The organism is Pseudomonas sp. NFACC56-3 (genome assembly GCF_900100025.1).
GTDB lineage: Bacteria > Pseudomonadota > Gammaproteobacteria > Pseudomonadales > Pseudomonadaceae > Aquipseudomonas > Aquipseudomonas fluorescens_AA.
On record NZ_FMTK01000013.1, the window covers coordinates 1 to 112,760 of the forward strand.

The following is a 112,760-nucleotide window of genomic DNA, read 5'->3' on the forward strand; positions in this document are numbered from 1 at the left end:
GCTCCCACAATGAGGCGGTGGTGGGCGCAAATGCTGTGGACATTGCGCTCAAAAACTGTGGGAGCGAGCTTGCTCGCGATAGCGGAGTGTCAGTTTGCAAAGATGTTGAATATGCCACCGCTATCGCGAGCAAGCTCGCTCCCACAGGAGGGGCCTGTGTAAACCCGGCAGCGACAAAAAAGCCCCGGCAACCGCAAGGCTGCCGGGGCTTTTCTTTAGGCTTGCCTCAGATCACTGTTCGGCAACCTTGTTCTGGCGCTTGTTGATCTCATCGATCAGGCGCTTGGCCAGGGCCGGGTAGTTTTCGTCGAAGTGATGGCCACCGGGCAGCTTGATGACTTCGCCCACGGCGGTCTTGTCGGTGCAGCCACTTTCGTCGGCTTCTTCACCGCCGTAGATGCACACCACTTTCTCGGCTGGCAGCTTGGCCATTTCCGGGCCGGTGGCGGCTTCGGTGCCGGCGTTGCCGAGCCAGCCTTCGACTTCGATCTCGAAGCTGCCGGTGCGGGCGAAGGCCAGCAGGATGATCGCATCGACTCGTTGTTGCTCGGTGGCCGGCAGGCGATTGTAGATGGCCGGCAATACGTCGGCGCCGAAGGAGTAGCCGGTCAGGATGAAGCGCTTGGTGCCCCAGATCTGCCGGTAGTGCTGCATCAGCTCAGTCAGGTCCGCCGCGCTCTGCTCCGGGCTCTTGTGTTGCCAGTAGTAGCGCAGGGTGTCGATGCCGACCACCGGGTAGCCGATCTTGGCCATTTCATCGGCCACGTCGCGGTCCAGGTCGCGCCAGCCGCCATCTCCGGAGAGAAACAGGGTGACGGTGTCCCGTGTCTGGCTGGCCGGGACTTCCACTACTGGAATGCTCAGGCCGCCCTTGGCCTTGTCAGTGCCCACCAGGATCTTGCGCAATTCGTTATTCAGCACTTGCGGCAGGTTGATGTCGTAGTCGCTGATGCTGGTCTCGGCATTCGATTGGTCGCGTACGAAACCGGCGCTGGTGTCGTCGGGGTTATCGTTCCAAGCCACCAGCCAATGGCCGTGGGTTGCCTTTTTAGGCAGCAGGTGGGTGCAGCCGGGTTTTTCCAGGGCCAGGTCCACTGAAACGGCCTTGGCCTTGTCGTCCTTCTGTTCAGCCAGCCAGCGCCAGGCCAGCACAGCGCCAGGGCCGATGCCGCTGACCAGCGTGGCCGGGCCTTGGAGCTCTCTCAGGCCGGCCTGCAGGGCCCGGCCTTGCAACATGCAGTCCTTGGGCAGGATCACCTGGACGATCTGCGCCGAGCCGCTGCGGCTGAGGGTCGTCAATTGCGTGTCGTTGAGTTTCTGGTCTTCATTGACGGCCACCAGCACCCGGGCGCGTGCCTTGGTACCGGGAGTGACCCGGGTCAGCGCTGCGCCATCGGCGGGCGCCAGTTGTTCCAGGGTCGGTTGCGGGGCCGGGCGGTTCCAGTACCAGTACCCGCCACCGAGAATCACCGCCAGCACCAACAGGGCGGCCACTACATATCGCCAGGAGCGTTGCATCATCAGCGTTTCACCAGTCCGGTCAGGCCGCCCGCAATCAGGGCGGCAGTATCGGCCAGCGCCACCAGCGGATCGAGTCCGGCGGGCACGGCCATGTAACGAGGTTCCCAGTCAGGCTGGAATTTGTCTTTGAAGCGGCGCAGCCCCTGGAAGTTATAGAGCTGCTCTCCACGGCGGAACACCATCGAGCCCAGGCGTTGGGTCAGCGGCGCACCGCGTCGCGGTTGCAGGCCCGACAGCGGGACCATGCCGAGGCTGAAGCGGGCGTAATCATGGTTTTTATAATGCTGGATGAGGCCGACCATCATGAATTCCATGGTCAGTTTCGGCGCCTCGGGGTGGGCGCGCATCAGATCGAGGCTGGCCAGTTCGTGGCTGTGGGTTTCCAACAGGTTGGCGAACGCCACCGGCCGGCCCTCGAAACGAATCACCGCGATGCGGAAATGCTTGAGGTAGTCATCGCTGAAACGCCCCAGGGAGAAACCTTTTTCCCGCACGTTCTTGCCAGTCAGCCAGGCATCGGAAATGACCTTGAGCTCATCCATCGGCGCCTGGCCCGGTTCGTGGATCTCCAGCGACAGGCCGTCACGGGTGCCGCGGTTCCAGGTGTAGCGCAAGTCCTTCATCTCTTTGCCCTTGGCTTCGAGATCGAAACGCTTGAGGTCGACCCGTGCTTCCTCGCCCAGCTTGATGGCCGTCAGGCCGATGTCCATGTAGTACGGCAGGTTTTCGGCGCGCACTTGGTAGAACACGGGACGGGCGTGGTAGATGTCGCACAGGTCGCGGAACTGCCAGATCATTTCGGCCCGTTGCTGGGTCGGACCGATCGGGTCATACAGCGCCACCAGGCTGCGACCACGGCGGGCATACATCAGGAACGCCTCGTCGTTGGGGTGGAACAGCAGCGCCTTGTCACCGGTCAGGGCCAGGCCGCCGTCGGGTTGCGAGGAGGTCATGAGAATCGTCTTGGCCCGCTCCAGTTCCTCTGCCGTCGGCAGATGGATCACCGGACGCGCGGTGCGCAGCAGCCAGGTCAGGGATACCACCACCAGCAGCACCGCGGCGCCCAATAGCGAGCGCAGACCGCGAGGGGCGTCGGCATCGAGGGTGAACTGCCACCACAGTTGATGACTGTAGGGCACGTCCTGATAGGCAAACAGCAGCAGCCAGATCGACGCGCCGAGCACGCAGAGGCTGGCGATCAGGAACAGCGGGGAAAACGGCAGTTCAGTCAGGCGGCTCGGACGATAAAAGGAGCGTCGGAATACCGCCAGCAGGGCGGCCGTCAGGGTCAGTAGCGTGGCTTCTTCCCAGTCGAAGCCCTTGAGCAGCGAGAGCAGGGCGCCCACCAGCAGCAGAACCGTGGTCAGCATCCAGGCGGCCGACAGGCGACGGCGCAGGCCCTGGGCGAGCAACAGGCACAACACGCCCACCAGGCTGGCGCCCAAGTGTGACGCGTCGACCAAGCGATGAGGGATCAGAAAACCGATGTGTTCCAGGCGAGTGTCGATCTCCGGTGTCACGCCGGAAAACAGCAGCACCACGCCGGAGAGGAACACCAGCACCGCCAGGATCGGCGCGGCGAAACCCGATGCCGCCCGCAGGCTCTGGCGCGTCAGGAACAGCCGTTGCGCCTCGTTGATCAGCAGCAACACGCAGGCCACCAGCATCGGCAGCAGCACGTAGATCAAGCGATACAGCAACAGCGCGGCGGCCAGCGGTGCGGCGCCGAGTTTGTCGGCAAACGCGGCCAACAGGATCGCCTCGAATACCCCGACCCCACCCGGTACATGGCTGAGTACGCCGGCAGCCAGGGCCAGCAGGTACACCAGCAGGAACGCGCCGAACGGCGGTGCCTCGGGCAGCAACAGATACAACACGGTGGCGGCTGCGGCGACATCCAGCGCGGTGATCACCAGTTGCAGGAAGGTCAGGCGTCGACCCGGCAGGCGCAGCGTGCGACGACCGGCCTTTACCAGAAGGCTGTCCCGATGCGGCTGTTCCGGCAGGCGTCGGCGGTAAATGCCGATGGCCAATACGCTGGTGAGCAGCAGCACCGCCACGGAAATGGCCCCCAGCAAGGCGGCAGGCAAGTGCAGCGCGGCAGACGCGGCGGGCAGGTTGCTGAGTGTCGCCAGGGCCGCCAACGGCGGCAACGCGCAGCCCAGGGACAGGCTGGCGAACAGCGTCATATGGGCGACATCCGATGCCCCCAGGCCATGGCGCGCATACAAGCGGTAGCGAACCGACCCTCCCGACAGCAGCGACAGGCCAATGGCATTACCGATGGCGAACGCGGTGAACCCGCCCAGGATCATGGTTTGTGGCGGCAGCGTCACACCGGCGTAACGGCTGGCGGACCATTCATAGCCCAGAAGAATGATGAAGCCGACGACCGTGGCGGCGATCGCACCCAGCAGGGCGGGTCGGGGCACTTCAAGAATCGAGTCGTGCAGAGCGTATAGATCGAGCTCGCTCAGCAGATGGCGGCAAGCAATCAATGCAATCGCAAACAGCAGCAGCGTGACCGCGAGGCCAATGGGCTGGCGGTACTGGCTGATCCGATCCAGCCAGCGCAGTCGCTCGGCTTTGATCGGTTGTGTCGCAGTAACGGGGTCTTGCGGGTCAGACGAGTGGGCGCGCATCAATCACCTCTTGAGCCATGCGCGACAGGATGGGGGTATCCAGCCAAGTTACCAATCCCCGCGAAGGAAAATAATTACAAAATCTTTGTAATGTAGAGCTTTTTTCGCCAGACACAAAAAAGGCCACTCTTTCGAGCAGCCTTTCTTGGTGTTTGGTTGCGGGAGCCGGATTTGAACCGACGACCTTCGGGTTATGAGCCCGACGAGCTACCAGACTGCTCCATCCCGCGTCTGTGTGGCGGCATTCTACAGGCGAACGCCCGAGTGTCAACCGTTAAAAGATGCCGGGGCCAAATAAACGGCCGATCCGTCCCTTGCCTTCCTAAATGCGCGGAATCAAAGGGAAATTGTCCTACAACTTGCAGCGAGCAGGGGGGAGCAGGCAGCGAGTCTCTGATCGTGTGGTCAAAAACAAGCACGCACAAAAAAGGCCACTCTTTCGAGTAGCCTTTTTTGATGTTTGGTTGCGGGAGCCGGATTTGAACCGACGACCTTCGGGTTATGAGCCCGACGAGCTACCAGACTGCTCCATCCCGCGTCTGTGTGGCGGCATTCTACAGAGGATCGAGCCGCTGTCAACCCCGGCGTCACAAAAACCTGTTCCGCTTCAAGTGCTTAGCCGTGCGTGTGGGCATTGTGACGAGGCTGTGACGCAGGCCTGGCAAGGGCTGAAGCTCTATGGGAGGGGATGTTGCGATTGAAGAAGTAAATTTATGTAGGTGTTTTCAGAGCCCGACGAAGGATCTTTCAAACTACTGGTGCTATATACAGGTGCCGGTGCGATACTGGTGGCCCGATTCGTCCCGCACCCTGTTTTTCTATGACTCAACGTAAAATCATCCATGTCGACTGTGACTGTTTCTATGCCGCTATCGAGATGCGCGATGATCCGCGGCTGGCCGGCAAGCCCATGGCGGTGGGGGGCTCGGCGGATCGACGGGGTGTGATTGCCACCTGCAACTACGAAGCGCGGGCCTACGGCGTGCGCTCGGCCATGTCTTCCGGCCACGCCTTGAAGCTCTGTCCGGACCTCACCATCGTCAAGCCACGGATGGAGGCCTATCGGGAAGCGTCGAAGGAAATTCATACGATTTTCAGCGATTACACCGACCTGATCGAGCCGCTGTCCCTGGACGAGGCCTACCTGGACGTCTCTGCCAGTGCCCATTTCGGCGGCAGCGCCACCCGTATCGCCCAGGACATTCGCCGACGTGTTTCCAACCAGTTGCACATCACTGTGTCCGCCGGCGTCGCGCCGAACAAGTTCCTGGCCAAGATCGCCAGTGACTGGAAAAAGCCCAACGGATTGTTTGTCATCACCCCGGACCAGGTCGAGGATTTTGTCTCGGCCCTGCCGGTCAGCAAGCTCCACGGTGTAGGCAAGGTCACCGCCGATAAGCTGAACCGGCTCGGTATCGTCGATTGCCTGCAGTTGCGTCAGTGGGACAAGCTGGCGCTGGTGCGCGAATTCGGCAGTTTCGGTGAGCGGCTCTGGAGCCTGGCCCGTGGGATCGATGAGCGTCTGGTGCACAACGACAGCCGACGGCAGTCCATCAGCGTCGAGAACACCTACGATGTCGACTTGCCCGACCTGGTGAGTTGTCTCGACAAACTGCCGGAACTGATGGAAACCCTCAAAGGGCGCATGGCACGGATCGACAGCAGTTATCGACCGGGCAAGCCGTTCGTCAAAGTGAAGTTCCACGATTTCACCCAGACCACACTGGAACAGGCCGGGGCAGGGCGGGACCTGGGCAGTTATCAGTTGCTGCTGACCCAGGCGTTCAACCGGGGCGGCAAGCCGGTGCGGTTATTGGGGATCGGGGTGCGGCTGGAAGATTTGCGGGGAGGGTTCGAGCAGTTGGAGTTGTTTGAGCGGTGAGACTGCTTGGCTGAATGCCTTGTCTTGCTCTTGTGGCGAGGGAGCTTGCTCCCGCTGGGGCTGTAGGAGCTGCCGAAGGCTGCGATCTTTTGATCTTTCGCTTGAGACTCAAGTGTCTGGGGAAAGATCGCAGCCTCGCTTCGCTCGACAGCTCCTACAGGTCCAGTGGGAGCAAAGGGGATTTCAGTCAGTGCCAGGATCGGCCACCAACCGCCCGCCATCCTTGGTCAGGGCTTTCATGAATTCGGTCTGCAACTCCGGATCGTTGCGTGTCAGTTCGATCAGGCTCTGTTCCAGTTCGCTGGCCTCTTCTTCAAGTCCCAGCTCCGACAGGCGCTTGACCCGATGAACCCACTGGCTCACCTCGTCATCTTCCAGGTCGTCGTAGATCAATGCATGAGCTTCCACCAGCTTGCTGCGCAAGGTGCTGCTGATGCTCAGGGATGAATCGGTGTGCACTTCCTCCTGGGCATCCGTCACGCTGATCTGCAGTTTGCCGAACTGGCTCAGGTCCTGCTCGGCGAACGGGCTTTCCAGCAGGTTCAGGCGCAGCACGCCGTTACGGTCAGTGCTCAGCTCGAAGGTCTGCCGGGCGGCCTTGACCTCCACCGGGCGTTCGCTCCAGGGCAGGCTCGAGTGTTCCGTGCGCTTGTCGCGCTGGACTTCGTCGATGCCCGCCAGATTCTGCTGGGCACGGCCATGGGAGGGGACGTTCATGAACGGGTTGAGCCCGGCGAAACCGTAGCTGATCCAGTCATGGGTCGCCGTGTCCGGCAGGTTGCCGAGGGCGAACACATTGACCACGTTCGCACCGATGCCAGCCACCACGGCCACCGCGCCCAGGGGAATCTCGTAGATCTCCCGCCAGGGTTGGTACGGTGTGTAGCGATCGTAATGGCGGGTAACCTCGAACTCGGTGACTTCGAAGGTTTTCTGCTCATTGATGCGCACCCGACGCTGCGGCAGGTCGAGCACCTTGGGTTCGCCCACGTCGATTAGCAGGCTGTGGTCGAGCAATTTGCGCTCGACCCGCTCTTCGTGCTCGCTGCGTTGTGACATTTGGTTGGCGCAGCCGCTGACCAGCAGGGCGCCGCACAGGGCGGCACCACCGAGGCCTAAGGTGTTTCGCTTGAACATGACGTCTCTATCTGGTGTCAGCGGCGGATACGGGCCTGGAGGAACGACAGCACGTCGGCGACCGGCAGCGCTTGCGGCTCGGCCTCGGTGCGGCTCTTGTATTCCAGGTTGCCTTCGGCCAAGCCGCGGTCACTGACGACGATCCGGTGGGGGATGCCGATCAGTTCCATGTCCGCGAACTTGATGCCAGGGCTGGTTTTCTTGTCGCGGTCGTCCAGCAGCACTTCGAAGCCGGCGGCCGTCAGTTCGGCGTAGAGCTTGTCGGTGGCTTCGCGCACCAGGTCGGTTTCATAGCGCAGCGGCACCAGGGCCACCTGGAACGGCGCCAGCGTGTCGCTCCAGATGATGCCTTTCTCATCGTTGTTCTGCTCGATGGCGGCTGCCACCACGCGGGAAACACCGATGCCGTAGCACCCCATTTCCAGGGTGACCGGCTTGCCGTTCTCGCCCAGCACTTCGCACTTCATCGCCTGGCTGTACTTGTTGCCCAGCTGGAAGATGTGCCCGACTTCGATGCCCCGCTTGATTTCCAGGGTGCCCTTGCCGTCGGGGCTCGGGTCGCCGGCCACGACGTTGCGCAGGTCCGCGACGGTTGGAACCGGCAGGTCGCGTTCCCAGTTCACGCCGAAGTAGTGCTTGTCGTCGATGTTGGCGCCGATGGCGAAGTCGCTCATCAAGGCTACCGAACGGTCGATGATGATCGGCAGTGGCAGGTTCAATGGGCCGAGGGAGCCGGCACCGGCGCCGATGGCGTCGCGCAGCTCGGCTTCGGTGGCCATGACCAGCGGGCTGGCGACACCTGGCTGATTGGCGGCCTTGATTTCATTCAGTTCGTGGTCGCCACGGACGATCAGGGCAATCAACTTGCCGGCTTCTTCCGCCCGCACGATCAGGGTCTTGATGGTGCGCTCGATCGGCAGGTTGTAGCCTTCCACCAACTGGGCAATGGTCTTGGCGTTCGGCGTGTCCACCAGGCGCAGCTCTTCGGTCGGCGCGGCGCGGGACGTTTCCCGAGGGATGGCTTCGGCCTTCTCGATGTTCGCGGCGTAGTCGGAGCCGTTGCTGAAGACGATGTCGTCTTCGCCGGACTCGGCCAGTACGTGGAACTCGTGGGAACCGGCGCCACCGATGGAACCGTTGTCGGCTTCGACCGGACGGAATTTCAGGCCCAGGCGGGTGAACACGTTGCAATACGCCTGGTGCATGCGGTCATAAGTGACTTGCAGCGAAGCCAGGTCGGCATGGAACGAGTAGGCGTCCTTCATGATGAATTCGCGACCGCGCATCAGGCCGAAGCGTGGACGGATCTCGTCACGGAACTTGGTCTGGATCTGATACAGGTTGATCGGCAGCTGCTTGTAGCTGCTCAACTCGTTGCGCATCAGGTCGGTGATCACTTCTTCGTGGGTCGGGCCTGCACAGAAGTCGCGACCGTGACGGTCTTTGATGCGCAGCAGCTCAGGGCCGTATTCCTCCCAGCGCCCCGATTCCTGCCACAGCTCGGCCGGTTGGGTGCCTGGCATCAATACTTCCAGGGCGCCAGCGGCGTCCATCTCTTCACGAACGATGGCTTCCACCTTGCGCATGACGCGCAGGCCCATCGGCAGCCAGGTATACAGGCCAGAAGCGAGCTTGCGGATCATGCCGGCACGCAGCATCAGCTGATGGCTGATCACGACGGCGTCGGAAGGCGTTTCTTTCTGTGTGGCGAGCAAATATTGACTGGTGCGCATGGTTGGCCGTTGTCGGTTGCTGATGACGAGAAATGACGGAGCATTGTACGGGCGAGATGCCCTGGCGTACAGGCGCGTGGCCGGTCGCCAGGTGCGAACGTCGGTTTGCCCGGCGTTTGCTGAAGTTTCCTACGACTCTTCCGCCGACCGGGTGGACACCGGTTCTTCGGTAGGCGTCGAGTCCTGGCGACGGTTCTCCTGGAACCAGTGCAAGGCGATCAGCAGCAGGGTCGGCACGCCCAGCAGGGCGGTGATCAGGAAGAAATTGTGGTAGCCGAACTTCTCCACCATCACCCCTGAATAACCACCGATCAAGCGCGGCAGCAACAGCATGATCGAGCTGAGCAGGGCGTATTGGGTGGCGGAGAATTTCAGGTTGGTCAGGCTCGACAGGTAGGCGACGAACGCCGAAGTGGCCAGGCCGGAGCTGAAATTGTCCAGGGAGATGGTGACAATCAACATCTTCAGGTTGGCGCCCATGTCGGTCAGCATCAGGAAGAGGATGTTGGTGGCGGCCGAGGCGACACCGCCGATGAACAGGATGGGCAGGATGCCGAAACGTACGATCAGCAGGCCGCCCATGCCGGCGCCGACAAGGGTCATGATCAGCCCGAAAATCTTGCTGACGCTGGCGATCTGGTCCTTGGTGAACCCTTGGTCGATGTAGAACACGTTGGCCATGACGCCCATGACCGTGTCGGACATCCGATAGGTTGCGATCAGCCCGAGCAGCAGCAGGGCCTGCCAGCGATAACGCAGGATGAAATCGTTGATCGGCGTCAGCACCGGCGCCAGTCCGCGCCGGCCCATGGTCGACAGGCACAGGGCGGTCAGGATGGTATAGAGGATGGCCCGCAGGAAGGCGCGGTCTTCGAGCAGCAGGTCGAGCAGGCTGACACCCTCGAACAGCACGCTGGCGAAGTCGGTGTTGAACAGCTGGGTGAACATCGCCGGGACGGAGACCAGCAGCACGATCAGCACGAATACCGACGCCAACTGATGAACGAACGTGTAGCGCCCCGCCTGCAATTGCGTGCGCAACGGCACCGGCGGCTCGCGCATGAACAGTGAGGTGAGGAGCGCCGGGATCATCAAGACGCCGAACAACAGGTAGGTACCGGCCCAGGCCGAGTGTTTGTAGCTGAAACCGGTGGAGCCAAAGCCTTCGGCGAAGAACAGGGCGCCGGCGGTGGCCAGTAGCGCGGCGATGCGGTAACCGGACATGTAGCTGGCGGCGAGGGCGGCCTGGCGGGTGTCGTCGGCGATCTCCAGGCGATAGGCGTCGACGGCGATGTCCTGCGTCGCGGAGGCGAAGGCCACGATCACGGCGATGGCGATCAACCATGACAGGTGTTTTTGTGGGTCGCAGAAACCCATGCCGATCAGGCCGAGGATCACCAAGGCCTGGGAGAGCACCAGCCATGAGCGACGGCGCCCCAGCTTACCCAGCAGCGGCAGACGCCATTGGTCGAGCAGCGGCGACCAGACCCATTTAAAGGCGTACGCCAGGCCGATCAGGCTCGCGTAGCCGATGGTTTCGCGGGCCACGCCGGCTTCGCGCAACCAGACCGAAAGCGTGGAAAACACCAGCATGTATGGCAAGCCGGCGGCGAAGCCAAGCAGCAACAGCACGAGCGTTGAGGGACTGGCATAGGCGGCGAGGGCGGCGCGCCAGGTTTTACGGGGCATGGGCTGGAGTCTGCCTCAAAAATTGCGAAAACAAAGCGCGCACTCTAACCGCTGTGCTCTACCGGGCGCCAGCCATGGCGCTGAATATCAACACGATTGTTCAGGACACTGATCCCTTCCAGGCGCAGGCGTGCGCGCTGTTCATCCCCTGAGGCGCTGCCCGCCGGCAGGCTGATCCGACCACCGGCACCCAATACCCGATGCCAGGGCAGCTTGGTGTCGCTTGGCAGTTGGCTGAGGGTTCGCCCGACCCAGCGCGCCGCGCGCCCCAGGCCGGCCATATCGGCGAGCTGGCCATAGGTGACGACTTTGCCCGCTGGCACTTGGGCCAGGGTCAGGTAAAGGGTCGTGCGGCGGATCTGGGTGGCATTCTCGGTGTCCGCGGAGATGTCAGTCACGTAAAGGTTCCTGAATGAGATGTCCGTCTGTAGATTAATTCTTACAGGACGGGTTGAGAAATGAACTCATCCGCCCTACACGGGTCAGTCCTTGCTGAGGTGTCATCCTGGGGGATAATGCCGCCTTTTCACTGAAAACTTGAGCCCATTATCGCTTATGTTGTCTAGAACCCTGTTGTGCCTAGCTGTTACCAGCGCCTCCATGCCCTTGCTTGCCGATACCGTCTGGTTGAAGAACGGTGACAAGCTGACCGGTAAAATCACCGTTTTCGATGGCGGCAAGTTGCTGATCCAGACTGATTACGCCGGCGCGGTTCCCATCGATTGGAAACAGGTCAAGACCCTCGAGAGCGACCAGCAATTGCTGGTCAAGCAGGATGCCTATACGGGTGAGAAAGCCAAGGCCCTGCACGCCGCCGAGGACGGCAAGGTCACGCTAGCCAACGGTGATGCGCCCAAGACCGTCGAGCTGGCCAGCATCCAGCAAATCCTCAAGCCCAAGCCGGTGGTCGAGGATCTGGTATGGAAGGGCAATATCGATGCCGCACTGGATTACAAGCGCGCGGAAAACGATACCGACGATTACGACGTCGACTTCAAGACCTCGGCGCGCCACGGCAGATGGCGGCATAACGCTGAAGGCGAATACAACCGTGAATTCCAGGATGACGTGGTGTCGACCGACAACTGGCGCCTGGAGTATTCCCTCGACCGGTTTTTCACTGACAAATGGTTTTGGCAAGGTCGCCTGAATTACAAGCGCGACAAGGTCGAAGACCTGGCGCGCCAGCGCGTGGTGGGTACCGGTCCGGGCTACCAGTTCTGGGATGACGAGCTGGGTGCGTTCTCCCTGGGGTCGCTGCTCAACCGCACCGACTACGAATACCGCGATGGCGGCAAGGACAACTTCTATTCCGTGGCCATGAAGTGGGACTACAACCGCTTCCTGATTGGCAAGCGCGTGGAGTTCTTCACCAACGGCGAAGTGGGCAAGCCGCTGTCCGGCGTGGCGGAGTACGCCTATGACGCTGAGATGGGGTTGCGCTACAAGGTCACCGACTGGGCGTCGCTTAACCTCAAGGCCGAGAAGGATGTCATTGAAGGTACTGAAGACAGTGACTTGAGCAGGACGCGGTACACGGCCGGGTTTGGCGTGACCTGGTAATCCGGGCCAAGGAAAAAACAGTGTGGGAGCGGGCTTGCTCGCGAAGGCGGTGTGTCAGTCATGATGTTGCTGACCCGCCGCTTTCGCGAGCAAGCCCGCTCCCACATTGATTTTTGTGCCTGCAAAACACCCAGGCACAAAAAAGCCCCGCTTTTGAGGGCGGGGCCTTTTACTAAAGCAAGTGCAAGTTAGATAACTTGAACTTCTTCAGCTTGCATGCCTTTCTGACCGCGGGTAGCGATGAAAGAAACCTGTTGGCCTTCTTTCAGGCTTTTGAAGCCGTCGGATTGGATAGCTTTGAAGTGAACGAACAGGTCGTCACCGGATTGTGGGGTGATGAAGCCGAAGCCTTTTTCATCGTTGAACCACTTAACGGTACCGGTTTGGCGATTAGACATGGTGTAACTCCTTGAACAAAGATAACTGCGACTCAGGAAGAACCCTGGCCGAGACTGAGTGCAAAGAGCAGGAAAAATTCTTGTAGATGGTTGGATCGAAATTCAACATATCGTGTAGAGATTCTCAGTGACACAAGCAACACAGTGGCGCCACCTTAACCCTTTTTCCAGAATGTGCCAATGGTCTTTGCGAAGGTTTCTCTTAATTGGTGACTGACGGCGCGGGCGATGGCCGGCAGGACCCGGAAATCAAGGTGGATCGGCGAGATTTGCGCGCCGCGCTTTGAACCCGGCCCCGTGCCCCGGTAAGATGCCGGACGTATTTTTTCCACCTCGCTATTTCAGGAAACCGCCATGAGCATCAAATCGGACAAGTGGATTCGCCGCATGGCGCAAGAGCACGGCATGATCGAGCCCTTCGTCGAGCGCCAGATGCGTGGCGAAGGCGCCGACCGGCTGATCTCCTTCGGTGTCTCCAGCTACGGCTACGACGTGCGCTGCGCCGACGAATTCAAGGTGTTCACCAACATCAATTCGGCCACCGTCGACCCCAAGAACTTCGACGAGAAGAGCTTCGTCGACGTCAAGAGCGACGTTTGCATCATCCCGCCGAACTCCTTCGCCCTGGCCCGCACCGTCGAATACTTCCGCATTCCGCGCAACGTGCTGACCATCTGCCTGGGCAAGAGCACCTATGCCCGTTGCGGCATCATCGTCAACGTCACGCCGCTGGAACCCGAGTGGGAAGGCCACGTGACCCTGGAATTCTCCAACACCACGACCCTGCCGGCGAAAATCTACGCCAACGAGGGTGTGGCGCAGATGCTGTTCCTTGAATCCGATGAAGAATGCGAAGTCTCCTACAAGGATCGTGGCGGCAAATACCAGGGCCAGCGCGGCGTGACGCTGCCGCGTACCTGAATCTGACGAGCTGTTTGGAATTCCTGGGCGGGCAGACACTCTATTGCGTGTACTGCCCGTTTTTTGCGTCAGCGCAGCGGGCCTTCGCTCAGGAGTTGCTCTATGAAGATCGATCCGCGAATCAGTGCCGAACTGGCAAGGCTTGAGCCCAATCAGATCGGCGTCATGGCCTGGTCATTGCTGGCCCATCCTGCCGAAGCGGCAGGCGGCATCCCCGGCCAGCCCGATCCCGATACGCCCAACGAACAGCCTACCGAACCCGGCGAACCCACTCTGCCGGACGAGCCGCCTCCTGCGCCTGTCGCCTGATGAGGCGCTGGCCCGCCAGCGGAAGCACAGAGTGCTTCAGTTGACGGGCCATATTTCGTTATCGCCGATGACAAAAATCCTGCAGTCGCTGTCTTGCTCGACTCGATAACCGCCTGTGAACGCGCCGAAGGCCGGTAGCAGGCTGATCTCGCTGCCCAGCCGAAAGCAAGCCAGGCGCAGGCGTTGCCGGCCCTTGCCGCTCAGGTGGTAGACCGGGTGCACGTGGCCGGCCAGCACATGGCGGCTGGGGTGGGGGCGAGGCTCGTGTTGCACGGCGAAAGGGCCCAGTAGCAACGGCTCCGGTACGACGCGAATGTTCAGCGCTGGAGGTGGGTCGCCGGCGCGTTTGTCGTGGTTGCCACGAATCAGCGTTATGGCCAGGTGCGGATGTCGCTCACGCCAATCGGAAAGTGCCTTCAAGGTGCCGGGAGCATGGGAGTCGGGACCGTGGAGAAAATCTCCGAGAAAGATCAACTGTCGACACGCCAGCCTGGCCAGCAATGCATCCAGCACCGCGATGTTGCTGGCGGTGGTGCCGTGGGGCACCGGTTGCCCGAGGCGGCGATAAGCGGCGGCCTTGCCGAAATGAACGTCGGCCACCATCAAGGTTTCCTGGGCGGGCCAATACAAGGCTTTTTCCGCAAGCAGCCAGAGCGCTTCGCCGGCCAGGCTGACAGGGTACGGCGCTGGCATCAGGCGTCACCGCGATCGGCAGTCTTTTCCAGCTCGCTGACCATCCGCCGGATGCGGTCGGCGAGTTTTTCCGAACTCATGCTTTCCCGGAACCGCTCCACCAGCAGCGGGAACCCGAGTGGGGTGGGGCGTTTGATCATGTGCAGGTCCAGCTTCAGGGTATTGAGGCGTTGCAAGGTCTGCTCCAGTCGACGGATATCCAATTCTTCACGCAAGACTTCCTCCCCGGCCTGGGCCAGCAACAGATTGTCGGCGTCGTATTGTTTGAACACTTGGAAGAACAACCCGCTGGAGGCCTGGACTTGCCGGGTGCTTTTGGGCGCACCGGGGTAACCGGCGAACACCAGCCCGGCGATCCGGGCGATTTCGCGAAAGCGCCTGAGGGCCAGTTCCCCGGCATTGAGGCTCGCGAGCACGTCGGCCAGCAGGTGATCGACGCTCAGCAGGCTCGGGGTCAGGTAGTGCGACCAATCCACTGCCGTGGCGCTGAGCAGTTCCAGGCCGTAGTCGTTGACCGCGATGGAAAACGTCAGCGGCTGTTGCCGACTGACGCGCCAGGCCAGCAGGCTGGCCAGGCCCAGATGCACCTGGCGTCCGGCAAACGGGTACAGGAACAGATGCCAGCCTTCCCGGGACTTGAGGGCTTCGGCCAGCAAGGTGTGCTGCGTGGGCAAACCGGACCAACGTTGCTGGGTCAACAGCAGGGGCTGCACGGCTTGCATCTCCGGGCCCTCGAAGCGGCCCGCGGCGGCTTCGCTCAAACGGGCCACGACGGCGGCCGCCAGTTCGCTGGAAAGTGGCATGCGCCCGCCGTTCCAGCGTGGCACAGCGGCCTTCTTGGCCTGGCTGCGTCGCACATAGGCGGTCATGTCTTCGACCCGGACCAATTCCAGCAGTCGCCCGGCGAACAGGAAACCGTCGCCGGGTCGCAGGCGAGCGATGAAGCCTTCCTCTACGCTGCCCAGGGTCTTGCCGCCGCCGCCCTTGCTCCAGAACTTCAATTGCAGGCTGGCATCGCTGACGATGGTACCGATGCTCATGCGGTGACGCCGGGCCAGGCGGGCGTCGGGCACGCGCCAGACCCCGTGTTCGTCCGGTTCGACCCGTCGGTAATCGGGGTAGGCGGTCAATGACAGGCCGCCGTGGCGCACAAAAGCCAGGGCCCAGGCCCATTCGGCCGGATTGAGGTCGCGGTAGGCCCAGGCACCCCGCACCTCCTCGAACAATTGGTCGGGAACGAAGCCGCCGCCCAGGGCCATGCTCACCAGGTGCTGCACCAGGACGTCCAGCGGCTTGTGCGGCGATTCGCGAGGTTCGATGCGCCGCTGGGCCACGGCGTCCTGCGCGGCGGCGGCCTCGATCAACTCCAGGCTATGGGTCGGCACCAGCGTCACCCGTGAGGTCCGCCCCGGTGCGTGACCAGAGCGCCCGGCCCGTTGCATCAGGCGCGCCACCCCCTTGGCCGAGCCGATCTGCAGCACCCGTTCCACCGGCAGGAAATCCACCCCCAGGTCCAGGCTGGAGGTGCAGACCACCGCTTTGAGCTGGCCATCCTTCAGGGCCTGCTCCACCCAATCCCGGGTGTCACGCGACAGCGAGCTATGGTGCAGGGCGATCAGCCCGGCCCAGTCGGGTCTCGCCTCAAGAAGCGCCTGATACCAGATTTCCGACTGTGCCCGGGTGTTGGTGAAGACCAGGCAACTGCGGCTGGCGTCGATTTCAGCAACGACCTGGGGCAGCATCTTCAGGCCGATGTGCCCAGCCCACGGGAAACGTTCGAGGGCCGGGGGCAGCAACGTGTCGACCTGCAGCGCCTTGCTGTCGGCCCCCTGCACACTGATCCCGTTGCCTTGCGGGATCAACGCCTGCTCGGCGTGGGCTTGGTTACCGAGGGTTGCGGACACGCCCCAGACAATGAGTTCGGGATGCCAGTGCCGCAAGCGCGCCAGGGCCAGTTGCAACTGCACGCCACGTTTGTTGCCGAGCAATTCGTGCCATTCATCCACGACCACCATGCGCAGGGTCGAAACGGCAGCTTGCGCATCGGCCCGGGCGAGCATCAGGGTCAGGCTTTCGGGCGTGGTGATCAGCGCGGTGGGCAGGCGACGGCCCTGGCGGGCGCGCTCGCTGGCGCTGGTGTCGCCCGTGCGCAGACCGACACTCCACGGCACTTGCAGGTCTGCCAGGGGCGCTTCGAGGGCTTTGCCGGTGTCGGCCGCCAATGCGCGCATCGGCGTGATCCACAGGACAGTCAGCGGTTCGGCCGGCGGCTTGCGTTTGCGCGGTTTGTCCGGCGGCGGTGTCGAGCGGGCGAAACGGTTGAGGGCGGCGAACCATACGGCGTAGGTCTTGCCGGCGCCGGTGCTGGCGTGCAACAGCCCGGACTCCCCCCGCCTGACCGCGGCCCATACCTGCTTCTGAAAGGCAAACGGCTTCCAGCCGCGGGCGCCGAACCATTGGTTTGAGAAATTGTTGGATGTCCCCATGCCTGCCGCGTGCGCCCTGAAAGTCCTTCTTCAGTGACCACGGCGGGATGTGAAAGGTTTTATGCCCAAGGGGATCGTCTGGTCGGAAGGCTCTTGTGGCGAGGGAGCTTGCTCCCGCTGGGCTGCGAAGCGGCCCTCTGGTTCTGACTGACACACCGCAGGGGGCCGCTTCGCGCCCCAGCGGGAGCAAGCTCCCTCGCCACGGGGCTTGCCAGGGAGTTTATTTCAAGTTGCCACTGAGGAACTGCTTGAGCCGTTCGCTGGTGGGATTGCCCAGTACGTCTTCCGGCGCGCCTTCTTCTTCCACCAGGCCCTGGTGCAGGAACAGCACCTGGTTCGAGACTTTACGGGCGAAGCTCATTTCGTGGGTCACCATGATCATGGTCCGGCCCTCTTCGGCCAGGCCCTGGATCACCTTCAGCACTTCGCCCACCAGCTCCGGGTCCAGGGCCGACGTGGGTTCGTCGAACAGCATCACCTCCGGCTCCATCGCCAGCGCACGGGCAATGGCCACGCGCTGTTGCTGGCCGCCGGAGAGGAATGCCGGGTACTGCTCGGCAACCCGTGCCGGCAGGCCGACCTTGTCGAGATAACGGCGCGCACGATCGTCGGCTTCCTGCTTGCTCACACCCAACACCCGGCGCGGCGCCATGGTGATGTTTTCCAGCACGGTCATGTGGCTCCACAGGTTGAAATGCTGGAACACCATGGCCAGGCGCGTGCGGATGCGTTGCAGTTCGTCGGCGTCGGCCACGTGCATGCCGTGGCGGTCCTTGATCATCTGGATCGGCTGGCCGTCCAGGGTCATGGCACCGTCGTTGGGTTGTTCCAGGAAGTTGATACAGCGCAAGAAGGTACTTTTGCCCGAGCCGCTGGCGCCGATGAGGCTGATGACGTCGCCGGTCTTGGCCTTGAGCGAAACGCCTTTGAGCACCTCATGTTCGCCATAGCTTTTATGCAGGCCTTCAATGGTCAGTTTGTACATGGAGCATGCATCCTCAAGGCGAAAGTAGGTAGCCGCTGCGGTAGGCTTCGGTGCCGGCGACATGGGCGATCACCATGCCGGCCGTGGCCATGCGGCGCAGCGAACGGGCGTACAGCAGGCCGGCGTTGCGGCAATGAACGGGGGTGACGGTGTCGTTGACCGGGTCGATGACTTCCGCGATCAGTTGCCCCGCCTCCAGGTATTCGCCGGGCAGGGCGCTGTAGACCAGCAACCCGCCCACGGGCGTGGCCACCGGCTCGACCGCGGCCAGCGGCGTGGCCGGGTAGGGCAGTTCGGGCATGGGCATCGGTTCGCCGTCGATGGCGCCGAAGCGGATCAGGTATTCGATCAAGGCCTGGCAGTCGAGGCTTGCCAGACCATGGTTGACGTCACCCTGGCCACGCAACTCCACGGTCACCGAAAAACTGCCCAGGGGAATCTCGAAGCGTTCGCCGAAGCGTTCCTTGAGTTGCCACCAGAGCAGGGTGAAGCATTCGTCGAACGACTGGCCGCCCGAATCGGTGGCGAGCAAACTGGCCTCGGCACCGATGTAGCGCGCCAACGGCTCGACCTGCGGCCAGGCTTCCGGCGTGGTGTAGAGGTGGGCCACGGCTTCGAAGTCGCAATGCAGGTCCAGCACCATGTCGGCGTCGCAGGCCAGCCGTTGCAGGGCCAGGCGCAGGGACTGCAATTGCGTGCCAGGGGTCTGCCGGGCGAGGGCATCGCGCAGGCTGGTGCGGATCAGCATCAGGTTGTGCTGCGGATCGTCGGTGAGCAGGTCCTGGATTTCGTTGCCGATCTCTTCGCTCAGGTCGACGAAGCGGCGGTTGAAGTTCTGCCCGCTCTCGGTTTCGTAGCGACCCAGGGGCACGTCCATCAGCACTTGTTCGAGGCCGATGGGGTTGGCGACCGGCACCAGCACGATCTCGTGGCGCAGGTGGCCGGACGCCTCGAGTTCGGCCAGGCGTTGCTTGAGGTGCCAGGCGACGAGCATGCCCGGCAGTTCATCGGCGTGCAGGGACGACTGGATATAGATTTTGCCGACGGCTTTTTCCGGGCCGAAGTGGAAGCTGTGGATCTTGCGTGCTGTCCCCGGTACCGGGGACAGCAGGTCATGGATCTGGTGGCGCATGTGCGTGTGTGTCCTGGAACAAAAGCCCTAGTGGGCCGGCCCGAGGAAGGCCAGCCATCGGCGTTCGGCGAGGCGGAAGAGGCCCACCAGCGCAAAGGTGACGGTCAGGTAGATCAACGCGGCGATCCCGAACGACTGGAACGTCAGGAACGTCGCCGAGTTGGCATCCCGGGCGACTTTCAGCACGTCTGGAACGGTAGCGGTGAACGCCACGGTCGTCGAGTGCAACATCAAGATAACTTCGTTGCTGTAGTACGGCAGCGAGCGGCGCAGCGCCGACGGCATGATTACGTAGGCGTACAGTTTCCAACCGGTCAGGCCGTAGGCCTTGGCCGCTTCCACTTCGCCATGGTTCATGCTGCGAATCGCCCCGGCGAAAATTTCCGTGGTGTAGGCGCAGGTGTTCAAGGCAAAGGCCAGGATCGTGCAGTTCATCGCGTCGCGAAAGAAGCTGTCGAGCATGGGTTGGGCACGCACCGCCGCGATGCTGTAGATGCCGGTGTAGCAGATCAGCAACTGGATATAGAGTGGCGTGCCCCGGAACAGGTAGGTGTAGAACTGCACGGGCCAGCGGACGTAGAACTTGGGCGAAACCCGGGCGATGGACAGCGGGATCGACACCACGAAGCCGATCAGCAGCGAGGCGCTGAGCAGCCACAGGGTCATGGCCAGGCCGGTGATGTTGACGCCGTCGCTGTACAGGAATGGCCGCCAGTATTCTTGCAGGAGTTCGATCATCGCACCGCCTCCCGGGCTCCGGCGGCGTAGCGGCGTTCAAGCCAGCGCAGGATGACATTGGACGCGCTGGTGATCAGCAGATAAATCAGCGCCGCCAGCACCAGGAAGTAGAACAGCTGGTAGGTGCTCTTGCCCGCATCCTGGGCCGCCTTGACCAGGTCGGCCAGGCCGATGATCGACACCAGCGCGGTGGCCTTGAGCATCACCATCCAGTTGTTGCCGATACCCGGCAGGGCGAAACGCATCATTTGCGGGAACACCACGAAGCGAAAGCGTTGGCCACGCTTGAGGCCATAGGCCGTGGCGGCTTCGACTTGGCCCCGGGGGACCGCGAGGATCGCGCCGCGAAAGGTTTCGGTGAAGTACGCGCCATAGATAAAGCCCAGGGTGATCACCCCGGCGCCGAATGGGTCGATCTCGATGTATTCCCATTCCATGAAGTCGGTGAACGAGGTCAGCCAGGTTTGCAGGCTGTAGAAGATCAGCAGCATCAGCACCAGGTCCGGCACACCGCGGATCAGCGTGGTGTAGAGCTGGGCGGGAATTCGCAGCAGTTTGACGGGGGACAGTTTGGCACTGGCGCCCAGCAGGCCGAGCAAGACGCTCAGCAACAAGGACAGAGCCGACAGCTTGATGGTCATCCAGGTGCCTTGCATCAGCAGCGGGCCGAAGCCCTGCAGGCTGAAGGCGGAGAGCCCCAGATTTTGTAGGAGTTGTTCGAACATGAAAGAGGCCTTTGGCAGGAAAAAAGCGCCCATCCGAGACCGGATGGGCGCCGCGCATTATTTGCCGCTGTACAGATTCAGATCGCCAAAGTGTTTTTTCTGGATCTCGGCGTACTTGCCGTCGTCGTGTAACGCTTTGATACCTTTATCCAAAAGGGCCTTCAGCTCACTGTTACCTTTCTTGATACCGATGGCGGTCTTGGAAGGCAGCAATTCGCTGTCCACCGGCTTGCTGACTTCATAACCTTCGCCTTTTGGCGACTTCAGGAAGCCCAGCTCAGCCTGGAGCATGTCCTGGATCGCCGCATCGAGGCGGCCGGAGGTCAGGTCAGAGTAAACCTGGTCCTGGTTCTGATAGGCCTGGGTCTTGACGCCCGCCTTGTCCAGCACGGCCTTGGCGTAGGCTTCCTGGATGGTGCCTTGCTCGTAGCCGATGGTCTTGCCTTTGAGCGAGGCAACGTCTTCGCTCAGGCCCGAGCCCTTCTTGAAGACATAGGCCGTTGGGCCGGAGAACAGCTCGTTGGAGAAGTCGATGACTTTTTCCCGGGCCGGGGTCACGGTCATGGAGGAGATCACGCCGTCGAATTTGTTGGCCTTCAGGCCCGGGATCATGCCGTCGAAATCGCTTTCGACCCATTTGCATTTGACTTTCAGCTCCGCGCAGATCGCATTGCCCAGGTCGATGTCGAAACCGACCAGGCTGCCGTCGGCGGCTTTGGATTCAAACGGGGCGTAGGACGGGTCGACACCAAAACGCAATTCCTTGTATTCCTTGGCCGTGGCGACGCCAGCGGCCATGCACAACGCCAGTGCAGAAAGGGTCAGCAGTGCTTTTTTCATTATTCAATCCCTAAAACCAATATGAGCGCTTGTGGCGCGTAAGTATTGTTACCGGTGAAGGCGAGAACGGTATGACGGCATAAAGGTAGCAATTTCCGAACCAGAGTGCCGAACAAGTGTTTTAAAAGCATATGCGGCAGATGGTGGAACGCGGTGGTGCGCGGGGGAGATCGTACAACAAAAAGGTGCCCCAGGATGGGGCGGGCATGATAGGTCTTTGTGGGAGCAAGGCTTGCCCGCGATAAAGGTGATGCGGTCTACCGGAAAACGAGGCGCCTGCTTCGCGAGCAAGCTTTGCTCCCACAGAGTGTTCGCCACCGAGGTGCTATTTCAACAAATCCTGTAGCGTCGCCAACGTGTCGGCTTCATCGACGCGCTTGTCCTGGCGCCAGCGCAACATCCGTGGAAACCGCACGGCAATCCCGCTCTTGTGGCGCTTGGACAGGGCGATGCCTTCGAAGCCCAGTTCGAACACCAGGGTGGGGGTGACGCTGCTCACCGGGCCGAACTTCTCAACGGTGGTCTTGCGCACGATGCTGTCGACCTGGCGCATTTCTGCATCGGTCAGCCCTGAGTAGGCCTTGGCGAATGGCACCAGGGTGCGCTCGCGACTGCCTGGCGGGTTGTCCCACACGGCGAAGGTGTAGTCGCTGTAGAGGCTGGCGCGTCGGCCGTGGCCGCGTTGGGCGTAGATCAGCACCGCGTCGACGCTGAACGGGTCGATCTTCCATTTCCACCACACGCCCATGTCCTTGGTGCGACCGACGCCGTACAGCGCGTCGCGGGCCTTGAGCATCATGCCCTCGACACCGAGGCTGCGAGAGGCTTCGCGCTGCCGGGCGAGGTCCAGCCAGTCCTGCCCGGTGACGATCGGCGAGGGCAACAGCACCGGGCTGTGGACACGGGCGATCAGTGCTTCCAATTGTTCGCGGCGCTCGGTCTGGGGGCGGCTGCGCCAGTCCTCGCCTTGCCATTCCAACAGGTCGTAGGCCATCACCGCCACGGGGGCGTCGTCGAGGATTTTCTTGCCCAGGGTCTTGCGACCGATGCGCTGCTGCAACAGGGCGAAGGGTTGCACAGCAGGCTGCAATGGTGCGCCCGGGTCGAAGACGTCCTCGGTAACCGACTGGGGGGCTTTCCAGACCACAATTTCACCGTCGATCACCGTGCCGTCAGGCAACGCCTGGGCCAGTGAATGCAATTCCGGAAATCGTTCAGTGACCAGGTCCTCGCCTCGCGACCAGACCCACAAATGGCCGTCACGCTTGATCACCTGGGACCGGATGCCGTCCCATTTCCATTCCACCTGCCAGTCGCTGGCCGGCCCCAGCAGCGCGTCGAATTGTTCCACTGGCGCAGACAACGCATGGGCCAGGAAAAACGGATAAGGCTGGCCGCCGCGCTGGGCATGTTCATCGTCGGACTCGGCCGCGATCAGTTTGAGGTAGCTGGCGGCCGTGGGACGATGGGACAGGTCGGTGTAGCCCACCAAGCGTTGGGCCACCCGTTTGCTGTCCAGCCCGGCCATGGTCGCCAGGGCCCGGGTCACCAGCAGTTTGGATACGCCCACCCGGAAACTGCCGGTGATGAGTTTGATGCAAAGCATCAGGCTCGGCCGGTCGAGCTGCGCCCACAGCGCCGGAAGCCGTTCAGCCAGGACGTCGGGCGACTCACCGCGCAACGGCAGCAGTTTCTCTTCGATCCACAGCGCCAGGCCTTCATCGGAGCTGTGGGGCGATTCGGGTAATACCAGCGAAATGGTTTCGGCCAGGTCGCCCACGGCCTGATAACTTTCTTCGAACAGCCAGAGCGACAACCCGGATACCTGGACCGCCAACTCCCGCAGGATTTTTACCGGCACCAGTTGCCGTGGACGCCCGCCGGAAAGGAAATACACGGCCCATGCCGCGTCCTGGGGCGGGGCTTTGCTGAAGTAGTCCTGCATGGCCGTGAGCTTGGCATTGCTGGAGGTGGTGGCGTCCAGTTCGGCGTACAACTCGGCGAAGGCTTTCATGGCGCCTCCTCACCGCTGTCGGTGGCCGTAGCGAGGTCTTCTTCGTCGTCGCCGTATTCGGTGGTGAACCCTTGGGCATCGAGGCCTTGCTCACACAAGTGGCGCACCAGTACGGCGACTGATCCATGGGTGACCATCACCCGTTCGGCGCCGGTCTGTTCGATGGCCCAGAGCAGGCCAGGCCAGTCGGCGTGGTCGGACAGCACGAAACCCCGGTCCACGCCGCGCCGCCGACGCGTACCACGCAGGCGCATCCAGCCGCTGGCGAAGGCGTCGCTGTAGTCGCCGAAGCGGCGCATCCAGCTGCTGCCTCCGGCAGAGGGCGGGGCGATGACCAGCGCCTGGCCCATGATCGGGTCGTTCTTCTTGATATCGCCGGCATAGATCGTTGGCGGCAGATGAACCCCGGCCGCGCGGTAGACCCGGTTCAGCGGTTCCACCGCTCCATGGGCCAGGATCGGGCCGAGGCTTTCGTCGATGCCGTGGAGAATCCGCTGGGCCTTGCCGAAGGAATAGCAGAACAACACGCTGGCCCGGCCGACGGCGATGTTCCCGCGCCACCACTGGTTGATCTCGTCGAAGATCTGCCCCTGGGGTTGCCAGCGGTAGATCGGCAGGCCGAAGGTCGATTCCGTGATGAAGGTATGGCATCTCACCGGCTCGAACGGGGTGCAGGTGCCGTCAGGCTCGACTTTGTAATCCCCCGACGCCACCCAGACCTCGCCTTGATACTCCAGCCGCACCTGGGCCGAGCCCAGCACATGGCCGGCGGGGTGAAAGCTCAGGGTCACGCCATGGTGCGACAGGCGTTCGCCGTAGGGCAGGGTTTGCAGGTTGATGTCCTGGCCCAGGCGTGACCGCAGGATGCCTTCGCCGGGTGCCGCTGCCAGGTAGTGTTGGTTGCCACTGCGGGCATGGTCGCCGTGGGCGTGGGTGATGACCGAGCGTTCAACCGGACGCCACGGGTCGATGTAGAAATCTCCGGGCGGACAGTACAGGCCTTCGGGGCGGGCAATGACAAGATCCATGCAATCACCGGGACGATGGGCTTGTCAGGTAGAGGCGCTGGCGAGGGGGGAAGTTCTATCGGATTTTGGCGGGGAGTCGTTCAGGAAGTCCTGATGAAGTGCTGCTTCAGGTTGGCCGAATCCCCGTGGCGAGGGAGCTTGCTCCCGCTGGGGCGCGAAGCGGCCCCCGTGGTGTGTCAGTCAGGACCAGGGGGCCGCTTCGCAGCCCAGCGGGAGCAAGCTCCCTCGCCACGGGGGGAACAGGCTATTTGCCGGGCACCAACGTCAACCGCGTCTTGCCATACGCCCGATCGAAGTTCTGCGACTGCAACGGCAGGCTCTGGTACTGCCCCTTGATCCACGGATCGATGCCATTGGCATAGTGCGGGCTGACCGGGTTGCCGGACTGGCCGGCGCCGTCCTGGATCATCAACGGTTCGGGCTGGCCGAAGTCAACGATAAAGCGCATGGCCGGCGCCAGGGTAGTGGTGTAGTCCTGGCCCCAGGCGAACGCCGACGTGTTGAGCGTGGTGGCGTCGCCACCGGCCGGCAGCGGGCCGCGTACGATCTGGCCGTTGCTGTTCTTCCAGGCGTAGCGATGCAATTGGCCCCATTGCCAGGCCTTGTGGTCACCGCCCAACTGGCTGTCACCGGCGTTGATGGTGGCGGCCAGGCTGCGGGCGAGGATAACGGCCTTGTCTTCTTTCTGGGGTGTGCGCACATCGTCCCAGAACGGGCTGTCTTCACGCCCCAGCAGATGATCGGCCTGGGCCGAGTAGGACAATTGGCCATTGGCGACCAGCGCCTGCCACGCCGGGCTGCTGTCCGGGCCCAGCTCGTCGAGGAAAATCTGCTTCATGCTTTCCTGCAGGAACAGCTCATAGATCGCCGCGTCGGCGGAGGTCGGGCTGAGCCGGCCATCGAATGCCATCAAGCGGGTATAGGCCTCGCGAGCCTTGGCCCGGTCAGCCACCGGCAGGGCTTCGATGGCCTGTTTGAGCGGCTGGCTCATGCCCGGCGCTTCGAAGACTTGCTTGAGCTTGGCCGCGAACGTCGTGGTCTGGTCGTATTGCATGGCGGTCAGGCTGCGGGTGTCGTGCTTGCCTGCGCCGGCCAGTTCGGCCATGCGTTCGCCACGCTCCGGCGAAGCCCAGGAATTGGACAGTTGCATGCCGTAGCCATGGGGAATGACCCGTTGGTTGGCCGTGCCGAGCCAGCCTTGGGCCGGGTCTTGATCGTAGGGGTGCAGCATCGGGTCGGCGTAACCGTCCCAATCGTAGCGACCGTCCCAGCCCGGCGACGGCAACAGACCCTCGCCTTCACGGCGGTTCGGGTAGCGACCGGTGACTTGCCAGCCGATATGGCTGGCGTCGGCAAAGACCAGGTTCACGGCCATGGCGCGGATTTCCCGGCTGGCGTCGGACGCTTTCTCGACGTTCTGCGCCCGGGACAGGTCGAAGAAGGCGTCCAGGGTCTTGTCGTCGCTCAAGCTCGGCGTCTGCAAGGCCAGGCCAAAGCCGTTGGCCATGGCGGGGCCCTGGGCGCTGTTGAGCAACGGGCCGTGGCGGGTCTCGAACACCGCTTCACGAATCGGCCGCTGGCCTTTGATGAAGTAGGTTTCGTTGCGCACGATCGCCGGTTGCCATTTGCCGTTGACCTCGTAGGACAGGCCATTGCCCTGACGGCGGATTTTTTCCAGGAACAGGTCCTGGTTGTCCCCCAGCACGCTGGTCATGCTCCAGGCCACTTTGCCGTTGAACCCGGCCAGGATCATCGGGATGCCCGCCACGGAAATCCCGGCCGCCTGGTACTTGGGCGCACGGATCTGTACCGGGCTCCACAGCCCCGGCATGCCCAGCGGCCCGTGGCTGTCGCTGGCCAGCAGGCTCTTGCCGCTGCGGCTGCGTTGTGGCGCGATGGCCCAGTTGCTTGAAGACGCAGCACCCAACAGGTTCAACCCGGCCAATTGCTGGGTGGCCTTGCTGATTTCGCTCAGGCCCGGGATCTGGCCGTTGAGGCGTAGGCCCTGGAGCTTGTCGGCCTCGGCCACGGGCAGTTGCTCGTCCGGATAGGACGGGCTCAGCCAGGCGAGTTTGTCATTGGTGACGGTCTGGGCCAGCACCAGGCTGGCGATTTCTTCCGGCAGGTTGGCTGACTGGCTGAAGTTCAGCAGACAGAACATCAGCGCCGAATCTTCCGGTTTCCAGTATTCAGGTTTGTAACCGGTGGCGGCCAGGTCCGACGGCAACTTGTCGCGGTAGCGGAACAGGTAGGCGTTGACGCCACGGGCATAGACTTCGAAGAAACGCTTGAGCCGTGGCGAAGATGCCTTGTACAGCTCGTCGGCGTTTTTCTTCAGGTTGACGGCGCGCATGTAGCGGTCGACCTCCAGCCGTTCGGCGCCGGACATCTCTGCCAACCGTCCTTGGGCCAGCAGGCGCAGGGTCACCATCTGGGTGATACGGTCGCTGGCGTGGACGTAGCCGAGGGTGAACAAGGCGTCATGGAAGCTGTTGCTTTCGATCAGCGGCATGCCCGTGGCGTTGCGGCGGACCGAGACGTTCTGCGCCAGCCCCTTGAGCGGCTGCACACCGGACGTGGGCGGGACCGTGTCCTGGGCATTCCAGGTCTGGCATCCGCTCAAACCGAGCACACTGGCCACCGCGGCGGCAGCACCGAGCCGGGGGATGAAGGAAATAGAGGCTGGCGAGGCCATGGCAAAGCTCCTGCGGGAGGGGGGGGCACCAATAAAGGCGCTACGTTAGTGAGCAGGCGGGGGCCGCGCAAGCGGGGGCGAGGGTTATTTGTTGATTTGGCGATGAAAGCCCGGGACCGGGTCATCGCTTTTGCTCGAAGGCTTGCCTGTTGGAAGGGGTGATGCTCAAGTGGGCAACATACAAAGACCAAGCAAAGGAAACCGGCATGGAGCTACAGAATGACGCGGCGCTGATCCTCATCGATCAACAAAAAGGCATCCTTCACCCCAGGCTCGGCCCTCGCAACAACCCCGAGGCAGAGCTGCGCATGCTGGAGCTGCTGGCTTTCTGGCGACACACGGCGCGCCCGGTGATTCACGTCCATCATCTGTCCCGCTCGTCGGACTCGGTGTTCTGGCCGGGGCAGTCGGGGGTGGAGGTCCAGCCACGGTTCGAGCCGAGGGCAGGGGAATGGTTGGTGCAAAAGCAGGTGTCGGATGCGTTCAGCGGCACCCACCTGGAGCGAGACCTGCGCCAAGCCGGAATCAGGCAACTGGTGATCGTCGGTGTGGCGACGCACAACTCGGTGGAGTCCACGGCCCGTACGGCCGGCAATCTGGGATTCGACACCTGGGTGGCCGAGGACGCCTGCTTCACTTTCGACAAGAACGATTACTTCGGTAACGCCCGTTCGGCAGCCGAAGTGCATGCCATGTCCCTGGGCAACTTGCACGGTGAGTATGCGACGGTGGTCGGTGTGAAGCGAATTCTGCAGGCGGGCTGACAGATAGGTACCGACAGCGCCGGCCTCATCGCGAGCAAGCTCGCTCCCACAGGGAAATTGCGCTGAGGCGATATCCAGTGATCACCGCAGAACCCTTGTGGGAGCGAGCTTGCTCGCGATGACGGTCTAACAGGCGAAGAAATCTTTCGCCCAGCCCCTCAAGCCCCGTGGCACTTCTTGAATTTCTTGCCATTGCCACAAGGGCAAGGGTCGTTGCGACCGACATCCTTCAGGGCGTTGCGCACCGGTTCCTGGTGGGCATGGCCGCAGTTCGGACCGTGGACGTGGCCGTGGTCATGGTCGTGATGATGGTCGTGATCGTGGTTGCAATCAGGGCCGTGGACGTGGGGTTGCTGGGTCATCGGGGTTACTCCGCAATTAAATCGGCGGCGATTATCACGCCATTGCGCTCAAGGTGCACGTAGTGGGCGATGAATAATCCGGTTTCCAGCTCACCTTCCAGACGATAGGGGATCTGTTCCCGGGGTTTCTCCAGCAGCTTCACCACTTCCCGCACCTGGGGCCACAGGTTGGTACGCACCGGCACCTTGAAGTAGGCGCTGTGCTTGGGGCGCACGGTGAACCAGTGCTCATGCTCGCCTTCGGTCAGCAACAGGTCGCCCAGGTGGATGCGGTAGGTCAGGCCGCGAACGGTGAGGTCGCTGTCGCCGGGGTTGTCGACGCGAAAGTGCAGCGTGAACCTCTGTTCCAGCAGCCGGGCCCGCACCACCTCGACTTTGACCAGATGCACCTGTGGTTCCGGGGCTTCTTCACCTCGCCAGGATGCACAGCCGCCGAACCCAACGAACAGCAGCAGGCAGGTGATGCGCAGCAAGAATGATGGAGGGGTCATGTCCGTGCCTCTGGTTTATCCCCAGTCTAGCCCCTTGGGGCGATGGGCGAGCGTCGGACGTTTCCTAAAATCAGCGATTGAAGTAGCCGGCGCAGCACTTCTTGAATTTGTGCCCGCTGCCGCACGGACAGCTGTCGTTGCGTCCTGTCTTGACCGGCACGGTCGGATCGATGAAGTACCAGCGCCCGTCGTTCTGCACGAACGAGGACTGTTCACGGTGGCTGTGCTCGCCCTGGCTGTCGTGCCAGCGTGCCGTGAACGTGACGAAAGCGTGTTCCGGTTGACCACCGAACACTTCGCTGCTTTCCACGTCCAGTCCCAACCAGGTGCTGTTGGCGCTCCACTCGCGGATGGACTGGCGATCGAGGCCTTGCTGCTGGGCGGGCAGGGTGGTGGCGACCAGATAGTCCACCAGGCCCAGCACATAGGCGCTATAGCGCGAGCGCATCAAGGCTTCGGCACAGGGCGCCGGATGACCGTCTTGGTAGTGGCCGCAGCAGGCCTCCAACGAGTTGCCACTGCCACAGGGGCAAATGGGCGAGTGTGAGCTTGTGTTCACGGTTACCACCAATATTTTCCAAAGTTTTCCGGGTTGGCCCAAAAACGTGAATTGAGCCAGTCGGGGACCTGTTTGTATTCAAGCAGATCGTAGGTGAACAGGGTCAGCACCTGATCTTCGCGCTGGAATCGCTCACTGGCTTGCAGGGCCAGGGAAAAAAAGTCCGTCTCTTGCCAGCCGCAGGCGTTGAGGTCGGCGAGCACGGCGATGCGGCTGGCGTTGAGATTACGGATGCCGCCCAACAGGTTCAGACCTTCGCGCTTGGGCAAATGCTCCAGACAATCGAGCGCCAGGGCCAGGTCAAAACGTCGCGCCGCCACGTCGGCCGGCAGCGCGCCGGGGCTGGCGTGGACCACTTCGGTGTCGGGGTGGGCCTGCTGGAATGCTTCGAGTGCGGGAAAGCCGCTGGCACCGATCAGCAGCAGTTTTTGCGGGGCGTAACGGTCAAGCACGGCCGCCAGGGCTTGCTGGGGGGTACGCGAAGAAATGGCAACGGTCATCGAAGTTCCTCAGTCAGAACCCCCACGATAGCCTGCCCGGACAGCATGGCCTAGAGCGGTTTGTCTCTGAACGTGCGGAATCTTCGCAAACACGGGGCGAAAACCCGCGATTGCTCAGGCTGGCGCAGATACGAAGTCGGGTCTTTACTCCCCTGAATCGGCGCCAAGCCGATCCCTCAAGGAGAAAACCCGATGAGCATAGTTCGGACAGCGTTACCCCTGGTTCTGCTAACCAGTGTGTTGACTGGTTGCGCAGGTTTGCAGAAAACCGACTGGCCGATCTGTGCGGCCACTGGCGGTGTCGTCGGCGCGGGATTGGGCGCCATCGAAAGCAGTTCCTGGATCGGCCCGGGAGCGCTGGTGGCCGGCACTGTGGCGGCGGGCTGGTGCTGGGCCCATGGCGACGGCGACGAAGACGGCGATGGTGTGCCGGACAGCCGTGACAAGTGCCCAGGCACACCGAAGGGCGTGCAGGTCGATGCCGATGGCTGCCCGCCGCCTGCTCCGGCGCCGGTGGTCGTTGAAGAAGTCGTGGTGGTCAAGGAAGAAACCATCGTGATCCGCGACGTGCACTTTGAATTCAACAAAGCCACGCTGACCCCGGCCGACAAAGAGGTACTGAGCACGGTCGCCACCCGGCTGAAACAGGAAACGTCCACCGCGCAACTGCGGGTCACCGGCCATACCGACAGCGTCGGCAGCGATGCCTACAACCAGAAACTGTCGGAGAAACGGGCCAACTCGGTGGTGCAATACCTGGTCGAGAACGGCGTACCGCGCGCCAGTTTCGTCTCGGTGTCCGGTGCCGGCGAGAGCCAGCCGGTGGCCGATAACAAGACCGCCGATGGCCGCGCGATGAACCGCCGCACGGAAATCAAGATAAACCGCTGAAACCCTTGTCATCCGCGGCTTGTCGAGTTGCGGATGCGGGTCTTTACTCCTGTGTGACCGGTATGGGCCGGTGACACAGGAGCCTTCACCATGAACCTTCTAATCAGGGCCGCTTTACCGGTACTGCTGGCAAGCAGCCTGTTGTCCGGCTGCGCCACTCACAGCGACGGCAGCGCACCCCTCAATCAACGCACCTGGCCAATCTGTAGCCTGATCGGCGGCCTCGTCGGCGGCGGGTTGGGGGCCATTGAAAGCAGTGGTTGGGCCGCCGGCGGCGCCGCATTGGGGCTGCTGGGCGGAGGCTTGATCTGCTACGCCCAGGATGGCGATGAAGACGACGACGGTGTGTTCGACCGCCGCGACCGGTGTCCCGATACCCCGGCCAATACGCCGGTCGAGCATCACGGTTGCCCGGTGCCGCAATACCCGGCCAGTGCGCCACCGGTCGAACCGCCAGCACCGGCGAGCGAGGTCATCACCCTCAACGACGCGGGCAAGGTGCTGTTCGATTTCGACAAATCCGATCTCACCGCAGACGCTCGAAGCCAGCTCGATGGGCTGATGGGCAAACTCAGCCATGCCAATGTCGCCAGCATCCGGGTGGTGGGCCACACCGACAGTGTCGGCACCGATGCCTATAATCAAGGGCTGTCCGAACGCCGGGCCAGCAGCGTCGTGGAGTATTTGCTGAGCCAGGGGCTGGCCCCCGGCAAACTCACCAGCGAAGGCAAGGGTGAAAGCGAGCCGGTGGCCGACAATGAGACCGATGAAGGGCGGGCGCAGAACCGTCGGGTTGAATTGCATATCCAACGCTGAGGCGCGGCCCAGGGCTGCCGGGTCGTCGGGAGGACGATCCGGTGGGCCAGGGCCCGGGTTAGATTAAATTTACCGGACCCCCTGGCTTATCCTGCGCGCAAGCCGTTACTGTGCGGGCAAAGAATAATGCTCGATCAGGGGGGCGTATGAAGGTGTTTTGGGGGCTGGGGCGCTTGCTGACCCTGCTGTTCTGGCTGGTGGTGCTGGTCAATCTGGTGGTGCCGTTCGTCCATCCGCTGCATCTGCTGGTCAATGTCGCCGGCGCGTTTTTGCTGGTACTCCATCTGCTGGAACTGTTGTTGTTCCGGGCCAGTTTCCGTGGCCGCCCCGCGCCTGGCCGCGATCGCCTCAGAGTGCTGCTGTTCGGCATCTTCCACGTGCAAACCCTCCCGACCGCGCCAGAGGCTTCCCATGCGTAAACTGTGTCTGCTTGCCGCACTCGTATGCCCATGGGCTTCGGCCCAGGTGCTCCAGGTCGAAGGCCATTCGTTGATGCGCCTGCCCAATACCACCAGCACCCTGACCCTGGAACGACTGGACGTGGCCGATTACGGCACGCTGCTGGTGCCTTCCAATGTCACTGAATTGACCATCGACCAGTTGCACCTGGGGCGTGAAGCGCGGATCGCCATCGTGCCGGCGCCGCAGGTACTGGAAATGAAAGTGGCCCAGGCTGAATTGGCCGAGGGCAGCCAGATCACTTCACGCGGCGCCCCGGGGACCTACACCAAGGCCGCGCGGCCGGGGCGTGATCTCAATCTGCATTTCAAGGCGTTGAATGCGCCGTTGTTGTCGGTGGACGCCCGTGGCGGCACCGGTGCACCGGGGTTCGTCGGTCTTGACGGTGCCAATGGCCAGGCGCCGGGTTGCACCTGGGGTTCGGCCGGTCGCGGTGCCGACGGCAGCAATGGCAGTGATGGCCAGCCGGGGGCCGCTGGCGCGCAGGTACGCCTCGAGCTGCCCCGGGCCTACCCTGCCGAGCAGATCAAGGTGACGGTGGACGGCGGTGCCGGTGGCGCGGCGGGACACGGCGGCAAACCCGGGGCGGGAGGCAAGGCCAAGGGGTGCCTGGTCTATACCGCCGATGGCGGTAAAAGCGGCCGTCCTGGCGCCGATGGCCAGCCAGGGCCTGCCGGAGCGGCGGGGACGGTGACGGTGCAGCGGTTCTGAAGAAAAATCGGATCTGAACCTGTGGGAGCGAGCTTGCTCGCGATGGCGTTGTGTCAGTCGATGAAGTATTGCCCGACATGCCGTCATCGCGAGCGAGCTCGCTCCCACAGGGACCGGTGCACTATTTTCAGAACATCGGTCGCGCCGCGCCGATCGCCACCACCAGCAACCCGATCAACAGATTGATTCCCACCAACCGCCGGATCTTCCCCAGCACCGCCGCACCCGTCGGCCAGTCCTGCGCCGTCACGGCGTTGCGCAATGCGGGCAGCTGCAAGCCCTGGATGCGGATAAACAGCGCCGTCATCACCACATACAACCCCATCATCACCTGCACATAACGCGGCGCGGTTTCGAAACCGGCGAAGCGCAGATGGATCAGGCCTACGCCGCTGATCGGCAAAAGTACGACCGCGACCCAGACCCAGACGAAAAAACGCTGAAACACTTCTACCCACAACTTGAGCCGGGCAGGGCCCTCAAGCGCCGTCATTGCGGCGGGGCGCAGGATCATCCAGGCGAAGAACATGCCGCCGACCCAGACCAGGGCCGCCAGTAAATGCAGGGTGTAGACAAGGGCAAAGGGTGTCATTGGGTTACTCCGTTCTGCGCAGGATTCATTAGCGGGGTATGATAGCCGCCGATCCGAACCACTGAAAATTTATCCAGCGTTTTTAGCGCCCGACCATTCATGATCAGCACCGAACTCAAAACCACGATCCAGGGCGCCTATTCGCGTTTTCTCGAAGCCAAGAGCCTCAAGCCGCGATATGGCCAGCGCCTGATGATTGCCGAAGTGGCAAAAGTCCTGGGCGACATCGACACCGACGACGAAGGCCGGCGCAGCGGCGAGCCTGCCGTGGTGGCGGTGGAGGCCGGCACCGGTACCGGCAAGACCGTGGCCTACAGCCTGGCGGCGATTCCCACCGCCAAGGCCGCCGGCAAGCGCCTGGTGATCGCCACGGCCACCGTCGCCCTGCAGGAGCAGATCGTCTACAAGGACCTGCCCGACCTGATGCGCAACAGTGGGCTGAACTTCACCTTCGCGCTGGCCAAGGGCCGCGGGCGCTACATGTGCCTGTCCAAGCTCGACATGTTGCTCCAGGAAGGCCAGGCGCAGACCGCCACGGCCCAGTTGTTCGAAGAAGAAGGCTTCAAGATCGAGGTGGATGAAGCCAGCCAGAAGCTGTTCACCAGCATGATCGAGAAACTGGCGGGCAATAAATGGGACGGCGACCGCGACAGCTGGTCCACGGCCCTGGAAGACGCTGACTGGTCCCGCCTGACGACCGACCATAGCCAATGCACCAACCGCCATTGCCCGAACTTCGGCCAGTGCGCCTTCTACAAGGCTCGCGAAGGCATGGGCAAGGTCGACGTCATCGTCACCAACCACGACATGGTCCTGGCCGACCTGGCCCTGGGCGGCGGTGCGGTGCTGCCGGACCCGCGCGACACGATCTACGTGTTCGACGAAGGCCATCACCTGCCGGACAAGGCCATCGGCCATTTCGCCCATTACACCCGGCTGCGTTCCACCGCCGACTGGCTGGAAACCACCGCCAAGAACCTTACCAAGCTGCTGGCCCAGCATCCGTTGCCGGGTGACCTGGGCAAGTTCATCGAGCAAGTGCCCGAGCTGGCGCGGGAAATCAAGACGAACCAGCAGTTCATGTTCACCGCGTGCGAGCAAGTGGCCGATTTCAAACCCGGCGAAGACGTCGAGGGCCGCGAGCGGCCACGCCATCGCTTCGTCGGTGGAGTGATTCCTGAACACATGCGCGAAATGGGCATCGAGCTCAAGAAAGGTTTCGCGCGCCTGACCGACCTGTTCACGCGCCTGACCGACCTGCTCAAGGAAGGCATGGACGGCGAGGTCAACATCGGTATCGCCAGCAACCAGGCCGAGGAGTGGTACCCGCTGTTCGGCAGCCTGTTGTCCCGATCCCAGGGCAACTGGGAGCTGTGGACGGCATTCACCGCCGAAGACCCGGAAGACAACCCGCCGATGGCGCGCTGGCTGACCCTGGCCGAAAGCGGTTCGCTGTTCGACATCGAGGTCAATGCCAGCCCGATCCTGGCCGCGGAAATGCTGCGGCGCAATCTGTGGAACGTGGCCTATGGCGCGCTGGTGACGTCCGCCACGCTGACCGCCCTGGGCACGTTCGACCGCTTTCGCATGCGCGCCGGCCTGCCGAAGAAAGCCGTGACCGCCGTGGTCCCGAGCCCCTTCCACCACGCCGATGCCGGCGTGCTGCGGGTGCCCGACCTCAAGGCCGACCCACGGGATGCCGCCGCCCACACCGCGGCGATCATCCGCGACCTGCCGGAACTGGTGGAAGGCTCACGGGGCACGCTGGTGCTGTTTTCCTCGCGCAAACAGATGCAGGACGTGTTCGATGGCCTTGACCGGGACTGGCGCAAGCAGGTGTTCATCCAGGGCAACCTGTCGAAGCAGGAAACACTGAACAAGCACAAGGCACGGGTCGACGGTGGGGACTCCAGCGTGCTGTTCGGCCTGGCGAGCTTCGCCGAAGGCGTGGACTTGCCCGGTGCCTATTGCGAACACGTGGTGATTGCCAAGATCCCGTTCTCGGTTCCCGACGACCCCGTGGAGGCGGCGCTGGCCGAGTGGATCGAGGCCCGCGGTGGCAACCCGTTCATGGAAATCTCCGTACCGGACGCTTCGCTGAAACTGGTCCAGGCGTGTGGCCGCTTGCTACGTACCGAAGAGGATCGCGGCACCATCACCTTGCTTGACCGACGGCTGGTCACCCAGCGCTATGGCAAGGCGATCCTCAATGCGTTGCCGCCGTTTCGACGGGAGATTTCCTGAGGCCGCTGCGATTTCACGGTGAAGCAATGTATTTGTGGGAGCAAGGCTTGCCCGCGATGAAGGCACCTGGGTCTCAGAAAGACCTCACAGGCCTCTTCGCGGGCCCACAGGTTCTTCTTGCCACAGGGGCATGCTTAGCCAGCCGTCCTGTGGCGGTTCCCAAATGACCTAATGCCTGAAACAATGCCAGCCACTCTAAAAAGTCTTTGTTTCAAGGGAGTTGCGGGTGCAGATTCAAGGCCATTATGAGCTTCAGTTCGAGGCGGTGCGTGAAGCATTCGCGGCGCTGTTCGATGCTCCCCAGGAGCGCGGCGCGGCGTTGTGCATCCAGGTGGGTGGCCGCACGGTGATCGACCTGTGGGCCGGTACCGCCGACAAGGATGGCCATGAAGCCTGGCACAGCGACACCATCGCCAACCTGTTTTCATGCACCAAGACGTTCACCGCCGTCACCGCCCTGCAACTGGTGGCCGAAGGCAAGTTGCAGTTGGACGCCCCGGTAGCCCGCTATTGGCCAGAGTTTGCTGCGGCCGGCAAGCAATCCATCACCCTGCGCCAACTGCTCTGCCACCAGGCTGGGCTGCCGGCGCTGCATGAATTGCTGCCGCCCGAAGCGCTTTATGACTGGCAAGCCATGGTCGATGCCCTGGCTGCCGAAACACCATGGTGGACGCCGGGCGAAGGCCACGGTTATGCCGCGATCACTTACGGCTGGCTGGTGGGCGAGCTGTTGCGCCGGGCCGATGGGCGTGGCCCGGGGGAGTCCATCGTCGCCCGCGTCGCCAAGCCGTTGGGCCTGGATTTCCACGTTGGCCTGGCCGACGACGAGTTCCATCGCGTGGCCCACATCGCCCGTGGCAAAGGCAACGCCGGCGATGCGGCGGCCCAGCGCCTGCTGCAGGTGACGATGCGCGAACCGACGGCCATGACCACCCGGGCCTTTACCAACCCACCGTCGATCATGACCAGCACCAATAAGCCGGAATGGCGGCGCATGCAGCAACCGGCGGCCAATGGCCACGGCAATGCCCGCAGCCTGGCCGGGTTCTATGCGGGTTTGCTGGACGGCAGCCTGCTGGAAGGTGAAATGCTCGACGAACTGACTCGCCAGCACAGTTTTGGCGAGGATAAGACGTTGTTGACCCAGACCCGTTTCGGCCTGGGTTGCATGCTCGACCAGCCGGATGTGCCGAACGCGACCTACGGCCTCGGCCCACGGGCGTTCGGTCATCCGGGGGCCGGGGGCTCCATCGGGTTTGCCGATCCCGAACATGATGTAGCGTTCGGTTTCGTGACCAACACGCTCGGGCCTTACGTTTTGATGGACCCGCGCGCGCAAAATCTTGCGCGGGTGCTTGCCACTTGTCTATAAAGCGCCATTGAAGGCCATGGACACAGGAACCTCGTGTCCTTTTCAGTTTCGAAGCGTCTGTTTATGCGGCCAGAACATGGCCTTGTTTTTTCATTTAGATCATTTTGTGGATATCCAATGTCATCGAATAAAACCCTCGCTCTGGCGCTGTGCTTCGCTATCACTGGTTGCGCACAAAACCCACAAAATGATGCCGAGGGCAGCGGCGGCTGGTGGCCGTTCGGCTCCTCCGACAAGGTGGCGGCCAAGGAAACGGCGCCAGCGGCGCCCCTGAAGCCTGCCGCTGTCGCACCGCAAGCCAAGGCCGAGGGCGCCAGCCACTGGTGGTGGCCGTTCTCTTCCGAGGAAACCGCCGCAGACGCCGCCAGAAAAGTCGAAGCAAAGGCAGAAGTGGAGGCCAAGCCTGAGGCCAAGGCGTCGGCAGTTGTTGCCAAGGCCGAAGCGGAAAGCAATGGCAAGTGGTGGTGGCCGTTCGGCGGCAAGGACCAGGAAACCGCCAAGGCGGTGCCGATGCCCGATCCGAAAGTCACCCAGGCCTGGCTCGACGACTACGAGCCGAAGCTGCGCACGGCGATCCAGGACAGCAAGCTAGAACTCGAGCGCCGCGAGGACGTGCTGGTGGTCACCGCGCCCGTGGACAGTTCCTTCAACCCGGACCGTCCGGCGATGCTGCTGCCCGTGACCCTCGGCCCGTTTACCCGCGTGGCGAAGATCCTTGAAGCCGACCCGAAGACCGCCGTGCTGATCCTTGGTCACGCCGACACCTCGGGCGTCGCACCGGCCAACCTCAAGCTCAGCCAGGAGCGTGCCCAGGCCGTGGCGGCGATTTTCCGCCTCAGCGGCCTGCAACGTGATCGCCTGATGCTGCGCGGCATGGGTGCAGTGGCGCCACGTGCCGCCAACGACAGCGTTGAGGGTCGCGCCTTGAACCGTCGTGTGGAATTGCTGGTCACGCCGACCAACACCATGGTTGCGCTGCTGAGCAAGTACAACATGCCGGCCCCGGCTCCAGTGACGATGGTTGCCGCCCAGGATGTGAAGCCTGCTGCCCCGGCGCCGGCGCCTGCGGCTAAAAAAGCGGTGGCCTCGACCACCAAAGCCGCGGCCAAGAAAGCTCCGGCCAAAAAAGCCGCGACCAAGGCGCCTGCAAAGAAGGTCGCAGCCAAGCCCGCTACCCCAGCGAAGAAGCCCCAACCGGCCAAAGCCGCCACCGATACCAAGAAAGTCGCGGCCGCCGATACCCCCAAGCAGTGATGGGCTAACCACAAGGAATGCGCCATGACCCAAGCGCTGGCTGATATGCGCCGCGACTACACCCGCGACGGCTTGACCGAGGCGCAAGCCCCGGCCGAGCCGTTCGCCCTGTTCCATCAATGGTTCGCCGACGCAGTGAAGACCGAACAGGCCCCGGTGGAGGCCAATGCCATGACCCTGGCCACGGTGGATGAGCAGGGACGTCCGCACTGCCGGATCCTGCTGCTCAAGGGCCTGGATGCCCAGGGCTTCACGTTCTTCACCAACTACGACAGCGCCAAGGGCCAGCAACTGGCTGCGAATCCGTTTGCGGCCATGACGTTTTTCTGGCCGACCCTAGAGCGCCAGGTGCGCATCGAGGGTAAAGTGGTGAAGGTCACGGCGCAGGAGTCGGACGCCTACTACCAAGTCCGTCCGCTGGGCAGCCGTTTGGGCGCCTGGGCGTCACCCCAGAGCCGGGTGATTGCCGGGCGCGGCGAACTGGAAGACCTGCTCAAGGCCACCGAGCAGCGCTTCAGCGACAGCCAGCCACACTGTCCCGAGCATTGGGGCGGTTATCGCCTGCTGCCCGAACGCATCGAGTTCTGGCAGGGCCGTCCGAGCCGCCTGCACGATCGCCTCAACTATCGCCTGCAAGGGGCGCAGTGGGCTCGCGAGCGTCTGGCGCCTTAGCATCGGAATAACCTGCCGCGGCGGTCTGGAGCCATTGCGGCAGGTCGCGGCGCTTGATGCCTTGTGCCTGGGCGCGCGCCAATTGTTGCAACATGTAAGTTTTCTTTTGCCCATCCGGCCCCGCCAGTGAAAGCGCCAGATCGCGATCCACCCAGCGTTTGATCCGCACGTACAGCCACCAGTGGAAATACAAACCGGCCACGGTGGTGGCAACGATAATGAAATAATCCATGAAAAATTCCAGGGTTGATGACGCAGGTTTCGGAAATTGACGCTACTGTTTGGTGAATTTTTCGGGCGCGCCTGTATCCCACCTGAATGAAAGCAATTTTATCCCGGCGAGGCCGTGACAGGCGTCAAGCTGCGGAGTTTAATGAATCCCTGTCTTTTGGAGTTTGATGCTATGCGTAAGTCTGTTTTGCTGGTTGCTTCCTTTTCCACGATGGCGATGTTGCTCACTGGCTGTCAGTCGAGCCTGACCGGTGACTCCTACTCCCGTGACGAGGCGCGTCGCGTGCAGACGATTCGCATGGGCACGATCGAAGCCTTGCGTCCGGTCAAGATCGAAGGCACCAAGACCCCAATCGGTGGTGCGGCCGGTGCTGTGGTCGGTGGCGTAGGCGGCAGTGCCATCGGTGGTGGCCGTGGCAGCATCGTCGCTGCCGTGATCGGCGCCGTGGCGGGTGGCCTGATTGGTTCGGCTACTGAAGAAGGCCTGACCCGCACCCAGGGTGTGGAAATTACCGTTCGTGAAGATGACGGCAGCATGCGTGCCTATGTGCAGCAGGTTCAGGAAAACGAGGTATTCCGTGTGGGTGAGCGGGTTCGTATTTCCACTGTGGGTGGTACGAGTCGCGTGTCGCACTAAGCAGGAGCCAGGTAAGAAAAAACGGCGCTTTTTCCTGAATGGGAAAGCGCCGTTTTTGTTTCTTCGATACTTGCTGGTTTTTTTGGGGGCATATCCGTTGCTGCGGTAACGGCTACTTATGGTTCCGCTCTTACAGCGGGTCACTTTTGGAAGAGCGCCAAAAGTAACCAAAAACGCTTTGCCCCACCACTCGGTGCCTCGCCTAGGCTCGGCATGGCTGAACGGGGCGCCCCAGATCAAAAACAGAACCGAGGCGGCCTAGTAGCCGACCTGGTTCTGGGTGGGACCGCGTCTCTCCTGTGGGAGCGGGCTTGCTCGCGAAGGCGGTGTGTCAGTTTGCGGTGATGTTGGATGTACCGGCCTCTTCGCGAGCAAGCCCGCTCCCACAGAGGGACTCCGGGTGCACATGAATAGGGCGCCGCGAAAGATCCAATGTGGGAGCGAGCCTGCTCGCGATGACGGTGGGTCAGTCACATGGATGTTGGGCTGCTGGCCTCATCGCGAGCAAGCTCGCTCCCACAGGAAAAACGCGGTCCCACCCAGAACCAGGTCGGCTGTTAGGCCGCCTCGTGGTGGACGTTGATCTCGGCGCCCCGTTAACCACGCTGGCCGAGTGGTGGGGCATAAAGCGTTTTGCTTACTTTTCGCCGGGCCGCGCAGGCTTCTCAAAAGTGAGCCGCTGTAAGAGCGGAACCGCCAGCCGCCGTTACTGCAGAAACGGATATACACACCGTTCCTTAACCTCCCATGGCTCTCAAGACGCTAACGCAGAAGCAAGGATCAGCCAGGCAATGCAGGCTGCTTGCGACTGGCCGTCGCCGTCACCGCATAACCCAGCAACGCCGCCAGGATCGAACCGGTGAGGATCCCCATCCGGTCCATGCCAGCGTAGTCACTCACACCCGGCTCGAACGCCAGGGAGCCGACGAACAGGCTCATGGTGAAACCAATCCCGCACAGGATCGCCACGCCCAGTACCTGGCCCCAATTGGCGCCGGCGGGCAGGCTGGCGATGCCGATTTTCACGGCCAGCCAGGTCAGGCCGAAGACGCCGACGGTCTTGCCCAGCAACAGGCCGATGGCGATGCCCATTGGCACGTGATGGGTGAAGCTCTCGACGGTGACGCCGCTCAGGGACAGGCCGGCATTGGCGAAGGCGAACAGCGGCAGGATGCCATAGGCCACCCAGGGGTGCAGGGCATGTTCCAGGGTGAGCAGCGGCGAAGTCTCGGCGTTTTTCGTGCGCAGCGGAATGCAGAACGCCAGGGTTACCCCGGCCAATGTGGCATGGACACCGCTCTTGAGCACGCAGACCCAGAGGATCAGGCCCACGACCATGTAGGGCCCGAGCTTGACCACGCCCATTCGGTTCATCGCCACCAGCGCGGCGATGCAGGCGGCCGCCAGCATGAGCGACACGGTCGACAGGGCGCCGGAATAGAAGATGGCGATGATGATAATGGCGCCCAGGTCATCGATGATCGCCAGGGTCATCAGGAACAGTTTGAGCGACACCGGCACCCGCTTGCCGAGCAAGGCCAGCACGCCGAGGGCGAACGCGATGTCAGTGGCCGTCGGAATCGCCCAGCCGGCGAGGGCGGCCGGGTTGTCGCGGTTGAGAAACCAGTAGATCAGCGCCGGCACCACCATGCCGCCAATCGCCGCCGCACCCGGCAAGATGATTTGCGACGGCTTTGATAGTTGCCCGTCGAGTACTTCACGTTTGACTTCGAGACCGATGAGCAGGAAGAACATCGCCATCAGGCCGTCGTTGATCCACAGCAGCAGGGGTTTGGCGATCTTCAGGGCGCCCACCTGGGCGACCACCGGGGTGTCCAGCAGGCCGTTATACAACCAGGACTGCGGTGAATTGTTGATGACCAGGGCCAGTACGGCGGCGGCGATCAGCAGCAGGCCGCTGGCAGCCTCCAGTTGAAAAAAACGTGTCAGAGAATTGCGTAGAGCCACGATCGCTCTCCATGTATCGAATCAAAAAGATGGCACACCCTAACCCGTACTGTTAGTTGTTAAAACAAAAGTTATATTCTTTTTTGTTATATGGCGTTACAAGGCCTGCGCCACGCAGTCGGCAGTTATGGGTCATATTGGACCTTAGCTGTACCTGTGCGTGATGTCGGTTTTTTCCTAAGCTGACGTCTGGTTTTTCCGAACTCCAGCCGTGCCTGCACGAGCGCGTGATCTCCCCACGCCGAACACGATCAGTGAGCAAACACACCATGAACGACCACCGCCAGTGGGCCCGTGAAGCGATCCGCATCATCGAGGCAGACTTCCAGCGTAGCGCCGATACTCACCTGATTCCGCTGCCGCTGCCTGGCCTGCCGGGCATCGAGTTGTACTTCAAGGATGAGTCCAGTCATCCCACCGGCAGCCTCAAGCATCGGTTGGCCCGTTCGCTGTTTCTCTATGCGTTGTGTAACGGCTGGCTCAAGCCCGGTGCGCCAGTGATCGAGGCCTCCAGCGGCTCGACGGCGATTTCCGAGGCTTACTTCGCCAGGTTGCTGGGCCTGCCGTTCATTGCGGTGATGCCGGCGACCACCTCCAGGGAAAAAATCGCACAGATCGCTTTCTATGGTGGCCAGAGCCACCTGGTGGATGATCCTACGCAGATCTACGCCGAATCCGAGCGCCTGGCCCGCGAGCATGACGGGCATTTCATCGACCAGTTCACCTATGCCGAGCGGGCCACGGACTGGCGGGCCAATAACAACATTGCCGAATCGATCTTCCAGCAGATGCGCTTCGAGCGGCATCCGGAGCCCACATGGCTGATCTCCAGCCCCGGCACCGGCGGCACCACGGCCACCCTGGGACGCTATGTCCGTTACCGCCAGCACGGCACCCGCGTGCTGTGTGCCGACGCCGAGCGTTCGGTGTTCTTCGATTACTACCGCAGTGGCGACGCCAGCCTGCGCCTGGATTGCGGTTCACGCATCGAGGGTATCGGCCGGCCGCGAGTCGAAGCGTCGTTCCTGCCGAACGTCATCGATGCGATGGTCAAGGTCCCGGATGCCTTGTCGCTGGCGGCCATGCATTACCTGGCCGAGCGTCTGGGACGACGGGTCGGCGGGTCCAGCGGCACCAACCTGATCGGCGCACTCATGGCGGCCCGGCAGATGGCAGATGCGGGCGAGTCGGGGTCGATCGTGGCGATCTTGTGTGACGGTGGCGAGCGCTATGCCACGACCTATTACGACCCGGCATGGCTCAAGGCCCAAGGTTATGCGTTGAGCGGGCTGATGGACATCGTGGCGGCGAGTGTGGAGCGGGGCGAGGCACTGCCAGAGAGTGTGTTGCGGGCCAATATCTGAATCTTGAAAACCCTGAGGTCCCTTGTGGGAGCGAGCTTGCTCGCGATAGCGGTGGATCAGTCAACATCTGTGTTGAATGCCAGGTCGCCATCGCGAGCAAGCTCGCTCCCACAGGATAATGCTGTTTACTTGGGCCTTTGGCGGCCTTGAGTGAACAGCATTGTCCCCTCAGGCCTCGAGGCCAAGGATATCCCGCGCCACAGCCTCGGCAATCCGGATCCCGTCCACCCCCGCCGACAGGATTCCGCCCGCATAGCCGGCGCCTTCACCCGCCGGGAACAGGCCCTTGACGTTCAGGCTCTGCAGCGATTCGTTGCGGGTGATGCGCAGGGGCGATGAGGTGCGGGTTTCGATGCCGGTCAGCACGGCGTCGTGCAGCGAGTAGCCGCGAATCTGTTTCTCGAACGCCGGCAAGGCTTCGCGGATGGCTTCGATGGCGAAGTCCGGCAAGGCCAGGGCCAGATCACCCAGGGACACCCCAGGCTTGTAGGAAGGTTCGACGCTGCCCAGCGCCGTAGACGGCTTGCCGGCGATGAAATCGCCCACCAGTTGCGCCGGGGCCTCGTAGTTGCTGCCGCCGAGCACGAACGCGTGGGACTCCAGGCGTTCCTGCAACTCGATACCGGCCAGCGGGCCACCCGGATAATCCACTTCCGGGGTAATGCCGACGACGATGCCGGAGTTGGCGTTGCGCTCATTGCGCGAATACTGGCTCATGCCGTTGGTGACGACGCGGTTTGGCTCGGACGTCGCCGCTACCACGGTGCCGCCCGGGCACATGCAGAAGCTGTACACCGAGCGGCCATTCTTGGCGTGGTGCACCAGTTTGTAGTCGGCGGCGCCGAGTTTCGGATGGCCGGCGTACTTGCCCAGGCGCGCGCTGTCGATCAGCGATTGCGGGTGTTCGATGCGGAAGCCCACCGAGAACGGCTTGGCTTCCATATACACGCCACGGCTGTGGAGCATACGGAACGTGTCTCGGGCGCTGTGGCCGAGGGCGAGGATCACGTGTTTCGAATGAATGCGCTCACCGCCGGCCAATTCGACGCCGACCAGTTGGCCGTCCTCGATCAGCACATCGGTGACCCGTTGCTGGAAGCGTACTTCGCCGCCCAGGGCGCGAATCTGCTCACGCATGGTTTCCACCACGCCTGTCAGGCGGAACGTGCCGATGTGCGGCTTGCTGACGTAGAGGATTTCTTCCGGCGCCCCGGCCTTGACGAATTCGTGCAGGACCTTGCGGCCAAGGAATTTCGGATCCTTGATCTGGCTGTAGAGCTTGCCATCGGAAAACGTCCCTGCGCCGCCTTCACCGAACTGCACATTGGACTCGGGGTTGAGCACACTTTTGCGCCACAGGCCCCAGGTGTCCTTGGTGCGCTGGCGCACTTCCGGGCCACGTTCGAGGATGATCGGCTTGAAACCCATCTGCGCCAGCAACAGGGCGGCGAAAATCCCGCACGGGCCGAAGCCGACCACGATCGGCCGCTCGCTCAAGTCGGCCGGGGCCTGGCCCACCACTTTGTAGCTGATATCCGGCGCTTCGTTGACGTTACGGTCATCGGCGAACTTGCGCAGCAGGCTGGCTTCATCACGCACCGTCAGGTCGATGGTGTAGATGAAGCACAGTTCGGAGGATTTCTTGCGCGCATCGTAGCTGCGCTTGAACAGGGTGAAGTCGAGCAGGTCATCGCTGGCGATGCCCAGGCGCTGCACGATGGCAGGGCGCAAGTCTTCTTCGGGGTGATCGATTGGCAGCTTGAGTTCGGTGATTCGTAACATGGCGGGGTCCGGTTCGCGGGATGCACAACTGCACCAGGGCGTGAACCGGCGATTATAAGCCAAAAGCTGTGAATCAGTCGTCGCGCGCGCCGCCGAAGTAGGCGCAGCCGCGTTGGACCTGGCCGTTGACCCGCAACTCGGCGCTCATGTGTTGCACGCTGTCGCTGACGCTGTCGACACAACGTGCAGGTGTGACCCACAGCTCGACTTTCTGGCCGTTGGCCTCGGTGCCCAGGTTGAAGCGGCCATCGCCCAATTGCTCCTCGACGTAAGGCACCGCCAGCGGCGGCTGGCCTTCGCGGTCCAGCACCAGGCCCTTGCCACTGGCCTTGAGCGTCCATTCCGGGCTGTGTCCCGCAGCGCGCAGGATCACGCGTTTGAAGTCGACGTCTTCGCAAGCCGTTCCCGAGCGCTCCAGGCGATACAGCTGTTCAACGTCCAACTGACTGTCGGTGCCGGCCGCTGCACTGGAAACGATACGGCCACGTACATCGGCAAACAGTTTGCCCTGGTCATCGGCCAGGCTGGCGGCCTGTTGCAGCACGCTGGTGCCACCGCTGTCGTTGACGATGTAGCGGCGCTGTTCCTGGCACGGTTGGAACACCAGTTTGCCATCGGCCGCCGTGAGTTCGCCCTGCAGACGTGTCTGTCCGGCGTGGGAGGCGCTCTGACGTGGGGTGTCGAGCAATTGGCAGCCGGTGAACAGCGGCAGGAGGGCGACAAACAGCAGGGAGCGGGCGGCACGCATCATTGGGTCTCCAGACAAGTGCCGCCACGTTACTCAGACTAATCCTGCATCACAAGGGGTGTTAACCCACATGAAAGGTCTGACCGGTTTGTAGGCCTTCGACGCTCTTGGCGTAGGCCAATGCCACATCCACTGCGGGTACGGGTTTGAAACCGCGGAAATAAGGCGCGTATTTGTCCATGGCTTCCAGCAGCACGTTCGGGCTCACCGAGTTGACCCGCAGGCCCCGTGGCAACTCGATTGCTGCGGCGCGCACGAAACTGTCCAGGGCGCCGTTGACCAGGGCCGCCGAAGCACCGCTCTTGATCGGGTCGTGGCTGAGTACGCCGGTGGTGAAGGTGAAGGAGGCGCCGTCATTGGCGAATTCGCGACCGATCAGCAGCAGGTTGACCTGGCCCATCAGCTTGTCTTTCAAGCCCAGGGCAAAGCTGTCTTCGGTCATGTCGGCCAGGGGCGCAAAGGTGACGTTGCCGGCGGCACAGACCAGGGCGTCAAAACGGCCAGTCTTCTCGAACAGGGCGCGAATCGAGGCGCTGTCGCTGATATCCACCTGCAGTTCACCGCTGTGGCGGCCGATCCGAACGATTTCGTGGCGGGGCGACAGTTCTTTATCAATGGCCGAACCGATCGTGCCGTTGGCACCGATCAAGAGGATTTTCATGAGCTGTTCCTTAATGGGTTGAACGAGTTTTCAGTCTAGAGGGGTTCTTTCCAGTGATAATCATGCTAATAGGCAACCTTTGGTTTTCATTTGGAAACAATCCAATGAGCGAAATGGATGACCTGGCGGCGTTCGCCGTGTTGATGGAGGCCGGCAGTTTTACCTTGGCGGCCCAGCAATTGGGGTGCAGCAAGGGCCAGTTGTCCAAGCGCATCAGCCTGTTGGAAAGCCGGTTTTCGGTGGTGTTGCTGCAACGCACCACACGGCGCTTGAGCCTGACGGCGGCAGGGGCGGCGCTGTTGCCTCAGGCCCAGGCGCTGCTGGTGCAGGTGGAAAGGGCGCGTCAGGCATTGGCTCGGTTGAAGGATGACATTTGCGGGCCGGTGCGTATGACGGTTCCGGTTTCGTTGGGTGAAACCTTCTTCGAGGGTTTGCTGATGGAGTTCGCTCGCACGTACCCCAACGTGCAGATCGAACTGGAGCTCAACAACGGTTACCGTGACTTGAGCCGCGATGGTTTCGACCTGGCGATCCGCTCCGACGCCGCCATCGATGAGCGGCTGGTGGCCCGGCCATTGTTGGCGTGGCACGAAATGACCTGCGCCAGCCCGGCCTACCTCGAACACTATGGCGAACCTGAAACGCCCCAGGCCCTGGCCGAGCACCGCTGTTTGCTCAACAGCCACTACAGCGGCCGGGAAGAATGGCTTTACCACCAACAACACGAACTGTTGCGGGTCCGAGTGTCGGGGCCGTTCGCCAGCAATCACTACAGCCTGCTGAAAAAGGCCGCCCTGGCCGGTGCCGGAATCGCCCGGCTGCCGTCGTACCTGCTGCATGAAGCGTTGGCGGACGGACGCCTGCATTGGCTGCTGCGCGACTACCAGACCCGGCGCATGCCGATGTACCTGGTGCACCCGTACCAGGGCGGCCTGCCCAAGCGCACCCAGGTGCTGGCCGACTATTTGATCGACTGGTTCAAGCGCAGTGGCGAGGCGCTGGATCGGCTACAGCGATAACCCGGCCATTGTTACGCCTTGTGGGAGCGGGCTTGCTCGCGAATGCAATTGCATATTCAACATTGTTGCAAGCTGACCCACCGCCTTCGCGAGCAAGCCCGCTCCCACAGGCGTTCCAGCCGCAGTCAGTGGGCGTAACGCTTGGCGATCAGGTGATCGATCGACAACCCCCCCGGTCCACGGGCCATCAGGTAGAGCAAGACCGCCGCCCAGGTGCCATGGGTCGGGTAGGCGTCCGGGTAGACGAACACCTGGATGGTCAAGGTCATGCCGAGCAAGGCCATTGCCGAAAAGCGTGTCGCCAGGCCAAACAGAAGCAGTACCGGGAACACATGCTCGGCAGAGGCCGCCAGGTGCGCGGCCAGTTCCGGCGACAGCAGCGGCAAGGCATATTCGCTTTTGAACAGGGGGATGGTCGAGTCCGCCAGCCGCGGCAAACCGATCTGGAAGGTGCCGTCGAACAGGTCGATGGCCAGTCCTTCGATTTTGGTCTGGCCGGATTTCCAGAACACGGCGGCTATCGAGAAGCGTGCGACGAAGGCGATCAGGCTGTGGGGGATTTTCTCCAGCCATTGAATGAAACCGGCAATCAAGGCGTTCATGGGGATACCTGTTCGGTTAGGAGGTGGGTGATGGCCTGGAGGCGGATGAGCCCCGCCAGGGTCTGTTCCAGGTCAAGATCGATTGAGGCTTCGATGGCAGCCGTCAGGGAAAACCCTTGTTGCAGGGCGGCGATGAACCCATGGGCAGCGCGACTGATCGCAAACACCTCCACGTCCAGGCCGTTGCGCAGCACCAAGGCGTTTTGCGCGGGAAACGTTTCGAACGGTACGGGCGCCTGGTGCTGATGAGCGGCCCAGATCGTCAACACGGCGTAGGGGGATTGCAGCAGCCGCAGTGACGGGTGAAGCCCGATCTTCAGGTGCCCCGCCAGCGTGGGGGACGACAGCGCCGCCACGATTCGTTCTTGCGCCATGGGCTCGGCGTCGGCGGCATGCCAGGCTTGCACATGCAGTCGCTCCAGCCGAGCGACGTCCGCCAGGTAAGGCACACTGGCGGCGGGTTCGAAGTGTTCGATGAACTCGGCAAAGTCGCCCCCGTAGTCGTTCATCACCGGGCTGCGCGGCGGCGTCGATTGGACATAGACTCCGGCCATGGCCCGGAAGAATGCCTCGCCCACCAGTTGCGCCACCACCGGGTAGTTGTCGGCCAGGGCGTTGATCAATGAGCTGAGCACGTTGTTGCGGTACACCGCGAAACGGCTTTCCGGGGCCGCCCCATTGGCGCTGACCAGGCCGGTCGGACATGCCTTGCACGGGTCGAGCAGGGCGGAGGCAAATGCGTGCTGGTTGCTCATGGCCGGGCTCCAGCGGCGCTCAACAGTTGATCGGCCTGGCGTGCTTCGGCCAGCAGCACTTCCCATGCCGGGACGTGGTTGTCGCGCTCGATCAAGGTGGCGACCGGTCCGGTCCGCTCCAGTGCCTGGCGATACAGTTGCCAGACCGCGTGGTCGACGGGGGCGCCGTGATCGTCTATCAACAGGCGCTCACCGAGGCTGTCGGAATCTTCGGCAAAGCCGGCCAGGTGAATTTCGCCGGTCGCTTGCAGAGGCAGGGCGTCGAGGTAGGCCAATGGATCGCGGCAATGGTTGACGCACGAAACGTAGACGTTGTTCACATCCAGCAGCAGGCCGCAGCCGGTGCGACGGATCACTTCGCTCATGAACTGTGGTTCGTCGAAGGTCGAGGTTTCAAAGGCCAGGTAGGTCGCCGGGTTTTCCAGTAACAGCGTGCGCTTGAGGCTGGACTGCACCTGGTCGACGTGTTCGCAGACCCGGTCGAGGGTTGCTGCGTCATAGGCCAGGGGGAGCAAGTCATTGAGGAACACCGGGCCGTGGCTGGACCAGGCCAGGTGTTCGGAAAAGGATTGGGGCTGATAGCGTTCGATCAGGGCGGCCAGGCGCTGCACATGCGCGACATCCAGCGGCCCCTCCCCACCGATCGACAGGCCGACACCGTGCAACGACAGCGGGTACTGTTCGCGTATCAGCCCCAGGAAGTGATGAAGCGGCCCACCGGCCACCATGTAGTTTTCCGCGTGCACTTCGAAGAAACCCAGGTCCGGTCGGGTCTGCAGGACCTCACGAAAATGCGCACTCTTGAGCCCCAACCCTGCCCTTGGCGGCAGCCGGCTATCAGTGGTGAGGGATGGGGCGTTCAACATGGTGGCGGGCCTCAGGCGGGTGCGATCAGGACTTGGCTTTGAACGCTTCGAGCTGGCCGAAACCGGTGGGGGAGGTTTCGCTTTTGGTGGTGGTGCAAGTGCCTTTAGGGACCGATTTCCAAGCGTTGGCCTGATAGTCCATCTTTGCGGTACCGGCGCAGGTGGTGCCGGCCCCGGCGGCGCAGTCGTTCTTGCCTTTGAGGGCAACGCCGAAGCATTTTTCCATGGCGTCGTCGGCTGCGTGAACGGTCGAGACGGCAGTCATGCTCAGGGCAGAACCCAGGGCGAGGACCAAGGCAGCGGCGGACAGGGTACGGGTCGAAGCAGTCATGGTGATTCTCCAGTCTTCAGGGAAATGAACCGGCGTTAGCGCCGGTCTGCTGAACTAGAGAAGGGAGGTGGAAAAGCGTTACAGCGCGATCTCATTATTTTTTAGATACGCGTAACCCCGTGGCGAGGGAGCTTGCTCCCGCTCGGTTGCGCAGCAACCGCAAAATCTTGGGGCCGCTGCGCAGCCCAGCGGGAGCAAGCTCCCTCGCCACAGGGGATTGCGGGCGGTCCGGACAAAAAAAACGGCCCGAAGGCCGTTTCTGTTACTGCGACAGGACTCAACCGCCCAGATACGCCTCGCGCACTTTCGGGTCGGTCAGCAGCGCCTCGCCGGTGCCTTGCATCACCACCCGGCCGTTCTCCAGCACGTACGCCCGGTCGGCGATTTTCAGCGCCTGGTTGGCGTTCTGCTCCACCAGGAACACCGTCACGCCATCCTTGCGCAGTTGTTCGATGATGTCGAAGATCTGCTGGATGATGATCGGTGCCAGGCCCAGGGAAGGCTCGTCGAGTAGCAGCAGCTTGGGTTTGCTCATCAGCGCACGGCCGATGGCGAGCATTTGCTGTTCGCCGCCGGACATGGTGCCGCCGCGCTGGGTAAAGCGCTCTTTCAGGCGTGGGAAAAGGTGCAGGACCTTGTCCATTTGTTCCTGATAGTCGCCCTTGTCGGTGAAAAATCCACCCATGGCGAGGTTTTCTTCCACGGTCAGTCGGGCAAATACCCGACGACCCTCAGGTACCACGGCGATGCTCTTGCGCATGATCTGCGCCGAGTCCTGGCCCACCAGTTCCTCACCCATGTAGCGGATGCTGCCGCTGTGGGCCTGGGGCGAACCGCAGAGCGTCATCAGCAGGGTGGATTTGCCGGCACCGTTGGCACCGATCAGCGTGACGATTTCGCCCTGGCGGACTTCGACGTTGACGCTGTGCAGGGCCTGGATCTTGCCGTAGAAGGTGGAAACGTTTTCGAACTGCAGCATTTACGCTTCCCCCAGGTAGGCTTTGATCACTTCAGGATTGTCGCGGATCTGTTCCGGCGTACCGTCGGCCAGGGGCGTGCCCTGGTTGATCACGACGATGTGGTCGGAAATGCTCATGACCAGCTTCATGTCGTGCTCGATCAGCAGCACGGTGACGTTGTGCTCTTCACGCAGCACGCCGATCAGCGCCTTGAGGTCTTCGGTTTCCTTGGGGTTCAGGCCGGCGGCCGGCTCGTCGAGCATGAGGATCCGCGGACGGGTCATCATGCAGCGGGCGATTTCCAGGCGCCGTTGCTGACCGTAGGCCAGGGTGCCGGCGGTACGGTTGGCAAACTCGGTGAGGTTGACCTTGTCCAGCCAGTACTCGGCGTACTCCATGGCCTCGCGTTCGCTTTTGCGGAACGCCGGGGTCTTGAACAGCCCGGCAAGGAAGTTGGTGTTCAAATGACGATGCTGGGCGATCAACAGGTTCTCGACCGCCGTCATGTCCTTGAACAGCCGCACGTTCTGGAAGGTGCGCACCACACCCTTGCGGGCGATGTGGTGGCCGGGCAGGCCCTGGATCGGCTCGCCGTCCAGCAGGATGGTGCCGCCGGTGGGCTGGTAGAAGCCGGTCAGGCAGTTGAACACAGTGGTCTTGCCCGCGCCGTTGGGCCCGATCAGGGCAACCACTTGCTTCTCTTTCACGGTCAGGGCCACGCCGTTGACCGCCAGCAAACCGCCGAAGCGCATGCTTAAATTTTCAACCTTGAGGATCTCGCGGCTCATTTGCGCAGCTCCATGTGGGGGCGTTGCATAGGCAGCAGACCTTGAGGACGCCAGATCATCATCAGCACCATCAAGGCGCCGAACATCAACATGCGGTATTCGCTGAATTCACGCATCATTTCCGGCAGCAGGATCATCACGATCGCCGCCAGGATCACGCCCAGTTGCGAGCCCATCCCGCCCAGCACCACGATGGCGAGGATGATCGCCGACTCGATGAAGGTGAAGGATTCCGGCGTCACCAGGCCTTGGCGAGCGGCGAAGAAGCTGCCGGCAAAACCGGCGAACGCAGCGCCGAGGGTAAAGGCCGACAACTTGATCACGGTCGGGTTGAGACCCAGGGCGCGGCAAGCGATTTCGTCTTCACGCAAGGCTTCCCACGCGCGGCCAATCGGCATGCGCAGCAGGCGGTTGATGACGAACAGCGCGGCCAGGGCCAGCAACAGCGCAATCAGGTAGAGGAAGATCACCTTGTTGATCGAGCTGTATTCCAGGCCGAAGTATTCGTGGAAGGTTTGCAGGCCTTCGGCGGCGGTTCTATCGAAGCTCAGTCCGAAGAACGTTGGCTTGGGGATGTTGCTGATGCCGTTCGGGCCGCCGGTGATGTCGGTCAGGTTGCGCAGGAACAGGCGGATGATCTCGCCGAAACCCAGGGTCACGATCGCCAGGTAATCGCCGCGCAAGCGCAGCACCGGGAAGCCCAGCAGGAAGCCGAAGGTGGCGGCCATCATCCCGGCGATGGGCAGGCAGATCCAGAAGCTCAGGCCGAAGTAATGGGACAGCAGCGCGTAGCTGTAGGCGCCGACGGCGTAGAAGCCGACGTAACCCAGGTCCAGCAGGCCGGCCAGGCCTACGACGATGTTCAGGCCCAGGCCCAGCATCACGTAGATCAGGATCAGCGTGGCGATGTCCACCGCGCCGCGAGAGCCGAAGAACGGCCACACCAGGGCCACGACGATCAGGCCCAGCACGATCCAGCGCTGGGTGCTCGGCAGGGTCAGGAAGTGGCTGGCCTTGGCCGGGATCACCGGCAGGCCGGGCGAAGACTTCCACGCCGCGCTGATCTGCGTGCTGAACAGCACGCGCACGAACATCAGCAGCGAGCACACGGCGATGGTCGCCAGGATCGCCGGGCTGGTGCCGTGCACTTCCAGGTTGATGCCGACGATGGTCAGTTTAAGACCCAGTACCGGGTAGGCCACGGCCCAGACCAGCAGGGCGCTGAAAAGCGCCGATTTGAGATGCCTAGTCATACTTTCTCAACCTCCGGGCGGCCCAGGATGCCGGTCGGCCGGAATAACAGAACCAGAACCAACAAGCCGAACGCGACGACGTCCTTGTACTGGTCGCCGAAGATGTCGGCGCCAAAGGCTTCCGCCACGCCCAGCACCAACCCGCCGAGCATCGCCCCGGGGATGCTGCCGATGCCGCCCAGCACCGCGGCGGTGAAGGCTTTCAGGCCCACGAGGAAGCCGGCGTTGGGGTTGATCACGCCGTATTGCATGCTCAACAGCACCGCGGCGATGGCCGCCAGGGCCGCACCGATGACGAAGGTCAGGGCGATGATGTTGTTGGTGTTGATGCCCAGCAGGTTGGCCATCTTGATGTCCTCGGCACAGGCGCGGCAGGCGCGGCCGAGGCGGGAACGGGAGATGAACAGCGTGAGGCCGAGCATGGCGACCAGGGTCACCACGAACACCACGATTTGCATGTAGGAAATCAGCACTTCATGTGCCCCGCCTGGCCCGATGGCAAAGTTGCCCGGGATCAGGTTGGGAATGGATTTGTCCTTGGAGTCTTGGGAAAGCAGTACCGTGTTCTGCAGGAAGATCGACATGCCGATGGCGGAGATCAGCGGGATCAGACGGTTGCTGCCGCGCAGGGGGCGGTAGGCGATCCGTTCGATGCTGTAGCCATAGGAGCTGGTGACGACGATGCTCGCGAGAAACGCCGCGGTCATCAACAGCGGGACACTGTCGAGTCCCATCATGCTCAGCCCGGCGATGGCGATGAACGCCACGTAGGAGCCGATCATGTACACCTCGCCGTGGGCGAAGTTGATCATTCCAATGATGCCGTAGACCATCGTATAGCCGATGGCGATCAGGGCATACGTGCTGCCAACGGTCAGGCCGTTAACCAGCTGCTGGAAGAAGTGATAGATGTCAGGCATTACAGCGCTCCTAAAAACCTGATACGCATTTCACTGGTGGAGTCATTTTCCCGCCCGGGCCCCGTGGATCTGCATCCACTTCGAACACGAGGTTTGCCAGCGAACCGCTGATGACGGTTTTGAGATTTTCAGGTGGGGAGGCTGGCGGATCACGCCAGCGCGGCCCAATACTTTTAAAACAAAGCCCACGGCACGCCGTGGGCTTTATTGGCAGTCAGTCAGGCCAGGCCTTACTGAGGCGAAGCTTCGGTTTTAGGTTTGCCGAAATGCCACTCGTAGACCACGAACTTGAAGTCCTTCAGGTCGCCCTTCGCGTCGAAGCTCAGGTCGCCCGTTGGCGTCTTGAAGGTGCCGGCGTGGATGGCTTCAGCCACTTTGCCTGCGTCTTCGCTCTTGGCTGTGGTGATGGCCTGGGCAATCACCTGGACAGCGGAGTAGGACGGGAACACGAACGGACCGCTCGGGTCTTCTTTCTTGGCCTTGAACGCGTCAGCCAGGGCAACGTTGGCCGGATCCTGGTCGAAGGATTTCGGCAGGGTCACCAGCAGGCCTTCGGAGGATTCCTTGGCGATTTGCGAGATGGAGTCGTTACCCACGCCTTCCGGACCCATGAACTTGGCCTTCAGGCCTTTTTCCTGGGCTTGACGCAGGATCAGGCCCAGCTCCGGGTGGTAGCCGCCGTAGTAGACGAAGTCGACGTTGGCTTGCTTGAGCTTGGCGATCATCGAGGAGAAGTCTTTGTCGCCGGCGTTCACGCCTTCGAAGACGGCCACTTTCACGCCTTTGCCTTCGAGGGTTTTCTTCACGGCGCTGGCGATGCCTTCACCGTACTGCTGCTTGTCGTGCAGGACCGCAACGATCTTCGGCTTGACGTGGTCGGCGATGTAGTTGCCGGCCGCAGGGCCTTGGGCGCTGTCCAGGCCGATGGTACGGAAGATCATCTTGTAGCCGCGAGCGGTGATGTCCGGGCTGGTAGCCGCCGGGGTGATCATGACCACGCCTTCGTCTTCGTAGATGTCGGAAGCTGGCTGGGTGGAGCTGGAGCACAGGTGGCCGACCACGAACTTGACGCCGTCGTTGACGACTTTGTTCGCGACCGCGACCGCTTGTTTTGGATCACAGGCGTCATCGTATTCGACGGCGACGAGCTGCTTGCCGTCGACCCCGCCCTTGGCGTTGATCTGTTCGATGGCCATTTTCGCGCCACTGAACTGCATGTCGCCGTATTGGGCTACAGGGCCGGTCTTGGGGCCGGCGATGCCGATCTTGATGGTGTCGGCGGCAAACGAATGGCTGGCAACCCCGGCCAGAACCATAGCGGCAAACAGTTTGGAAATCTGCTTAGTAGCCTTAGTCATAGTGCTCCACTCATGCTGTTGTAGTTTTTATAGTCCTGGCGCCGTAGCAGCAGAACCGGGTCAGATATCTTGGATACCCACGCGGAAAATGCCCCCGGCAACTGTACCGGTACAGTGTAGAGCGCCCATTGTTGGCAAGGGAAGCTGGCGCTTGGGGGCAAAACCTGGGGGTGTCGCTTAATTGAAAGAAAAAGACAGAATAGCGGCGGGGGTTGTCCGGTCGTTTCGGCAATCCTTGGCTTTCCTGCGCTTTTCAATCGGTACTGCAATTTGCTACCGGGTTTTTCTGCCAGACCACCGACGTTATCATTCGCGCCGATTTCTTTTCCGGACAGCTCCCATGAATCAAGAACCTAGCACCCTCTATGCCAAGCTGCTTGGAGAAACCGCATCCATCACCTGGAAAGAGCTGGAGCCGTTCTTTGCCAAGGGTGCCCTATTGTGGGTCGATCCGGCACTGGATTTGATCGCCGCCGCCGAGGCCGTCGCCCGGGACGAAGGTACCAAAGTCGCCGCCTGGCTGGCCGCCGACCAGCTCGCCAAGCTGTCTGAAACGCGGGCGCTGGATTTCCTGGCGCGCGATCCGCAGCTTTGGGCTGTGGTGGTTTCGCCGTGGATTATGATCCAGGAAAGGGCGTCGAATTGATCGATGCACCAAGTTGGTTCGTGTTTTTTGTGTTTGAAAAAGTGTGTAGGTGAGTAGCGTGATAGCACCCTGCCGTGGCGAAACGCCACAGGGCAGGGTGACGTATACGTAACGGGAACAGTTTATGGGGCAGCCTTTGGGCTGCTCAATTGTTTCTGGATGTTGTCTCGGTGGTGTATTCAAGGCCGCCTTCGCGAGCAAGCCCGCTCCCACATGGCGCCGCGTTTCTTCAGAAAAATGCGGTCCACTGTGGGAGCGGGCTTGCTCGCGAAAGGGGCGACTCGGTCTTGTGCCTGGCCTCAGTAAGTCCTGCCAGTGTGGTTATTTAAGGAAATGACCTTGGTCTTGCCAATGCGGTGACGGTAGATCTCGCGCAGGTACTTGATGGATTTCTTCACGCAGTCGCGGGACAGGCGGATGTCGTTGATCGAGACGAACTTGTCCTTGTCATTGATCAGCTCGCGGTACTTCTTCTCGTACATCGGCTTGATCGCGTACCAGTTGGTGTCGAGGATCTTCGCCGGGTTTTCGAACTCGTTGAGCAGGTCGTCGATGCGTGCTTCGTCGAAGTCTTCATTGATGATGAAGTCCAGGATCGAGTTGTCCAGGGTGTCGTCGAAACGGTACGGGGTGCGGGCGAAGCAGCGTTTGATGAAGGCCACGATCAAGGTCAGGAAATCATCCGACAGGCACGGGCTCTTGGCGATCAGGGTGGTCAGCGACAGGTTCGCCGAGGCGCCGATCACCAGCGCGTAACGCTTGAGCGTGGTGTTGGGGAACAGGCTGTTGAGGTGGGTCTTGAGCCGGTTCAGGTCCATGTAGGACAGCTTGTAGTCCTTGGGCAAGGAGACGATGGACACCACCGACGAGCAGTTCTTGAAGAAGTGCAGGTCATGCAGGGCCGCGGCGTCGTAGCCGGAATTCTTGTATTGCTCCAGCGAGGCACGGTAGCGCTTGGATTCGATCGGCAACAGGCTGATGCCTTCGATGGCCTGGGTGACTTTGTTGAAGTGCGGCAGGTCGATGGAGCGGAAGAACAGGTCGTCGATGTTCAGGCGCGGCGGCTCTTTCTCGAACACCTTGAACTTGTCGCCGCTCGGTGCCGGGGTTTCCGGGACGACAGACTCGGCGTAGGCGATTGCCACCGGGCCGGCCAGGCTCATGAACAGGTCGTTGGCGTCCAGGCGAATGGTTTCGCCGATGTCGATGCCGGCACGGCGGAAGTAATTCTGGTCGTAGTCGGTGGTGACGGCCTGGGCCGTCAGGATGTTGAAGATCTGCTGGGAGATGTACTGGTTGGCGTGCTTCTCCATGGCATTGACATCGATGTTCTGAATGTTGCCGTCATCGCTTTCTTCGGCGTAGCGCATGATGTCGTTGGAGATCAGCATCATCGCGTTCCATGGACGGATACGGCCCATCACGCTGGCTTCGCTGCTGTCTTCATTGGCGAAGTTGTACGAGAAATCCCATTCTTCCGACAGGTACTTGCACAGCAGGCGTCCGGCGTTGATGTGCAAGGCTTCGGACATTTCGCTGCGGTGGTCGGAAATGTTCGGCAGCACGCAGATGCCGCTGGTGAAGATCGGCTCGAAGACGAAGGAGTGGCCGCTCTTGCTGTCGTGTTCGTCCATCGGCTTGGTGTCGAACGTCTTGTTCATGTACGAGTACTGCTGGGCCAGGCCGAACTCCGAAGCCATGCCCGAACCGGTACCGCCGCCGGCGCTGAAGATCGAGAAGTACAGGCGCGACTGGTTGGCCTTGATGCCGCAGCTGTCGATCAGGTACGAGTGGATCATTTTCCAGTCGGGGCTGGAGAAGCGCTGGGTGTCCTTGTTCAGGATGATCTTGGCCAGGTACTGGCCGAGGATCGGCGCGTTACCGGCGCCACCGGCGTGGACTTCCGACAGGTCCATGATTTTCATCTTGCTGTAGTCGCGCAAGAAGCCGCTTTTTTCGCCCTTGCGCGAGAAACGGATGCGCCCGGCGATGTCCTTGTCCAGGTCGCCGAGCATCACCAGCGGCTCCACCAGGAACACCGGCTTGCTGGCCTTGCTGGGGCCCAGGCGCAGGTTGTTGCGGATCCATTGTGCGGGGCTGTAGCCCTTGTCGCTGTAGCCTTTGTCTTCGGCGTTGAATTCGTTGAGGTAGAACTTGCGGGCGTTGTACACCAGCTCGGCCACGTCCAGGGCGATGTTGGAGCCGCAGCGACCCAGACCGATCAGGCACACCGACGGGAACTCCTGTTGCGCACGGTCGTATTCGTCGTCCACCAGGTGCGGCGGACGCGGGAACACGGTGTCACGCAGGCCGTCGAGGTTATCGAGGATACGGTCGGTGTTGGTTTCGGTGAAATACAGATATTGCTGGGTCGACAGAGGGCGCGGGGGGCTCGACGGCTTCGAGGCTTCCGGGCCGTTGGCGGCGGGGCTCAAGGTCAGATCGGATACCGCAGTGGCTGTTTTTTTTGAGGTCATTGTGCGCCATGTGCCTGAACGGGTGGCTCGACGAATGCGTCATCGAACGCTCACGGATGGGAATTCGCGCCTGGATAAACGCGAAAATCGGTCCGAGCGGCCAGGGCTGCGGCCTGAGCAGCGCTCGGGATATTCTTTTTCTTGATCACGTTGGATCGGCCACCGGACTTCGATCTTTAACCAGCAAAAGGCAAAATGGTGGCAATGGTTACAGGCGCTTGATCGGCATCAAGAAATACGCCGCGTCCCATGGGGGGGTATCAGTCTTGCGAATGATTGGAGACAGCGCCCGTAGCGCTGTCTAGATTGCATATCCAGGCCACGGACCGTTGGCCCATAACAATAAAAGAGACGGACCCATGCAGAACTCGACCCAAGCGGCGAATGCCTGGCGCATTCTGTTCCTGTTGTTCCTGGCCAATCTGTTCAATTTCTTCGACCGCACCATCCCGGCAATCATCATCGAGCCGATCCGCATGGAGTGGAGCCTCAGCGACTTCCAGATCGGCATCATCGGCACCGCCTTCACCATCGTTTATGCCATTGCCGGCTTGCCGCTGGGGCGCATGGCCGATACCGGTTCGCGCAGCAAACTGATGGGCTGGGGCCTGGCGGCCTGGAGCGGACTGACGGCGGTGAACGGCCTGGTAGGCAGTTTCTGGGCGTTCCTGGTGGTGCGCATGGGCATCGGCATCGGCGAGGCCAGCTATGCGCCAGCCGCCAACTCACTGATTGGCGATCTGTTCCCGGCCCACCGCCGGGCTCGGGCGATGGGCATCTTCATGCTCGGCCTGCCCCTGGGCCTGCTGTTGGCGTTTTTCACCATTGGCGCGATGGTCAAGGCGTTCGACAGCTGGCGTGCGCCGTTCTTCATCGCGGCGGTACCGGGGCTGGTGCTGGCGGTGTTCATGTTTTTCATCAAGGAGCCCAAGCGCGGTGCGGCGGAAACCGTGCAGGTCTCCCAGGAAAAGATCGACAAGCCGGTGCGCCGGGTGCTGGCGATTCCCACCTTCCTGTGGCTGGTGCTGGCGGGGCTGTGCTTCAACTTCGCCACCTATGCCTGCAACTCCTTCCTGGTGCCAATGCTGCAACGTTATTTCCTGATGCCGCTGCACGAGGCGGCCGTGGCCACTGGCATCATGGTGGGCGTGACGGGGTTGTTCGGGCTTACCTTGGGCGGCTGGGTCGCGGACAAGATCCACCAGCGCGTGCCCAACGGCCGCCTGCTGTTTGCAGCGTTCAGCCTGGCGATTTCGACGGTCACCACGGCGTGGGCGCTGCATGCCGGGCGCATTGAAATCGGCGTGTTCGTGGCGGTGTTCAGCGTGGGTTGGCTGTTTGCCTATAACTTTTACACCTGCGTCTACACCGCGATCCAGGACGTGGTGGAGCCGCGCCTGCGCGCCACGGCGATGGCGTTGTACTTTGCCGGGCTGTATTTGCTCGGCGGCGGCCTGGGGCCGGTGGTGGTGGGCGGCTTGTCCGACTACTTCGCCCGCATGGCCATGGCCACCGCGGGTGTCGACCAGATGACCGAAGCATTCAAGGCCATCGGCCTGCACGACGCGATGTACCTGATCCCGGTGGCGCTGCTCTTGACCATGGTGTTCCTGTTCCTGGCGTCACGCTGCTTCGTGCGCGATGCCAAGCGGATGAAGGATGGGATGAGCGCGGAGGTTATGTCGCAGGGTGTCGCGGCGACGGCCTAAAGAGATTTTGTGGCAACGATGCTTCCGTGGCGAGGGAGCTTGCTCCCGCTCGGTTGCGCAGCGACCGCAACATTTTTGGGGCCGCTTCGCAGCCCAGCGGGAGCAAGCTCCCTCGCCACAGAGGTGGTGTGTTAGAGGTTACCAACCTTCTCATCCCGCCCACGCAGCAAGCGATTGGGCATCGCCACCGCGGCCGCCAGTCCCAACAGCGATACCGCCGCGCTGATCAACAGCAAATGCCGGAATGTCGCCTGCAATGCCTGGCGCAAGGCGTTCCGGGCCTCGCCCGGGGCGGCGTTGAGGCCGTCCAGCAAGACGTTGCCGGTATGTCCTTCACCGATCAGCGACGCACCGGCGAATTGGGCCAGGCTTGAGTCCTGCAGCAAGGCCAGCAGCAACGCTGACATCAGGGCTACGCCCACCGCGCCACCGAGGGAGCGGAACAGGTTGGTGGTGCTGGTGGCGACGCCGATGTCCTGTTGGTGGACGGCGTTCTGTGAACCCACCAGCGACGTCGGGAACTGCATACCGGAGGCGATGCCGCTGAGCAGCATGAACAGGCTGCTCAGCCAGAGCGCGTCAGGCGCAGTGAAGGCCATGCCGAGGATGGCGAAGGGGAGGAGCAGTGCACCGCTCAGGATCATCGGTTTGTAGCGTCCCGTGACCGAGGTCCGGCGACCAGCGAAATACGCACCGATCGGCAGTCCTATGGCCAGCGGCAACAAGTGCAACGCCGCACTGTCGGCACCGGCGCCGGTCACGCTCTGGAAGCGCAACGGCACCAGCACCGTCAGGGAAATCGCCTGGAAACTGGTGAAGAACACCGTGCACCAGCACAGCACCGCGCTGCGGTTGGCGAACAGGTGCATCGGCAGCAACGGTTCTCGCGCCCGGCGCTCGTACCAGGCGAACGCCCCCAGGGCTATCCCCGCGCAACCCAGTAATCCGAGCACTTCACGGCTGTGCCAGGCATGGCCCTGGCCGACCTCGGTGATCCCCAGCAGCAACGTCGTCAGGCCAATGATCAGCAACACGGTGCCCAGGTAATCGATGATCGGCGTGCGTTGCGGCACGGGCAGCCCCACCAGGGTACGTCGGGCCACCCACCAGGCCGTGAGGCCCAGCGGCAGGTTGATCCAGAACACCCAGCGCCACGACAAGTATTCGGTCATGTAGCCACCGAGTACCGGCCCGGCCACGCTGGCCACCGCGTACATGCTGCTGAAATACCCTTGGTAGCGACCCCGCTCGCGGGGCGGGATGATGTCGCCGATGATCGCCTGGCTCACCGAAATCATCCCGCCGGCGCCGATGCCCTGGACGATCCGCGCCAGCACCAGTTGCTCCATGTTTTGCGCCAGGCCACAGAACAGCGAGGCCAGGGTGAACAGGCCCATGCCGAACAGCATCAACGGCCGACGTCCGTAGAGGTCACCGATCTTGCCGTAGATGGGCACCGCCACGGTCATGGCGACCATGTAGCCGGAAATCACCCAGGCCAGCAGGCTGACGTCGGCAAATTGTGCGGAGATGGCCGGCATCGAGACGGCGACGATGGTCTGATCCAGGGCACCCAGGAAAATCGCCAGCATCAGGGCCACCAGCACGCTGCGGATGGCCGGTTTCGGAGCTTGGGGTGTATTGAGCTGAGTCACGGCAGAACCTGCGGGCATTGCGCCGAAGAGGCGAATGGGACGAAGCCCGCAGTTTAAGTCGGTAGGCGGCTATTCGATAGCCTCGTAAGGAAGTCCGACGTAATTTTCCGCAATGGTTTTTCGGCCGGCCTCGGAGTCGAGGAAGTATTCGAGCTCGGCTTCGCTGATGCGCTGGTTGAAGGCATCGTCGTCGAAGCGGTGCAGCATCGAAGTCATCCACCACGAGAACCGTTCGGCTTTCCAGACGCGCCGCAGGCAGATGGCCGAATATTGCTCCAGCAAGTCCACACGGCCGTCGCGATAGACCTTGAGCAGGATGTTGAACAACGTGCTGACATCGCTGGCGGCCAGGTTCAGCCCCTTGGCCCCGGTCGGTGGGACGATGTGGGCCGCGTCGCCCACCAGGAACATCCGCCCGTACTGCATCGGCTCGACCACGAAGCTGCGCAGCGGCGCGATGCTTTTCTCGATGGACGGGCCGGTCACCAAGGCTTCGGCCAGGTCGGTGGGCAGGCGGTTTTTCAGTTCATGCCAGAAACGCTCGTCCGGCCAGTCGGCCACTTGCTCCTCGGCGGGGACTTGCAGGTAGTAACGGGTGCGGGTCTTGGAGCGCATGCTGCACAGGGCAAAACCGCGGGCGTGCCGAGCGTAGACCAACTCTTCGTGAACCGGCGGGGTGTCGGCCAGCACGCCGAGCCAGCCAAACGGGTAGACACGCTCGAAAACCTTGAGTTTTTCCGCCGGAATGGACTGTCGCGCCACGCCGTGGAAACCGTCGCAACCGGCAATGTAGTCGCAGTCCAGGCGCAAGGTTTGCCCTTCATGTTCGAAGGTCACGAAAGGGTGCTCGGTTTGCATGTCGTGGGGCTGGGCGTTGCTGGCCTGGTACAACGTGCGGGCGCTGGCGGCTTCGCGGGCGGCCATCAGGTCACGGGTCACTTCGGTCTGGCCGTAGACCATGACGTTTTTACCGCCAGTCAGGCCCTTGAGGTCGATGTGCACCCGCCGGTCGTTGAGCACCAGTTCAAAGCCGTCGTGGGGCAGCCCTTCGGCGTCCATGCGTTGGCCGACGCCAGCCTGGCGCAGCAGTTCGACCATGCCTTGCTCCAGCACACCGGCGCGGATACGGCCCAGTACATAGTCCGGGGTCTGGCGCTCGAGGATGACAGTGTCGATGCCGGCGTTGTGCAGCAACTGGCCGAGCAGCAGGCCAGAGGGGCCGGCGCCGATAATAGCGACTTGGGTCTTGAGGGTTTTCATTGTTCTTATGACTCGCACGAAGCACGCGACCACGGTCGGTGTTGATTATTAGAAATCGAGTGCCTACATTTTTCGCTTGCGGACCTGTCAGTTGAAGGGGAAAACTGAGCCGATACCTGTACTTTCTGCCAATTGGTGCGATTATCGCCCGCAACCCCAGGCCCGGATCCACGTTATGAAAAAACCTGATCTGCCTTCGATCCCGGTGTTCAAGCTCTACGGTGAGAGCCAGGAATGGCCGACCCCGGACCTGCTGCACTGCGAAACCATCTCCAAGCGCAGCCGCGAGCATCACTGGGAAATCAAACCCCATCGGCACGCCGATCTGTGTCAGTTGTTGTTTGTCTTCAAGGGCCAGGCGGAACTGGAGATCGAAGGCCGGCGCACGCAGGTCACCGAGCCGGCCGTGCAGATCCTGCCGCCGCTGTCGGTCCATGGCTTTCGTTTTTCCGAGGATGTGGAAGGTTACGTGGTGACCCTGGCGGCGCCGCTGGTCACGCACCTGCAAGCGCAACTGGGGCATTCGGTCAATGTGCTGGCCCAGGCCGAAAGCTACCCCGCCCTCGAGAATGCCGAGTATCTCAACAGCCTGTTCAGCGCGCTGCAGAATGAATACATGGGGCACCAGCCGGCTCGGGAAATGCTGATGCATGCGCTGGTCAGCGTGATCATGGTCTGGGTCAGCCGCCAGGTGATGCAGCGACACACCCAGGCCCAGCGCCCGCAAAGGGCCCGGGAATACCTCAACGGGTTCATTCAGTTGGTGGAAGAAACCTATCGCGAGCACGTCAAGGTCGAAGACCTGGCCCACCGCCTGGGCATTTCCGTGTCGCACCTCAACGGCACCTGCCGGGAACTGGCGGGGCAACCGGCGTTGCAGATCATGCATGAGCGCCAGTTGTTGGAAGCCAAGCGCCTGCTGACCTACACCGGCATGACCATCTACGAGATCTCCGAACTGCTCGGGTTTTCCGACCCGACCAACTTCACCCGGCTGTTCCGCCGGCGCGTCGGCATCTCGCCCAAGGCGTTCCGGGACCGGCTCAAGACCGATCAGCAGGACGACTGACCACGCCTCAGCGCAGGGCGTTCAGGGTTGCGCTGTGGGGGATGCAGCGTTCGAAGTTGCAGCTGGCGTATTCACGGGGCAGTTGCCTGGCCTGCTCGACCCGGTAGGCCGCAGTGCCATACAGCGCAAGCGTGGCGGCGCAGGTGACGAAAATAGCGAGGCGTCTTCTTGTTTTGATGTTCATGGCGGTGACCTCTGAACGAATACCCGGGGGTACTGCTTTCAGCATAGGTCAGCCGTGACGGGTTGCCAGCCAGGCGATGAGTGTGTTTAACCCACTATTCAGAACATTGATGGCCCTTGTGGGAGCGAGCTTGCTCGCGATGAGGGTGGGTCAGTCACTATGTGTCTCGACTGAACTACCGCTATCGCGAGCAAGCTCGCTCCCACAGGGATAGAGGTGTTTTTTGGGCGGGTTATGCCAGGTGCTCTGGCTTCATCGGATCGCCCGGCTTGACGTCCAGTTGCTGGCGCACGTCTTCGAACATTTTGTCGTAGTACTCGTGCATCGAGCCGATGCTGGCAGTCTTGGGCAGGCCATATTTCTGCGCGATGCGCGTGGCGTGGCGGGCGAAATCGAAGGCCTGGTCCTTGGCCAGGAAGAAGGTCTCGTCCAGGGACTTGTCCTCCACCGTGCCATGCACCCGGAACGACATGCCGCTGCCTTCCTTGGGGTCCTGCGCAACCTCGTAGTCGATGCACAGGTTGTAGCTGAAGTCATCCTTGTTCAGCGCGTGGCGTTCCATGTGCAGGTGACCGGGTTCGAACATGGCCATAAACGACTCTCCTCGAGGGCGTGGGTGTAGGGCAGACCCCGGATCCGCCCCGCAAGTTTCCTGTCATCGATAAGCGATGCCAGGCGTCGACGTGCTGATGCGGGTGCCGGCCTGGCCCTGGACGATAGCATCGATGTCCGACAGCGACCCGATCACCGCGACCTTGCCCGTGTTGCGCGCGAACTCGCAGGCGGCCTGCACCTTCGGCCCCATGGAGCCGGCGGCGAAGCCGAGCTTTTCCATTTCGTCGGGGTGGGCCTGGACGATGGCTTTCTGGGTCGGCTTGCCGAAGTCGATGAACGCGGCGTTGACGTCGGTGGCGATCACCAGCAGATCGCTTTCCAGCTGTTCGGCCAGCAGCGCCGAGCACAGGTCCTTGTCGATCACCGCTTCCACGCCCTGCAGCTTGCCGTCGGCGTCGTACATCGTCGGAATGCCGCCACCGCCGGCGCAGATCACGATGCTGCCTTTTTCCAGCAGCCACTTGATCGGACGGATCTCAAAGATGCGCTTGGGTCGTGGGCTGGCGACCACCCGGCGGAACTTGTCGCCGTCCGGGGCGATGGTCCAGCCGTTTTCAGCCGCCAGCTTCTGCGCCTCTTGCTGGCTGTAGACCGGGCCGATGGGCTTGGTGGGGTTCTGGAACGCCGGGTCATTGCCATCCACTTCGACCTGGGTCAGCAGTGTGGCGAAGGGGACTTCGAAGTCCAGCAGATTGCCCAGTTCCTGTTCGATGATGTAGCCGATCATGCCTTCGGTTTCGGCGCCGAGCACGTCCAGCGGATATGGCGTGACCGCGGTGTAGGCCGCCGCCTGCAACGACAGCAGGCCGACCTGCGGTCCGTTGCCGTGGGCGATGACCAGTTGGTTGCCGGGGTGGATCTTGGCGAGCTGTCCGGTCGCGGTGCGGATGTTGCTACGTTGATTGGCAGCGGTCAGGGGTTCACCCCGACGCAGGAGGGCGTTACCGCCCAGGGCAACGACGATGCGCATGATGCTGTCCTTCAAAAAAATGGACGAATAACGCGGTCTCTTGTGGGAGAGCTTGCTCGCGATAGCGGTGTGTCAGTCGACATCAATGTTGCCTGTTCCTGCGCCATCGCGAGCAAGCTCGCTCCCACAGTGATTCGCGTCGGGCATTCAGATATCCGCCAGCGCCGACACCAGGATCGCCTTGATGGTGTGCATGCGGTTTTCCGCCTGCTCGAAGGCGATGTTGGCCGGGGATTCGAAGACCTCTTCGGTCACTTCCACGCCGTTGGCCAGGTTCGGATAGCGGGCGGCGATGTCCTTGCCGACCTTGGTTTCACTGTTGTGGAACGCCGGCAGGCAATGCATGAATTTCACCCGCGGGTTGCCCGAGGCTTTCATCATTTGCGCGTTGACCTGGTAGGGCAGCAATTGCTCGATGCGTTCGTCCCAGGCTTCCACCGGTTCGCCCATGGACACCCAGATATCGGTGTGGATGAAGTCCACGCCCTTGACGGCGGCCTTCGGATCTTCGGTGATGGTGATGCGCCCGCCGCTCTCGGCGGCGAAGGCCTGGCACTGGTCGATGAAATCCTGATGCGGCCATAGGGCTTTCGGCGCGCCGATGCGCACGTCCATGCCCAGTTTGGCGCCGATCATCAGCAGCGAATTGCCCATGTTGTAGCGGGCATCGCCCAGGTACGCGTAGCTGATGTCATGCAACGGCTTGTCGCTGTGCTCGCGCATGGTCAGGGTGTCGGCGATCATCTGGGTGGGGTGGAATTCGGCGGTCAGGCCGTTGAACACCGGCACTCCGGCGAACTTGGCCAGCTCCTCGACGATCTCCTGTTCGAAGCCCCGGTACTCGATGGCGTCGAACATCCGCCCCAGGACCCGGGCGGTGTCTTTCATGCTTTCCTTGTGGCCGATCTGCGACGACACCGGGTCGATGTAGGTGACGTGGGCGCCCTGGTCGTGGGCCGCGACCTCGAAGGCACAGCGGGTGCGGGTCGAGGTCTTCTCGAAGATCAGCGCGATGTTCTTGCCCTTGAGGTGCGGTTGTTCGGTGCCGGTGTACTTGGCACGCTTGAGGTCGCGGGACAGGTCCAGCAGGTAGTGCAGCTCGCGGTGGGTGTGGTGCATCAAGCTCAGCAGGCTGCGGTTGCGCATGTTGAAAGCCATGATATGGATCTCCTTGGGTTTCGGTTATCCCCTGGGCTGCGTTCGATAAACACTGGCCCAGGCTCGAAGGTCAGTAGTCGATCGGGTCGCGGATGATCGGGCAGGTCATGCAGTGGCCACCGCCGCGGCCGCGGCCCAGCTCGCTGGCGCTGATGGTGATGACTTCCACCCCGGCCTTGCGCAGCAGCGTGTTGGTGTAGGTGTTGCGGTCGTAGCCAATCACCACGCCCGGTTCCATGGCCACCACGTTGTTGCCGTCGTCCCATTGCTCGCGTTCGGCGGCGAAGCTGTTGCCGCCGGTCTCTACCACCCGCAGCGCTGGCAGCTTGAGGGCCGCGGCCACGGTGTCGAGGAAGCTGCCTTCTTCACGGCGTACGTCGATGCCGCCGGGCTTGCTCTCGTCTGGACGCAAGGAGAAAGCAACGATCTGGCCCACCACTTCCGGGAAAACCGTGACCAGGTCGCGGTCGCAGAAGCTGAAGACGGTGTCCAGGTGCATGGCGGCGCGGGATCTCGGCAAGCCGGCGACGATCACCCGCTCCACGGCCTTGTGCTTGAACAGGTTCAGCGCCAGTTGGCCGATGGCCTGACGGGACGAGCGCTCACCCATGCCGATCAGCACCACGCCGTTGCCGATGGGCATTACGTCGCCGCCTTCGAGGGTGGCGTTGCCATGCTCCTGGTCCGGGTCGCCGTACCAGATCTGAAAGTCAGCCTGGGTGAACTCGGGGTGGAACTTGTAGATGGCAGTGGTCAGCAGGGTTTCCTGGCGTCGCGCCGGCCAGTGCATCGGGTTCAGGGTCACGCCGCCGTAGATCCAGCAGGTGGTGTCGCGGGTGAACTGGGTATTGGGCAGCGGTGGCAGGATGAAGCTGGAGTGCCCGAGGAAGTCGCGGAACATCTGGATGGTCTTGCCACCGAAGCTGTCCGGCAGGTCGTCGGCCGAGACGCCGCCAATCAGGAACTCGGCGATATGGCGCGGCTCCAGGCTGCGCAGCCAGGAACCGACTTCGTTCACCAGGCCCAGGCCCACCGAGTTGGCGGTGATCTTGCGCTGCAGGATCCAGTCCAGGGCTTCGGGGATGGCGACGATGTCGGTCAACAGATTGTGCATCTCGAGCACGTCGATGCCACGCTCGCGCATCTTGGTGACGAAGTCGAAATGATCGCGCTTGGCCTGGTTGACCCAGATCACGTCGTCGAACAGCAGCTCGTCGCAGTTGTTCGGGGTCAAGCGTTGATGGGCCAGGCCTGGGGAGCACACCATGACTTTACGTAATTTACCGGCTTCGGAATGAACGCCGTACTTCACTTTTTCCGTGGTCATTACAAATCCTCCAGTTAAACCATCAGCCAACTACAAGGTCAGGAAGCCGTCGTAGAGCCCATAGGCCGCCACCAGGGCGCCTGCGATCACTGCGGCGAAAATCAGCTTCTCGATAGAGGTGAAAACCGGTTTGCCCAACTCACGCTTGGCCTTGGCGAACAGAATCGCGCCGGGGGCATAGAGCAGGGCGGAGAGCAGCAGGTACTTGATCCCGCCGGCATACAGCAGCCACACCGCGTAGATCAGGGCGATGGCGCCGATGACCAGGTCCTTGCGCCGCTCGGCCGCGAAGCCTTCGTAGGTCTCGCCGCGCACCGCCAGCAGCACGGCGTAGGCCGCCGACCACAGGTACGGCACCAGGATCATCGAGGTGGCGAGGTAGATCAGTGACAGGTAAGTGCTGGCCGAGAACAGGGTGATGACCAAAAACAGCTGAACCATCGCGTTGGTCAGCCACAGGGCATTGGCCGGTACGTGATTGGCGTTCTCCCGGCGCAGGAACTCGGGCATGGTGTGGTCTTTGGCGGCGGCGAACATGATCTCGGCGCACAGCAGCACCCAGGACAGCAGGGCGCCGAGCAGCGAGATGATCAGGCCGACGCTGATCAGCACCGCGCCCCAATGGCCCACCACGTGTTCCAGCACGGCGGCCATCGACGGGTTCTGCAGCTTGGCCAGTTCAGGTTGGGTCATGATGCCCAGCGACAGCACGTTGACCAGCACCAGGAACAGCAGCACGGTGATGAAACCGATGACCGTGGCCTTGCCGACGTCGGAGCGTTTCTCGGCCCGTGCCGAGAAGATGCTGGCGCCCTCGATGCCGATGAACACCCACACGGTGACCAGCATCATGTTGCGCACCTGGTTCATCACGCTGCCCAGGTCCGGGTTTTTCACGCCCCAGATGTCGGCGGTGAAGATGTCGAGTCTGAAGGCGAACACTGCGATCAACACGAACAGTAGCAACGGCACGACCTTGGCAATGGTGGTCACCAGGTTGATGAACGCCGCCTCCTTGATGCCGCGCAGCACCAGGAAATGCACCGCCCACAGCAATACCGAGGCGCCGATCACCGCGGCAACGGTGTTGCCTTCACCGAAAATCGGGAAGAAGTAGCCCAGGGTACTGAACAGCAGTACGAAGTAGCCGACGTTGCCCAGCCAGGCGCTGATCCAGTAGCCCCAGGCCGACGAGAACCCCATGTAGTCGCCGAACCCGGCCTTGGCGTAGACATACACGCCGCCATCCAGGTCGGGCTTGCGATTGGCCAGGGTCTGGAACACGAACGCCAGGGTCAGCATGCCGACGGCGGTAATCGCCCAGCCAATCAGCACCGCACCGACGTCGGCGCTGGCGGCCATGTTTTGTGGCAGGGAAAAGATCCCGCCGCCGATCATGGAGCCGACAACCAGTGCAACTAGCGCACCCAATCGAAGTTTTCCGGGGGTATCAGACATTTACGAGACTCCAATGCAGGAGAAGAGAGTCAATAGACTAAGTCGATTTGAAAGTTAAATAGCTGATCTGGATCAGTACATGACAACATTACGTTGTTAATGAAGGAGTTAAATGCTTTCCTTCACGTCCATAAATTGGCGGGAGCCCCATTCTATAGGCTCTGGAAGGCGAGGCGAGACGGGATCTATCCCCGTAGGACTATTCAAGCTAGTTGATTTCCACTGGATCGCAACTATTTTGAAGGTGGCTTTTCTGGCAAAAGAATAATCGGCTGTCTTGGTCTTTCTTATTGCTGTTCTGGACAATACTCGAGGTAATAATCCCTTGGGCTTTACGCGCATGACGTTATTCAAAAACGTTATGTCGCATTATTTACTTAATGAGCGAGAAAGATGCCACAGCCGATTGAAAAGTTACGACTCGGTGCGCTGGTGGCGCTGGTGGTGGGATCGATGATCGGTGGCGGGATCTTTTCCCTGCCACAAAACATGGCGGCCCGGGCGGACGTTGGAGCGGTGCTGATCGGTTGGGCGATCACCGCCGTCGGCATGCTGACCCTCGCTTTTGTCTTTCAGACCCTGGCCAATCGCAAGCCCGAGCTGGACTCGGGTGTCTATGCCTATGCCAAGGCCGGGTTCGGCGACTACATGGGCTTCTCTTCCGCGTGGGGCTACTGGATCAGTGCCTGGATGGGCAACGTCGGTTACTTCGTGTTGCTGTTCAGCACCCTGGGGTATTTTTTCCCGGTGTTCGGCCAGGGCAACACGCCAGTGGCCATTGCCTGTGCATCGTTGCTGTTGTGGGCGGTGCATTTCCTGGTATTGCGCGGCATCAAGGAGGCGGCGTTCATCAACCTGGTGACCACCATCGCCAAAGTGGTGCCGCTGGTGATGTTCATTGTCATTGCCGCAGTGGCGTTCAAAGTCGAGGTGTTCACCCGGGACATCTGGGGCGCAATGAATCCGGACCTGGGCAGCGTGATGGATCAGGTGCGCCACATGATGCTGGTCACGGTGTTCGTATTCATTGGCATCGAAGGCGCCAGTGTCTATTCGGCGCGGGCGGAAAAACGCGCGGATGTCGGGCGTGCGACGGTGATCGGTTTCGTCGGGGTCCTGGCGCTGCTGGTGCTGGTGAACGTGTTGTCCCTGGGGATCATGAGCCAGCCTGCCCTGGCGCAACTGCAGAATCCGTCCCTGGCCGGCGTGCTGGAACATATCGTCGGGCCTTGGGGCGCGTTGTTGATCAGCCTCGGCCTGGCGGTGTCGTTGTTGGGTGCGCTGTTGTCCTGGGCGCTGTTATGCGCCGAAATTCTCTATGCCACCGCCAGGGACAAGACGATGCCGGCGTTCCTGACCAAGGAAAACGCCAACCGTGCGCCGGTCAACGCGTTATGGCTGACCAATGGCATGATCCAGTTGTTTTTGCTGATTACCCTGTTTTCCGCAGGCACCTATACCAGCCTGATCTACCTCGCCTCATCGATGATCCTGGTGCCGTACCTGTGGTCGGCAGCCTATGCGGTGTTGCTTTGCGCACGAGGCGAAACCTATGGGCAGGCCTCGGCCCGGCGCATGAAGGACCTGTGCATTGGCGGCGTTGCGCTGTGTTACGCGGTGTGGCTGCTGTATGCCGGTGGCGTGAAATACCTGCTGCTGTCGGCGTTGTTGTACGCGCCGGGGGTGATCCTGTTTGCCCAGGCCAAGCGCGAGCAGCGCCTACCCTTGTTCACTCCTGTGGAGAAAGGCGTCTTTGCCTGTGTGATGACGGGGGCGGGGGTGGCGGCTTATGGGTTGTACGTTGGCGTGCTGGCGTTGTAAGGCTCGTGCGGTTCCCGTGGCGAGGGAGCTTGCTCCCGCTGGGGCGCGTAGCGGCCCTGTTTTTTTGGGGCTGCTGAGCAGCCCAGCGGGAGCAAGCTCCCTCGCCACAGGCCTTCTTCACCACTGCGGCCGATGGGCGCCCAGCTCTGCCGCCGGCAAGGTCCATTGCAGGGGCGTCCCGGTGATTTTCAACGGCACCTGCAAGCGGTGGGCTGGCCCCCATGGCGTTTGTTCGACCACCAGGCCCTGATCGTTATCGTCCTCGGCGCGCAATGGCGTCGGGTCCCCTGGGCCACGCTCGATCAACAGCTTCGCCGTGCGCGCCAGTGACAAGCGAGCCGAGCCGCCGTGACCCCTTTCCAGGCGCCGGGTTAACAACACCAGGGCGCTGGCCGCCAGCAGATAGCCGGTGCCGTGGTCCAGCGCCTGCACCGGCAGCGGTGTCGGTTTGTCGGTGTGTTTCCAACCCATGCCAGCTTCGGCAATGCCGCTGCTCATCTGCACCAGGCTGTCGAAGCCACGCCGGTTCTGCCACGGGCCGCTCCAGCCATAGGCGTTGAGGCTGACGTCGATCAGGCCCGGGGCCAGTTGCCGACGCTGTTCGGCGCCATAGCCCAGGTGCTCCAGGGCATCGGCACGGTAGCCGTGCAGGAGGATGTCGGTGTCCTTGAGCAGCGCCTCGAACACCGCGCGATCATCGGGCCGATGCAAGTCGAGGCGGGCGCAGCGTTTGCCCAGGGTGACTTCAGGGACCGCGCCGGGTTCGTTCCAGGTCGGCGGGTCGATGCGCAGCACGTCGGCCCCCAGGCCGGCGAGGAAGCGGCTGGCGACGGGGCCGGCCAGCACGCGGGTCAGGTCCAACACCTTGAGGCCCGCCAATGGCTGGGTCACGGAGCCGAGCCAGGGCTTGCGCTGCTCGGCAGTCGTTTCACTCAGTTGCACCAGCGGTTCGGCATTCACCGCCATGCCTTGGGGGTGGGCCTGCCAGGCCTGCCACGAACGCATCTGGGCGGCGCAACCGCCGGCGTCGACCACGGCCTGTTCCAGCTCGGCCTTGTTCCAACGGACCACCCTCGCCGCCATGTCGGCGCGGTCGGTGCAGGTGCCGAGGACTTTTTCCGCGGCCAGGCGATGATGCGGTGCGTTGGTGTGCAGGCGAATCCAGCCGTCGGCGCTGGCGTAGTCGCCGGCCACCGGGTCCCACATCGGCGGCACGCTCCAGCCGATGGGGCGCAGGGAGGTGGAGAACCAGAACGACGCCAGGCGCCGGTCGACCTCGACGGGCGCCTGGCGTCCGGTTTGCTGGTGAATGAGTGCGACCGCCGCCTGGCCCGCCACGGCGATGCTGGCGCTGGCCAGCTCCGTGACGGCGAACGCCGAGGGCAGGGCACCTTCGCCGCTGAAGGTGATTGGGGTCGTGGGCAAGCCGAGTGCGGTTTGCATGGACGTGAGCAGATCTGACATCGAAAGCCCTCCAGTACGAGAGGGCGATCATAGATCAAAAATCCGTTGGGGGCCGCTTCGCGCCCCAGCGGGAGCAAGCTCCCTCGCCACAAGTGCCCTGTGCCTGTTCCGGGCGTGACCAGATCCACAGGTTGCCCAGGCCCATGCCCGCAAGCGCGAGGTAAACCGGCCAGCCGTGGTCGAGCATCACCAGCATCAGCCCGGCGCACAGCAGCATGCTGACGGTGGCAGCCACCTTGGCCCGGCGCGGGATGACCTTGCCGTTGCGCCAGTTGTGCAGCATCGGCCCGAACAACCGATGGCTCTCCAGCCAGGCGCTCAGGCGCGGCGAACTGCGGGTCGCGGCCCAGGCGGCCAGCAGGATGAACTCGGTGGTCGGCAGGCCGGGCACGACGATGGCGACCAGGCCGATGGCCAGGCTGGTGTAGGCGAGCAGGGCGAAGAGCAGTTGGGTGAGTTTCGAGGGATGGTTCATCGGTACCTTTCAGGCATACACATTTCCATGTGGGAGCGGGCTTGCTCGCGAAGGCGGAGTAACAGGCACAGTTATTTTGACTGACACACTGCTTTCGCGAGCAAGCCCGCTCCCACAGTGGACTAAGCGATCAAGCCAATTCCACCGCATAAGCTTGTTCTAACAGGACCGTGAACCGGTTGAACGCATCCAGTGCGCCTTTATCCGCTTCGGCTTCCTGCTGTTCGGTGAAGGCCAGGCCGTCGAGGGTGCGGGTGAAGGTTTTCCAGCCTTCGGCGCGCCCGCCGGCAGGTTCCGCCAGGTGCCGGGCGCCGAAGGTTTCGCTCAGCCCCAGGCCCACGGCACGCTTGATCAGGAACGCGGCGCCGAGCTTGGAACCTTCGGAGACGAATAGCCAGCCCAGGGCTTCGGCCTGGGTCGGATTGTGCAGCGCACCGGCCACCGGCGGGGGGACTTCGGTGTCCAGGTCGGCGAGATCCGCCCTGGCTGCCTCGGCCCGGCAACGGGCCGGCAGGTCGGGAATAAGGGCGGACAGCTTGGCGTCGTTGTACAGCGCCACCAGTTCCGACTGGAACAGGTACTGGGCGACGACGAAACGGGCGAAGCTGGCCTGGGTTTCGAACGGGGCATGGGCCTTGACCAAGGCGTCGAGCTTGCTGTGAGGCTCGTGGGTGATCTGGTTCAGGCGTTGGGAACGTGAAACGGGGCGCAGGGTATTCATGAAAAAAATCCTTTGAGTGAGCACATTGTGGCGAGGGAGCTTGCTCCCGCTCGGTTGCGCAGCGACCGCAAAATCCAGGGGCCGCTTCGCAGCCCAGCGAGAGCAAGCTCCCTCGCCACAGGGGAAATCCTTGGGTCTGGGTCAAATATCCCAGATCAGGTTCACCGCGAAGTTACGCCCGGGCGCGGTCAGGCGATCGAGGTTGGCGGGGCTCAGCACCGCCGCTTCGCCGACGCTGTCGTAGCCGCGCACGTCATCCCACAGCCAGTACTTCTTGTCGGTGAGGTTGTAGAGGCCGCCGCTGACGGTCACGTCGTGGGTCACCTTGTAGAAACCCGTCAGGTCGAGGATGCCGAAGCCTGGTGTCTTGAATTGGCTGCTCACGCCATCGGGCGAGTTGAAGTTGCTGTCGTCGACGCGGTCCTTTTTCTTGACCAGGGTCCAGCTGAGCAAGGTGCCGTAGTGGTCCTGGTCGTAGCCCAGGCCGAACACGCCGGTCAGCGGGTTGACGCTGTTGAGCGGCTCGCCGGTGTCGTTGTTGCGACCGTAGGCATAGGCCACCGAACCTTGGGTGTACAGGCCCTTTGGCGCGCCCAGCACATCCAGCTCAAGGCGGCCCTTGACCTCGGCGCCCTTGATGGTGGCGTGCTTGATGTTGTTGCTCTGGAAGGTCAACTGGTTGGCGCCGGGGGTGATGGCGTCCTCGTTGATGAAATCGCGGTATTTGTTGTAGAACACCGCCACATCGAACGAGCCGGAGTCGAAACGCCCACGCAGGCCGGTCTCGTAGCTTTTGCTTTTTTCCGGTTCCAGGTCGGGGTTGGGTTCCACGCTATAGCCGGCGTTGGGGTTGTCGAAACGACCGTACAAGGCTTTGGCGGTCGGGGTGCGGAAACCCTCGGCGTACTGCCCGTACCAGGTGTACTGGTCGGTCAGGGCATAGGTCACGCCGAATTTCGGCGAGACGCGGTGCCAAGTCTTGTTCTTGTCGCTGACGTCACCGCCGCCGGTAGGGTCCACGGTGTTGAGGAATTCCTCGGTCAGGTGCGGCTTGAGCTGGGTGTAGTCGTAGCGCAGGCCGGGCGTGAAGGTCCATTTGTCCCAACTGATCTGGTCCTGGGCGAACAGGGCGTAGCTGTTGATGGTCGGATCGGGGAAGTCACTGGCTTTTGCCAGCGCGTCCCGGGTGCTGATGGCGCCCACCGCAGAGCAACCGACACCCACCGCCAGGCACACGCCATTGCCGCTGCGCGAGCCGGTGACTTTCTGTTGCTTGATCGTGGTGCCGTAGGTCAGCGCGTGGTCGGTGTCGGCGAGGCTGAAGGCCTTGTCCAGTTGCGCATCGAAGACCCACTGCTTTTCTTCGTAGAGGGTATCCCGGGTGCGCAATACCTGGCGGGTGATCGGGAAATAGAACTCGGCGGTGCTCTGGTCGGTCTTGGCGACCTGGTGGTTCAGGCTCCACTTGACGTGGTCGGCCAGCAGGCTGTCGAGGGCGAAGCTGTGCTCCAGGCCGAAACGCTCGCGGGTGATGGTGTCGTTGCCGGTGCGCCACTGGTACATGCCGCCGGGCAGTACAAAGTCGGGGATCGCCGGCTGGCCGTTGGCGTAGGGGCCGCCGTAGGCGCTTTTCAGGTCGCTGTCGCGGTCGTCCTTGTATTTCTCGTAGACCAGGCCAAGGCGTGCGTCATCGCTGTAGTTCCAGCCTAACTTGGCCAGCACGTTGTTGGCGCGCACGTCTTCCGGGTTGGCGGCGGTGCGGTCCAGGCCGGTGCCGTTGTGGCTGCCGTAGGATTCGGTTTCGTGACCGTCACGCTGGCTGTAGTGCAGCAGGCCGTCGAATGGGCCGCTGCGGCCGGCGACGGTGGCGGACTTGAGCCAGCTCTCGTCGGCGGAGCTGTAGCCGGTCTTCAGGCGGGCGCCAACGTCCTGGCCAGGCTTGATGATGTCGTCCGGATCGAGGGTGAAGTAGCTGACGGCACCGCCAATGGCATTGCTGCCGTATAGCACCGAGGCCGGACCGCGGAGGATTTCCACGCGCTTGATGATTTCCGGGTCGACGTAATTGCGCTGGGTCTTGGCGTAGGGGCCGTTGAAGAAACCGCCGGGTACTTCCACGCCGTCGACCTGGGTCAGGATCCGGTTGCCGTCGATGCCGCGAATGTTGTAGCCACTGATGCCGCCGCGCTGGCCCGCACCGCCCACCGACACGCCCGGTTCATAGCGCACCAGGTCCTTGAGGGTGTTGACGTTGTTGCGATCCAGGTCCTGGCGGTCATGGACGGTGACCGTGCTGGGTACGCTGGTGATGTCCTGTTCCTGGCGGGTGGCGCTGATGGTCACCTGTTGCAGCTCCATCGCGCTGCCGCTGCTGCGTCTTTCCAGCACGATGCTGTTGTCGCCCAGCTTGCGGTAGCCCAGGTGGGTCCCCAGCAACAGGCGCTCCAGGGCTTTTTCAGGCGGCAGCGAGCCGTTCACCCCTGGCGACGCGACGCCTTCGGCCAGCTCCGCCGGCATGCCGACTTGCCAGCCGGTGACCGCGGTGAATGCATTCAAGGCCGAGACCAGTGGCTGCCGGGCGATGGCGAAGGTGTAGTCGCCCATGTTGCGGGCTGGGGGCTGCACGGTGGTGGCAGCCAGGGCGAGCGGCGCGGTGCCGGCCATCAGGATGGCGGCGGTGAGCAGTGACAGCGTGCAAGAGGGGGCAAGAAACCGGCAAGTAAGACGAGAGGACATCGATAGCGCTCCGTGTCGCATCTGTTATAGGTGCAGATCGCATCGCTGGATGCGAATCAATTGCATTGGCTATAACGAGACGAACCAGCGGAGCCTATCGAGTAAAAATAATTCTCATTTAGTTCAAGATCACCAGCGCCGGGAACTCCTGAAGCCGCGCCGAGGTGATATGGGCCAGGGAGCGGACCACGTCCAACGGCTGATCGAGGCGGTAATTGCCGGTCACCGCGACATTGGCCAACTGTTCGTTACTGTTGATGATCCAACCGGGGTAGTAGCGGCGCAGCTCGGCCAGTACCTGGCTCAGCGGCCGGTTCTCGAACACCAGCCGACCCTTCACCCAGGCCAGGTCGGTGGTGGCATCGAGACGGGCCGGCCGGTCGAAGCCATTGGGGCCGATGCGGATGCTCTCTCCGGCCGACAGCCGCACATGGGTGTCGTTGCGATTGGCCCGCAGATCCACATCGCCACGCTGCACCTGGACCTGGGCCACGCCGTCGAGGTAGCGCACGGCGAACGTGGTATCGCTGACGCTGGCGGTGACCGGGCCGGCGTCGATTTCCAGCGGCAGGGTGCGGTTGCCCGGGACCTCGAAGAAGGCCTCGCCCTTGTACAAGCGGGCCACGTACCGATGTTCGTTGAACGTGCTGGAGAACGCCGAGTCGGTGTTGAGCAGGACCTTGGAACCGTCTTCCAATTGCAGGCGCTGGCGCTCACCGACCACGGTCAGGTGATCGGCCTGCAAGCGCAGGGGCAGGTCGCTGAAGTTGAACAGGCCGAGAAACAACACGGCGGCGGTGGCCAGGGGTTTCCAGTGGGCACGCAGGCGCGACAGCGCGGTGACCTTGGGCGCGGTTTCCAGTCGGCGGGCACTCTCCATCACCTGGGGGCCGTTCCAGATCGCCTGGGCCCGGGCGAAGGCCTCGCCGTGACGTGGATCGGCCGCCAGCCAGGCCTGGAACTGCCGCGTCTGTTCCTCGCTGGGGCTGTCCAGCAGGATCAGCCAGTCCAGCGCCTGCTCCATGGCATGGGCGGTTTCCGGCGTCGGCGCAGGAGAAGGGGAGTTGTCCGTCACGGTGGGGTCTCGTTTCTCGGTTCAGCGGCAAGTTACAAGCTTCAAGTTTCAAGTCGCAAGCACAAGCCTGCACACAACTGCAGCTTGAATCTTATAGCTGAAGTTGTCCCACACAGATCGCCATGATCAGTTTCAGTTCCTTTTGCACCGTACTCAGGGACACATCCAGCCGTTCGGCGATTTCCTGGTAGCGGTGGCCATGCAGGCGGCTGAGGATGAAGATCTGTCGTTGTCGCGGGCTCAGGGCCTGCAGGCTGACATTCAGGCGCTCGAGCAGTTGCCGGGCATGGGCAGCGTCCTCGGCACTGCTTTGGGGGGCGACGACGTTTTGGACGACTTCCAGCGGCACGTCATCCAGCAGGGTCCGGGCCTGGATGCGCCGGGCACGCAAATGGTCCAGCGCCAGGTTGCGGGCGGTCTGGAAAACAAAGGGTTCGAGGTGCTCGACCGTGCGTTCGGCCAGTGCACGGGTGACACGCAGGTAGGTTTCCTGAAGCAGGTCTTCGGCGGTACTGGGGTTGCTGACCATGCGCTCGAGGGTGCGCAGCAGCGGCGTGCGCTGGGCGAGGAAGACGTGATGAAAGCGCGATTGACTCACGGTAGGGCCCGATCCGGTTTGAGTTGATGATAATGCTTATCATCTACGTCGCGGGTCAAGCCTTCATTCATTTCACGAATGTGAACCCTTGTGGGAGCGAGCTTGCTCGCGATGATGGCGTGTCAGTCGCCATCGATGTTGGCTGATACACCGCTATCGCGAGCAAGCTCGCTCCCACAGAAAAGCTCGATACTGCCGTGTCAGTTATTCGGCGTTACACAACGCCAGGCAGTTATCCAGCATGCGGTTGGAGAAACCCCACTCGTTGTCATACCAGGCCAGTACCTTGAGCAGCTTGCCGCTGGCCTTGGTGTGGTTGGCGTCGAAGATCGACGACAACGGGTTGTGGTTGAAATCGCTGGAGACCAGCGGCAGGGTGTTGTAGCCGAGGATCTTCGAATGCTGGCTGGCCTGGCGCAGCAGTTCGTTGACTTCCTCGGCCGACGCTTCGCGCTTGAGCTGCACGGTGAGGTCGACCAGCGAGACGTTGATCACCGGTACGCGCACCGCCATGCCGGTCAGTTTGCCGGCCAGTTCCGGCAGCACCAGGCCCACCGCTTCGGCGGCGCCGGTCTTGCTCGGGATCATGTTCTGGGTGGCCGAGCGAGCGCGGTACGGGTCGGTGTGGTAGACGTCGGTCAGGTTCTGGTCGTTGGTGTAGGCATGGATGGTGGTCATCAGGCCGCTTTCGATGCCCAGCTCGCGGTGCAGCACCTGGGCCACCGGAGCCAGGCAGTTGGTGGTGCACGAAGCGTTGGAGATGATCTGATGGGACTGGCGCAGGATATCGTGGTTCACGCCATACACGACGGTGGCATCGGCGCCCTTGGCCGGGGCCGAGATGATCACCTTGCGGGCGCCGGCGCTGATATGGGCGGCTGCCTTGGCGCGGTCGGTGAACAGACCGGTGCATTCGAACACGACGTCGATCTTTTCGGCCGCCCAAGGCAGTTCGGCCGGGTTGCGGATGGCGCTGACCGAGATGCGGTCGCCATTGACCGTCAGGCTTTCGTGATCGTGCTGGACGTCGGCATCGAAGGTGCCATGCACGGTGTCGAATTTGAGCAGATGAGCATTGATCGCACTGTCGCCCAGGTCGTTGATGGCGACGATCTGCAGGTCGCGACGATAGCCTTGGGTATACAGTGCACGGAGGACGTTGCGGCCGATGCGGCCAAAACCATTGATTGCGATTCGAAGAGTCATTAACTGCGCCGCCGTCGATTTGTTGTTGGAATTACAAGATTATTCGCATAAAAATAGAAAACAAGCCTTTTTAATGGCAATATTTTGTTTTATCTACAACGAGTGACCTGAATCAACTGGTCCGAATGGTCAAAAACCGTCTGTCGCCTCGCCTTCCACACAGCGTGCAACGGGCTTTTGACCAGCATAGACAATCAGGTCGCCACACCCGTTAGCCTGGAGTTCTACACATGCATCCCCGCGTTCTTGAGGTCACCGAACGGCTTATCGCCCGCAGCCGCGCCACGCGTCAGGCTTACCTTGCATTGATCCGTGGTGCCGCCAGCGACGGTCCGATGCGCGGCAAGCTGCAGTGCGCCAACTTCGCTCACGGCGTGGCCGGTTGCGGCACCGAAGACAAACACCACCTGCGGATGATGAACGCCGCCAACATCGCCATCGTGTCGTCCTATAACGACATGCTCTCGGCCCACCAGCCCTACGAAACCTTCCCGGAGCAGATCAAGAAAGCCCTGCGCGAAATTGGCTCGGTCGGCCAGTTCGCCGGAGGCACGCCGGCGATGTGCGACGGCGTGACCCAGGGCGAGGCGGGGATGGAACTGAGCCTGCCGAGCCGCGAGGTGATCGCGCTGTCCACAGCGGTGGCGTTGTCCCATAACATGTTCGACGGCGCACTGATGCTCGGCATCTGCGACAAGATCGTCCCGGGCCTGATGATGGGCGCGTTGCGCTTCGGTCACTTGCCGACGATCTTCGTGCCAGGCGGGCCGATGGTCTCGGGCATTTCCAACAAGGAAAAAGCCGACGTGCGCCAGCGCTACGCCGAAGGCAAGGCCACTCGCGAAGAGCTGCTGGAATCGGAAATGAAGTCCTACCACAGTCCCGGCACCTGCACCTTCTACGGCACCGCCAACACCAATCAGTTGCTGATGGAAGTGATGGGCCTGCATTTGCCGGGCGCCTCGTTCGTCAACCCGAACACGCCGCTGCGCGATGCCCTGACCCGTGAAGCGGCGTTCCAGGTGACGCGCATGACCAAGCAAAGCGGCAATTTCATGCCCATCGGCGAAATCGTCGACGAACGCTCGCTGGTCAATTCCATCGTTGCGCTGCACGCCACCGGCGGTTCCACCAACCACACCCTGCACATGCCGGCCATCGCCATGGCGGCGGGTATCCAGTTGACCTGGCAAGACATGGCCGACCTCTCCGAGGTGGTGCCGACCCTGAGCCACGTCTACCCGAACGGCAAGGCCGACATCAACCACTTCCAGGCGGCCGGCGGCATGTCGTTCCTGATCCGTGAGTTGCTGGAAGCCGGTTTGCTGCATGAAAACGTCAACACCGTGCTCGGCCACGGCCTGAGCCGCTACACCCAGGAACCGTTCCTGGAGGATGGCGAGTTGGTGTGGCGCGACGGCCCGATCGAAAGCCTCGACGAAAACATCCTGCGCCCGGTGGCCCGCGCCTTCTCGCCAGAAGGTGGGTTGCGCGTGATGGAAGGCAACCTGGGCCGTGGGGTGATGAAGGTCTCGGCCGTGGCCCTGGAAAACCAGATTGTCGAAGCCCCGGCCATGGTTTTCCAGGACCAGCAGGACCTGGCGGACGCGTTCAAGGCCGGCCTGCTGGAAAAGGATTTTGTCGCGGTGATGCGCTTCCAGGGCCCGCGCTCCAACGGCATGCCGGAGCTGCACAAGATGACGCCATTCCTGGGGGTGTTGCAGGACCGTGGCTTCAAAGTGGCGCTGGTGACCGACGGCCGAATGTCCGGTGCGTCGGGGAAAATCCCGGCGGCCATTCATGTCAGCCCCGAAGCTTATGTCGGTGGTGCGTTGGCCCGGGTGCAGGAGGGCGATATCATCCGTGTCGATGGCGTCAAAGGCACCTTGGAATTGAAGGTGGACGCCGAGGAATTCGCCGCACGCACGCCGGCCAAGGGCCTGTTGGGCAACAACATCGGCACCGGCCGCGAGCTGTTCGGTTTCATGCGCATGGCCTTCAGCTCGGCGGAGCAGGGCGCCAGCGCCTTCACATCTGCCCTGGAGACGCTTAATTGAAACTGGCTTTGGTCGGTGACATCGGTGGGACCAACGCACGCTTCGCGCTGTGGAAAAACCATACCCTGGAAAACATCCAGGTGCTGGCAACGGCCGATTACGCCTGCCCGGAAGATGCCATCCAGGTGTACCTGAGCGGCCTGGGCCTGAAACCGGGCGCCATCGGCTCGGTGTGCCTGTCGGTGGCCGGTCCCGTGAGCGGCGATGAGTTTCGCTTTACCAACAATCACTGGCGCCTGAGCAATCTGGCGTTCTGCCAGACCCTGCAGGTGGAGAAGCTGTTGCTGGTCAACGACTTCTCGGCCATGGCCCTGGGCATGACCTGCTTGCGTCCCGATGAGTACCGGGTCGTGTGCGAAGGCACCCCGGAGCCGATGCGTCCGGCGGTGGTGATCGGGCCGGGTACCGGGCTGGGTGTCGGCACGCTGCTGGACCTGGGTGAGGGCCGTTTCGCCGCGTTGCCGGGGGAGGGTGGCCATGTCGACCTGCCCATGAGCAGCCCGCGGGAAACCCAGCTGTGGCAGCACATCTACAACGAGATCGGCCACGTCAGCGCCGAAACCGCCTTGAGCGGCAGCGGTTTGCCTCGGGTGTACCGGGCCATTTGCGCAGTGGACGGCCATGTGCCGGTACTCGACACCCCCGAATCCATCACTGCGGCCGGCCTGGCCGGCGACCCCATCGCCCTGGAAGTGCTCGAGCAGTTCTGCCGTTGGCTGGGGCGCGTGGCCGGCAACAACGTGTTGACCCTGGGCGGACGCGGCGGCGTCTACATCGTCGGTGGCGTGGTCCCGCGCTTTGCCGATTTCTTCCTTGAAAGCGGTTTCGCCCGCTGCTTCGCCGACAAGGGTTGCATGAGCGATTACTTCAAGGGCATTCCGGTCTGGCTGGTGACCGCGCCATACTCCGGCCTGATGGGCGCGGGCGTGGCGTTGGAGCAATCTGCCGCCGCTTAAGGTTTGAAATACCCCCTGTGGGAGCGAGCTTGCTCGCGATGACGGAGTGTCAGTCGCCATTGAGGTTGACTGTTGCACCGCTTTCGCGAGCAAGCCCGCTCCCACAGAGTTTTTGTAGTGTGTTTGTAGGCCTTGTCCATCAGGCATAATCGCCCCAATCCAAACAACAAGGACGAGGCCCGTGAGTTCAGTAAACAAATCGATTTTGTTGGTCGACGACGACCAGGAGATTCGCGAACTGCTGGACACCTACCTCAGCCGTGCGGGGTTCCAGGTGCGGACCACACCCGACGGCGCCGGGTTTCGCCAGGCGTTCAACGATGCACCGAGCGACCTGGTGATCCTCGATGTGATGCTGCCCGATGAAGACGGTTTCAGCCTTTGCCGCTGGGTTCGCCAGCACCCACGCCAGGCTCATGTGCCGATCATCATGCTGACCGCCAGTTCCGACGAGGCCGACCGGGTCATCGGTCTTGAGCTGGGCGCCGATGATTATCTGGGCAAGCCTTTCAGCCCGCGTGAATTGCAGGCTCGCATCAAGGCGCTGTTGCGCCGGGCGCAATTCGGCCAGGAACGCTCCGGCGGTGAAGTGCTGGCCTTCGATGAATGGCGGCTGGACATGGTCAGCCATCGGCTGTTCCACACCGACGGTGAAGAGGTGATTCTCTCCGGCGCCGACTTCGCCCTGCTCAAGCTGTTTCTCGATCATCCCCAGGAAATCCTCGACCGCGACACCATCGGCAATGCGACCCGTGGTCGTGAGTTGATGCCCCTGGACCGGATCGTCGACATGGCGGTCAGTCGCCTGCGCCAGCGCCTGCGTGACACCGACAAACCACCGCGGTTGATTCGCACGGTGCGTGGCAGCGGTTATCAACTGGCGGCCAGTGTGGTTGCCAGCAATGGGCATTGACTGGATCAGGAAAATCGCCCGGCGGGTACCGGTCCCGCACTCGTTGCTGGGCCGGATGCTGCTGCTGACCTTGCTGGTGGTGTTGTTCGCCCAGACCTTGTCCAGCCTGATCTGGGTCTCGCAACTGCGCGCCACCCAGCTCGAAGGCCTGGTCACCAGCGCCCGTAGCCTGGCCCATTCGATGACCGCCAGCGTCAGTTACTTGCGTTCGCTGCCGGTGGCGTACCGGCCATTGGTGCTTGACCAACTGCGCAGCATGGGCGGTACGCGGTTCGTCGTCACCCTCAACGACAAGCCCCTGGGCATGGACGTGCTGCCGGTGACGCCGCGCAAGCAGGCGGTGCTCAAGGCCGTGGATGAAGTGCTGCGCCGCTCCTTGGGCGCTAACGCCGACATCTCGGTGACGTTTGTCAGCCCCGACGACCTGCGGATTTTCAACGCCGGGCTCAAGCTCGATGAGCTGCCCCGTTCGTGGGCCCACTATGCCCTGACGTTGGAACCGGTGAATCCGCCGGTGCTGGTCACGCAGATCCAGATGGCGCCGGGAGAATGGCTGTACATCGCCTCGCTGCTGCCCGAACCCTACACCAGTCTCGAAGAACAAGACTTGCCCAAGCAACAGGTCGGTTTCATCGTGCTCACCAGCAGCCTGTTGTTGCTGTTCATCGGTTTGCTGGTGCATTGGCAGAGCCGGCCCCTCAAGCGTCTGGCCCGGGCCGCGCGCGACATGTCCCTGGGCGCCGAAGTGGAACCGGTGGCCGAGGGTGGTGGCAGCGAAGTGGTGGAAGTGGGGCGAGCGTTCAATGCCATGCGCGAACGCATCAGCCGTTACCTGACGGAGCGCAGCCAGTTGTTCAGCGCGATTTCCCACGACTTGCGCACACCGATCACTCGATTGCGGCTGCGGGTCGAGCTGCTGGAGGACGAAAACCTGCAAGCCAAGTTCGGCCGTGACCTGGATGAACTGGAGCTGCTGGTCAAAGGCGCGCTGCAATGCGTCAAGGACACCGACATCCACGAAAACATCGAGCCGGTGGACCTCAACCATGTACTCGATTGCCTGGTGGAGCCTTACCTGGCGCCCAACGGCAATGGCCGGGTGACCCAGGATGGCCGGGCGCTGGCGCCGTATCCCGGCAAGCCGCTGGCCCTCAAGCGCTGCATCGGCAACCTGATCGACAATGCCTTGAAATACGGGCAGAACGCCCACCTGCACATCGATGACGATGAAACCGCGTTCATCCTGCACGTCGACGACGAAGGGCCGGGTGTGCCGGAACAGCGCCTGGAGCAAGTCTTCGAACCGCACTTTCGTCTCGCCGGGCAACAGCAGGGCTATGGCCTGGGCCTGGGCATCGCCCGCAATATCGCCCACAGCCATGGGGGTGAGGTGAGCCTGCAAAACCTGCGCGAGGGTGGGTTGCGGGTGACCTTGCTGTTGCCTCGCAGTGTGGATTGATCGGACCGCGTTATCGTTCATCGCGAGCAAGCTCGCTCCCACAGGGGGTTTGTGAGCGCCGAAGATCCAGTGTGGGAGCGAGCTTGCTCGCGATGACGCCAGTCGTCCCAACCCATCTCTCCCAATCAAATGTCACAAGTCAGTGACATAACTCGCCCCTTTCGTTACCTGCCGCCGACCCTCCCTTGTTTAGACTCCCTGCGTCAAAACAACAAAAAAGGTACCCCGATGGACACCTTCCAACCGGCCTTCAGCAGTTGGCTGAACGCCCCTGCCCACCAGCAATGGCTTGCCGATGAAGGCTTGCGGCTGCTGGCGTTCGCCAAGGCCTCGAAGCTGCCGGACGGCTTTGGCAACCTGGATGAGCTTGGCCGCCTGCCGGCCGATGCCCGGGCCGAAACCATGAACACCGCGCGCATGACCCACAGTTTTGCCATGGCGCACATCCAGGGCCTGCCGGGTTTTGCCGAACTGGTGGACCACGGCATCCAGGCCCTCAGCGGCCCCTTGCGCGACGCCGAGCACGGTGGCTGGTTCGCCACGACGCGGCCTGATGAAGACGGTGCTGGCAAGGCGGCCTACCTGCATGCATTCGTTGCCCTGGCGGCCAGTTCCGCAGTGGTGGCCCAGCGCCCTGGCGCTACGACGTTGCTGGACGAAGCGGTGCGGGTCATCGACGATCATTTCTGGAGCGAGGAAGAGGGCGCGTTGCGCGAATCCTTCAGCCGTGACTGGAGCGAGGAAGAGGCCTATCGCGGCGCCAACAGCAACATGCACGCCACCGAAGCCTTCCTGGCCCTGGCCGATGCCACCGACGATCCTCGTTGGCTGGCCCGTGCCCTGCGTATCGTCGAACGGGTGATCCACGGCCATGCCGCCGCCAACGACTACCTGGTGGTGGAGCATTTCGACCGCCACTGGCAGCCGCTGCGCGAATACAACCACGATAATCCCGCCGATGGTTTCCGCCCCTACGGCACCACCCCCGGCCACGGTTTCGAATGGGCGCGGCTGCTGCTGCACCTTGAAGCCGCGCGGGTCCAGATCGGCATGCTGACCCCGGGGTGGCTGGCCCAGGACGCGCAAAAACTCTTCGACCAGAACTGCCGCCATGGCTGGGACGTCGATGGCGCGCCGGGCATTGTCTACACCCTGGACTGGGACAACCGCGCCGTGGTTCGCCACCGCCTGCATTGGGTCCACGCCGAAGCGGCGGCCGCGGCCAGCGCCCTGCTCAAGCGCACCGACGAGGCGAAGTACGAAGCCTGGTACCGGTGCTTCTGGGAATTCTGCGACAAACATTTCATCGATCGCTGCAACGGCAGCTGGCATCACGAACTCGATCCGCAAAACCGTCCCAGCGCCGACATCTGGCCGGGCAAGCCGGACCTGTATCACGCCTGGCAGGCGGTCTTGATTCCGCGCCTGCCCCTGGCACCGAGCATGGCATCAGCCCTGGCGCGGTTATCCAGCCCTGCGCCTGTGTAACCATGTCGTGACATTTGCACGTCCCTTCGTTACCTGCGAAGGGATTCCCTCTGATTAGAATCCATGCAGCGCAAGCACCAGACTTGCATGCATAACAACAAGAAAGGTAATTCTAGATGAATGCGATTTCTCGCCTCGCTACTGTCATTTCTCTTGCTTCCCTGCTTCCCGTCGCAGCCTTCCCTGTCACTACCCTTGCCGCCGAATCCAAAGGTTCCGTGGAAGTCGTCCACTGGTGGACGTCGGGTGGTGAAAAAGCCGCGGTCGATGTGCTCAAGGCCCAGGTAGAGAAAGACGGCTTTACCTGGAAGGACGGTGCTGTCGCCGGTGGTGGCGGTTCTACTGCCATGACCGTGCTCAAGAGCCGTGCCGTGGCCGGCAACCCGCCGGGTGTCGCCCAGATCAAGGGCCCGGACATCCAGGAATGGGCATCCACCGGGCTGCTCGACACCGACATCCTCAAGGACGTTGCCAAGGCCGAGAAGTGGGACAGCCTGCTCGACAAGAAAGTCTCCGATACCGTGAAGTACGACGGTGACTACGTCGCCGTGCCGGTGAACATCCACCGCGTCAACTGGCTGTGGATCAACCCGGAAGTCTTCAAGAAAGCCGGTATCACCAAGAACCCGACCACCCTCGAAGAATTCTACGCGGCCGGCGACAAGCTCAAGGCCGCGGGCTTCATTCCGCTCGCCCACGGTGGCCAGCCTTGGCAGGACAGCACTGTGTTCGAAGCCGTGGTGCTCTCGGTGATGGGGGCCGATGGCTACAAGAAGGCCCTGGTCGACCTGGACAACAAGGCCCTGACCGGTCCGGAAATGGTCAAGGCCCTGACCGAACTGAAGAAAGTCGCGACCTACATGGACGCCGACGGCAAGGGCCAGGACTGGAACCTGGAAGCGGCCAAGGTCATCAACGGCAAGGCCGGCATGCAGATCATGGGTGACTGGGCCAAGAGCGAATGGACCGCGGCGAAGAAAGTCGCCGGCAAGGACTACGAGTGCGTGGCCTTCCCGGGCACCGACAAGGCCTTCACCTACAACATCGACTCCCTGGCGGTGTTCAAGCAGAAGGACGCGGGCACCGCGGCTGGCCAGCAGGATATCGCCAAGGTCGTGCTGGGTGAGAACTTCCAGAAGGTCTTCAGCATCAACAAGGGCTCGATCCCGGTGCGCAACGACATGCTGGGCGACATGGCCAAGTACGGTTTCGATTCCTGCGCCCAGACCGCGGCCAAGGACTTCCTGGCGGACGCCAAGTCCGGCGGCCTGCAACCGAGCATGGCGCACAACATGGCGACCACGCTGGCGGTACAGGGTGCGTTCTTCGATGTGGTGACCAATTACATCAACGACCCGAAAGCCGACCCGGCTGATGCTGCGAAGAAACTGGGCGCAGCGGTTCAGTCTGCCAAGTAATTTGCGCCGCGGTCCCTTGTGGTGTGGGAGCGAGCTTGCTCGCGATAGCGGAATGTCAGGCAGCAGAGAGTCACTGACACACCGTCATCGCGAGCAAGCTCGCTCCCACAAAGGGATGTCCTTGTAACCTTGTTTTGGATCTTCCCATGAGTTCTGTTGCTGTGTTCAGCAAGGCCTCGCCGTTCGATGTATTGCAGCGCTGGCTCCCGAAACTGGTGCTGGCGCCGAGCATGTTCATCGTTCTGGTGGGCTTCTATGGCTATATCTTGTGGACGTTCGTCCTGTCGTTCACCACCTCGACGTTCTTGCCGAACTACAAATGGGCCGGCCTGGCGCAATACGCGCGGCTGATGGACAACGACCGCTGGTGGGTGGCGAGCAAGAACCTGGTGCTCTTTGGTGGCATGTTCATCGGCATCACCCTGGTGATCGGCGTGCTGCTGGCGGTGCTTCTCGACCAGCGCATTCGTCGCGAAGGTTTCATCCGCACCATTTACCTGTACCCGATGGCGCTCTCGATGATCGTCACCGGTACGGCCTGGAAATGGCTGCTCAACCCGGGCATGGGCCTGGACAAATTGTTGCGTGACTGGGGTTGGGAAGGCTTCCGCCTGGACTGGCTGATCGACCCGGACCGCGTGGTGTACTGCCTGGTGATTGCGGCGGTGTGGCAGGCCTCGGGCTTCATCATGGCGATGTTCCTGGCCGGCCTGCGGGGTGTCGATCAATCGATCATCCGTGCCGCCCAGATCGATGGCGCGAGCATGCCGCGCATCTACTGGAAAGTGGTGCTGCCGAGCCTGCGCCCGGTGTTCTTCAGCGCCGTGATGATCCTGGCGCACATCGCGATCAAGAGCTTCGACCTGGTGGCGGCGATGACGGCCGGTGGCCCGGGTTATTCCTCCGACCTGCCAGCGATGTTCATGTATTCCTTCACCTTCAGTCGCGGCCAGATGGGCATGGGCTCGGCCAGTGCAATCCTGATGCTCGGTGCGATCCTCGCAATCATCGTGCCTTACCTGTACTCCGAGCTGAGGACCAAGCGTCATGACTAGTCTCGCTGCCAAACCTTCCATCAGCCTGAGTCGCATCGCGATCTACGCGGTGCTGATCCTCGCCGTACTGCTTTACCTGGTGCCATTGGTGGTCATGTTGCTGACCAGCTTCAAGACGCCGGAAGACATCAGCACCGGCAACCTGTTGAGCTGGCCGACCGTGGTCAGCGGCATCGGCTGGGTCAAGGCCTGGGCCACGGTGGACGGCTACTTCTGGAACTCGATCAAGATCACCGTCCCGGCGGTGCTGATCTCTACCGCCATCGGTGCCTTGAACGGCTATGTGTTGTCGATGTGGCGTTTTCGTGGTTCGCAGTTGTTCTTCGGCCTGCTGCTGTTCGGGTGCTTCCTGCCGTTCCAGACGGTCCTGCTGCCGGCCTCGTTCACCCTCGGCAAGATGGGCCTGGCCAGCACCACCACCGGCCTGGTGTTCGTGCACGTGGTCTATGGCCTGGCGTTCACCACGCTGTTCTTCCGTAACTACTACGTGAGCATTCCCGACGCACTGGTGAAGGCGGCGCGACTGGACGGTGCGGGTTTCTTCACCATCTTCCGGCGGATCATCCTGCCGATGTCCACCCCGATCATCATGGTGTGCCTGATCTGGCAGTTCACGCAGATCTGGAACGACTTCCTGTTCGGCGTGGTGTTCTCCAGCGGTGATTCGCAGCCCATCACAGTGGCGCTGAACAACCTGGTCAACACCAGTACCGGAGCCAAGGAATACAACGTGGACATGGCGGCGGCGATGATCGCCGGGCTGCCGACCCTGCTGGTCTATGTGGTCGCAGGCAAGTATTTCGTGCGCGGCCTGACGGCCGGCGCAGTCAAGGGGTAATCATGGCAACGCTTGAACTTCGCAACGTAAACAAGACCTATGGTGCCGGCCTGCCGGACACCCTGAAGAACATCGAGTTGTCGATCAAGGACGGTGAGTTCCTGATCCTCGTTGGCCCTTCGGGCTGCGGCAAGTCGACGCTGATGAACTGCATTGCCGGCCTCGAGACCATTACCGGCGGCGCGATCATGATCGGTGACCAGGATGTCAGCGGCATGAGCCCGAAGGATCGTGACATCGCCATGGTGTTCCAGTCCTACGCGCTGTACCCGACCATGAGCGTGCGGGAGAACATCGAGTTCGGCCTGAAAATCCGCAAGATGAACCAGTCGGCCATCGACGAAGAAGTCAACCGCGTGGCCAAGCTGCTGCAGATCGAACACCTGCTCAATCGCAAGCCCGGCCAGCTTTCCGGCGGGCAGCAACAGCGCGTGGCCATGGGCCGGGCGCTGGCGCGGCGGCCGAAGATCTACCTGTTCGACGAACCGCTGTCCAACCTCGACGCCAAGCTGCGGGTCGAGATGCGTACCGAAATGAAGCTGATGCACCAGCGCCTGAAGACCACCACGGTCTACGTGACCCACGACCAGATCGAAGCCATGACCCTGGGCGACAAAGTGGCGGTGATGAAGGACGGGATCATCCAGCAGTTCGGTACCCCGAAAGACATCTACACCAACCCGGCCAACCTGTTCGTGGCGAGCTTCATCGGTTCGCCGCCGATGAACTTCATCCCGCTGCGCCTGCAACGCAAGGACGGTCGCCTGCTGGCGCTGCTCGACAGCGGCCAGGCCCGTTGCGAACTGCCGATGGGCATGCAGGACGCCGGCCTGGAAGACCGCGAAGTGATCCTGGGCATGCGCCCGGAGCAGATCATGCTGGCGGGCAGCGAGCCCAATGGCTTGCCGACCATTCGCGCCGAAGTCCAGGTCACCGAGCCTACCGGGCCGGATACCCTGGTGTTCGTCAACCTCAACGACACCAAGGTCTGCTGCCGCCTGGCACCGGACGTGGCGCCGCAAGTCGGGGAGACCCTGACGCTGCAATTCGATCCATCGAAAGTGCTGCTGTTCGATGCCCAGTCCGGCGAACGCCTGGGCGTGGCCGGCCAGCCGCAAGCTGACGTACGCAGCGCCAACGTGGCGCAGTTCAAAGGCCGATGAAGAACAAATGTGGGAGCCAGCGTGCGCCCACCAAGAAGGAGTATGCGGTGAGTGGGGGACCACTCGCCGCAATCGTTGTAAACCGCGTTAGATAAAAACAGTTAATAACAATAAAGACGAGGATGTAGGGATGAAGAAGAAAAACAACGCCCAGCTAATCTGCCAGTTGTCAGCCGTTGCGGCGATGATGCTGGCCGGTAGCGCACACGCGGACGAGGCGTTCAGCGCCGACTCGAAGTGGATGACGGGTGACTGGGGCGGTGAACGGACCAGGCTGATCGAGCAAGGTATCGACATCAAGGCCGACTACGTCGGTGAAGTCGGCGGCAACCTGCATGGCGGCTACAACAACGACAAGACCGCGCGTTACTCCGACCAGTTTGGCCTGGGCGTCGCGCTGGACCTGCAAAAGCTGTGGGGTTGGGATAACACCCAGGCCAAGATCCAACTGACCAATCGTAATGGCGAGAACATCTCCAACGACCGTGTCGGCGATCCGCGTGCCGGGACCTTGAGCTCCTCCCAGGAAGTCTACGGCCGTGGTCACATGGTCCGTCTGACCCAGTTGTGGATCAAGCACCAGTTCCTCGACGGCAAGCTGGACGTCAAGGCCGGTTACTTCGGCGAAGGCGAAGACTTCAACACCTTCCCTTGCGAATTCCAGAACCTGGCGTTCTGCGGCTCCCAGGTCGGTAACTGGGCCACCAATATCTGGTACAACTGGCCCGTCAGCCAGGCCGCGATCCGCGTGAAGTACAACCTCACGCCTGAGTTCTATGCGCAGATCGGCGCGTACAACCAGAACCCTTCGCAACTGGAGCACGGCAACGGCTTCAAGCTCAGCGGCAGCGGTACCAAGGGTACCGTGATCCCGGTCGAATTGGTCTGGTCGCCGAAGGTCAACAACCTGCCGGGTGAGTACCGTGTGGGTTACTACAAGAGCACGGCCAATGCCGATGACGTCCGTGAAGATGACAACGGCGACGATGCCGCGACCACCCGTAACGCCTATCGTAGCCACGATAGCAAGCATGGCTACTGGTTCGTGGCACAGCAACAACTCACCACTCACAACGGTGACGCGTCCCGCGGCCTGAACATTGCCGCCAACGCGACCTTCCACGACAAGGACACCAACGTCGTCGACAACTATCAGTCGCTGATGTTCGTGTACAAGGGGCCATTCGATGCGCGTCCAAAAGATGACATCGGCATCGGTTTCTCCCGCATCCATGTCAACGAAGACGTGAAGAAAAACGCCGAGCTGACCAACGATGCCAATGGTGTCAGCGACTATAACGATCCGCTGTTCGCGCCGTTGCGTAGCACTGAGTACAACTACGAACTCAACTACGGTGTCCACGTGACCAACTGGCTGACCGTGCGTCCGAACCTGCAGTACATCACTCACCCAGGTGGTGTGGATGAAGTCGACAACGCGCTGGTGGCCGGCCTGAAAATTCAGTCGGTGTTCTAACGCTGTTGCGATAAGCTCCTCTCTATGTGCGCATATTTGCGGACGGCCAAGGCTGTCCGCTTTTTTTTGGGAAGCGCGTTGGGGGCATGGCGAACCTGTGGCGAGGGAGCTTGCTCCCGCTGGGTTGCGAAGCGACCCCAAAGCCATTCACTGCGGTGCTTCAGCCAGATCGCGTTTGTCCCGTTTACGACTGCTTCGCAGCCGAGCGGGAGCAAGCTCCCTCGCCACAAAAATAGTGTCGTACGTACTTAGTTGAGTATTCAATGATCTCCAGGACCGCGGCCCATGCATGAGCATCCGCTACAACGCTTTTTCAGATCCTTGCGCGAACGCCCGGTGTTCGCGTGGGAGCGCTATCGGCAACGTGATGTGTTGGTGATCGATCATCCGTTGTGCCAGGCGGTGTTCAGTCGCCAGGGCGCACAGTTGCTGCATTTTCAGCCGCGAGGCCAGAAGCCCTGGTTGTGGTGCGCGGCCAAATGGCCACACGTCGGTGCGATCCGCGGTGGAGTGCCGGTGTGCTGGCCGTGGTATGGCCGCCATCCCAGCGAAAACGCCTGGCCGTCCCACGGTTGGGCGCGGTTGATCGATTGGAAGCTGCTCGACAGCCGCAGTGATGAAGACGGTGTGCATCTGCACTGGCAACTGCAATTGTGCGACTGGCAAGTGGACTTGCACGCCGACCTGGGTGAGCGCATGGAACTGCGCTTGAGCACCGAGCACCAGGATAGCCAACCGTGCCAGTTGAGCCAGGCCTTGCACGCCTATTGGCGTATTGGTGACGTCGGTGAGGTAGCGCTGTCTGGGCTCGAAGGCGCCCAGGGTTACGACCAGTTGAGCCGTGCGGCTTGCCAGCAGGAAGGCGAGTTGCGGGTCGAGGGCGGTTGCCAGCGGGTGTTCCAGCATGAGGGTGAATTGCAGCTCAAGGACCACGCCTGGCAACGCGAATTGTGCATCGACACCGGCGACAGTGCCGACACCGTGGTCTGGCATCCCGGCACGCGGCCGTTGCTGGGGGTGAGTTGGGATGAGGTCAGCGAATTCGTCTGTGTCGAAGCGGCCAGTGGCGGCACCGATAGCCTGTGTCTGGCGCCGGGGGAGCGGGCGCATTTGAGTTTGCAGGCGTGGGTGGGGGCTTGATGCAGGGGCAGGGTGGTAGGTGCGGCTGCTGGCCCCTTCGCGAGCAAGCTCGCTCCCACACTGGATCTTCGGTGTTCACAAAACCCTTGTGGGAGCGAGCTTGCTCGCGATGACGGCCTGTCAGGCAGTAAGGCACTCAGGCTCGGTCAGTTGAACTCATCCCCCACCGGATACCGGCTGGCATTCAGGCTTTCCTTGATCTTGCGCAGATGCGGCTGGAAGTCCACGCCCCGGCGCAGGGTCATGCCGGTGGCGAGCACGTCCAGTACGGTGAGTTGGATGATCCGCGAGGTCATCGGCATATAGATGTCAGTATCTTCAGGCAGCGGGATGTTCAGGCTCAGGGTACTGGCCTTGGCCAGCGGTGAGCCTTCGGCGGTCAGGCCCAATACCGAGGCGCCGTTTTCCCGGGCGATGCGCGCCACTTCCACCAGCTCGCGGGTGCGGCCGGTGTAGGAAATGATCACGAACAGCTCGCCGGTATGGGCCACCGACGCAATCATGCGCTGCATCAGGACGTCGGCGTGAGCGGTCACTGCCAGGTTGAAGCGGAAAAACTTGTGCTGGGCATCCAGGGCCACCGGGGCGGAGGCGCCGAGGCCGAAGAAGTGGATCTGCCGGGCCTGGATCAGCAGGTCCACGGCGCGACTGATCAAATTGGGATCAAGGGCCTGGCAGGCGCTGTCCAATGAGGCAATGGCACTGCCAAAGATCTTGCGGGTGTAGGCTTCCGGGTTGTCATCGGCTTCTACCGCGCGGCTGACATAAGCGGCGCCGCTGGCCAGGCTCTGGGCCAATTGCAGTTTGAGTTCCGGGTAACCGCTGACGCCGAACGAGCGGCAGAAACGGTTGACGGTCGGTTCGCTGACCGACGCCGCCTGGGCGAGGGCGGCGATGCTGAAGCGGGTCGCCTGCTGCGGGTTGAGCAGGATGATCTCGGCCACCTTGCGTTCGGCCTTGTTCAGGTCTTCAAGGCGACTCTGGATCTGTTCCAGTAAGTTTCGCACGCGGTCCATACAAGATTCCTAGGAAGACGGGTCTTTGATACGACCCTTTGCGGTGGCCTATCCTACTGATGGCTCCGGCGGACCACCACTCGGAATCGGTATTTTCGGAAAATGTTGTGGTTATTACTACATTTTTCCTTGAGTGATACCTTGAAAAAAGGTATTTGTAGTTTAACTTGATAAAAGAACAAACATCATGCCTTCGATTACGGTTGAACCGTGCACCTTTGCCTTGTTCGGCGCGTTGGGCGATCTGGCCTTGCGCAAGCTCTTTCCTGCCCTGTACCAGCTCGATGGCGCCCAATTGTTGCACGAGGACACGCGGATCATCGCGCTGGCCCGTGAGCCCGGCGGTGAGCAGCAGCACCTGGCATTCATCGCCGCCGAGCTGCGCCGTTATGTCGGCGAAAAAGACCTGGACGAAGCCGTGCTCGAGCGTTTCCTGGCACGGTTGACCTACCTGCACGTGGATTTCCTCAAGGCCGACGATTATGTCGCCCTGGCCGAAGCGGCCGGTTCGGCCCAGCAGGTCATTGCCTATTTCGCCACCCCGGCGGCGGTGTATGGGGCAATCTGCGAGAACCTGGCGAAGGTCGGCTTGAGCGAGAACACCCGGGTCGTGCTGGAGAAACCCATTGGCTCGGACCTGGAGTCGTCGCGCAAGGTCAACGACGCCGTGGCGCAGTTCTTCCCGGAAAACCGTACCTATCGCATCGACCATTACCTGGGCAAGGAGACGGTGCAGAACCTGATCGCGCTGCGGTTCGCCAACAGCCTGTTCGAAACCCAGTGGAACCAGAACTACATTTCCCACGTGGAAATCACCGTGGCCGAGAAGGTCGGTATCGAAGGCCGCTGGGGCTATTTCGACAAGGCCGGCCAACTGCGGGACATGATCCAGAACCACCTGCTGCAGCTGCTGTGCCTGATCGCCATGGACCCACCGGCCGACTTGTCCGCCGACAGCATCCGTGACGAGAAGGTCAAGGTGCTCAAGGCCCTTGCGCCGATCAGCCCGGAAGGCTTGACCACCCAGGTGGTGCGCGGCCAGTACATCGCCGGCCACAGCGAGGGCAAGTCGGTGCCTGGCTACCTCGAAGAACCCAATTCCAACACCCAGAGCGACACCGAGACGTTCGTCGCCCTGCGCGCCGACATTCGCAACTGGCGTTGGGCCGGGGTGCCGTTTTACCTGCGTACCGGCAAGCGCATGCCGCAGAAGCTGTCGCAGATCGTCATCCACTTCAAGGAACCGTCCCACTACATCTTCGCGCCCGAGCAGCGTCTGCAGATCAGCAACAAACTGATCATCCGCCTGCAACCGGACGAAGGGATTTCCTTGCGGGTGATGACCAAGGAGCAGGGCCTGGACAAGGGCATGCAATTGCGCAGCGGTCCGCTGCAACTCAACTTCTCCGACACTTACCGCAGCGCACGGATTCCCGATGCCTACGAGCGGTTGTTGCTGGAAGTCATGAACGGCAATCAGAACCTGTTTGTCCGTAAAGATGAAATCGAAGCCGCGTGGACGTGGTGTGACCAGTTGATTGCCGGGTGGAAAAAATCCGGCGATGCGCCCAAGCCGTATGCGGCTGGGTCCTGGGGGCCGATGAGCTCCATTGCACTGATCACGCGGGATGGGAGGTCATGGTATGGCGATATCTGAAGTGAAACTGCCCCAGGGCGTCAGCGCCCGTGAATACAAGAACCCGGTGCTGCTGGCCGAAGGCCTGGCGCTGAACGTGGCCGAGCAGTTGCGCAATGCGATCGATGGGCGCGGCACGGCGACCCTGGTGGTGTCCGGTGGCCGCAGCCCGGTGGCGTTTTTCCAGCACTTGGCCAAGCAGCCGCTGGACTGGTCCAAGGTGGTGGTCAGCCTGGCCGACGAGCGCTGGGTGCCGGTTGAACACGCTGACAGCAACGCCGGCTTGCTCAAGCGTTACCTGTTGCAAGGCGCGGCGGCCAAGGCCCAGTTCCTGAGCCTCTACAGCGCCAGCGCTCACCTGGAAGCGGCTGCCGAGCAGGCCGATCGTTTGCTGGCCGAGCTGCCGCCCATCGACGTGCTGGTATTGGGCATGGGCGATGACGGGCACACCGCTTCGCTGTTCCCCGACAGTCCGAACCTGGCCCAAGCCTTGGACGTCAATGGCGCACGCCGCTGCTGGCCGATGCTGGCACCGACCGTGCCGCACCAGCGCTTGACCATGAGCCGCGCCTTGCTGGCTTCGGCGCAACACAAAGTGCTGTCGATTTCCGGTCAGTCGAAATTGACCACCCTGAACGCCGCGGTGGCAGGTGACGATGTCGCCGAAATGCCGATCCGTGCGTTTTTGCAACCTACGTTAGAGATTTACTGGTGCCCATGAACCAAGGATCAGCCGCTATGACAAACCCATCCCCGACCGTTTCCATGGCGGACAAAGTTGCCCTGATCGACAGCCTCTGCGCCAAGGCGCGGATCCTGCCGGTGATCACCATCGCCCGTGAACAGGACATCCTGCCGCTGGCCGATGCCCTGGCCGCCGGTGGCCTGACGGCGCTGGAAGTGACGTTGCGTTCCCAGCACGGCCTCAAGGCCATCCAGGTGCTGCGCGAGCAGCGTCCGGAACTGGTGACCGGTGCTGGCACGGTGCTCGATCGCCACATGCTGGACGCCGCCGAGGCGGCCGGCTCGCAGTTCATCGTCACCCCGGGCATCACCCGTGACCTGCTCGAAGCCAGTGTCTACAGCTCCATCCCCTTGTTGCCGGGCATCAGCAATGCCTCGGGCATCATGGAAGGCTACAGCCTGGGCTATCGCCGCTTCAAACTGTTCCCGGCCGAAGTCAGCGGTGGCGTCGCGGCCATCAAGGCCTTGGGCGGCCCGTTCGGCGAAGTGAAATTCTGCCCGACCGGCGGCGTGAGCCCTGCCAACATCAAGAGCTACATGGCGTTGAAAAACGTGATGTGCGTGGGCGGAAGCTGGATGCTTGATCCGGAGTGGATCAAGAACGGCGACTGGGCCCGCATTCAGGAATGCACCGCCGAGGCCTTGGCGCTGCTGGACTGATTGTTTTACCGAACCTCGTTGGGTGTTCTACGGTTTTACGGTGCGCTTGGTCGGCGCGCCGTTTTTTTTGTCTCGCTTTTACGCGCTGCAATGGCCGAACATCGCCACAACTATGTCCGGCTCAAGTCGATCAGCGCCTGGGTCAACCGCTCGATATCACTCGCCAAGGTAATCAACCCTGGGGTAATGCGGATGCATGGCCCGACGCTGGTATGGCGCACCACGGTGAAAATCCCATGCTCATCGAGCAGTCGAGCGGCCATCGTCTGTTGGTCGGCCTGGTTGGTGAAGCGCATCGCCGTGATGCCGCAATAGAGCCGCCGGTCATCCGGGGTCATCACCTCGATGCCCGGCACATCGCGCACGGCATTCACCCACAGGTCGCGCAGGTAGCAGAGGCGCGCGCCTTTGGCCAAGGCACCGCCCAGGCTGCGGTGTTCTTCGAAGACCAGGGGCAGGGTGAGCAAGGCCGGGATATTGGGCGTGCTGTGGGGCGTGCGTGCGCGGATGTCGGTGGCGGGGTAGGTGTCTTCGTCCATGTCCGGGTCGATGTCGGCCAACCGCTGCGGGGCGATGTACAGGAAACCCTGGGAGAGCGGGCCGCCGATCCACTTCTGCAGGTTGAACCCGGCAAATTCGATCCCGAGCTTCTTCAGGTCGAAATCGATCTGGCCCAGGGCGTGGGCACCGTCGAGGATGATATCGACGGCAAACGCCCGGGCGTTCTCGGCAATGGCCTGGACCGGCATCACCAGCCCGGTCAGGTGGTTGACGTAAGTCAGCGCCATCAGCTTGAGGCGAGGGTAGCGAATGAACGCTTCGCGGTAAGTGCTCACCAGGCTGTCGAAACTGGCGGGGTGCTGGTGGACGATTTCGATCACCTCCGCGCCACGTTGGCGGGCCAGCCAGCGCATGGCGCTTTTGACCGAGGCATATTCCACGTCACAGATCAGCACTTGATCGCCCGGCTTGAGGCCGTTGTAGTTGCGAATCAAGGTTTGCAGGGCATCCACCGCGCTGTTGGCCAACGTCACGCTCTGGGGAGAGGCGTGGATCAGCCGGGCCACCTGGCGCCGAATGGCTTCGCCGTGTTCCCGGTCGAACTGCTGGCGCACATACACCGAGTTGCCGCGGTTGATGAACTCGATGTTGCGCTGGTATTCCTCCACCACGGTACGGGACATGCGTCCGAAGTAGCCGTTTTCCAGATTGAGTGGCCCGGCGGGATCGATGTCGTAGCGGTCGACAAAGGTTCGCCAGAAGGTTTCATCGTGGGCGCGCAGCGTGTTCTCGGGCATGGCGGGTCTCAGTCAATGGCGAGGTTTGGGCAGGCCATGTTTGGCGCGCAGCGGGTCCAGCAGGTCGGACAAGCCGTTATGATCGATTTCCTGCATCAATGCCAGCAAACCGCCGAGTTCACCGTGGGGGAAACCCTGGCGAGCGAACCAATTGAGGTATTGACCCGGCAGGTCGGCAAGGATTCGGCCCTTGTACTTACCAAAGGGCATTTGACGCGTGACTAGCAGCTCGAGCTTTTCCGGATTCATGGCAATCGTCTTGATTTCAAACCTGTCTCGAAAATACAGGCATTCTGCATGCAGGCCAAATGACAGATCATGCAAATAGCGCGGATACAGATTTCGGGGTGTTTGTTAACTAATTGATTTTTAAGTTTTTTTATTGAGTTTGATGGCTGGCATGGCTGATGCAATATCCCTTGCAGGTTTTTTATTCACCCGCAAAGGAACTGAAAAATGACTGACATCAACAAAGAATCCATCTCCGTCTTGAACGACCTGATCGAGACCTGCAAGGATGGCCAGGAAGGGTTCAAGACCTGCGCTGAAGACATCAAGCATCCAGAGCTCAAGACGCTGTTCATCCAGCGCTCCGCCGATTGCGCCACTGCGGCAGCCGAGCTGCAAACCGCCGTTCGTTCGTTGGGCGGTGATCCGGAAACGTCCACCAGCGTCGCCGGTGACCTGCATCGTCGCTGGGTGGACGTGAAATCCATGTTCACCGGCAAGGACGAAGAAGCGGTGCTCAACGAAGCCGAGCGCGGTGAAGATCACGCCCTCAAGGCCTACAAAGAGGCCATCGAGAAGATCAACAAGCACAACCTGGTGGGCATTCGTGACCTGGTTGAGCGTCAGTATCATGGTGTGCAACGCAACCATGACCAGGTCAAGGCTCTGCGTAACCAGGCGCGTGCCCAGAGTTAAACACGCAGCCAACGCCAAAAAAAAACGCCAGCCTGCCTGGCGTTTTTTTGTTTGGGGCTCCGGATTGAAGGTGACATTGTTGTGGCGAAACAGGTTGGCTCACTCAGCCTCGATCGGAAAAAGTGTGTTGTTGAATCCATCCATAATCAGCTCTGGACTCTAATAGGTAGCTAGCTAATAATTGCGCCGCCTATCCCTCCACATTGCATCTATTGTTATTGGCGTCCCCCAAAGAGTTTTTCGCGTGCCCATTACTTTCCAGGCCTTGTTCGCCCCCGACCGCCTCGCTGTGCAGTTCGCCATCAAGACCGTGCTGGGCGCCGGGCTGGCGTTATGGCTGGCGTTGCGCTGGGGGTTGGAGCAGCCGTCGTGGGCGCTGATGACGGCGATCATCGTCGCCCAGCCACTGTCCGGGATGGTGGTGCAGAAAGGGTTGGCGCGATTGGTCGGCACGTTGGTGGGCACGGTCATGTCGGTGGTGTTCATGGGCCTGTTTGCCCAGGCGCCCTGGTTGTTCCTGCTGGCCTTGGCGCTCTGGCTGGGCCTTTGCACGGCCTGTTCGACGCTGCTGCGCAGTGCCTGGTCGTATTCATTCGTATTGGCCGGCTACACGGTGGCGATCATTGCCCTGCCGGCCATTTCCCATCCGCTGGGGGTGTTCGACCAAGCGGTGGCGCGCTGTACCGAGATCAGCCTGGGCATCGTCTGTGCCACGGCGGCCAGTGCCTTGCTCTGGCCGTTGCGGGTCGAGCGGCAACTGGCCGGTCAGGCCCTGGCTGCCTGGCAGAGTGGCATGCAGGCAGCCCGTGCGACCCTGGCGGGCAATGCCCAGGCCCGTAAAGGGTTGCTGGAAATTCTGGGCAGGATCGTCGCGGTGGATGCCCAGCGCGAACATGCCTGGTTCGAAGGCCGCCGTGGTCGACAGCGAGCCCGGGCCATCAGCGGCTTGAGCCAGAAATTGCTGATGCTGCTGCGTATCTCGCGCTCGGTGCGTCGGCAGTGGAAACAGCTCGACCCCGAGGAAGCGGTGGCGCTCCAGCCGTGGATGGACGAGGTGCAGCAAGCCCTCAATGCCGACAGCGCGACCCTGCAAGCCCTGCGCCCCCGGGTATGGGATGCGTCCCACGATCCGCAGATCAGCGCGGCGCAAAGTTACTGCCTGGCGCGGTTCGCCTTGTTGCTCGATACCGCCCTGGCCGCCTGCGCAGCCTTGACGGCGGTGCAGGAGGGCAGGGAGGCGGCGGATCCACCCCGCACCTTGACGCCCCATCGCGACGTGTCCCTGGCCATGGTCTTCGGCGCGCGCAGCGCCCTGGCATTCCTGGCGGTGGCCTGTTTCTGGCTGGCGACCGCCTGGCCCGCCGCATCGGGTGCGCTGGTACTGACGTGTGTGGTGTGCAGCCTGTTCGCCAGTCGCGAGAACGGCGCGCAGATCGGCATGAGTTTTCTGCGGGGCATCTTTTTGGCCGTGCCGACGGCGTTCGTGATCGGCGAACTCGTGCTACCGCAATGGAGCAGTTTCGCGATGCTGTGCATGGCCATGGGCGTGCCGTTGTTTTTCGGGGCATTGGGCATGGCCAAGCCGCAGATCTTCGCCACGGCGACGTCGTTCTGCCTGCATTTCGTGGTGTTGATTTCACCGCTCAATGCCATGAAATACGACGTCGCGGCGTTCTTCAACAACGCCCAGGCCATGATGATCGGCGTGGGCGCGGCGGTGCTGGCTTTTAATCTGCTGATTTTGCGCAACCCGGCCTGGCACAGCCGCCGTCTGCTGGCCGCGACCCTTCACGATCTGGTGCGCCTGACCCATCGCCGCCTGCCGGGGGCCGAGAGTTGGTTCGGCGGGCGCATGGCCGACCGGCTGTTGCAGCTCGCCAGGCATTACCCTGAACTGCCGGCGCAGTCGCGCAGCCGTTGGGATGATGGTTTGCTTGGCCTGGACATCGGCGATGAGCTGTTGCATTTGCGCCTGAGCCTGGCCGTCGCCCAAGTGCCCGATACCCGGGCGCAGCGCCGTTATTTCGAAGCGCTGGAGCAGGTGCTCGAGCGTGGTCCGGCCGGTGACCAGGCCGATGCGCTGGCCCCGGCGAGCGCCGAATTGCTGGACGTGTTGTCGACCCAGCCGCCCAGCGATGCATTGAAGCTGGCCCAGGGCGCGGTGGTGCAATTGCAAAACAGCTGGCGCGCCTGGTGCAGCCAGCACGAACCTGAACGACGGGAGCACAGCCATGGGCTTGCGTGAGTGGTCGATTGGTGGGGTGTTGCTCAGCCCGTTCCTGATTTATGTGGTGCTGGCGTTGCTGGTGACCGGCGCGCTGCGCCTGTTGCTTAGCCTGGTGCCGGCCGGGCGCTGGATCTGGCATGAAGCCTTGTTCGACTGCGCCCTGTATGTCTGTGTCCTGACTGTCATTACCGTGGTCCTCGGGCCGCTATAGGAGTTGAACATGCGTACTTCCGTACGTGTCGCCGTCACGCTGTGCATGGTGGCCGTGGCGATTTTCGCCGGCTTTCACCTGTGGCAGTACTACATGCTCACGCCCTGGACTCGCGATGCGCGGATCCGCGCCGACGTGGTGGTGATCGCCCCCGACGTGTCGGGCTGGGTGCGCGAGCTCAAGGCTGTGGATAACCAGCAGGTCAAGGCCGGTGATCTGTTGTTGAGCATCGACCGCGAGCGTTTCGAGGCGGCGGTCGAGAAGGCCCGGGCCGTGGTCCAGACACGCCAGCAGCAACTGAGCCTGCGCGAACACGAAGCCAGTCGCCGCGCCGCTCTGGGCCCCCAGGCCATCAGTGCCGAACTGCGGGAAAACGCCCAGATCAACGCTGGCATCGCCCGCGGCGAACTGCGCGAAGCCCAGGCCGAGGCCAAGGTCGCCGAGCTCAACCTCGCCCGCAGCCAGGTCCTGGCCCCCCGCAGCGGCCACATCACCAACCTGCGCCTGGCCGAAGGCAACTACGTGAATGCCGGGCAGCCGGTCATGGCGCTGATCGACGACTCGACGTTCTATGTGCAGGCCTATTTCGAAGAAACCAAATTGCCCAGGATTCGTGTGGGCGATCCGGTCAAGATCTGGCTGATGAGTGCCGGCCATGCGCTGGAGGGGCATGTCGAAAGCATCAGTCGCGGCATTACCGACCGCAACACCAACCCCGATGCGCAGTTACTGGCGGAGGTGGAGCCGACCTTCAACTGGGTGCGCCTGGCCCAGCGGATCCCGGTGCGGATCAAGTTGGACAAGGTGCCGGAGGGCGTGAACCTGAGCGCCGGGATGACGGCGAGCGTGCAGGTGCGCGAAGACCAGCCATAACTTGTGGGAGCGAGCTTGCTCGCGATGGCGGCCTGACATTCTCCATCGAGGTCGACTGTCCGACCTCATCGCGAGCAAGCTCGCTCCCACAAAATCACGCAGAAGCTGTTAGCCAATGCTGATCGCCGGCAACGTCGGCAAGGTCACGGTCTGCTGCTTGCGCGGGGCGAGGATTTCGGCTTCGCCGTCCACGACCAGCTCGTCGCGCTGGTTGAACACGCGGGTGGCGATGCGTACGCGAAACTTCGGCATCTTTTCCAGGATTTCCAGGCGCACGGTCAGGGTGTCGCCGATTTTCACCGGTTTCTGAAAGCTCATCTGCTGGCCGATATAGATCGTGCCCGGCCCAGGCAGCTCGCACGCCACCGCCGCGCTGATCAGCGCACCGCTGAACATGCCGTGGGCGATGCGCTCCTTGAACATGCTCGCCGCGGCGAATTCGGCGTCCAGGTGCACCGGGTTGTGATCGCCTGACATCGCTGCGAACAGCTGGATGTCGCGTTCCTCGACGGTCTTGCTGTAGCTGGCGGTCTGGCCGATTTCGAGGGCCTCGTAAGGGGTGTTGGTAACCTGGGTCATCTGTTTCAGATCCTGTGGAGTAAAGGAAAACGCTGCAAGCCTACTCGCTGCGTGGCGGCCGCTTGTGGTCCAGGGCCTGGGCAATCCAGGCCAGCACATCGGCGGTCACTTCATCGCGGTTGGTTTCATTGAACAATTCGTGTCGGGCCTGCGGGTAAATCGTCAATTGCAGGTGCTGGCTGCCGGCGTCGCGCAGGGCACCGGCCAGATCCTTCAGACGCTTGCCTTCGCTCACCGGATCACATTCGCCACCGATCACCAGCAGGGGCAGGCCCGGATCGATCTGGGCGAGATTGGACGCTTTGCTGATTTGCTGCAAGCCGCCGAGCAGGTCGACCCACAGTTGATTGGTGCAGCGAAAGCCGCACAGCGGGTCGTGGACGTACTTGTCGACTTCGCCCGGATCGCGACTGAGCCAGTCGAAGGGGGTACGCGTCGGTTTGAATTTCTTGTTGAAACTGCCGAACGACAGCCACTCGATCAAGGCACTGCGCCCCGCCGCACCCTGGCGCCAGCGTTCGAAGCGGGCGATCAGGCGAGCGCTGCGGTAGAGCGCCACCGGCTGGAAGTTCGAACCGCTGAGAATCGCCCCGTGCAGGCTGGCGCTATGATGCAGCAGGTATCCCTGGGCGATGTAGCTGCCCATGCTGTGGCCCAGCAGCAGGATGGGCGTATCAGGGTGCTGCTGGCCGATGTGATGGTTGAGGCTGGCCAAATCACCCACGACCTTGGCCCAGCCGTCTTCGTCGGCAAAGTGGCCGAGTATCGCTTCCTCGCCGGTCTTGCCATGGCCGCGCAGGTCCATCCCATAGACACCGTAGCCTGCGTCGCACAGCGCCTGGGCCAGGCGGGCGTAGCGGCCGCTGTGTTCGGCCATGCCATGGGCCAGCATGATCACCGCCAACGGGGCGGTTCCGGGCAGCCACTGGTTGACGAACAGGCGGCTATGGTCGGTCGCGGTCAGCCAGAACGTTTGGTGGATCATGGCGATTCCTTTGCACAAAGTCAGACGCAGCGTCGCTGCATTGTATAGCGCATCCGTTGCGTCTCGCCTGATCAGGCCACGCCATGGCAAGAAGATTCACACAATCTATGACGCAGGTTGCCATATTTGCCTGATTGGCCATAGCTGCTAGTGTCCCAAGAGCTCCGCCTCTGCACGCGATACAGAGGCGGCCCGGACATGCTCAGGTAAAGAGGACAAAAACAATGCAGCCTGATTTCTGGAATGACAAACGCCCGGCCGGCGTGCCCTTGGACGTCGACCTGGGGACCTACAAGTCGGTGATCGAGGTGTTCGAGCGTTCCTGCAAGAAATTTGCCGACCGTCCGGCGTTCAGCAACATGGGGGTGACCCTCACCTATGCCGAGCTCGAGCGCTACAGCGCGGCTTTCGCCGGTTACCTGCAAACCCATACCGACCTGGCGCCTGGCGATCGTATCGCGGTGCAGATGCCCAACATCCTGCAGTACCCGATCGCCGTGTTCGGTGCCTTGCGCGCCGGGCTGATCGTGGTCAACACCAACCCGCTGTATACCGCGCGGGAAATGCGTCATCAGTTCAAGGACTCCGGGGCCCGGGCGCTGGTGTACCTGAACATGTTCGGGCAGAAAGTCCAGGAGGTGCTGCCCGATACGGACCTGCAGTACCTGATCGAAGCGAAGATGGGCGACCTGATGCCCACCGCCAAGGGCTGGCTGGTCAACACGATGGTGAGCAAGGTCAAGAAAATGGTCCCGGCCTATTCGCTGCCCCAGGCCATTTCCTTCAAGAGCGCCTTGCGCCTGGGACGCGGCCAGGGCATCAAGCCGCTGAACGTCAGCCTCGACGATATTGCGGTCTTGCAATACACCGGTGGCACCACCGGGTTGGCGAAGGGCGCGATGCTGACCCACGGCAACCTGGTGGCCAACATGCAACAGGCCCGGGCCTGTCTGGGACAGCTGGGCGATGACGGCCAGCCGCTGCTGCGCGAAGGCCAGGAGGTCATGATCGCACCACTGCCGCTGTACCATATCTATGCGTTCACGGCGAACTGCATGTGCATGATGGTGACCGGCAACCACAACGTGCTGATCACCAATCCACGGGACATCGGCGGCTTCATCAAGGAACTGAAGAACTGGCGTTTCTCGTTGCTGCTGGGGCTCAACACGCTGTTCGTGGCGTTGATGGACCATCCGGATTTCAAGACCCTGGATTTTTCCCACCTCAAGGTCACCAACTCCGGTGGCACCGCGCTGATCAAGGCCACCGCCGAGCGCTGGCAGCAGATCACCGGTTGCGGGATTACCGAGGGCTATGGCCTGACCGAAACCTCACCGGTGGCGAGTGCCAATCCGTATGGTGGCAAGTCTCGGCTGGGCACGGTGGGGATGCCGGTGCCCGGTACGCTGATGAAAGTGATCAACGACGATGGCGTCGAGCAGCCCCTGGGCGAGCGCGGCGAGCTGTGCATCAAGGGGCCGCAGATCATGAAAGGCTATTGGAACAAGCCCGAGGCCACGGCCGAAGTGCTGGACAGCGAGGGCTGGTTCAAGTCTGGCGATATCGCGGTGATCGACCCGGACGGGTTCGTGCGCATCGTCGACCGCAAGAAGGACATGATCATCGTCTCGGGTTTCAATGTGTACCCCAACGAGATCGAAGACGTGGTGATGGCCCATCCCAAGGTGGCTAACTGCGCGGTGATCGGCGTGCCGGACGAGCGTTCGGGGGAGGCGGTGAAGTTGTTCGTGGTGGCGCGGGAAACCGGGGTCAGCCTTGAAGAGCTCAAGGCCTATTGCAAGGAGAACTTCACCGGCTACAAGATTCCCAAGCACATCGTGTTGCGGGACTCATTGCCGATGACGCCGGTGGGCAAGATCCTGCGGCGGGAGTTGCGGGATATCGCCTGAGGCGCCTGCCTCATGGAGCGCTGTGGGAGCGAGCTTGCTCGCGATAGCGGTAGGTCAGTGACAGAGATGTTGGCTGATACACCGCCATCGCGAGCAAGCTCGCTCCCACCGTTTTTTATATATTCGGGGTCATTATCCAAAGCTTAGAATTTTTACTCTAAAAATGACCATGAAATATTCATGAGTCATGTTTATGACTGTGGGGGTTGTTTTTGGCTCTAGGCGACCCTTGGCAAAGCTGCTACTCTCGGCGCGCTTTTGTGACTTCTCGGCCTTGATTCAAGCCAGATTCACCAATAAACACACACCAATAATAATCGCATCAAATGCGGTGAGAATTCGCGTTGCTGAGGAGTGGGCTTCCATGATCGAAGACTTTTGGAAGGATAAGTACCCAGCTGGGATTGCTGCCGACATCAATCCAGACGAGTATCCGAATATTCAGGCGGTGTTGAAGCAGTCCTGCCAACGCTTTGCCAACAAGCCGGCATTCAGCAACCTCGGCAAGACGATCACCTACGGTGAGCTCTACGAGTTGTCCGGGGCGTTTGCCGCGTACCTGCAACAGCATACCGATTTACAGCCGGGCGATCGAATCGCCGTGCAGCTGCCCAACGTTCTTCAGTACCCGGTGGCTGTGTTCGGTGCGATCCGTGCCGGGCTGATCGTGGTCAACACCAACCCGTTGTACACCGCGCGGGAAATGGAACACCAGTTCAACGACTCCGGTGCCAAGGCCCTGGTGTGCCTGGCGAACATGGCGCATCTGGCCGAAACCGTGGTACCGAAGACGGGCGTCAAGCACGTCATCGTCACCGAAGTCGCCGACCTGCTGCCGCCGCTCAAGCGCCTGTTGATCAACAGCGTGATCAAGTACGTCAAGAAGATGGTCCCGGCTTATCACTTGCCCAAGGCCGTCAAGTTCAACGACGTGCTGAGCAAAGGCCACGGCCAGCCAGTGAACGAAGCCAACCCCACCAGCGACGATGTGGCCGTGCTGCAATACACCGGCGGCACCACCGGCGTGGCCAAGGGCGCGATGCTCAGCCACCGCAACCTGGTGGCCAACATGCTGCAGTGCAAGGCGCTGATGGGCTCCAACCTCAATGAAGGTTGCGAGGTGTTGATCACGCCACTGCCGCTGTACCACATCTATGCCTTCACCTTTCATTGCATGGCGATGATGCTGATCGGCAACCACAACATCCTGATCAGCAACCCGCGCGATCTCTCGGCGATGGTCAAGGAACTGTCGAAGTGGAAGTTCAGCGGTTTCGTCGGCCTCAATACGCTATTCGTGGCCCTGTGCAACAACGAAGCGTTCCGCAAGCTGGACTTCTCGGCACTGAAAGTCACCCTGTCCGGAGGCATGGCCTTGCAACTGGCCGCGGCCGAGCGCTGGAAAGCGGTGACCGGTTGCCCGATCTGCGAAGGTTATGGCATGACCGAAACCAGCCCGGTGGCCACCGTCAACCCGATCCAGCACATCCAGGTCGGTACCATCGGCATTCCTGTGCCGTCGACACTGTGCAAGGTGATCAATGACGCGGGCGTCGAGCTGCCATTGGGCGAAATCGGCGAGTTGTGCGTAAAAGGCCCGCAGGTGATGAAGGGCTACTGGCAGCGTCAGGAAGCCACCGACGAGATCCTCGACAGCGAAGGTTGGCTCAAGACCGGTGATATCGCGCTGATCCAGCCGGACGGCTACATGCGCATCGTCGATCGCAAGAAGGACATGATCCTGATCTCCGGTTTCAACGTGTACCCCAACGAACTGGAAGACGTGCTGGCAACCCTGCCGGGCGTGCTGCAGTGCGCGGCCATCGGCGTACCGGACGAGAAGTCTGGCGAGGCGATCAAGATTTTCATCGTCGCACGGCCGGGTGTCACGTTGACCAAGGAACAGGTGATGGAACACATGCGTGCCAACGTCACCGGCTACAAGGTGCCCAAGGCCGTGGAGTTCCGCGATGCCTTGCCAACCACCAACGTGGGCAAGATCCTGCGCCGCGAGTTGCGGGATGAAGAACTCAGGAAGTTGGGGTTGAAGAAGTAAGACCGTTACCCATGAAAAGCCCCGCTGATGCGGGGCTTTTTGTTGGCTGCGATTTCCTGGGCAAGAAAGCTTGTGTGGCGAGGGAGCTTGCTCCCGCTGGACGCGCAGCGGCCCCTTGTGGTGTGTCCGTCAGATCGAAGGGGGCTGCTGCGCAGCCCAGCGGGAGCAAGCTCCCTCGCCACAGGGAACCGGTGCTTGTCGGGTCCGGTTACAACCGGAACTGCGCAAAATCCAGGTTGGTGCCACCCGGCCGCATGTCCTGCAGGTAGGCGTCCTTGTCGGCGCTCAGTTCCAGGCTCAGGGCTGCCTTGCGTTTGCCCTGGTTGCGCACTTCCAGGCCTTCCATTTTTTCCCGCAGGAACACGGTCGGCACCTTCAAGTGCAGCAGCTCATCGGTGGCCGGCGTGTGCAGCAGCAGGTGGATCCATTCGTACTGACCGATGGCCAGGCGCGCCACCGGGATATCGAACCAGAAGATGTTGCGGTTGCGGTTCAATTCGCTGAAATGGCAATTGTTGACGCCCAGGACGGCGGCGCCCAGTTCCTGGTTCCTGCGGGCGATGGCCTGCTTTTTATCGAGTTTCATAACGTTCCTACGGGGTTGGAGCTTCAAGCCACAGCCTGAATACGTGGGGCATTCTCGGGGGTTGATCGACAAACATAAAGTGCAACCTGCATTCGACGCTGAAATGTGTCGCTGAAAAAAATGAAACTCCCGGCAAACGGCCTCGGTCAACCCTTGGTAAGGACTTTTCGTACCGTTGTTCACAGGAGAGACATCATGGGTAGCACGAGCGATAAAGTGAAGGGCGTTGCCAACGAAGCCGTTGGCAACATCAAGCAAGGCGTCGGCAAGGCCACCGACAATGACCGCATGCGCGCCGAGGGCGTGGTCCAGGAGAAAAAAGGCGAGGCCCAACAAGCCGTGGGCAAGGCCAAGGATGCGGTCAAGAAAGGCGTCGACAAGGCCTAACCCGCCTGTAGCAAAGCCAATGGAACGGTCATCCGCGGATGGCCGTTTTCATGTCGGCTCGAACTTGCACCGGGGAAACTGTTCCAAAGTCGCCAAACAGGTTACTTGTCTTGTATAACAACCCCATGAGTCGCCAGGCGACCTTCCTTTTTTGCGGCGAAAGGAGACGCACATGATGTTTCCGGCCTTGAAAGGCTTACCTTTGCATCGTGTGATGATGCGTACCGTGACCGAGTTCGTCGACGACGAGATGTCGACCTACGCCTCGGCACTGGCCTACCAGATGCTGTTTTCGCTGTTTCCGTTCATTCTCTTCCTGATTGCCTTGATCGGTTTCCTGCACCTGCCGGACTTCTTCTCCTGGCTGCGCCTGCAATCGGAGCTGGTGCTGCCGCCCCAGGCCCTGGAGCAGGTCAACCCGGTGATCGACCAGCTCCAGCAGTCCAAGGGTGGGTTGCTGTCCGTGGGTATCGTCATCGCCTTGTGGACCGCTTCGGCGGGCGTGCGGCTGATGATGAGCGCGATGAACGCCGCCTACGATGTGGTGGAAGGCCGTCCGGCCTGGAAGCGCTTCCCGCTGTCGATTTTCTACACGGTCGGCATTGCCGGCATGCTGTTGGCCGCTGCGGCGTTGATGGTGCTCGGGCCGCAGGTGATGGGTTGGATCGCGGCCCAAGTCGGCCTGGAGGAGTTCATCGTCACGCTCTGGACGATCGTGCGCTGGCCGGTGATCGTGTTCTTGCTGATGGTGGCCGTGGCGCTGATCTATTACGTGATGCCCGACGTCAAGCAGGAGTTTCGCTTCATCACGCCGGGGTCGGTGCTGGCGGTGGTGGTGTGGATCATCGCTTCCCTGGGGTTCGCGTTTTACGTCAAGACCTTTGCCAACTACAACGCCATGTATGGCAGCATCGGTGCGATCATCGTGTTGTTGCTGTATTTCTATATTTCCTCGGCGGTGCTGTTGCTCGGCGCGGAAATGAATGCGGTGATCGAGCACATGTCCACCGAGGGCAAGAACCCGGGTGAAAAGAGCGCGGGCGAGCACGAAAAACAGCATGTGTCGGGCCTGGGGCGCGACCATTCCATCCCTCAAACCCACCCTGACGAAGCCCGACCATGATCCGTGAAATCCTGAAAATGGGCGACGAACGCCTGCTGCGCATTGCCCCGCCGGTGCCCGCCGAAATGTTCGACAGCCCGGAATTGTGGCAATTGATCGACGACATGTTCCAGACCATGGAAAGCGTCGGCGGCGTCGGCCTGGCAGCGCCGCAGATCGGCATCGACCTGCAACTGGTGATCTTCGGCTTCGAGCACAGCGAGCGTTACCCCGACGCCGAGGCGGTGCCCCAGACCATCCTGATCAACCCGCTGATCACCCCCCTGGGCCCGCAGATGGAAGAGGGCTTCGAAGGTTGCCTGTCGGTGCCGGGCCTGCGCGGTGCGGTGGAGCGCTACCAACACATCCGCTATGAAGGCTTCGATCCCAAGGGCGAGCCGATCGTGCGTTACGCCTCGGGCTTTCATGCGCGAGTGGTGCAACATGAATGCGATCACCTGATCGGGCGCTTGTACCCGTCGCGCATCACTGACTTCAGCAAGTTCGGCTTTACCGAAGTGATGTTCCCGGACCTGGACCCGGCTGCAGACGACTGATTGCCGGACACAAAACCCTGTGGGAGCGGGCTTGCTCGCGAAAGCGGTAGGTCAGTTTGCATGGATGTTGAATGTGCCGCCGTCTTCGCGAGCAAGCCCGCTCCCACATGAGATCTGTATTGCATTCCAGGTCAGGGTATTTAGCTCAACCCCATCGCAATCATCGGCTTGCTGCGGGCATACCGACTCAGGCGTTCGGCCATCGCATAGGGCAGCTCAGGGTCGAAGCTGAAACCACGCCGCTCATAAAAGCCGCGCAAGTCCGGGTGGCAGAACAGCCACACCGGCTTGTCCACACCGTTCACCGCTTCGGCGATCAATCGCGCGGCTATGCCCTGGACGCGGTACGCCGGGTCGACGAACAACCCCGTCAACCAATGCCCCCCCGACACTGGCCGCAAGCACAGGGCGGCGACGATCTCATCGCGCCGTGCCACCCACAGCTGCGCGTCACGCACCGCTTTCATCGAGGATTGGTGAGCGCGATAGAACTTGTTCATCAGCGGCCAAAGCGATGCTTCTAGTGCTGCGTAATGGATTTCGGACATGGTTGGGTCGTGGCGCAGAAGGGGGAGGCAATTATAAAAGAACGTGAGTGCGGCGATAGGTGTATACCTGACTTCACATCCCGTATGACTGGAGTACGTATCATGGCCAAAGGCATGGATTCAAAAAAAGCGGCAAAGAAAAAACCGGCGAAGACTGCCGATGAGAAGCGCGCCGACAAAAAAACCAAGAAGGTGAACCTGTTCGGTCATTGAGCCGGTACCGCTTCGGCGGGCCTGAGGTTTGAGCTGGGCGGTCGCCCAGCTCAAACGCTTCGTGATGTGCCGAGGCTCAAAGCGAGGCGAGAAACATGTCCGTGGCCGAGGCTTTGTCGCCCGTGCGGCTCTCCTGGGCCTTTTCCACTTGGGCCATCGCCGACTTGTCCTGCATGCGCTGGGCAATCTCCTGGTTGACCGCCATCTGCTTCTCGGGCGGCATCGCCTCGAACTCTTCCTCGGTAATGCCCATCTCTTCGAGAATGCTGTCGCGCAGGCGCTCTTCGGGCGTCTTGCTCATGTAGTCCTTGAACTGCGCCGTGGCGGAGCCGCCCAGTGCCGTGGTTTCTTCAGGCATTGATGAAACCACGGTCTGCAGTTGCACGCGCGTCTTGGCGAACGCTTCATCCACCTTGTCGCTGATGGCGGTGGCGGCATTGACCTGTTGCGTGGCTCGTTGGGTGAAGGAGTCCTGGACCTGGGCACTGCCCTGGCTGGCCTGGGCCTGGACGTTATCGCGCAACGCCTGCAACGCGGCGCTTTGCAGGCCGCTGGCGGCTTCGGCGGTGGGATCCTCGCCCGGGCGTTTGAGTGGCA

103 protein-coding genes and 2 tRNA genes (1 of these 105 running past the window's edge) are annotated in these 112,760 nt (G+C 62.0%); 43 read left to right on the forward strand and 62 right to left on the reverse strand.

Annotation, left to right across the window (positions count from 1 at the left end):
* Positions 1 to 231 precede the first annotated feature (231 nt).
* The 4 genes from BLO80_RS17790 to BLO80_RS17805 all read right to left on the reverse strand — a co-directional run bounded on the left by BLO80_RS17790 (position 232) and on the right by BLO80_RS17805 (position 4,701).
* Entirely contained in the window at positions 232 to 1,521 is a 1,290-nt protein-coding gene (locus BLO80_RS17790; RefSeq protein ID WP_092334424.1) for a virulence factor family protein, read from the reverse strand.
* On the reverse strand, positions 1,521 to 4,163 hold the full coding sequence (gene mprF / locus BLO80_RS17795) for a bifunctional lysylphosphatidylglycerol flippase/synthetase MprF (protein ID WP_092334422.1): 2,643 nt from the start codon (positions 4,161 to 4,163) through the stop codon (positions 1,521 to 1,523). Before mprF ends, BLO80_RS17790 begins: the two co-directional genes overlap by 1 nt.
* A 153-nt stretch (positions 4,164 to 4,316) precedes the next feature.
* A tRNA-Met gene (locus tag BLO80_RS17800) sits at positions 4,317 to 4,393 on the reverse strand.
* A 231-nt stretch (positions 4,394 to 4,624) separates the two neighbouring features.
* A tRNA-Met gene (locus BLO80_RS17805) sits at positions 4,625 to 4,701 on the reverse strand.
* Between the two features lie 282 nt (positions 4,702 to 4,983).
* Here BLO80_RS17805 and dinB point away from each other — a divergent pair.
* Positions 4,984 to 6,045 (forward strand): DNA polymerase IV, encoded by a 1,062-nt coding sequence (gene dinB, locus BLO80_RS17810; RefSeq protein ID WP_092329256.1) that lies wholly within the window; start codon positions 4,984 to 4,986, stop codon positions 6,043 to 6,045.
* A 183-nt stretch (positions 6,046 to 6,228) separates the two neighbouring features.
* Here dinB and BLO80_RS17815 read toward each other — a convergent pair whose 3' ends face one another.
* The 4 genes from BLO80_RS17815 to BLO80_RS17830 all read right to left on the reverse strand — a co-directional run bounded on the left by BLO80_RS17815 (position 6,229) and on the right by BLO80_RS17830 (position 11,002).
* Positions 6,229 to 7,182 (reverse strand): hypothetical protein, encoded by a 954-nt coding sequence (locus BLO80_RS17815; RefSeq protein WP_092329254.1) that lies wholly within the window; start codon positions 7,180 to 7,182, stop codon positions 6,229 to 6,231.
* 17 nt (positions 7,183 to 7,199) lie between these two features.
* On the reverse strand, positions 7,200 to 8,915 hold the full coding sequence (locus BLO80_RS17820; RefSeq protein WP_092329251.1) for a proline--tRNA ligase: 1,716 nt from the start codon (positions 8,913 to 8,915) through the stop codon (positions 7,200 to 7,202).
* 129 nt (positions 8,916 to 9,044) lie between these two features.
* Positions 9,045 to 10,604, reverse strand: coding sequence for an AmpG family muropeptide MFS transporter (locus BLO80_RS17825; protein WP_092329247.1), 1,560 nt, complete (start codon positions 10,602 to 10,604; stop codon positions 9,045 to 9,047).
* Positions 10,605 to 10,648: 44 nt separating this feature from the next.
* Entirely contained in the window at positions 10,649 to 11,002 is a 354-nt protein-coding gene (locus tag BLO80_RS17830) for an MGMT family protein (protein ID WP_092329245.1), read from the reverse strand.
* Positions 11,003 to 11,159: 157 nt separating this feature from the next.
* On the opposite strand from BLO80_RS17830, the gene BLO80_RS17835 reads away from it, so the two are divergent.
* Positions 11,160 to 12,167 carry a DUF481 domain-containing protein gene (locus BLO80_RS17835; RefSeq protein ID WP_092329242.1) on the forward strand — a complete coding sequence of 336 codons (1,008 nt, stop codon included), beginning with the start codon at positions 11,160 to 11,162 and terminating at the stop codon, positions 12,165 to 12,167.
* 188 nt (positions 12,168 to 12,355) lie between these two features.
* Here BLO80_RS17835 and BLO80_RS17840 read toward each other — a convergent pair whose 3' ends face one another.
* Positions 12,356 to 12,565 carry a cold-shock protein gene (locus tag BLO80_RS17840; protein WP_002554837.1) on the reverse strand — a complete coding sequence of 70 codons (210 nt, stop codon included), beginning with the start codon at positions 12,563 to 12,565 and terminating at the stop codon, positions 12,356 to 12,358.
* 354 nt (positions 12,566 to 12,919) lie between these two features.
* Between BLO80_RS17840 and dcd the strand changes: the two genes are divergently transcribed.
* The gene (dcd, locus tag BLO80_RS17845) at positions 12,920 to 13,486 is read left to right on the forward strand and encodes a dCTP deaminase (protein ID WP_003184751.1); all 567 of its coding nucleotides are present in this window, start codon (positions 12,920 to 12,922) and stop codon (positions 13,484 to 13,486) included.
* A 102-nt stretch (positions 13,487 to 13,588) separates the two neighbouring features.
* Positions 13,589 to 13,795 (forward strand): hypothetical protein, encoded by a 207-nt coding sequence (locus BLO80_RS17850; protein WP_041022879.1) that lies wholly within the window; start codon positions 13,589 to 13,591, stop codon positions 13,793 to 13,795.
* Between the two features lie 36 nt (positions 13,796 to 13,831).
* On the opposite strand, the gene pdeM is transcribed toward BLO80_RS17850, so the two are convergent.
* From pdeM to BLO80_RS17905, 10 genes are all read right to left on the reverse strand, one after another.
* Positions 13,832 to 14,488: a ligase-associated DNA damage response endonuclease PdeM gene (gene pdeM, locus BLO80_RS17855; RefSeq protein ID WP_092329238.1), complete on the reverse strand. Its 657-nt coding sequence runs from the start codon at positions 14,486 to 14,488 to the stop codon at positions 13,832 to 13,834.
* Positions 14,488 to 16,974, reverse strand: a complete 2,487-nt coding sequence (locus tag BLO80_RS17860) for a ligase-associated DNA damage response DEXH box helicase (protein WP_092329235.1) — start codon at positions 16,972 to 16,974, stop codon at positions 14,488 to 14,490. The genes pdeM and BLO80_RS17860 overlap by 1 nt, the downstream gene beginning before the upstream one ends.
* A gap of 220 nt (positions 16,975 to 17,194) precedes the next feature.
* Positions 17,195 to 17,959: an ABC transporter ATP-binding protein gene (locus BLO80_RS17865; RefSeq protein ID WP_092329233.1), complete on the reverse strand. Its 765-nt coding sequence runs from the start codon at positions 17,957 to 17,959 to the stop codon at positions 17,195 to 17,197.
* A 13-nt stretch (positions 17,960 to 17,972) separates the two neighbouring features.
* Positions 17,973 to 19,091, reverse strand: a complete 1,119-nt coding sequence (locus BLO80_RS17870) for a succinylglutamate desuccinylase/aspartoacylase family protein (RefSeq protein WP_092329230.1) — start codon at positions 19,089 to 19,091, stop codon at positions 17,973 to 17,975.
* Positions 19,092 to 19,118: 27 nt separating this feature from the next.
* Positions 19,119 to 19,829, reverse strand: a complete 711-nt coding sequence (locus tag BLO80_RS17875; RefSeq protein WP_092329228.1) for an ABC transporter permease — start codon at positions 19,827 to 19,829, stop codon at positions 19,119 to 19,121.
* A complete protein-coding gene (locus BLO80_RS17880; protein ID WP_092329267.1) occupies positions 19,826 to 20,554 on the reverse strand; it encodes an ABC transporter permease in 729 nt (242 codons plus the stop codon). Before BLO80_RS17880 ends, BLO80_RS17875 begins: the two co-directional genes overlap by 4 nt.
* A 57-nt stretch (positions 20,555 to 20,611) precedes the next feature.
* Entirely contained in the window at positions 20,612 to 21,394 is a 783-nt protein-coding gene (locus BLO80_RS17885) for a transporter substrate-binding domain-containing protein (RefSeq protein ID WP_092329225.1), read from the reverse strand.
* Positions 21,395 to 21,719: 325 nt separating this feature from the next.
* Positions 21,720 to 23,408 carry an ATP-dependent DNA ligase gene (locus BLO80_RS17895; protein WP_092329220.1) on the reverse strand — a complete coding sequence of 563 codons (1,689 nt, stop codon included), beginning with the start codon at positions 23,406 to 23,408 and terminating at the stop codon, positions 21,720 to 21,722.
* Positions 23,405 to 24,436 (reverse strand): ligase-associated DNA damage response exonuclease, encoded by a 1,032-nt coding sequence (locus BLO80_RS17900; protein ID WP_092329217.1) that lies wholly within the window; start codon positions 24,434 to 24,436, stop codon positions 23,405 to 23,407. The genes BLO80_RS17895 and BLO80_RS17900 overlap by 4 nt, the downstream gene beginning before the upstream one ends.
* A 244-nt stretch (positions 24,437 to 24,680) precedes the next feature.
* The gene (locus tag BLO80_RS17905; protein WP_092329215.1) at positions 24,681 to 27,131 is read right to left on the reverse strand and encodes a penicillin acylase family protein; all 2,451 of its coding nucleotides are present in this window, start codon (positions 27,129 to 27,131) and stop codon (positions 24,681 to 24,683) included.
* A 206-nt stretch (positions 27,132 to 27,337) separates the two neighbouring features.
* On the opposite strand from BLO80_RS17905, the gene BLO80_RS17910 reads away from it, so the two are divergent.
* Positions 27,338 to 27,895, forward strand: coding sequence for a cysteine hydrolase family protein (locus tag BLO80_RS17910; RefSeq protein ID WP_092329212.1), 558 nt, complete (start codon positions 27,338 to 27,340; stop codon positions 27,893 to 27,895).
* Positions 27,896 to 28,053: 158 nt separating this feature from the next.
* Here BLO80_RS17910 and BLO80_RS17915 read toward each other — a convergent pair whose 3' ends face one another.
* The 4 genes from BLO80_RS17915 to BLO80_RS17930 form a co-directional block, all read right to left on the reverse strand.
* Entirely contained in the window at positions 28,054 to 28,257 is a 204-nt protein-coding gene (locus BLO80_RS17915) for an SEC-C metal-binding domain-containing protein (protein WP_003198420.1), read from the reverse strand.
* Between the two features lie 5 nt (positions 28,258 to 28,262).
* Positions 28,263 to 28,748, reverse strand: a complete 486-nt coding sequence (locus BLO80_RS17920) for an LEA/WHy family protein (protein ID WP_092329210.1) — start codon at positions 28,746 to 28,748, stop codon at positions 28,263 to 28,265.
* Between the two features lie 70 nt (positions 28,749 to 28,818).
* Positions 28,819 to 29,307, reverse strand: coding sequence for a YchJ family protein (locus BLO80_RS17925; RefSeq protein WP_175459518.1), 489 nt, complete (start codon positions 29,305 to 29,307; stop codon positions 28,819 to 28,821).
* A 2-nt stretch (positions 29,308 to 29,309) separates the two neighbouring features.
* A complete protein-coding gene (locus BLO80_RS17930; RefSeq protein WP_092329207.1) occupies positions 29,310 to 29,807 on the reverse strand; it encodes a DUF6231 family protein in 498 nt (165 codons plus the stop codon).
* Between the two features lie 192 nt (positions 29,808 to 29,999).
* On the opposite strand from BLO80_RS17930, the gene BLO80_RS17935 reads away from it, so the two are divergent.
* From BLO80_RS17935 to BLO80_RS17950, 4 genes are all read left to right on the forward strand, one after another.
* On the forward strand, positions 30,000 to 30,698 hold the full coding sequence (locus BLO80_RS17935; protein WP_092329204.1) for a PA1041 family peptidoglycan-binding anchor lipoprotein: 699 nt from the start codon (positions 30,000 to 30,002) through the stop codon (positions 30,696 to 30,698).
* 90 nt (positions 30,699 to 30,788) lie between these two features.
* On the forward strand, positions 30,789 to 31,514 hold the full coding sequence (locus BLO80_RS17940) for a PA1041 family peptidoglycan-binding anchor lipoprotein (protein WP_092329202.1): 726 nt from the start codon (positions 30,789 to 30,791) through the stop codon (positions 31,512 to 31,514).
* 146 nt (positions 31,515 to 31,660) lie between these two features.
* Positions 31,661 to 31,933, forward strand: coding sequence for a DUF1145 domain-containing protein (locus BLO80_RS17945; protein ID WP_092205456.1), 273 nt, complete (start codon positions 31,661 to 31,663; stop codon positions 31,931 to 31,933).
* Positions 31,926 to 32,684, forward strand: a complete 759-nt coding sequence (locus BLO80_RS17950) for a hypothetical protein (RefSeq protein ID WP_092329199.1) — start codon at positions 31,926 to 31,928, stop codon at positions 32,682 to 32,684. Before BLO80_RS17945 ends, BLO80_RS17950 begins: the two co-directional genes overlap by 8 nt.
* 127 nt (positions 32,685 to 32,811) lie before the next feature.
* Here the strand turns inward: BLO80_RS17950 and BLO80_RS17955 are convergent, their stop codons facing one another.
* Positions 32,812 to 33,276, reverse strand: coding sequence for a CopD family protein (locus BLO80_RS17955; RefSeq protein WP_092329196.1), 465 nt, complete (start codon positions 33,274 to 33,276; stop codon positions 32,812 to 32,814).
* A gap of 99 nt (positions 33,277 to 33,375) precedes the next feature.
* On the opposite strand from BLO80_RS17955, the gene dinG reads away from it, so the two are divergent.
* The 4 genes from dinG (at position 33,376) to pdxH (ending at position 38,818) form a co-directional block, all read left to right on the forward strand.
* Complete coding sequence (dinG, locus tag BLO80_RS17960) at positions 33,376 to 35,520, forward strand: ATP-dependent DNA helicase DinG (protein WP_092329194.1); 2,145 nt, start codon at positions 33,376 to 33,378, stop codon at positions 35,518 to 35,520.
* A 226-nt stretch (positions 35,521 to 35,746) separates the two neighbouring features.
* Positions 35,747 to 36,892, forward strand: coding sequence for a serine hydrolase domain-containing protein (locus BLO80_RS17965; RefSeq protein WP_092329191.1), 1,146 nt, complete (start codon positions 35,747 to 35,749; stop codon positions 36,890 to 36,892).
* Between the two features lie 117 nt (positions 36,893 to 37,009).
* Entirely contained in the window at positions 37,010 to 38,146 is a 1,137-nt protein-coding gene (locus BLO80_RS17970; RefSeq protein WP_092329189.1) for an OmpA family protein, read from the forward strand.
* Between the two features lie 24 nt (positions 38,147 to 38,170).
* Complete coding sequence (gene pdxH / locus BLO80_RS17975; RefSeq protein WP_092205462.1) at positions 38,171 to 38,818, forward strand: pyridoxamine 5'-phosphate oxidase; 648 nt, start codon at positions 38,171 to 38,173, stop codon at positions 38,816 to 38,818.
* Here pdxH and BLO80_RS17980 read toward each other — a convergent pair.
* A complete protein-coding gene (locus BLO80_RS17980; protein ID WP_092329186.1) occupies positions 38,766 to 39,050 on the reverse strand; it encodes a hypothetical protein in 285 nt (94 codons plus the stop codon). The two genes, pdxH and BLO80_RS17980, sit on opposite strands and share 53 nt — an antisense overlap.
* Positions 39,051 to 39,221: 171 nt before the next feature.
* Here BLO80_RS17980 and BLO80_RS17985 point away from each other — a divergent pair, with 171 nt between their 5' ends.
* Positions 39,222 to 39,686 (forward strand): outer membrane lipoprotein, encoded by a 465-nt coding sequence (locus BLO80_RS17985; RefSeq protein WP_063322674.1) that lies wholly within the window; start codon positions 39,222 to 39,224, stop codon positions 39,684 to 39,686.
* 780 nt (positions 39,687 to 40,466) lie between these two features.
* On the opposite strand, the gene nhaA is transcribed toward BLO80_RS17985, so the two are convergent.
* A complete protein-coding gene (gene nhaA / locus BLO80_RS17990) occupies positions 40,467 to 41,654 on the reverse strand; it encodes a Na+/H+ antiporter NhaA (RefSeq protein ID WP_092329183.1) in 1,188 nt (395 codons plus the stop codon).
* A 269-nt stretch (positions 41,655 to 41,923) separates the two neighbouring features.
* Between nhaA and BLO80_RS17995 the strand changes: the two genes are divergently transcribed.
* Positions 41,924 to 43,018, forward strand: a complete 1,095-nt coding sequence (locus BLO80_RS17995; protein ID WP_092329181.1) for a PLP-dependent cysteine synthase family protein — start codon at positions 41,924 to 41,926, stop codon at positions 43,016 to 43,018.
* Between the two features lie 168 nt (positions 43,019 to 43,186).
* On the opposite strand, the gene BLO80_RS18000 is transcribed toward BLO80_RS17995, so the two are convergent.
* The 3 genes from BLO80_RS18000 to BLO80_RS18010 all read right to left on the reverse strand — a co-directional run bounded on the left by BLO80_RS18000 (position 43,187) and on the right by BLO80_RS18010 (position 46,209).
* Entirely contained in the window at positions 43,187 to 44,800 is a 1,614-nt protein-coding gene (locus tag BLO80_RS18000; protein ID WP_072409618.1) for an NAD(P)/FAD-dependent oxidoreductase, read from the reverse strand.
* Between the two features lie 73 nt (positions 44,801 to 44,873).
* A complete protein-coding gene (locus BLO80_RS18005) occupies positions 44,874 to 45,548 on the reverse strand; it encodes a COG3650 family protein (protein ID WP_092165973.1) in 675 nt (224 codons plus the stop codon).
* A 61-nt stretch (positions 45,549 to 45,609) separates the two neighbouring features.
* A complete protein-coding gene (locus BLO80_RS18010) occupies positions 45,610 to 46,209 on the reverse strand; it encodes a short chain dehydrogenase (protein ID WP_092329176.1) in 600 nt (199 codons plus the stop codon).
* A gap of 104 nt (positions 46,210 to 46,313) precedes the next feature.
* On the opposite strand from BLO80_RS18010, the gene BLO80_RS18015 reads away from it, so the two are divergent.
* Positions 46,314 to 47,228, forward strand: a complete 915-nt coding sequence (locus BLO80_RS18015; RefSeq protein ID WP_092329173.1) for a LysR family transcriptional regulator — start codon at positions 46,314 to 46,316, stop codon at positions 47,226 to 47,228.
* A gap of 125 nt (positions 47,229 to 47,353) precedes the next feature.
* On the opposite strand, the gene BLO80_RS18020 is transcribed toward BLO80_RS18015, so the two are convergent.
* The 9 genes from BLO80_RS18020 to BLO80_RS18060 form a co-directional block, all read right to left on the reverse strand.
* Positions 47,354 to 47,830 carry a DoxX family protein gene (locus tag BLO80_RS18020; RefSeq protein ID WP_092329170.1) on the reverse strand — a complete coding sequence of 159 codons (477 nt, stop codon included), beginning with the start codon at positions 47,828 to 47,830 and terminating at the stop codon, positions 47,354 to 47,356.
* Positions 47,827 to 48,585, reverse strand: a complete 759-nt coding sequence (locus BLO80_RS18025) for an HvfC/BufC N-terminal domain-containing protein (RefSeq protein ID WP_092329167.1) — start codon at positions 48,583 to 48,585, stop codon at positions 47,827 to 47,829. The genes BLO80_RS18020 and BLO80_RS18025 overlap by 4 nt, the downstream gene beginning before the upstream one ends.
* Positions 48,582 to 49,451 carry an MNIO family bufferin maturase gene (locus BLO80_RS18030; protein WP_092329166.1) on the reverse strand — a complete coding sequence of 290 codons (870 nt, stop codon included), beginning with the start codon at positions 49,449 to 49,451 and terminating at the stop codon, positions 48,582 to 48,584. The genes BLO80_RS18025 and BLO80_RS18030 overlap by 4 nt, the downstream gene beginning before the upstream one ends.
* 25 nt (positions 49,452 to 49,476) lie before the next feature.
* On the reverse strand, positions 49,477 to 49,782 hold the full coding sequence (locus tag BLO80_RS18035; protein WP_092329163.1) for a BufA1 family periplasmic bufferin-type metallophore: 306 nt from the start codon (positions 49,780 to 49,782) through the stop codon (positions 49,477 to 49,479).
* A 277-nt stretch (positions 49,783 to 50,059) separates the two neighbouring features.
* Entirely contained in the window at positions 50,060 to 50,761 is a 702-nt protein-coding gene (locus tag BLO80_RS18040; protein WP_053119042.1) for an ABC transporter ATP-binding protein, read from the reverse strand.
* The gene (gene livG / locus BLO80_RS18045) at positions 50,762 to 51,529 is read right to left on the reverse strand and encodes a high-affinity branched-chain amino acid ABC transporter ATP-binding protein LivG (RefSeq protein ID WP_092329161.1); all 768 of its coding nucleotides are present in this window, start codon (positions 51,527 to 51,529) and stop codon (positions 50,762 to 50,764) included.
* Positions 51,526 to 52,782, reverse strand: a complete 1,257-nt coding sequence (locus tag BLO80_RS18050; RefSeq protein ID WP_092329158.1) for a high-affinity branched-chain amino acid ABC transporter permease LivM — start codon at positions 52,780 to 52,782, stop codon at positions 51,526 to 51,528. Before BLO80_RS18050 ends, livG begins: the two co-directional genes overlap by 4 nt.
* Complete coding sequence (livH, locus tag BLO80_RS18055; protein WP_060738894.1) at positions 52,779 to 53,702, reverse strand: high-affinity branched-chain amino acid ABC transporter permease LivH; 924 nt, start codon at positions 53,700 to 53,702, stop codon at positions 52,779 to 52,781. Before livH ends, BLO80_RS18050 begins: the two co-directional genes overlap by 4 nt.
* 230 nt (positions 53,703 to 53,932) lie before the next feature.
* Complete coding sequence (locus tag BLO80_RS18060; protein WP_092203963.1) at positions 53,933 to 55,060, reverse strand: branched-chain amino acid ABC transporter substrate-binding protein; 1,128 nt, start codon at positions 55,058 to 55,060, stop codon at positions 53,933 to 53,935.
* 340 nt (positions 55,061 to 55,400) lie between these two features.
* Between BLO80_RS18060 and BLO80_RS18065 the strand changes: the two genes are divergently transcribed.
* A complete protein-coding gene (locus tag BLO80_RS18065) occupies positions 55,401 to 55,706 on the forward strand; it encodes a DUF2288 domain-containing protein (RefSeq protein ID WP_092329155.1) in 306 nt (101 codons plus the stop codon).
* A 299-nt stretch (positions 55,707 to 56,005) separates the two neighbouring features.
* Here the strand turns inward: BLO80_RS18065 and BLO80_RS18070 are convergent, their stop codons facing one another.
* Complete coding sequence (locus BLO80_RS18070; RefSeq protein ID WP_092329153.1) at positions 56,006 to 58,183, reverse strand: hypothetical protein; 2,178 nt, start codon at positions 58,181 to 58,183, stop codon at positions 56,006 to 56,008.
* A 359-nt stretch (positions 58,184 to 58,542) separates the two neighbouring features.
* On the opposite strand from BLO80_RS18070, the gene BLO80_RS18075 reads away from it, so the two are divergent.
* The gene (locus tag BLO80_RS18075; RefSeq protein WP_092329150.1) at positions 58,543 to 59,892 is read left to right on the forward strand and encodes a spinster family MFS transporter; all 1,350 of its coding nucleotides are present in this window, start codon (positions 58,543 to 58,545) and stop codon (positions 59,890 to 59,892) included.
* Positions 59,893 to 60,023: 131 nt separating this feature from the next.
* Here BLO80_RS18075 and BLO80_RS18080 read toward each other — a convergent pair whose 3' ends face one another.
* A complete protein-coding gene (locus tag BLO80_RS18080; protein WP_092329148.1) occupies positions 60,024 to 61,547 on the reverse strand; it encodes an MDR family MFS transporter in 1,524 nt (507 codons plus the stop codon).
* Between the two features lie 69 nt (positions 61,548 to 61,616).
* Positions 61,617 to 62,807, reverse strand: coding sequence for a 4-hydroxybenzoate 3-monooxygenase (pobA, locus tag BLO80_RS18085; RefSeq protein WP_092329145.1), 1,191 nt, complete (start codon positions 62,805 to 62,807; stop codon positions 61,617 to 61,619).
* A gap of 175 nt (positions 62,808 to 62,982) precedes the next feature.
* On the opposite strand from pobA, the gene BLO80_RS18090 reads away from it, so the two are divergent.
* Positions 62,983 to 63,876: a helix-turn-helix domain-containing protein gene (locus BLO80_RS18090; protein ID WP_092329143.1), complete on the forward strand. Its 894-nt coding sequence runs from the start codon at positions 62,983 to 62,985 to the stop codon at positions 63,874 to 63,876.
* A 7-nt stretch (positions 63,877 to 63,883) separates the two neighbouring features.
* Here BLO80_RS18090 and BLO80_RS29970 read toward each other — a convergent pair whose 3' ends face one another.
* The 6 genes from BLO80_RS29970 to arcD (BLO80_RS18115) form a co-directional block, all read right to left on the reverse strand.
* Positions 63,884 to 64,060, reverse strand: a complete 177-nt coding sequence (locus tag BLO80_RS29970) for a hypothetical protein (RefSeq protein WP_162843733.1) — start codon at positions 64,058 to 64,060, stop codon at positions 63,884 to 63,886.
* A 232-nt stretch (positions 64,061 to 64,292) separates the two neighbouring features.
* Complete coding sequence (locus BLO80_RS18095; protein WP_092329140.1) at positions 64,293 to 64,652, reverse strand: DUF5064 family protein; 360 nt, start codon at positions 64,650 to 64,652, stop codon at positions 64,293 to 64,295.
* 63 nt (positions 64,653 to 64,715) lie between these two features.
* A complete protein-coding gene (gene arcC / locus BLO80_RS18100; RefSeq protein ID WP_092329137.1) occupies positions 64,716 to 65,645 on the reverse strand; it encodes a carbamate kinase in 930 nt (309 codons plus the stop codon).
* Positions 65,646 to 65,792: 147 nt separating this feature from the next.
* Positions 65,793 to 66,803: an ornithine carbamoyltransferase gene (locus tag BLO80_RS18105; RefSeq protein WP_092329135.1), complete on the reverse strand. Its 1,011-nt coding sequence runs from the start codon at positions 66,801 to 66,803 to the stop codon at positions 65,793 to 65,795.
* A 70-nt stretch (positions 66,804 to 66,873) separates the two neighbouring features.
* Positions 66,874 to 68,130: an arginine deiminase gene (arcA, locus tag BLO80_RS18110; RefSeq protein WP_092329132.1), complete on the reverse strand. Its 1,257-nt coding sequence runs from the start codon at positions 68,128 to 68,130 to the stop codon at positions 66,874 to 66,876.
* Between the two features lie 30 nt (positions 68,131 to 68,160).
* Positions 68,161 to 69,588: an arginine-ornithine antiporter gene (gene arcD, locus BLO80_RS18115; protein WP_092329129.1), complete on the reverse strand. Its 1,428-nt coding sequence runs from the start codon at positions 69,586 to 69,588 to the stop codon at positions 68,161 to 68,163.
* A 393-nt stretch (positions 69,589 to 69,981) separates the two neighbouring features.
* On the opposite strand from arcD (BLO80_RS18115), the gene arcD (BLO80_RS18120) reads away from it, so the two are divergent.
* On the forward strand, positions 69,982 to 71,409 hold the full coding sequence (arcD, locus tag BLO80_RS18120; RefSeq protein WP_092329126.1) for an arginine-ornithine antiporter: 1,428 nt from the start codon (positions 69,982 to 69,984) through the stop codon (positions 71,407 to 71,409).
* 117 nt (positions 71,410 to 71,526) lie between these two features.
* On the opposite strand, the gene BLO80_RS18125 is transcribed toward arcD (BLO80_RS18120), so the two are convergent.
* The 7 genes from BLO80_RS18125 to gap all read right to left on the reverse strand — a co-directional run bounded on the left by BLO80_RS18125 (position 71,527) and on the right by gap (position 79,684).
* A complete protein-coding gene (locus BLO80_RS18125; protein ID WP_092329124.1) occupies positions 71,527 to 72,873 on the reverse strand; it encodes a CoA transferase in 1,347 nt (448 codons plus the stop codon).
* Between the two features lie 34 nt (positions 72,874 to 72,907).
* Positions 72,908 to 73,348, reverse strand: coding sequence for a YbaN family protein (locus BLO80_RS18130; protein ID WP_092329121.1), 441 nt, complete (start codon positions 73,346 to 73,348; stop codon positions 72,908 to 72,910).
* A 130-nt stretch (positions 73,349 to 73,478) separates the two neighbouring features.
* A complete protein-coding gene (locus BLO80_RS18135) occupies positions 73,479 to 74,069 on the reverse strand; it encodes a biliverdin-producing heme oxygenase (RefSeq protein WP_092329118.1) in 591 nt (196 codons plus the stop codon).
* A gap of 141 nt (positions 74,070 to 74,210) precedes the next feature.
* The gene (locus tag BLO80_RS18140) at positions 74,211 to 76,805 is read right to left on the reverse strand and encodes a TonB-dependent receptor (RefSeq protein ID WP_092329116.1); all 2,595 of its coding nucleotides are present in this window, start codon (positions 76,803 to 76,805) and stop codon (positions 74,211 to 74,213) included.
* Between the two features lie 118 nt (positions 76,806 to 76,923).
* A complete protein-coding gene (locus BLO80_RS18145) occupies positions 76,924 to 77,829 on the reverse strand; it encodes a FecR family protein (protein ID WP_092329113.1) in 906 nt (301 codons plus the stop codon).
* A 142-nt stretch (positions 77,830 to 77,971) separates the two neighbouring features.
* Entirely contained in the window at positions 77,972 to 78,478 is a 507-nt protein-coding gene (locus tag BLO80_RS18150) for an RNA polymerase sigma factor (protein WP_092329110.1), read from the reverse strand.
* 204 nt (positions 78,479 to 78,682) lie between these two features.
* Positions 78,683 to 79,684, reverse strand: coding sequence for a type I glyceraldehyde-3-phosphate dehydrogenase (gene gap / locus BLO80_RS18155; protein ID WP_092329108.1), 1,002 nt, complete (start codon positions 79,682 to 79,684; stop codon positions 78,683 to 78,685).
* 230 nt (positions 79,685 to 79,914) lie between these two features.
* Here gap and edd point away from each other — a divergent pair, with 230 nt between their 5' ends.
* From edd to BLO80_RS18210, 11 genes are all read left to right on the forward strand, one after another.
* On the forward strand, positions 79,915 to 81,741 hold the full coding sequence (gene edd / locus BLO80_RS18160; RefSeq protein ID WP_092166020.1) for a phosphogluconate dehydratase: 1,827 nt from the start codon (positions 79,915 to 79,917) through the stop codon (positions 81,739 to 81,741).
* Entirely contained in the window at positions 81,738 to 82,697 is a 960-nt protein-coding gene (locus tag BLO80_RS18165) for a glucokinase (protein ID WP_092329105.1), read from the forward strand. The genes edd and BLO80_RS18165 overlap by 4 nt, the downstream gene beginning before the upstream one ends.
* Positions 82,698 to 82,878: 181 nt before the next feature.
* Positions 82,879 to 83,610 (forward strand): response regulator, encoded by a 732-nt coding sequence (locus BLO80_RS18170; RefSeq protein ID WP_060738873.1) that lies wholly within the window; start codon positions 82,879 to 82,881, stop codon positions 83,608 to 83,610.
* On the forward strand, positions 83,600 to 85,069 hold the full coding sequence (locus tag BLO80_RS18175; RefSeq protein WP_092329103.1) for an ATP-binding protein: 1,470 nt from the start codon (positions 83,600 to 83,602) through the stop codon (positions 85,067 to 85,069). Before BLO80_RS18170 ends, BLO80_RS18175 begins: the two co-directional genes overlap by 11 nt.
* A 228-nt stretch (positions 85,070 to 85,297) precedes the next feature.
* Positions 85,298 to 86,557, forward strand: coding sequence for a D-mannose isomerase (locus BLO80_RS18180; protein WP_092329100.1), 1,260 nt, complete (start codon positions 85,298 to 85,300; stop codon positions 86,555 to 86,557).
* A gap of 116 nt (positions 86,558 to 86,673) precedes the next feature.
* Entirely contained in the window at positions 86,674 to 87,975 is a 1,302-nt protein-coding gene (locus tag BLO80_RS18185; protein ID WP_092203918.1) for an ABC transporter substrate-binding protein, read from the forward strand.
* A 146-nt stretch (positions 87,976 to 88,121) separates the two neighbouring features.
* Entirely contained in the window at positions 88,122 to 89,030 is a 909-nt protein-coding gene (locus BLO80_RS18190; protein ID WP_092329098.1) for a carbohydrate ABC transporter permease, read from the forward strand.
* Positions 89,023 to 89,868 (forward strand): carbohydrate ABC transporter permease, encoded by an 846-nt coding sequence (locus BLO80_RS18195; protein ID WP_003198539.1) that lies wholly within the window; start codon positions 89,023 to 89,025, stop codon positions 89,866 to 89,868. Before BLO80_RS18190 ends, BLO80_RS18195 begins: the two co-directional genes overlap by 8 nt.
* A 2-nt stretch (positions 89,869 to 89,870) precedes the next feature.
* On the forward strand, positions 89,871 to 91,031 hold the full coding sequence (locus BLO80_RS18200; RefSeq protein ID WP_092253672.1) for an ABC transporter ATP-binding protein: 1,161 nt from the start codon (positions 89,871 to 89,873) through the stop codon (positions 91,029 to 91,031).
* Between the two features lie 130 nt (positions 91,032 to 91,161).
* Complete coding sequence (locus BLO80_RS18205) at positions 91,162 to 92,508, forward strand: carbohydrate porin (RefSeq protein WP_092329096.1); 1,347 nt, start codon at positions 91,162 to 91,164, stop codon at positions 92,506 to 92,508.
* 285 nt (positions 92,509 to 92,793) lie between these two features.
* On the forward strand, positions 92,794 to 93,648 hold the full coding sequence (locus BLO80_RS18210) for a D-hexose-6-phosphate mutarotase (RefSeq protein ID WP_092329094.1): 855 nt from the start codon (positions 92,794 to 92,796) through the stop codon (positions 93,646 to 93,648).
* A 146-nt stretch (positions 93,649 to 93,794) separates the two neighbouring features.
* Here BLO80_RS18210 and BLO80_RS18215 read toward each other — a convergent pair whose 3' ends face one another.
* A complete protein-coding gene (locus BLO80_RS18215; RefSeq protein ID WP_170842276.1) occupies positions 93,795 to 94,655 on the reverse strand; it encodes a MurR/RpiR family transcriptional regulator in 861 nt (286 codons plus the stop codon).
* A 196-nt stretch (positions 94,656 to 94,851) separates the two neighbouring features.
* Between BLO80_RS18215 and zwf the strand changes: the two genes are divergently transcribed.
* The 3 genes from zwf to BLO80_RS18230 are packed head-to-tail and all read left to right on the forward strand — an operon-like array spanning position 94,852 to position 97,704.
* The gene (zwf, locus tag BLO80_RS18220; RefSeq protein WP_092203908.1) at positions 94,852 to 96,321 is read left to right on the forward strand and encodes a glucose-6-phosphate dehydrogenase; all 1,470 of its coding nucleotides are present in this window, start codon (positions 94,852 to 94,854) and stop codon (positions 96,319 to 96,321) included.
* A complete protein-coding gene (gene pgl / locus BLO80_RS18225; protein WP_092329091.1) occupies positions 96,308 to 97,021 on the forward strand; it encodes a 6-phosphogluconolactonase in 714 nt (237 codons plus the stop codon). Before zwf ends, pgl begins: the two co-directional genes overlap by 14 nt.
* A gap of 17 nt (positions 97,022 to 97,038) precedes the next feature.
* On the forward strand, positions 97,039 to 97,704 hold the full coding sequence (locus tag BLO80_RS18230; RefSeq protein ID WP_060738863.1) for a bifunctional 4-hydroxy-2-oxoglutarate aldolase/2-dehydro-3-deoxy-phosphogluconate aldolase: 666 nt from the start codon (positions 97,039 to 97,041) through the stop codon (positions 97,702 to 97,704).
* A 110-nt stretch (positions 97,705 to 97,814) separates the two neighbouring features.
* On the opposite strand, the gene BLO80_RS18235 is transcribed toward BLO80_RS18230, so the two are convergent.
* Together BLO80_RS18235 and BLO80_RS18240 are read right to left on the reverse strand one after the other, a co-directional pair.
* Positions 97,815 to 99,002 carry an aminotransferase class V-fold PLP-dependent enzyme gene (locus BLO80_RS18235; protein WP_092329089.1) on the reverse strand — a complete coding sequence of 396 codons (1,188 nt, stop codon included), beginning with the start codon at positions 99,000 to 99,002 and terminating at the stop codon, positions 97,815 to 97,817.
* Between the two features lie 12 nt (positions 99,003 to 99,014).
* A complete protein-coding gene (locus BLO80_RS18240; RefSeq protein ID WP_092203902.1) occupies positions 99,015 to 99,251 on the reverse strand; it encodes a DUF3820 family protein in 237 nt (78 codons plus the stop codon).
* Between the two features lie 207 nt (positions 99,252 to 99,458).
* Between BLO80_RS18240 and BLO80_RS18245 the strand changes: the two genes are divergently transcribed.
* From BLO80_RS18245 to BLO80_RS18260, 4 genes are all read left to right on the forward strand, one after another.
* Positions 99,459 to 99,926: a ferritin-like domain-containing protein gene (locus tag BLO80_RS18245; RefSeq protein WP_092329087.1), complete on the forward strand. Its 468-nt coding sequence runs from the start codon at positions 99,459 to 99,461 to the stop codon at positions 99,924 to 99,926.
* Between the two features lie 244 nt (positions 99,927 to 100,170).
* The gene (locus tag BLO80_RS18250) at positions 100,171 to 102,171 is read left to right on the forward strand and encodes an FUSC family protein (RefSeq protein ID WP_092329085.1); all 2,001 of its coding nucleotides are present in this window, start codon (positions 100,171 to 100,173) and stop codon (positions 102,169 to 102,171) included.
* Positions 102,158 to 102,364: a DUF1656 domain-containing protein gene (locus BLO80_RS18255; RefSeq protein WP_003198565.1), complete on the forward strand. Its 207-nt coding sequence runs from the start codon at positions 102,158 to 102,160 to the stop codon at positions 102,362 to 102,364. The genes BLO80_RS18250 and BLO80_RS18255 overlap by 14 nt, the downstream gene beginning before the upstream one ends.
* 9 nt (positions 102,365 to 102,373) lie before the next feature.
* The gene (locus tag BLO80_RS18260) at positions 102,374 to 103,237 is read left to right on the forward strand and encodes an efflux RND transporter periplasmic adaptor subunit (RefSeq protein WP_092203894.1); all 864 of its coding nucleotides are present in this window, start codon (positions 102,374 to 102,376) and stop codon (positions 103,235 to 103,237) included.
* A gap of 108 nt (positions 103,238 to 103,345) precedes the next feature.
* On the opposite strand, the gene BLO80_RS18265 is transcribed toward BLO80_RS18260, so the two are convergent.
* Together BLO80_RS18265 and BLO80_RS18270 are read right to left on the reverse strand one after the other, a co-directional pair.
* Positions 103,346 to 103,816, reverse strand: a complete 471-nt coding sequence (locus tag BLO80_RS18265) for a MaoC family dehydratase (protein ID WP_060738857.1) — start codon at positions 103,814 to 103,816, stop codon at positions 103,346 to 103,348.
* 40 nt (positions 103,817 to 103,856) lie between these two features.
* Positions 103,857 to 104,801, reverse strand: a complete 945-nt coding sequence (locus tag BLO80_RS18270) for an alpha/beta hydrolase (protein WP_092329083.1) — start codon at positions 104,799 to 104,801, stop codon at positions 103,857 to 103,859.
* 224 nt (positions 104,802 to 105,025) lie between these two features.
* Here BLO80_RS18270 and fadD2 point away from each other — a divergent pair, with 224 nt between their 5' ends.
* Complete coding sequence (fadD2, locus tag BLO80_RS18275; protein WP_092329081.1) at positions 105,026 to 106,714, forward strand: long-chain-fatty-acid--CoA ligase FadD2; 1,689 nt, start codon at positions 105,026 to 105,028, stop codon at positions 106,712 to 106,714.
* 364 nt (positions 106,715 to 107,078) lie between these two features.
* The gene (fadD1, locus tag BLO80_RS18280) at positions 107,079 to 108,770 is read left to right on the forward strand and encodes a long-chain-fatty-acid--CoA ligase FadD1 (RefSeq protein ID WP_092329079.1); all 1,692 of its coding nucleotides are present in this window, start codon (positions 107,079 to 107,081) and stop codon (positions 108,768 to 108,770) included.
* Between the two features lie 208 nt (positions 108,771 to 108,978).
* Here fadD1 and BLO80_RS18285 read toward each other — a convergent pair whose 3' ends face one another.
* Complete coding sequence (locus BLO80_RS18285; RefSeq protein ID WP_092329077.1) at positions 108,979 to 109,356, reverse strand: hypothetical protein; 378 nt, start codon at positions 109,354 to 109,356, stop codon at positions 108,979 to 108,981.
* 195 nt (positions 109,357 to 109,551) lie between these two features.
* Here BLO80_RS18285 and BLO80_RS18290 point away from each other — a divergent pair, with 195 nt between their 5' ends.
* The 3 genes from BLO80_RS18290 to def all read left to right on the forward strand — a co-directional run bounded on the left by BLO80_RS18290 (position 109,552) and on the right by def (position 111,402).
* Positions 109,552 to 109,743 carry a CsbD family protein gene (locus BLO80_RS18290; protein ID WP_060738852.1) on the forward strand — a complete coding sequence of 64 codons (192 nt, stop codon included), beginning with the start codon at positions 109,552 to 109,554 and terminating at the stop codon, positions 109,741 to 109,743.
* A 172-nt stretch (positions 109,744 to 109,915) separates the two neighbouring features.
* A complete protein-coding gene (locus BLO80_RS18295; protein ID WP_060738851.1) occupies positions 109,916 to 110,866 on the forward strand; it encodes a YihY/virulence factor BrkB family protein in 951 nt (316 codons plus the stop codon).
* Positions 110,863 to 111,402, forward strand: coding sequence for a peptide deformylase (def, locus tag BLO80_RS18300; protein ID WP_092329075.1), 540 nt, complete (start codon positions 110,863 to 110,865; stop codon positions 111,400 to 111,402). Before BLO80_RS18295 ends, def begins: the two co-directional genes overlap by 4 nt.
* A gap of 140 nt (positions 111,403 to 111,542) precedes the next feature.
* Here def and BLO80_RS18305 read toward each other — a convergent pair whose 3' ends face one another.
* Together BLO80_RS18305 and BLO80_RS18310 are read right to left on the reverse strand one after the other, a co-directional pair.
* Positions 111,543 to 111,950 carry a GNAT family N-acetyltransferase gene (locus BLO80_RS18305; protein WP_092329073.1) on the reverse strand — a complete coding sequence of 136 codons (408 nt, stop codon included), beginning with the start codon at positions 111,948 to 111,950 and terminating at the stop codon, positions 111,543 to 111,545.
* 289 nt (positions 111,951 to 112,239) lie between these two features.
* Positions 112,240 to 112,760: the 3' portion of a hypothetical protein gene (locus BLO80_RS18310; RefSeq protein WP_092329071.1), read on the reverse strand. Its footprint extends 34 nt past the window's final position; the window shows 521 of its 555 coding nt (coding positions 35–555); its start codon lies beyond the right edge, outside the window; the stop codon is at positions 112,240 to 112,242.

What these genes read in the sequence shown, in the direction of transcription:
- BLO80_RS17790 (WP_092334424.1), bottom strand. Translation starts at nt 1,521, where the DNA reads ATGATGCAACGCTCCTGGCGATATGTAGTGGCCGCCCTGTTGGTGCTG.
- mprF (WP_092334422.1), bottom strand. Translation starts at nt 4,163, where the DNA reads ATGCGCGCCCACTCGTCTGACCCGCAAGACCCCGTTACTGCGACACAA.
- dinB (WP_092329256.1), top strand. Translation starts at nt 4,984, where the DNA reads ATGACTCAACGTAAAATCATCCATGTCGACTGTGACTGTTTCTATGCC.
- BLO80_RS17815 (WP_092329254.1), bottom strand. Translation starts at nt 7,182, where the DNA reads ATGTTCAAGCGAAACACCTTAGGCCTCGGTGGTGCCGCCCTGTGCGGC.
- BLO80_RS17820 (WP_092329251.1), bottom strand. Translation starts at nt 8,915, where the DNA reads ATGCGCACCAGTCAATATTTGCTCGCCACACAGAAAGAAACGCCTTCC.
- BLO80_RS17825 (WP_092329247.1), bottom strand. Translation starts at nt 10,604, where the DNA reads ATGCCCCGTAAAACCTGGCGCGCCGCCCTCGCCGCCTATGCCAGTCCC.
- BLO80_RS17835 (WP_092329242.1), top strand. Translation starts at nt 11,160, where the DNA reads ATGTTGTCTAGAACCCTGTTGTGCCTAGCTGTTACCAGCGCCTCCATG.
- BLO80_RS17840 (WP_002554837.1), bottom strand. Translation starts at nt 12,565, where the DNA reads ATGTCTAATCGCCAAACCGGTACCGTTAAGTGGTTCAACGATGAAAAA.
- dcd (WP_003184751.1), top strand. Translation starts at nt 12,920, where the DNA reads ATGAGCATCAAATCGGACAAGTGGATTCGCCGCATGGCGCAAGAGCAC.
- BLO80_RS17850 (WP_041022879.1), top strand. Translation starts at nt 13,589, where the DNA reads ATGAAGATCGATCCGCGAATCAGTGCCGAACTGGCAAGGCTTGAGCCC.
- pdeM (WP_092329238.1), bottom strand. Translation starts at nt 14,488, where the DNA reads ATGCCAGCGCCGTACCCTGTCAGCCTGGCCGGCGAAGCGCTCTGGCTG.
- BLO80_RS17860 (WP_092329235.1), bottom strand. Translation starts at nt 16,974, where the DNA reads ATGGGGACATCCAACAATTTCTCAAACCAATGGTTCGGCGCCCGCGGC.
- BLO80_RS17865 (WP_092329233.1), bottom strand. Translation starts at nt 17,959, where the DNA reads ATGTACAAACTGACCATTGAAGGCCTGCATAAAAGCTATGGCGAACAT.
- BLO80_RS17870 (WP_092329230.1), bottom strand. Translation starts at nt 19,091, where the DNA reads ATGCGCCACCAGATCCATGACCTGCTGTCCCCGGTACCGGGGACAGCA.
- BLO80_RS17875 (WP_092329228.1), bottom strand. Translation starts at nt 19,829, where the DNA reads ATGATCGAACTCCTGCAAGAATACTGGCGGCCATTCCTGTACAGCGAC.
- BLO80_RS17880 (WP_092329267.1), bottom strand. Translation starts at nt 20,554, where the DNA reads ATGTTCGAACAACTCCTACAAAATCTGGGGCTCTCCGCCTTCAGCCTG.
- BLO80_RS17885 (WP_092329225.1), bottom strand. Translation starts at nt 21,394, where the DNA reads ATGAAAAAAGCACTGCTGACCCTTTCTGCACTGGCGTTGTGCATGGCC.
- BLO80_RS17895 (WP_092329220.1), bottom strand. Translation starts at nt 23,408, where the DNA reads ATGAAAGCCTTCGCCGAGTTGTACGCCGAACTGGACGCCACCACCTCC.
- BLO80_RS17900 (WP_092329217.1), bottom strand. Translation starts at nt 24,436, where the DNA reads ATGGATCTTGTCATTGCCCGCCCCGAAGGCCTGTACTGTCCGCCCGGA.
- BLO80_RS17905 (WP_092329215.1), bottom strand. Translation starts at nt 27,131, where the DNA reads ATGGCCTCGCCAGCCTCTATTTCCTTCATCCCCCGGCTCGGTGCTGCC.
- BLO80_RS17910 (WP_092329212.1), top strand. Translation starts at nt 27,338, where the DNA reads ATGGAGCTACAGAATGACGCGGCGCTGATCCTCATCGATCAACAAAAA.
- BLO80_RS17915 (WP_003198420.1), bottom strand. Translation starts at nt 28,257, where the DNA reads ATGACCCAGCAACCCCACGTCCACGGCCCTGATTGCAACCACGATCAC.
- BLO80_RS17920 (WP_092329210.1), bottom strand. Translation starts at nt 28,748, where the DNA reads ATGACCCCTCCATCATTCTTGCTGCGCATCACCTGCCTGCTGCTGTTC.
- BLO80_RS17930 (WP_092329207.1), bottom strand. Translation starts at nt 29,807, where the DNA reads ATGACCGTTGCCATTTCTTCGCGTACCCCCCAGCAAGCCCTGGCGGCC.
- BLO80_RS17935 (WP_092329204.1), top strand. Translation starts at nt 30,000, where the DNA reads ATGAGCATAGTTCGGACAGCGTTACCCCTGGTTCTGCTAACCAGTGTG.
- BLO80_RS17940 (WP_092329202.1), top strand. Translation starts at nt 30,789, where the DNA reads ATGAACCTTCTAATCAGGGCCGCTTTACCGGTACTGCTGGCAAGCAGC.
- BLO80_RS17945 (WP_092205456.1), top strand. Translation starts at nt 31,661, where the DNA reads ATGAAGGTGTTTTGGGGGCTGGGGCGCTTGCTGACCCTGCTGTTCTGG.
- BLO80_RS17950 (WP_092329199.1), top strand. Translation starts at nt 31,926, where the DNA reads ATGCGTAAACTGTGTCTGCTTGCCGCACTCGTATGCCCATGGGCTTCG.
- BLO80_RS17955 (WP_092329196.1), bottom strand. Translation starts at nt 33,276, where the DNA reads ATGACACCCTTTGCCCTTGTCTACACCCTGCATTTACTGGCGGCCCTG.
- dinG (WP_092329194.1), top strand. Translation starts at nt 33,376, where the DNA reads ATGATCAGCACCGAACTCAAAACCACGATCCAGGGCGCCTATTCGCGT.
- BLO80_RS17970 (WP_092329189.1), top strand. Translation starts at nt 37,010, where the DNA reads ATGTCATCGAATAAAACCCTCGCTCTGGCGCTGTGCTTCGCTATCACT.
- pdxH (WP_092205462.1), top strand. Translation starts at nt 38,171, where the DNA reads ATGACCCAAGCGCTGGCTGATATGCGCCGCGACTACACCCGCGACGGC.
- BLO80_RS17980 (WP_092329186.1), bottom strand. Translation starts at nt 39,050, where the DNA reads ATGGATTATTTCATTATCGTTGCCACCACCGTGGCCGGTTTGTATTTC.
- BLO80_RS17985 (WP_063322674.1), top strand. Translation starts at nt 39,222, where the DNA reads ATGCGTAAGTCTGTTTTGCTGGTTGCTTCCTTTTCCACGATGGCGATG.
- BLO80_RS17995 (WP_092329181.1), top strand. Translation starts at nt 41,924, where the DNA reads ATGAACGACCACCGCCAGTGGGCCCGTGAAGCGATCCGCATCATCGAG.
- BLO80_RS18000 (WP_072409618.1), bottom strand. Translation starts at nt 44,800, where the DNA reads ATGTTACGAATCACCGAACTCAAGCTGCCAATCGATCACCCCGAAGAA.
- BLO80_RS18005 (WP_092165973.1), bottom strand. Translation starts at nt 45,548, where the DNA reads ATGCGTGCCGCCCGCTCCCTGCTGTTTGTCGCCCTCCTGCCGCTGTTC.
- BLO80_RS18010 (WP_092329176.1), bottom strand. Translation starts at nt 46,209, where the DNA reads ATGAAAATCCTCTTGATCGGTGCCAACGGCACGATCGGTTCGGCCATT.
- BLO80_RS18015 (WP_092329173.1), top strand. Translation starts at nt 46,314, where the DNA reads ATGAGCGAAATGGATGACCTGGCGGCGTTCGCCGTGTTGATGGAGGCC.
- BLO80_RS18020 (WP_092329170.1), bottom strand. Translation starts at nt 47,830, where the DNA reads ATGAACGCCTTGATTGCCGGTTTCATTCAATGGCTGGAGAAAATCCCC.
- BLO80_RS18025 (WP_092329167.1), bottom strand. Translation starts at nt 48,585, where the DNA reads ATGAGCAACCAGCACGCATTTGCCTCCGCCCTGCTCGACCCGTGCAAG.
- BLO80_RS18030 (WP_092329166.1), bottom strand. Translation starts at nt 49,451, where the DNA reads ATGTTGAACGCCCCATCCCTCACCACTGATAGCCGGCTGCCGCCAAGG.
- BLO80_RS18035 (WP_092329163.1), bottom strand. Translation starts at nt 49,782, where the DNA reads ATGACTGCTTCGACCCGTACCCTGTCCGCCGCTGCCTTGGTCCTCGCC.
- BLO80_RS18040 (WP_053119042.1), bottom strand. Translation starts at nt 50,761, where the DNA reads ATGCTGCAGTTCGAAAACGTTTCCACCTTCTACGGCAAGATCCAGGCC.
- livG (WP_092329161.1), bottom strand. Translation starts at nt 51,529, where the DNA reads ATGAGCCGCGAGATCCTCAAGGTTGAAAATTTAAGCATGCGCTTCGGC.
- BLO80_RS18050 (WP_092329158.1), bottom strand. Translation starts at nt 52,782, where the DNA reads ATGACTAGGCATCTCAAATCGGCGCTTTTCAGCGCCCTGCTGGTCTGG.
- livH (WP_060738894.1), bottom strand. Translation starts at nt 53,702, where the DNA reads ATGCCTGACATCTATCACTTCTTCCAGCAGCTGGTTAACGGCCTGACC.
- BLO80_RS18060 (WP_092203963.1), bottom strand. Translation starts at nt 55,060, where the DNA reads ATGACTAAGGCTACTAAGCAGATTTCCAAACTGTTTGCCGCTATGGTT.
- BLO80_RS18065 (WP_092329155.1), top strand. Translation starts at nt 55,401, where the DNA reads ATGAATCAAGAACCTAGCACCCTCTATGCCAAGCTGCTTGGAGAAACC.
- BLO80_RS18070 (WP_092329153.1), bottom strand. Translation starts at nt 58,183, where the DNA reads ATGACCTCAAAAAAAACAGCCACTGCGGTATCCGATCTGACCTTGAGC.
- BLO80_RS18075 (WP_092329150.1), top strand. Translation starts at nt 58,543, where the DNA reads ATGCAGAACTCGACCCAAGCGGCGAATGCCTGGCGCATTCTGTTCCTG.
- pobA (WP_092329145.1), bottom strand. Translation starts at nt 62,807, where the DNA reads ATGAAAACCCTCAAGACCCAAGTCGCTATTATCGGCGCCGGCCCCTCT.
- BLO80_RS18090 (WP_092329143.1), top strand. Translation starts at nt 62,983, where the DNA reads ATGAAAAAACCTGATCTGCCTTCGATCCCGGTGTTCAAGCTCTACGGT.
- BLO80_RS29970 (WP_162843733.1), bottom strand. Translation starts at nt 64,060, where the DNA reads ATGAACATCAAAACAAGAAGACGCCTCGCTATTTTCGTCACCTGCGCC.
- BLO80_RS18095 (WP_092329140.1), bottom strand. Translation starts at nt 64,652, where the DNA reads ATGGCCATGTTCGAACCCGGTCACCTGCACATGGAACGCCACGCGCTG.
- arcC (WP_092329137.1), bottom strand. Translation starts at nt 65,645, where the DNA reads ATGCGCATCGTCGTTGCCCTGGGCGGTAACGCCCTCCTGCGTCGGGGT.
- BLO80_RS18105 (WP_092329135.1), bottom strand. Translation starts at nt 66,803, where the DNA reads ATGGCTTTCAACATGCGCAACCGCAGCCTGCTGAGCTTGATGCACCAC.
- arcA (WP_092329132.1), bottom strand. Translation starts at nt 68,130, where the DNA reads ATGACCACGGAAAAAGTGAAGTACGGCGTTCATTCCGAAGCCGGTAAA.
- arcD (WP_092329129.1), bottom strand. Translation starts at nt 69,588, where the DNA reads ATGTCTGATACCCCCGGAAAACTTCGATTGGGTGCGCTAGTTGCACTG.
- arcD (WP_092329126.1), top strand. Translation starts at nt 69,982, where the DNA reads ATGCCACAGCCGATTGAAAAGTTACGACTCGGTGCGCTGGTGGCGCTG.
- BLO80_RS18125 (WP_092329124.1), bottom strand. Translation starts at nt 72,873, where the DNA reads ATGTCAGATCTGCTCACGTCCATGCAAACCGCACTCGGCTTGCCCACG.
- BLO80_RS18130 (WP_092329121.1), bottom strand. Translation starts at nt 73,348, where the DNA reads ATGAACCATCCCTCGAAACTCACCCAACTGCTCTTCGCCCTGCTCGCC.
- BLO80_RS18135 (WP_092329118.1), bottom strand. Translation starts at nt 74,069, where the DNA reads ATGAATACCCTGCGCCCCGTTTCACGTTCCCAACGCCTGAACCAGATC.
- BLO80_RS18140 (WP_092329116.1), bottom strand. Translation starts at nt 76,805, where the DNA reads ATGTCCTCTCGTCTTACTTGCCGGTTTCTTGCCCCCTCTTGCACGCTG.
- BLO80_RS18145 (WP_092329113.1), bottom strand. Translation starts at nt 77,829, where the DNA reads ATGGAGCAGGCGCTGGACTGGCTGATCCTGCTGGACAGCCCCAGCGAG.
- gap (WP_092329108.1), bottom strand. Translation starts at nt 79,684, where the DNA reads ATGACTCTTCGAATCGCAATCAATGGTTTTGGCCGCATCGGCCGCAAC.
- edd (WP_092166020.1), top strand. Translation starts at nt 79,915, where the DNA reads ATGCATCCCCGCGTTCTTGAGGTCACCGAACGGCTTATCGCCCGCAGC.
- BLO80_RS18175 (WP_092329103.1), top strand. Translation starts at nt 83,600, where the DNA reads ATGGGCATTGACTGGATCAGGAAAATCGCCCGGCGGGTACCGGTCCCG.
- BLO80_RS18180 (WP_092329100.1), top strand. Translation starts at nt 85,298, where the DNA reads ATGGACACCTTCCAACCGGCCTTCAGCAGTTGGCTGAACGCCCCTGCC.
- BLO80_RS18185 (WP_092203918.1), top strand. Translation starts at nt 86,674, where the DNA reads ATGAATGCGATTTCTCGCCTCGCTACTGTCATTTCTCTTGCTTCCCTG.
- BLO80_RS18190 (WP_092329098.1), top strand. Translation starts at nt 88,122, where the DNA reads ATGAGTTCTGTTGCTGTGTTCAGCAAGGCCTCGCCGTTCGATGTATTG.
- BLO80_RS18195 (WP_003198539.1), top strand. Translation starts at nt 89,023, where the DNA reads ATGACTAGTCTCGCTGCCAAACCTTCCATCAGCCTGAGTCGCATCGCG.
- BLO80_RS18200 (WP_092253672.1), top strand. Translation starts at nt 89,871, where the DNA reads ATGGCAACGCTTGAACTTCGCAACGTAAACAAGACCTATGGTGCCGGC.
- BLO80_RS18205 (WP_092329096.1), top strand. Translation starts at nt 91,162, where the DNA reads ATGAAGAAGAAAAACAACGCCCAGCTAATCTGCCAGTTGTCAGCCGTT.
- BLO80_RS18210 (WP_092329094.1), top strand. Translation starts at nt 92,794, where the DNA reads ATGCATGAGCATCCGCTACAACGCTTTTTCAGATCCTTGCGCGAACGC.
- zwf (WP_092203908.1), top strand. Translation starts at nt 94,852, where the DNA reads ATGCCTTCGATTACGGTTGAACCGTGCACCTTTGCCTTGTTCGGCGCG.
- pgl (WP_092329091.1), top strand. Translation starts at nt 96,308, where the DNA reads ATGGCGATATCTGAAGTGAAACTGCCCCAGGGCGTCAGCGCCCGTGAA.
- BLO80_RS18230 (WP_060738863.1), top strand. Translation starts at nt 97,039, where the DNA reads ATGACAAACCCATCCCCGACCGTTTCCATGGCGGACAAAGTTGCCCTG.
- BLO80_RS18235 (WP_092329089.1), bottom strand. Translation starts at nt 99,002, where the DNA reads ATGCCCGAGAACACGCTGCGCGCCCACGATGAAACCTTCTGGCGAACC.
- BLO80_RS18240 (WP_092203902.1), bottom strand. Translation starts at nt 99,251, where the DNA reads ATGAATCCGGAAAAGCTCGAGCTGCTAGTCACGCGTCAAATGCCCTTT.
- BLO80_RS18245 (WP_092329087.1), top strand. Translation starts at nt 99,459, where the DNA reads ATGACTGACATCAACAAAGAATCCATCTCCGTCTTGAACGACCTGATC.
- BLO80_RS18255 (WP_003198565.1), top strand. Translation starts at nt 102,158, where the DNA reads ATGGGCTTGCGTGAGTGGTCGATTGGTGGGGTGTTGCTCAGCCCGTTC.
- BLO80_RS18260 (WP_092203894.1), top strand. Translation starts at nt 102,374, where the DNA reads ATGCGTACTTCCGTACGTGTCGCCGTCACGCTGTGCATGGTGGCCGTG.
- BLO80_RS18265 (WP_060738857.1), bottom strand. Translation starts at nt 103,816, where the DNA reads ATGACCCAGGTTACCAACACCCCTTACGAGGCCCTCGAAATCGGCCAG.
- BLO80_RS18270 (WP_092329083.1), bottom strand. Translation starts at nt 104,801, where the DNA reads ATGATCCACCAAACGTTCTGGCTGACCGCGACCGACCATAGCCGCCTG.
- fadD2 (WP_092329081.1), top strand. Translation starts at nt 105,026, where the DNA reads ATGCAGCCTGATTTCTGGAATGACAAACGCCCGGCCGGCGTGCCCTTG.
- fadD1 (WP_092329079.1), top strand. Translation starts at nt 107,079, where the DNA reads ATGATCGAAGACTTTTGGAAGGATAAGTACCCAGCTGGGATTGCTGCC.
- BLO80_RS18285 (WP_092329077.1), bottom strand. Translation starts at nt 109,356, where the DNA reads ATGAAACTCGATAAAAAGCAGGCCATCGCCCGCAGGAACCAGGAACTG.
- BLO80_RS18290 (WP_060738852.1), top strand. Translation starts at nt 109,552, where the DNA reads ATGGGTAGCACGAGCGATAAAGTGAAGGGCGTTGCCAACGAAGCCGTT.
- BLO80_RS18295 (WP_060738851.1), top strand. Translation starts at nt 109,916, where the DNA reads ATGATGTTTCCGGCCTTGAAAGGCTTACCTTTGCATCGTGTGATGATG.
- def (WP_092329075.1), top strand. Translation starts at nt 110,863, where the DNA reads ATGATCCGTGAAATCCTGAAAATGGGCGACGAACGCCTGCTGCGCATT.
- BLO80_RS18305 (WP_092329073.1), bottom strand. Translation starts at nt 111,950, where the DNA reads ATGTCCGAAATCCATTACGCAGCACTAGAAGCATCGCTTTGGCCGCTG.